Source organism: Mesonia hippocampi (assembly GCF_014197445.1).
In the GTDB taxonomy this organism is placed as follows: Bacteria; Bacteroidota; Bacteroidia; order Flavobacteriales; family Flavobacteriaceae; genus Mesonia; species Mesonia hippocampi.
In genome coordinates this window covers 57,672-173,014 of record NZ_JACIFO010000001.1, presented here as the reverse complement: position 1 = coordinate 173,014, position 115,343 = coordinate 57,672, and the positions used below count along the sequence as shown (strand labels likewise).

The 115,343-nt window shown below is 34.3% G+C and carries 122 protein-coding genes (2 of these 122 cut by a window edge); 74 read left to right on the top strand and 48 right to left on the bottom strand.

Annotated elements, in window-relative coordinates; all coding sequences use genetic code 11:
• A protein-coding gene (locus tag GGR32_RS00855; RefSeq protein ID WP_183475555.1) for a PKD domain-containing protein crosses the window boundary here: on the bottom strand, positions 1 to 1,023 show its 5' portion. The gene continues 5,901 nt to the left of window position 1, outside the view; only the first 1,023 of its 6,924 coding nucleotides appear in the window; the start codon lies at positions 1,021 to 1,023; its stop codon lies beyond the left edge, outside the window.
• Positions 1,024 to 2,358: 1,335 nt separating this feature from the next.
• Entirely contained in the window at positions 2,359 to 2,994 is a 636-nt protein-coding gene (locus GGR32_RS00850; RefSeq protein ID WP_183475554.1) for a S24 family peptidase, read from the bottom strand.
• Between the two features lie 74 nt (positions 2,995 to 3,068).
• Here GGR32_RS00850 and GGR32_RS00845 point away from each other — a divergent pair, with 74 nt between their 5' ends.
• From GGR32_RS00845 to GGR32_RS00740, 22 genes are all read left to right on the top strand, one after another.
• Complete coding sequence (locus tag GGR32_RS00845) at positions 3,069 to 3,275, top strand: hypothetical protein (RefSeq protein WP_183475553.1); 207 nt, start codon at positions 3,069 to 3,071, stop codon at positions 3,273 to 3,275.
• A gap of 122 nt (positions 3,276 to 3,397) precedes the next feature.
• On the top strand, positions 3,398 to 5,425 hold the full coding sequence (locus tag GGR32_RS00840; RefSeq protein WP_183475552.1) for a hypothetical protein: 2,028 nt from the start codon (positions 3,398 to 3,400) through the stop codon (positions 5,423 to 5,425).
• 12 nt (positions 5,426 to 5,437) lie between these two features.
• The gene (locus tag GGR32_RS00835) at positions 5,438 to 6,313 is read left to right on the top strand and encodes an AAA family ATPase (protein ID WP_183475551.1); all 876 of its coding nucleotides are present in this window, start codon (positions 5,438 to 5,440) and stop codon (positions 6,311 to 6,313) included.
• Entirely contained in the window at positions 6,306 to 6,953 is a 648-nt protein-coding gene (locus GGR32_RS00830; RefSeq protein ID WP_183475550.1) for a P-loop NTPase family protein, read from the top strand. The genes GGR32_RS00835 and GGR32_RS00830 overlap by 8 nt, the downstream gene beginning before the upstream one ends.
• A gap of 4 nt (positions 6,954 to 6,957) precedes the next feature.
• Entirely contained in the window at positions 6,958 to 7,296 is a 339-nt protein-coding gene (locus GGR32_RS00825) for a hypothetical protein (protein ID WP_183475549.1), read from the top strand.
• 3 nt (positions 7,297 to 7,299) lie between these two features.
• Positions 7,300 to 7,542 carry a hypothetical protein gene (locus tag GGR32_RS00820; RefSeq protein WP_183475548.1) on the top strand — a complete coding sequence of 81 codons (243 nt, stop codon included), beginning with the start codon at positions 7,300 to 7,302 and terminating at the stop codon, positions 7,540 to 7,542.
• Positions 7,543 to 7,567: 25 nt separating this feature from the next.
• On the top strand, positions 7,568 to 7,834 hold the full coding sequence (locus tag GGR32_RS00815) for a hypothetical protein (RefSeq protein WP_183475547.1): 267 nt from the start codon (positions 7,568 to 7,570) through the stop codon (positions 7,832 to 7,834).
• 9 nt (positions 7,835 to 7,843) lie between these two features.
• The gene (locus tag GGR32_RS00810; protein ID WP_183475546.1) at positions 7,844 to 8,335 is read left to right on the top strand and encodes a hypothetical protein; all 492 of its coding nucleotides are present in this window, start codon (positions 7,844 to 7,846) and stop codon (positions 8,333 to 8,335) included.
• 1 nt (position 8,336) lies between these two features.
• Positions 8,337 to 8,987, top strand: coding sequence for a DUF3164 family protein (locus GGR32_RS00805; protein ID WP_183475545.1), 651 nt, complete (start codon positions 8,337 to 8,339; stop codon positions 8,985 to 8,987).
• A 2-nt stretch (positions 8,988 to 8,989) separates the two neighbouring features.
• Positions 8,990 to 9,214, top strand: coding sequence for a hypothetical protein (locus GGR32_RS00800; protein WP_183475544.1), 225 nt, complete (start codon positions 8,990 to 8,992; stop codon positions 9,212 to 9,214).
• Between the two features lie 156 nt (positions 9,215 to 9,370).
• Entirely contained in the window at positions 9,371 to 9,511 is a 141-nt protein-coding gene (locus tag GGR32_RS00795; RefSeq protein ID WP_183475543.1) for a hypothetical protein, read from the top strand.
• A complete protein-coding gene (locus GGR32_RS00790) occupies positions 9,508 to 9,777 on the top strand; it encodes a hypothetical protein (RefSeq protein WP_183475542.1) in 270 nt (89 codons plus the stop codon). The genes GGR32_RS00795 and GGR32_RS00790 overlap by 4 nt, the downstream gene beginning before the upstream one ends.
• Entirely contained in the window at positions 9,774 to 10,184 is a 411-nt protein-coding gene (locus tag GGR32_RS00785) for a hypothetical protein (protein WP_183475541.1), read from the top strand. The genes GGR32_RS00790 and GGR32_RS00785 overlap by 4 nt, the downstream gene beginning before the upstream one ends.
• 153 nt (positions 10,185 to 10,337) lie before the next feature.
• Entirely contained in the window at positions 10,338 to 10,511 is a 174-nt protein-coding gene (locus tag GGR32_RS00780) for a hypothetical protein (protein ID WP_183475540.1), read from the top strand.
• Positions 10,512 to 10,685 (top strand): hypothetical protein, encoded by a 174-nt coding sequence (locus tag GGR32_RS00775; RefSeq protein WP_183475539.1) that lies wholly within the window; start codon positions 10,512 to 10,514, stop codon positions 10,683 to 10,685.
• Positions 10,669 to 11,232, top strand: a complete 564-nt coding sequence (locus GGR32_RS00770) for a hypothetical protein (protein WP_183475538.1) — start codon at positions 10,669 to 10,671, stop codon at positions 11,230 to 11,232. Before GGR32_RS00775 ends, GGR32_RS00770 begins: the two co-directional genes overlap by 17 nt.
• Before the next feature lie 4 nt (positions 11,233 to 11,236).
• The gene (locus tag GGR32_RS00765) at positions 11,237 to 11,743 is read left to right on the top strand and encodes a hypothetical protein (RefSeq protein WP_183475537.1); all 507 of its coding nucleotides are present in this window, start codon (positions 11,237 to 11,239) and stop codon (positions 11,741 to 11,743) included.
• A gap of 5 nt (positions 11,744 to 11,748) precedes the next feature.
• Complete coding sequence (locus GGR32_RS00760; RefSeq protein ID WP_183475536.1) at positions 11,749 to 12,024, top strand: hypothetical protein; 276 nt, start codon at positions 11,749 to 11,751, stop codon at positions 12,022 to 12,024.
• 3 nt (positions 12,025 to 12,027) lie between these two features.
• Entirely contained in the window at positions 12,028 to 12,342 is a 315-nt protein-coding gene (locus tag GGR32_RS00755; protein WP_183475535.1) for a hypothetical protein, read from the top strand.
• 150 nt (positions 12,343 to 12,492) lie between these two features.
• Entirely contained in the window at positions 12,493 to 12,858 is a 366-nt protein-coding gene (locus tag GGR32_RS00750) for a hypothetical protein (protein WP_183475534.1), read from the top strand.
• A 39-nt stretch (positions 12,859 to 12,897) separates the two neighbouring features.
• On the top strand, positions 12,898 to 13,320 hold the full coding sequence (locus tag GGR32_RS00745; RefSeq protein ID WP_183475533.1) for a hypothetical protein: 423 nt from the start codon (positions 12,898 to 12,900) through the stop codon (positions 13,318 to 13,320).
• A 94-nt stretch (positions 13,321 to 13,414) separates the two neighbouring features.
• A complete protein-coding gene (locus GGR32_RS00740) occupies positions 13,415 to 13,600 on the top strand; it encodes a hypothetical protein (RefSeq protein WP_183475532.1) in 186 nt (61 codons plus the stop codon).
• A 93-nt stretch (positions 13,601 to 13,693) separates the two neighbouring features.
• Here the strand turns inward: GGR32_RS00740 and GGR32_RS00735 are convergent, their stop codons facing one another.
• The 8 genes from GGR32_RS00735 to GGR32_RS00700 all read right to left on the bottom strand — a co-directional run bounded on the left by GGR32_RS00735 (position 13,694) and on the right by GGR32_RS00700 (position 19,730).
• Positions 13,694 to 14,482: a phage head morphogenesis protein gene (locus GGR32_RS00735; protein ID WP_343066413.1), complete on the bottom strand. Its 789-nt coding sequence runs from the start codon at positions 14,480 to 14,482 to the stop codon at positions 13,694 to 13,696.
• A gap of 356 nt (positions 14,483 to 14,838) precedes the next feature.
• Positions 14,839 to 16,044 (bottom strand): phage portal protein family protein, encoded by a 1,206-nt coding sequence (locus GGR32_RS00730; RefSeq protein ID WP_183475530.1) that lies wholly within the window; start codon positions 16,042 to 16,044, stop codon positions 14,839 to 14,841.
• Positions 16,041 to 16,538: a phage morphogenesis protein gene (locus GGR32_RS00725; RefSeq protein ID WP_183475529.1), complete on the bottom strand. Its 498-nt coding sequence runs from the start codon at positions 16,536 to 16,538 to the stop codon at positions 16,041 to 16,043. The genes GGR32_RS00730 and GGR32_RS00725 overlap by 4 nt, the downstream gene beginning before the upstream one ends.
• Position 16,539: 1 nt before the next feature.
• Positions 16,540 to 16,962 (bottom strand): phage protein Gp36 family protein, encoded by a 423-nt coding sequence (locus GGR32_RS00720; RefSeq protein ID WP_183475528.1) that lies wholly within the window; start codon positions 16,960 to 16,962, stop codon positions 16,540 to 16,542.
• Positions 16,952 to 17,407, bottom strand: a complete 456-nt coding sequence (locus tag GGR32_RS00715) for a hypothetical protein (protein ID WP_183475527.1) — start codon at positions 17,405 to 17,407, stop codon at positions 16,952 to 16,954. The genes GGR32_RS00720 and GGR32_RS00715 overlap by 11 nt, the downstream gene beginning before the upstream one ends.
• Positions 17,407 to 18,957 (bottom strand): hypothetical protein, encoded by a 1,551-nt coding sequence (locus GGR32_RS00710; protein ID WP_183475526.1) that lies wholly within the window; start codon positions 18,955 to 18,957, stop codon positions 17,407 to 17,409. The genes GGR32_RS00715 and GGR32_RS00710 overlap by 1 nt, the downstream gene beginning before the upstream one ends.
• Positions 18,950 to 19,435 carry a terminase gpP N-terminus-related DNA-binding protein gene (locus tag GGR32_RS00705; RefSeq protein WP_183475525.1) on the bottom strand — a complete coding sequence of 162 codons (486 nt, stop codon included), beginning with the start codon at positions 19,433 to 19,435 and terminating at the stop codon, positions 18,950 to 18,952. Before GGR32_RS00705 ends, GGR32_RS00710 begins: the two co-directional genes overlap by 8 nt.
• Position 19,436: 1 nt before the next feature.
• Complete coding sequence (locus GGR32_RS00700; protein ID WP_183475524.1) at positions 19,437 to 19,730, bottom strand: oxidase; 294 nt, start codon at positions 19,728 to 19,730, stop codon at positions 19,437 to 19,439.
• 172 nt (positions 19,731 to 19,902) lie between these two features.
• On the opposite strand from GGR32_RS00700, the gene GGR32_RS00695 reads away from it, so the two are divergent.
• The 29 genes from GGR32_RS00695 (at position 19,903) to GGR32_RS00560 (ending at position 41,929) form a co-directional block, all read left to right on the top strand.
• Entirely contained in the window at positions 19,903 to 20,856 is a 954-nt protein-coding gene (locus GGR32_RS00695) for a hypothetical protein (RefSeq protein ID WP_183475523.1), read from the top strand.
• 10 nt (positions 20,857 to 20,866) lie between these two features.
• Positions 20,867 to 21,778, top strand: coding sequence for a phage capsid protein (locus GGR32_RS00690; RefSeq protein ID WP_183475522.1), 912 nt, complete (start codon positions 20,867 to 20,869; stop codon positions 21,776 to 21,778).
• A 59-nt stretch (positions 21,779 to 21,837) separates the two neighbouring features.
• Positions 21,838 to 23,022, top strand: a complete 1,185-nt coding sequence (locus GGR32_RS00685) for a DUF2586 family protein (RefSeq protein ID WP_183475521.1) — start codon at positions 21,838 to 21,840, stop codon at positions 23,020 to 23,022.
• An 11-nt stretch (positions 23,023 to 23,033) separates the two neighbouring features.
• A complete protein-coding gene (locus GGR32_RS00680) occupies positions 23,034 to 23,450 on the top strand; it encodes a hypothetical protein (protein ID WP_183475520.1) in 417 nt (138 codons plus the stop codon).
• Positions 23,451 to 23,460: 10 nt separating this feature from the next.
• Positions 23,461 to 23,775, top strand: coding sequence for a hypothetical protein (locus GGR32_RS00675; RefSeq protein ID WP_183475519.1), 315 nt, complete (start codon positions 23,461 to 23,463; stop codon positions 23,773 to 23,775).
• A gap of 50 nt (positions 23,776 to 23,825) precedes the next feature.
• Positions 23,826 to 23,948, top strand: coding sequence for a hypothetical protein (locus GGR32_RS12070; RefSeq protein WP_281372592.1), 123 nt, complete (start codon positions 23,826 to 23,828; stop codon positions 23,946 to 23,948).
• 48 nt (positions 23,949 to 23,996) lie between these two features.
• A complete protein-coding gene (locus GGR32_RS00670; RefSeq protein WP_183475518.1) occupies positions 23,997 to 25,721 on the top strand; it encodes a tape measure protein in 1,725 nt (574 codons plus the stop codon).
• Complete coding sequence (locus GGR32_RS00665) at positions 25,721 to 26,287, top strand: DUF6046 domain-containing protein (RefSeq protein ID WP_183475517.1); 567 nt, start codon at positions 25,721 to 25,723, stop codon at positions 26,285 to 26,287. Before GGR32_RS00670 ends, GGR32_RS00665 begins: the two co-directional genes overlap by 1 nt.
• A complete protein-coding gene (locus GGR32_RS00660) occupies positions 26,287 to 27,264 on the top strand; it encodes a late control protein (RefSeq protein WP_183475516.1) in 978 nt (325 codons plus the stop codon). The genes GGR32_RS00665 and GGR32_RS00660 overlap by 1 nt, the downstream gene beginning before the upstream one ends.
• Positions 27,261 to 27,737 (top strand): hypothetical protein, encoded by a 477-nt coding sequence (locus GGR32_RS00655; RefSeq protein WP_183475515.1) that lies wholly within the window; start codon positions 27,261 to 27,263, stop codon positions 27,735 to 27,737. The genes GGR32_RS00660 and GGR32_RS00655 overlap by 4 nt, the downstream gene beginning before the upstream one ends.
• A gap of 5 nt (positions 27,738 to 27,742) precedes the next feature.
• Positions 27,743 to 27,943, top strand: coding sequence for a hypothetical protein (locus tag GGR32_RS00650; protein WP_183475514.1), 201 nt, complete (start codon positions 27,743 to 27,745; stop codon positions 27,941 to 27,943).
• A 1-nt stretch (position 27,944) separates the two neighbouring features.
• Complete coding sequence (locus GGR32_RS00645) at positions 27,945 to 28,271, top strand: hypothetical protein (protein WP_183475513.1); 327 nt, start codon at positions 27,945 to 27,947, stop codon at positions 28,269 to 28,271.
• Positions 28,268 to 28,567, top strand: coding sequence for a hypothetical protein (locus GGR32_RS00640; protein ID WP_183475512.1), 300 nt, complete (start codon positions 28,268 to 28,270; stop codon positions 28,565 to 28,567). Before GGR32_RS00645 ends, GGR32_RS00640 begins: the two co-directional genes overlap by 4 nt.
• A complete protein-coding gene (locus tag GGR32_RS00635; RefSeq protein ID WP_183475511.1) occupies positions 28,536 to 29,798 on the top strand; it encodes a hypothetical protein in 1,263 nt (420 codons plus the stop codon). The genes GGR32_RS00640 and GGR32_RS00635 overlap by 32 nt, the downstream gene beginning before the upstream one ends.
• A 10-nt stretch (positions 29,799 to 29,808) precedes the next feature.
• Positions 29,809 to 30,234 (top strand): hypothetical protein, encoded by a 426-nt coding sequence (locus GGR32_RS00630; protein WP_183475510.1) that lies wholly within the window; start codon positions 29,809 to 29,811, stop codon positions 30,232 to 30,234.
• On the top strand, positions 30,231 to 30,680 hold the full coding sequence (locus GGR32_RS00625) for a hypothetical protein (protein ID WP_183475509.1): 450 nt from the start codon (positions 30,231 to 30,233) through the stop codon (positions 30,678 to 30,680). Before GGR32_RS00630 ends, GGR32_RS00625 begins: the two co-directional genes overlap by 4 nt.
• Entirely contained in the window at positions 30,677 to 31,525 is an 849-nt protein-coding gene (locus GGR32_RS00620; RefSeq protein ID WP_183475508.1) for a hypothetical protein, read from the top strand. The genes GGR32_RS00625 and GGR32_RS00620 overlap by 4 nt, the downstream gene beginning before the upstream one ends.
• A complete protein-coding gene (locus GGR32_RS00615) occupies positions 31,525 to 32,040 on the top strand; it encodes a hypothetical protein (RefSeq protein ID WP_183475507.1) in 516 nt (171 codons plus the stop codon). Before GGR32_RS00620 ends, GGR32_RS00615 begins: the two co-directional genes overlap by 1 nt.
• A gap of 10 nt (positions 32,041 to 32,050) precedes the next feature.
• Entirely contained in the window at positions 32,051 to 32,896 is an 846-nt protein-coding gene (locus GGR32_RS00610) for a phage baseplate protein (RefSeq protein WP_183475506.1), read from the top strand.
• Positions 32,893 to 33,309 (top strand): D-Ala-D-Ala carboxypeptidase family metallohydrolase, encoded by a 417-nt coding sequence (locus GGR32_RS00605; RefSeq protein ID WP_221403669.1) that lies wholly within the window; start codon positions 32,893 to 32,895, stop codon positions 33,307 to 33,309. Before GGR32_RS00610 ends, GGR32_RS00605 begins: the two co-directional genes overlap by 4 nt.
• Positions 33,303 to 33,860: a hypothetical protein gene (locus GGR32_RS00600; protein WP_183475505.1), complete on the top strand. Its 558-nt coding sequence runs from the start codon at positions 33,303 to 33,305 to the stop codon at positions 33,858 to 33,860. Before GGR32_RS00605 ends, GGR32_RS00600 begins: the two co-directional genes overlap by 7 nt.
• Before the next feature lie 176 nt (positions 33,861 to 34,036).
• A complete protein-coding gene (locus GGR32_RS00595; protein WP_183475504.1) occupies positions 34,037 to 34,873 on the top strand; it encodes a DNA adenine methylase in 837 nt (278 codons plus the stop codon).
• Positions 34,866 to 35,501: a thymidylate synthase gene (locus GGR32_RS00590; protein ID WP_183475503.1), complete on the top strand. Its 636-nt coding sequence runs from the start codon at positions 34,866 to 34,868 to the stop codon at positions 35,499 to 35,501. Before GGR32_RS00595 ends, GGR32_RS00590 begins: the two co-directional genes overlap by 8 nt.
• A gap of 92 nt (positions 35,502 to 35,593) precedes the next feature.
• Positions 35,594 to 36,619, top strand: coding sequence for a methionine ABC transporter ATP-binding protein (locus GGR32_RS00585; protein WP_221403668.1), 1,026 nt, complete (start codon positions 35,594 to 35,596; stop codon positions 36,617 to 36,619).
• Positions 36,612 to 37,268, top strand: a complete 657-nt coding sequence (gene metI, locus GGR32_RS00580) for a methionine ABC transporter permease MetI (protein ID WP_183475502.1) — start codon at positions 36,612 to 36,614, stop codon at positions 37,266 to 37,268. The genes GGR32_RS00585 and metI overlap by 8 nt, the downstream gene beginning before the upstream one ends.
• Before the next feature lie 2 nt (positions 37,269 to 37,270).
• The gene (gene metQ / locus GGR32_RS00575) at positions 37,271 to 38,080 is read left to right on the top strand and encodes a methionine ABC transporter substrate-binding lipoprotein MetQ (protein WP_183475501.1); all 810 of its coding nucleotides are present in this window, start codon (positions 37,271 to 37,273) and stop codon (positions 38,078 to 38,080) included.
• A 17-nt stretch (positions 38,081 to 38,097) separates the two neighbouring features.
• On the top strand, positions 38,098 to 39,264 hold the full coding sequence (locus GGR32_RS00570) for a cation:dicarboxylate symporter family transporter (protein WP_425487745.1): 1,167 nt from the start codon (positions 38,098 to 38,100) through the stop codon (positions 39,262 to 39,264).
• A gap of 116 nt (positions 39,265 to 39,380) precedes the next feature.
• The gene (locus GGR32_RS00565; protein ID WP_183475499.1) at positions 39,381 to 40,985 is read left to right on the top strand and encodes a hypothetical protein; all 1,605 of its coding nucleotides are present in this window, start codon (positions 39,381 to 39,383) and stop codon (positions 40,983 to 40,985) included.
• Positions 40,986 to 41,062: 77 nt separating this feature from the next.
• Positions 41,063 to 41,929: a hypothetical protein gene (locus GGR32_RS00560; protein ID WP_183475498.1), complete on the top strand. Its 867-nt coding sequence runs from the start codon at positions 41,063 to 41,065 to the stop codon at positions 41,927 to 41,929.
• Positions 41,930 to 41,984: 55 nt separating this feature from the next.
• Here the strand turns inward: GGR32_RS00560 and GGR32_RS00555 are convergent, their stop codons facing one another.
• Positions 41,985 to 42,713 carry an SDR family oxidoreductase gene (locus GGR32_RS00555; protein ID WP_343066412.1) on the bottom strand — a complete coding sequence of 243 codons (729 nt, stop codon included), beginning with the start codon at positions 42,711 to 42,713 and terminating at the stop codon, positions 41,985 to 41,987.
• 208 nt (positions 42,714 to 42,921) lie between these two features.
• Between GGR32_RS00555 and GGR32_RS00550 the strand changes: the two genes are divergently transcribed.
• Positions 42,922 to 45,219, top strand: a complete 2,298-nt coding sequence (locus GGR32_RS00550; protein ID WP_183475496.1) for a transglycosylase domain-containing protein — start codon at positions 42,922 to 42,924, stop codon at positions 45,217 to 45,219.
• Between the two features lie 3 nt (positions 45,220 to 45,222).
• Here the strand turns inward: GGR32_RS00550 and GGR32_RS00545 are convergent, their stop codons facing one another.
• Both GGR32_RS00545 and GGR32_RS00540 read right to left on the bottom strand, forming a co-directional pair.
• Positions 45,223 to 46,092 carry an SdiA-regulated domain-containing protein gene (locus tag GGR32_RS00545; RefSeq protein ID WP_183475495.1) on the bottom strand — a complete coding sequence of 290 codons (870 nt, stop codon included), beginning with the start codon at positions 46,090 to 46,092 and terminating at the stop codon, positions 45,223 to 45,225.
• On the bottom strand, positions 46,076 to 48,337 hold the full coding sequence (locus tag GGR32_RS00540; protein WP_183475494.1) for an FUSC family protein: 2,262 nt from the start codon (positions 48,335 to 48,337) through the stop codon (positions 46,076 to 46,078). The genes GGR32_RS00545 and GGR32_RS00540 overlap by 17 nt, the downstream gene beginning before the upstream one ends.
• Positions 48,338 to 48,476: 139 nt before the next feature.
• On the opposite strand from GGR32_RS00540, the gene GGR32_RS00535 reads away from it, so the two are divergent.
• The 5 genes from GGR32_RS00535 to trpA all read left to right on the top strand — a co-directional run bounded on the left by GGR32_RS00535 (position 48,477) and on the right by trpA (position 53,267).
• Positions 48,477 to 49,751, top strand: a complete 1,275-nt coding sequence (locus tag GGR32_RS00535) for a mechanosensitive ion channel family protein (RefSeq protein WP_183475493.1) — start codon at positions 48,477 to 48,479, stop codon at positions 49,749 to 49,751.
• Positions 49,752 to 49,759: 8 nt separating this feature from the next.
• Positions 49,760 to 50,380 (top strand): YqaA family protein, encoded by a 621-nt coding sequence (locus tag GGR32_RS00530; protein ID WP_183475492.1) that lies wholly within the window; start codon positions 49,760 to 49,762, stop codon positions 50,378 to 50,380.
• 242 nt (positions 50,381 to 50,622) lie between these two features.
• Positions 50,623 to 51,189 carry an anthranilate synthase component II gene (locus GGR32_RS00525; protein ID WP_183475491.1) on the top strand — a complete coding sequence of 189 codons (567 nt, stop codon included), beginning with the start codon at positions 50,623 to 50,625 and terminating at the stop codon, positions 51,187 to 51,189.
• 141 nt (positions 51,190 to 51,330) lie between these two features.
• Positions 51,331 to 52,509: a tryptophan synthase subunit beta gene (gene trpB, locus GGR32_RS00520; protein ID WP_183475490.1), complete on the top strand. Its 1,179-nt coding sequence runs from the start codon at positions 51,331 to 51,333 to the stop codon at positions 52,507 to 52,509.
• A gap of 2 nt (positions 52,510 to 52,511) precedes the next feature.
• Positions 52,512 to 53,267: a tryptophan synthase subunit alpha gene (gene trpA, locus GGR32_RS00515; RefSeq protein WP_183475489.1), complete on the top strand. Its 756-nt coding sequence runs from the start codon at positions 52,512 to 52,514 to the stop codon at positions 53,265 to 53,267.
• Positions 53,268 to 53,319: 52 nt separating this feature from the next.
• On the opposite strand, the gene GGR32_RS00510 is transcribed toward trpA, so the two are convergent.
• A complete protein-coding gene (locus GGR32_RS00510) occupies positions 53,320 to 54,822 on the bottom strand; it encodes a DEAD/DEAH box helicase (RefSeq protein ID WP_183475488.1) in 1,503 nt (500 codons plus the stop codon).
• A 221-nt stretch (positions 54,823 to 55,043) separates the two neighbouring features.
• Between GGR32_RS00510 and GGR32_RS00505 the strand changes: the two genes are divergently transcribed.
• From GGR32_RS00505 to lpxK, 3 genes are read left to right on the top strand one after another with little or no spacing between them, the layout of a single operon-like run.
• A complete protein-coding gene (locus GGR32_RS00505) occupies positions 55,044 to 55,412 on the top strand; it encodes a hypothetical protein (protein ID WP_183475487.1) in 369 nt (122 codons plus the stop codon).
• A gap of 45 nt (positions 55,413 to 55,457) precedes the next feature.
• On the top strand, positions 55,458 to 56,315 hold the full coding sequence (locus GGR32_RS00500; protein ID WP_183475486.1) for a hypothetical protein: 858 nt from the start codon (positions 55,458 to 55,460) through the stop codon (positions 56,313 to 56,315).
• 27 nt (positions 56,316 to 56,342) lie between these two features.
• Entirely contained in the window at positions 56,343 to 57,359 is a 1,017-nt protein-coding gene (gene lpxK / locus GGR32_RS00495; protein ID WP_183475485.1) for a tetraacyldisaccharide 4'-kinase, read from the top strand.
• Here lpxK and gap read toward each other — a convergent pair.
• The gene (gap, locus tag GGR32_RS00490) at positions 57,339 to 58,346 is read right to left on the bottom strand and encodes a type I glyceraldehyde-3-phosphate dehydrogenase (RefSeq protein WP_183475484.1); all 1,008 of its coding nucleotides are present in this window, start codon (positions 58,344 to 58,346) and stop codon (positions 57,339 to 57,341) included. The genes lpxK and gap overlap by 21 nt on opposite strands.
• Before the next feature lie 3 nt (positions 58,347 to 58,349).
• Positions 58,350 to 59,225 (bottom strand): lipoyl synthase, encoded by an 876-nt coding sequence (lipA, locus tag GGR32_RS00485; protein WP_183475483.1) that lies wholly within the window; start codon positions 59,223 to 59,225, stop codon positions 58,350 to 58,352.
• Positions 59,226 to 59,435: 210 nt separating this feature from the next.
• Here lipA and GGR32_RS00480 point away from each other — a divergent pair, with 210 nt between their 5' ends.
• Complete coding sequence (locus GGR32_RS00480; RefSeq protein ID WP_183475482.1) at positions 59,436 to 60,029, top strand: hypothetical protein; 594 nt, start codon at positions 59,436 to 59,438, stop codon at positions 60,027 to 60,029.
• A gap of 307 nt (positions 60,030 to 60,336) precedes the next feature.
• Here the strand turns inward: GGR32_RS00480 and GGR32_RS00475 are convergent, their stop codons facing one another.
• Positions 60,337 to 61,014, bottom strand: coding sequence for an SIMPL domain-containing protein (locus tag GGR32_RS00475; protein WP_183475481.1), 678 nt, complete (start codon positions 61,012 to 61,014; stop codon positions 60,337 to 60,339).
• A gap of 57 nt (positions 61,015 to 61,071) precedes the next feature.
• Entirely contained in the window at positions 61,072 to 61,710 is a 639-nt protein-coding gene (locus GGR32_RS00470) for a rhomboid family intramembrane serine protease (protein ID WP_221403667.1), read from the bottom strand.
• A gap of 111 nt (positions 61,711 to 61,821) precedes the next feature.
• On the opposite strand from GGR32_RS00470, the gene GGR32_RS00465 reads away from it, so the two are divergent.
• The gene (locus tag GGR32_RS00465; protein ID WP_183475480.1) at positions 61,822 to 62,694 is read left to right on the top strand and encodes a lysophospholipid acyltransferase family protein; all 873 of its coding nucleotides are present in this window, start codon (positions 61,822 to 61,824) and stop codon (positions 62,692 to 62,694) included.
• On the opposite strand, the gene glmM is transcribed toward GGR32_RS00465, so the two are convergent.
• Positions 62,695 to 64,083, bottom strand: a complete 1,389-nt coding sequence (glmM, locus tag GGR32_RS00460; RefSeq protein WP_183475479.1) for a phosphoglucosamine mutase — start codon at positions 64,081 to 64,083, stop codon at positions 62,695 to 62,697.
• A gap of 124 nt (positions 64,084 to 64,207) precedes the next feature.
• On the opposite strand from glmM, the gene GGR32_RS00455 reads away from it, so the two are divergent.
• Positions 64,208 to 64,792, top strand: coding sequence for an acyl carrier protein phosphodiesterase (locus GGR32_RS00455; RefSeq protein WP_183475478.1), 585 nt, complete (start codon positions 64,208 to 64,210; stop codon positions 64,790 to 64,792).
• A gap of 14 nt (positions 64,793 to 64,806) precedes the next feature.
• Here GGR32_RS00455 and GGR32_RS00450 read toward each other — a convergent pair whose 3' ends face one another.
• From GGR32_RS00450 to GGR32_RS00420, 7 genes are all read right to left on the bottom strand, one after another.
• The gene (locus GGR32_RS00450; RefSeq protein WP_183475477.1) at positions 64,807 to 65,829 is read right to left on the bottom strand and encodes a cytochrome-c peroxidase; all 1,023 of its coding nucleotides are present in this window, start codon (positions 65,827 to 65,829) and stop codon (positions 64,807 to 64,809) included.
• 65 nt (positions 65,830 to 65,894) lie between these two features.
• The gene (locus tag GGR32_RS00445) at positions 65,895 to 66,764 is read right to left on the bottom strand and encodes an MbnP family protein (RefSeq protein ID WP_183475476.1); all 870 of its coding nucleotides are present in this window, start codon (positions 66,762 to 66,764) and stop codon (positions 65,895 to 65,897) included.
• Positions 66,765 to 66,805: 41 nt separating this feature from the next.
• On the bottom strand, positions 66,806 to 68,731 hold the full coding sequence (locus GGR32_RS00440) for a TonB-dependent receptor plug domain-containing protein (protein WP_246415154.1): 1,926 nt from the start codon (positions 68,729 to 68,731) through the stop codon (positions 66,806 to 66,808).
• 75 nt (positions 68,732 to 68,806) lie between these two features.
• Positions 68,807 to 69,727, bottom strand: coding sequence for a hypothetical protein (locus GGR32_RS00435; RefSeq protein ID WP_183475474.1), 921 nt, complete (start codon positions 69,725 to 69,727; stop codon positions 68,807 to 68,809).
• A gap of 194 nt (positions 69,728 to 69,921) precedes the next feature.
• Positions 69,922 to 70,305, bottom strand: coding sequence for a hypothetical protein (locus GGR32_RS00430; RefSeq protein ID WP_183475473.1), 384 nt, complete (start codon positions 70,303 to 70,305; stop codon positions 69,922 to 69,924).
• Between the two features lie 111 nt (positions 70,306 to 70,416).
• The gene (locus GGR32_RS00425) at positions 70,417 to 72,177 is read right to left on the bottom strand and encodes a T9SS type A sorting domain-containing protein (RefSeq protein WP_183475472.1); all 1,761 of its coding nucleotides are present in this window, start codon (positions 72,175 to 72,177) and stop codon (positions 70,417 to 70,419) included.
• Between the two features lie 333 nt (positions 72,178 to 72,510).
• On the bottom strand, positions 72,511 to 74,265 hold the full coding sequence (locus GGR32_RS00420; protein WP_183475471.1) for a T9SS type A sorting domain-containing protein: 1,755 nt from the start codon (positions 74,263 to 74,265) through the stop codon (positions 72,511 to 72,513).
• Positions 74,266 to 74,460: 195 nt separating this feature from the next.
• Between GGR32_RS00420 and uvrA the strand changes: the two genes are divergently transcribed.
• From uvrA to GGR32_RS00400, 4 genes are all read left to right on the top strand, one after another.
• Positions 74,461 to 77,292, top strand: a complete 2,832-nt coding sequence (uvrA, locus tag GGR32_RS00415; protein ID WP_183475470.1) for an excinuclease ABC subunit UvrA — start codon at positions 74,461 to 74,463, stop codon at positions 77,290 to 77,292.
• Positions 77,293 to 77,319: 27 nt separating this feature from the next.
• Positions 77,320 to 78,012, top strand: coding sequence for an LOG family protein (locus GGR32_RS00410; protein ID WP_183475469.1), 693 nt, complete (start codon positions 77,320 to 77,322; stop codon positions 78,010 to 78,012).
• Between the two features lie 101 nt (positions 78,013 to 78,113).
• A complete protein-coding gene (locus GGR32_RS00405; RefSeq protein ID WP_183475468.1) occupies positions 78,114 to 80,906 on the top strand; it encodes a gluzincin family metallopeptidase in 2,793 nt (930 codons plus the stop codon).
• Between the two features lie 171 nt (positions 80,907 to 81,077).
• Entirely contained in the window at positions 81,078 to 83,492 is a 2,415-nt protein-coding gene (locus tag GGR32_RS00400; protein WP_183475467.1) for an alpha-ketoacid dehydrogenase subunit alpha/beta, read from the top strand.
• A 57-nt stretch (positions 83,493 to 83,549) separates the two neighbouring features.
• On the opposite strand, the gene GGR32_RS00395 is transcribed toward GGR32_RS00400, so the two are convergent.
• The 5 genes from GGR32_RS00395 to gyrA all read right to left on the bottom strand — a co-directional run bounded on the left by GGR32_RS00395 (position 83,550) and on the right by gyrA (position 90,306).
• Positions 83,550 to 85,067, bottom strand: a complete 1,518-nt coding sequence (locus tag GGR32_RS00395) for a PH domain-containing protein (protein ID WP_183475466.1) — start codon at positions 85,065 to 85,067, stop codon at positions 83,550 to 83,552.
• Entirely contained in the window at positions 85,060 to 85,587 is a 528-nt protein-coding gene (locus GGR32_RS00390; RefSeq protein WP_183475465.1) for a PH domain-containing protein, read from the bottom strand. Before GGR32_RS00390 ends, GGR32_RS00395 begins: the two co-directional genes overlap by 8 nt.
• Positions 85,575 to 86,414, bottom strand: a complete 840-nt coding sequence (locus GGR32_RS00385; protein ID WP_183475464.1) for a 1,4-dihydroxy-2-naphthoyl-CoA synthase — start codon at positions 86,412 to 86,414, stop codon at positions 85,575 to 85,577. The genes GGR32_RS00390 and GGR32_RS00385 overlap by 13 nt, the downstream gene beginning before the upstream one ends.
• Positions 86,415 to 86,499: 85 nt before the next feature.
• Entirely contained in the window at positions 86,500 to 87,729 is a 1,230-nt protein-coding gene (locus GGR32_RS00380; RefSeq protein WP_183475463.1) for a tetratricopeptide repeat protein, read from the bottom strand.
• 30 nt (positions 87,730 to 87,759) lie between these two features.
• The gene (gene gyrA / locus GGR32_RS00375) at positions 87,760 to 90,306 is read right to left on the bottom strand and encodes a DNA gyrase subunit A (RefSeq protein WP_183475462.1); all 2,547 of its coding nucleotides are present in this window, start codon (positions 90,304 to 90,306) and stop codon (positions 87,760 to 87,762) included.
• A gap of 230 nt (positions 90,307 to 90,536) precedes the next feature.
• Between gyrA and GGR32_RS00370 the strand changes: the two genes are divergently transcribed.
• The 3 genes from GGR32_RS00370 to GGR32_RS00360 all read left to right on the top strand — a co-directional run bounded on the left by GGR32_RS00370 (position 90,537) and on the right by GGR32_RS00360 (position 94,371).
• The gene (locus GGR32_RS00370) at positions 90,537 to 93,098 is read left to right on the top strand and encodes an ATP-dependent Clp protease ATP-binding subunit (RefSeq protein ID WP_183475461.1); all 2,562 of its coding nucleotides are present in this window, start codon (positions 90,537 to 90,539) and stop codon (positions 93,096 to 93,098) included.
• Positions 93,099 to 93,227: 129 nt separating this feature from the next.
• A complete protein-coding gene (locus tag GGR32_RS00365) occupies positions 93,228 to 93,806 on the top strand; it encodes a pentapeptide repeat-containing protein (protein WP_183475460.1) in 579 nt (192 codons plus the stop codon).
• Between the two features lie 10 nt (positions 93,807 to 93,816).
• The gene (locus tag GGR32_RS00360; RefSeq protein WP_183475459.1) at positions 93,817 to 94,371 is read left to right on the top strand and encodes a hypothetical protein; all 555 of its coding nucleotides are present in this window, start codon (positions 93,817 to 93,819) and stop codon (positions 94,369 to 94,371) included.
• An 89-nt stretch (positions 94,372 to 94,460) separates the two neighbouring features.
• On the opposite strand, the gene GGR32_RS00355 is transcribed toward GGR32_RS00360, so the two are convergent.
• The 12 genes from GGR32_RS00355 to GGR32_RS00300 all read right to left on the bottom strand — a co-directional run bounded on the left by GGR32_RS00355 (position 94,461) and on the right by GGR32_RS00300 (position 106,176).
• The gene (locus tag GGR32_RS00355; RefSeq protein ID WP_183475458.1) at positions 94,461 to 94,946 is read right to left on the bottom strand and encodes a nucleoside 2-deoxyribosyltransferase; all 486 of its coding nucleotides are present in this window, start codon (positions 94,944 to 94,946) and stop codon (positions 94,461 to 94,463) included.
• Positions 94,947 to 95,104: 158 nt separating this feature from the next.
• Entirely contained in the window at positions 95,105 to 96,082 is a 978-nt protein-coding gene (locus tag GGR32_RS00350; RefSeq protein WP_183475457.1) for a restriction endonuclease, read from the bottom strand.
• 91 nt (positions 96,083 to 96,173) lie between these two features.
• Positions 96,174 to 97,739, bottom strand: coding sequence for a DNA (cytosine-5-)-methyltransferase (gene dcm / locus GGR32_RS00345; protein ID WP_183475456.1), 1,566 nt, complete (start codon positions 97,737 to 97,739; stop codon positions 96,174 to 96,176).
• Between the two features lie 12 nt (positions 97,740 to 97,751).
• Positions 97,752 to 98,594 carry a TdeIII family type II restriction endonuclease gene (locus GGR32_RS00340; RefSeq protein ID WP_183475455.1) on the bottom strand — a complete coding sequence of 281 codons (843 nt, stop codon included), beginning with the start codon at positions 98,592 to 98,594 and terminating at the stop codon, positions 97,752 to 97,754.
• A 1,302-nt stretch (positions 98,595 to 99,896) separates the two neighbouring features.
• Positions 99,897 to 100,727, bottom strand: coding sequence for a 4,5-DOPA-extradiol-dioxygenase (ygiD, locus tag GGR32_RS00335; protein ID WP_484502653.1), 831 nt, complete (start codon positions 100,725 to 100,727; stop codon positions 99,897 to 99,899).
• Between the two features lie 144 nt (positions 100,728 to 100,871).
• Positions 100,872 to 101,441, bottom strand: coding sequence for a YceI family protein (locus tag GGR32_RS00330; RefSeq protein ID WP_183475453.1), 570 nt, complete (start codon positions 101,439 to 101,441; stop codon positions 100,872 to 100,874).
• A 97-nt stretch (positions 101,442 to 101,538) separates the two neighbouring features.
• The gene (locus tag GGR32_RS00325; RefSeq protein ID WP_183475452.1) at positions 101,539 to 102,372 is read right to left on the bottom strand and encodes a helix-turn-helix transcriptional regulator; all 834 of its coding nucleotides are present in this window, start codon (positions 102,370 to 102,372) and stop codon (positions 101,539 to 101,541) included.
• Between the two features lie 234 nt (positions 102,373 to 102,606).
• Positions 102,607 to 103,566, bottom strand: a complete 960-nt coding sequence (locus tag GGR32_RS00320) for an alpha/beta hydrolase (RefSeq protein WP_246415152.1) — start codon at positions 103,564 to 103,566, stop codon at positions 102,607 to 102,609.
• Positions 103,567 to 103,696: 130 nt separating this feature from the next.
• Complete coding sequence (locus GGR32_RS00315; RefSeq protein ID WP_221403666.1) at positions 103,697 to 104,107, bottom strand: cupin domain-containing protein; 411 nt, start codon at positions 104,105 to 104,107, stop codon at positions 103,697 to 103,699.
• A gap of 133 nt (positions 104,108 to 104,240) precedes the next feature.
• A complete protein-coding gene (locus tag GGR32_RS00310; RefSeq protein ID WP_221403665.1) occupies positions 104,241 to 104,666 on the bottom strand; it encodes a cyclophilin-like fold protein in 426 nt (141 codons plus the stop codon).
• 2 nt (positions 104,667 to 104,668) lie between these two features.
• Positions 104,669 to 105,232, bottom strand: coding sequence for a sugar O-acetyltransferase (locus GGR32_RS00305; protein WP_183475450.1), 564 nt, complete (start codon positions 105,230 to 105,232; stop codon positions 104,669 to 104,671).
• Positions 105,233 to 105,318: 86 nt separating this feature from the next.
• Positions 105,319 to 106,176 carry a helix-turn-helix domain-containing protein gene (locus GGR32_RS00300; protein ID WP_183475449.1) on the bottom strand — a complete coding sequence of 286 codons (858 nt, stop codon included), beginning with the start codon at positions 106,174 to 106,176 and terminating at the stop codon, positions 105,319 to 105,321.
• A 245-nt stretch (positions 106,177 to 106,421) separates the two neighbouring features.
• Here GGR32_RS00300 and GGR32_RS00295 point away from each other — a divergent pair, with 245 nt between their 5' ends.
• The 3 genes from GGR32_RS00295 (at position 106,422) to GGR32_RS00285 (ending at position 108,766) form a co-directional block, all read left to right on the top strand.
• Positions 106,422 to 107,774, top strand: a complete 1,353-nt coding sequence (locus GGR32_RS00295) for a DNA recombination protein RmuC (RefSeq protein ID WP_183475448.1) — start codon at positions 106,422 to 106,424, stop codon at positions 107,772 to 107,774.
• A 75-nt stretch (positions 107,775 to 107,849) separates the two neighbouring features.
• Positions 107,850 to 108,215, top strand: a complete 366-nt coding sequence (locus GGR32_RS00290) for a 6-phosphogluconate dehydrogenase (protein WP_183475447.1) — start codon at positions 107,850 to 107,852, stop codon at positions 108,213 to 108,215.
• Between the two features lie 2 nt (positions 108,216 to 108,217).
• Positions 108,218 to 108,766, top strand: a complete 549-nt coding sequence (locus tag GGR32_RS00285) for an acyl-CoA thioesterase (protein ID WP_183475446.1) — start codon at positions 108,218 to 108,220, stop codon at positions 108,764 to 108,766.
• A 78-nt stretch (positions 108,767 to 108,844) separates the two neighbouring features.
• On the opposite strand, the gene carB is transcribed toward GGR32_RS00285, so the two are convergent.
• Positions 108,845 to 111,697, bottom strand: a complete 2,853-nt coding sequence (gene carB, locus GGR32_RS00280; protein ID WP_183475445.1) for a carbamoyl-phosphate synthase large subunit — start codon at positions 111,695 to 111,697, stop codon at positions 108,845 to 108,847.
• Positions 111,698 to 111,790: 93 nt separating this feature from the next.
• Positions 111,791 to 111,949, bottom strand: coding sequence for a 50S ribosomal protein L34 (rpmH, locus tag GGR32_RS00275; RefSeq protein ID WP_183475444.1), 159 nt, complete (start codon positions 111,947 to 111,949; stop codon positions 111,791 to 111,793).
• Positions 111,950 to 112,094: 145 nt separating this feature from the next.
• On the opposite strand from rpmH, the gene GGR32_RS00270 reads away from it, so the two are divergent.
• Positions 112,095 to 112,610, top strand: coding sequence for a DUF2892 domain-containing protein (locus GGR32_RS00270; protein WP_183475443.1), 516 nt, complete (start codon positions 112,095 to 112,097; stop codon positions 112,608 to 112,610).
• Positions 112,611 to 112,626: 16 nt separating this feature from the next.
• Here the strand turns inward: GGR32_RS00270 and cls are convergent, their stop codons facing one another.
• The 3 genes in view from cls to GGR32_RS00255 are tightly spaced (at most 44 nt apart) and all read right to left on the bottom strand, a layout consistent with a single transcriptional unit that may run on beyond the window.
• Positions 112,627 to 114,081 carry a cardiolipin synthase gene (cls, locus tag GGR32_RS00265; protein ID WP_183475442.1) on the bottom strand — a complete coding sequence of 485 codons (1,455 nt, stop codon included), beginning with the start codon at positions 114,079 to 114,081 and terminating at the stop codon, positions 112,627 to 112,629.
• A gap of 44 nt (positions 114,082 to 114,125) precedes the next feature.
• A complete protein-coding gene (locus GGR32_RS00260) occupies positions 114,126 to 115,097 on the bottom strand; it encodes a lytic transglycosylase domain-containing protein (protein WP_183475441.1) in 972 nt (323 codons plus the stop codon).
• Between the two features lie 23 nt (positions 115,098 to 115,120).
• Positions 115,121 to 115,343 carry the final stretch of an alpha/beta hydrolase family protein gene (locus GGR32_RS00255; protein WP_183475440.1) on the bottom strand. 446 nt of this gene lie beyond the right edge of the window, so 223 of the gene's 669 nt are visible here — the last part of the coding sequence; its start codon lies beyond the right edge, outside the window; its stop codon occupies positions 115,121 to 115,123.

Here is a 115,343-nt window from a genome sequence, read left to right as displayed (position 1 = left end):
ATCAATTGTTGGAATAGAATTTAAATTAATACTTCCACTTAACGGATTAGCACAGTTAGATCCACAAAGATCATCAATATATACCTTACCCCAATGCCCTCCCTTACTACAATCTGCTATAATAAATTCAACTCGAACATTCTGCCCCATAAAATCGGAAACATCTATACGATCACATACCCACCCTGTATATAAACGGGTGGCATCGCCAGAAGGGTTAAAACTGTTAAAAACACAATCATCAGGATTAGAAAAAGTGCTCACTTGACGAAGTATATTGTCGTTTTGGTCATACACCCTAATAACAAAAAAAGGTTGTTCTTGTGAATTGTGACCACCAGGATTTTCAAGGATTAATGAATAATTAAAATTAAAATAATTCTCATTAACTACAAAATTCCGGGACATAGTAGTAATATGAATTTGTCCAAATGTACCTAACGTATTATTTAACCGAACAGCTCTGTTCCCATTAAGTACTCGGGAAACAGATACAGAAGGATCAGTTCCAGAACTAACGGGAGTTGCATAACCTGTTAAACTGTTCAATGCTGATGGTGCCAAAGGTACAAAATTTGAACTCCCAGTATTAATGTTTACACTACCCGTATTGGATGGAGAAGATAGAATAGCTTGAGTGAATGTATATTGTCCTAAACCACTTTCAAATCCCCCATTACTACATACTTGAAGTATGCGTTGAGAAGCTTGGTTTTTATAATTTTTTCTTTTTTCAGGATATTCTTCAAAAAACTCAACACGAAGCAAGTGTTTTTTATAATATTCTGCAGCTTCTCGAATAGTCGTTTTTAATTGCGTTTCTTCTGTAATATCACTTTCTTGTTGAATATTGTTTCTGATTTCCTGAAGAATTTTTTCTGAAAGTTTATAATTCTCAATTTTTTCAGTAATATAATTAGAAATCTCTTGTTCAGTTTTTTCAATAAGAGATTTTTGATTTTTTTGGGCATTTGCCCAATTCATTAAAATTAAACAAATAATAAAAAGTAATTTTTTCATCATCAACAAGAATTAAATATTTACCCAAAAACAAAAGTGTTTTATTTTTCATAAATTTAACATATTTTTCATAATAATAATAAAAATTTAAAAAATTAATAAATAAGCTTAGCACTAAACTATTAACTCTCCGAAGATAAATACATTATATTAATAAATTAAGATTATGTGTTTTTTTTTAACCTATGTTTAACTTTTTAAAATATTGTGTTTTAACACTAAAAACACCTAAGGTTTAATAAACCTACTCAAAAACATTTGGTAAACTTAGCAACTCGTTTTCGGTAAATAGGTAAATGTTATCTTTGCTAATGGTTTAACCCCTATAAAACCAGTTACCAGCTTTTTATTTATTATATTTTTAACACTAAAAAATAAGTTCTAATCAAAAAAATAATCAAATAAAGAGTACATTTGCCCCTATTCTTTTTAAGAAAAGTAGCAACTAAATTTTACAAAACATTGAATAAAAACATCCAATATAATACTATTTACAAGGCTTTAAATATGATGTCTTGCTGTATGGCTATGCTAATTAGTTACCTTAATATCGGATAAACGGAAATAAAAAACATTTAAAAATCCACCGATACTTTCGGTGGATTTTTGCTTTTAAGCCTTTTTAAAAAATGAAATCAAAAATTATAAAAATAATGCACAACCCTAAAATGATAATGCGTTGTTATACACACCTTATAATGTAGTCGTAAACTTACATCAAACCTATTTGAAAGGCGTTACGGCATACTGTAACGCCTTTTTTATACCATTTAATAAACTATAACAAATGATATCTATTAAAAATATATAGGCAACAATATAAAAAAGACAATTAAAAAAAGAATAAAAACCATATAACGTCAATGTTTACAACGCATTAGGCGTTTTTTTGTTTAATTTCTATAAATTACAAAATATACAATAATACGGGTTTAATACCTTTTAATTGTATCTTTTAAATAAAGTATTATAGTTTATTTAGGAGCTTTCGTAAAACGCTCGATAAAAAACACAAGTATTTACCATTACCTCCTTGTTTTAAGCCCTTAGCGGGCTTTTTTTTATGCGTTTAAACTAAGTATATACACAACTTAAAAGAGATTTAAAAAGACCGTTCCTGTTATGCTTTAAAAATGTAATTTTTGTTTTAGGTGTGCAGTTAGGTGTGCAGTTAGGTGTGCAAAAAACACTTAAAAAAGTGTTTATATCTTATGTGTAAGATACAAACATACACAACTTAAAGGCTTTTTTTTTGTTATAAATGGGGTGTATTGCACAAATAAAACAACTTTTAAAATAATTAACTACATATAAATCAGTTTCTTATACAGGTAAATGCTATTCTAAGCGTATTACCCCTACCACTAATGCTATGGCGTATATTTCAGATAACGGCACCTCGAAAGGGCTATACTTCTCGTTATCTGAGACCATTAATAGGCTTTCTTCATTTTCAGATTTACGAATCCTTTTTACTAAAGCACCTTGAGACGTATCTAAAACATACACTTTATTCCATTGAAAAAAAGAACCTAAAGCAACTTTCCTACATGCTACCAAATCACCGCTATTATATTTAGGGTACATAGAAGATCCTTTAATTCTAATCATAAAATCAGCTCTTATGTCTTCAAACTCGGGTATTTTATAGCCGCTGGTTTGGTAATCCATTACTTGTACATCTCCAGTACCAAATCCTGCCATAGCTTCTATAGGTATTAAAGGAATAGTCTTAACAGGATTCGTATCGAATTGCTCTTTTTTAAACATTTCTCCTTCACCTGTCAATAGCCAATTAATATTTACATCTGGATAAACTGACGAAATTTCAACTAAAATATCAGCATTAGGTGATGAAATTTTTGATTTACCTCTAAAGTTAGAGTAAGAAAAACTAAATTTATCAAAAAAAACATCTCTATTAGTTTCTTTAATATCAGCTATTTGTAGTATTCTATCTTTAATGTATGTCATTATTTCATCATTTTACTTTTTATATGTTGAAATTTCAACATATATTTGTCATTATTAAATAACAATTTGATACAATGAGTAAAACTAAGCAAAAAAGACAAAAGTATAACGATGATGTTCTCCAAGAGTTGAAAAAAAAATACGACGTTACCCGTAACTATATCATTTTGAGTATTCGTGGAGAACGCAACGGAACTTTATCTATTCAAATACAAGAAGATTACCGTAAGCTTAATGCGGCTTCTAAAAAAGCTATTAATCAAAAAATAAGTGAGCTATGAAAATATCAATAGTGTATTTCATATCACTAAAATTTAAGATTAGACACCTGTAAATGTAGTGATTTTCTCCTGGACGGTCTTTAGGGCGGTTCGACTCCTCCCCAGGAAACAAATAGAATATTATGTACGCATATCAAAACAATATACTCTCAATACCTGCCAAGCTTTTGTATAAAGAGTGGAAGTTAGTTAGTTACAATACTTATTTAAGTTATTGCAGACGAGGTAAACTCATCCGTACCAAAGAAGGCCGCGGTCAAGATAACCAAGCTTGGGTATCGTTTCACGATTTACCAGTGGTTAAGGGTGTAAATATTAAAGAGTTTTGTGTGCGTGCTCTGGGTAAACCAGAAGATGTAATTGTACGTAATGAGCTGGAGAAATATATAATACCAGATCCAAAGGCAATAGATTTTTTTGCCCAGCACCGCAAACCAAATGGTAAACCATTGACTTTTGAAAAGCAGCGTGAAAAAGCAACTAGCGCAATGATTTTAAATGGTATTGAAACCATAATTAATGACCGCGTAAAGTGCAATAAAATTTTCGGTAAGAAAAAGGTAAGAATATGGCAAAATATAAGCGAAGCTGTTAATGCTTTAGATACCGATAAATGGTCTTATGATCTGCCCGGTAGTTGGAGAGGTTTAAAAAGAAGATACAACCAATACATAAATCATCGCTACCAAACTTTTATACATAAGGGAGAAGGATCAGACAATGCTCGATTGGTTACAGAAGATATGGAGCGTTTAATTATCGCTCTGTATTGCTTACCCAATAAACCTTATATGAGTAGCACACACGATATGTATTTACAGTTTCTTGGCGGTGCAATTGAAGTGTTTGATTTGCAAACAGGTGAAATATTTGACCGTCAAAAATTCTATAAAGACGATGCACCTATTGAGCTGTCTGAAAGTACAATACGCAACTATTTAAACAAACCAGAAAATCAAATTATTATAGCCAAATTTCGTAATGGTGATTATGACTTTAGCCACAAAGTAAGACCACACGTAAACCGTCATGCTCCTAACTATTCTATGAGTAAAATAACACTTGATGACCGCGATATAATGCACACAAAAATGCACGACGGTAATAAAGTTATGGCCTATTATGCCTATGACGATTTAAGCGGGGCGATGATTGGTATTTCACACTCAAAAAGCAAAAACCACGAGCTATTTCTCGATTGCATCCGTAATATGTTCCGTTTCACTACTTCATACAATCTTGGGGTACCAATGCAAATGGAAGTAGAAAAACACTTGGTTAGCGACTTTTCAGAAGGTCTTATGAAAGCAAATAATCTATTCCCGTTTGTTCGCTGGTGTAACCCTACCAATTCACAAGAAAAGTATGCAGAGCGTCTTATTGGTATTAAAAAATACGGTGTAGAAAAAGACAACAATCAAAACGTAGGTAGATTTTATGCTCGAGGTGAAAGTGATCGTGTAACCCGTCAAAAAATATTTGATGAATATAACGATAATTACAAAGAAGCAAAAGCAAGCTATGAAGAAATTGTTGCGCAAGAACTGGCAGAGCAAATAGAATATAACAACGAACCACATCCAGACAAAGTAAGATTTAAGGGCAAGTCAAGGCTGCAAGTGTTCATCGAGAACGTTAATCCAGAGCTTCCAAAATTAAACAAAGCTATGCTTGCTTTATACGTAGGCGTACATGTGCAAACAACTATAAGACGTAGCCAATATGTAACTGTTAAATATGGTAAATATCAATTGCCAAGCCCTCAAACCTTGCAAATGCTAGCTCCAAATAACTACAAGGTAGATGCTTATTACATTCCAGAAAACAACGAAGTTAAAGAAGTTTACCTCTACCAAAATAAAGAGTTTATATGTAAGTGCACACCAGTACCAAAATTTAACCGTGCTAACGCCGAATGGACAGATAAAGACGTACAGAAATACAATGAAGCGATGCAGTACATCAATCGCTTTGACAGTATGGTAAAAGAAAACACTAAAAAGACTCTTACTAAAGTAGGTATTATTAAAAACAAACCTCAGACCATAGATGTACCTGTTGAAACGCTAGAACTTCCAGAACCACAAGAATACAGCTTTGAGCAAACAGATTATCAAACACAAAGAAATCGCGCAATTAACGATTTATAAAAACTTAGAACAATGATCGATTCCAATTTTAAATCAAAGATTATAGAAAAAATGGCGCAAGCACGTGCCAATTATACAAGCAATGCAAAGCACGCCCGCGTTTTAGGTATAAATTCTGCTCAGTATTCACGTATCAATAAAGGTGATTTTGAAGGTGTTTTAAGCGAAGCAAAATGGATTACCCTAGCACGAAGATTAAACGTGCAATTAAGCAATAAGCGTAAATGGGTAACTGTGAAAACCGAGACATTTAACTACATCTATAATCAATTAGAGGCTTGTCAAAACCGTTCTATATCTGCCATATTGTGTGATATTGCTGGTATAGGTAAAACACATACGGCAAAATACTACTGCCATGAAAATAAAAATGCGATTTATATAGACTGTAGTCAAGTAAAAAGCAAACAAAAGCTTATACGTAAAATGGCTCGTGAGTTTGGCTTAGACCACACTGGGCGTTATGCAGATGTGTATGAAGACTTGATTTTTTACTTAAAGCAACTCCCTAATCCACTTATAATTTTAGATGAAGCTGGAGATTTAGACTATGCTGCATTCTTAGAGCTTAAAGCCTTATGGAATGCTACCGAGTACGATTGCGGCTGGTATATGATGGGTGCAGACGGACTAAAGCAAAAAATAACACGCCAAAAAGACCTTAAAAAAGTAGGCTATACCGAAATATTTGACCGTTACGGCAATGATTATAAAAAGGTAAGCCCAGAGGGAAAAGAAAGTTTGCAAGAGTTTCTTATGGGGCAAATCGCTCAAGTAAGCAAGGCTAATAATTCTAAGATTACCCCTATTCAGATGTTTGGAAAAACCAAAGGATCATTAAGAAAAGTTAGAACAGAAATAGAAAAGCAGTATTTGAGTAATGAGTAATATACCTAGAGCATACAGCTATACAGATATTGAACGAAAAGAATTTGATGTACTTCCATTTACAGGAATATGGAAAGATCATCAAGGAGAACCAGAGCGTGCAGGCAGTATTATAATATATGGTGGTTCTGGTCACGGAAAAACCACTTACGGCTTGCAGTTTATGAAGTATTTATGCGGCTTTGAAAAAGTTTTTTATAACACGCCAGAAGAGGGAATGAAAGCTAGTTTTAGACGTAATCTTAAGTTAAACGGCTTGCAGTATATAAGTGATAAATACAATTTTCAAAGCGAGTTTTACGACGATATGGTTAAACGTTTATCTCAAAAAAGGCAGCCAAAAATAGTATTTGTAGATAGTGTGCAATACTGCTTCCGCGGAAAGCGAGACACGCATTATTTTGACCTTATAGAGAAGTTTCCGAATACCTTATTTGTTTGGATTTCTCAAATGCAGAAAAACGCTCCAAAAGGCTCAGTTGCAGATGCAATTATGTGGGATGCACAAAACGTAATACGCGTGCAGGACTTTAAAGCTTATATCGAAAAAACTAGATGTGGAGGCAACGAAACCATGCCGTATGTAATAAGCCAAGAAAAGGCAAATGAAAGAGAATTAAAACTACTAAAAAAAGGCTAGCGCTATGAATATACAACAAACTTTAAGGTACAGCACAGCAAAATACAACAGACTTATAATAGAGACTTATATCGCTTATTGTTCTATACAAGGTGTTGATGATAAAGACGTGCAAAAAATATTAGCGAACACTGCTTATTTCAATTGGTTCTTACAAGAATACAGAATACTAGAAGCTGAATTTTTAGAAGAAGTAGAGCCTTATTTAAGACTTTCAGATATAGAAGCTGTACGAAACTTTTACGACGAAAAAACTTGTCAAATAGCAGAGTTTTTCTCAAAAACTCTACTGCAAAAAGCTAGAAGTCTACAAATAATCAATCATAACCCTCAACTTAATTAAATCATGAAAAAAGACGAATTATTAAACAGATTTGAAAAGCTTACCACCGTATTAGAGTTATCTAGTGGTTGGGGGTATTTCTCGCCATTACAAAGAACCTGCATACATCAAGAGAGAGCTGCAATTTTTAAAGCTTTGGATGCTATAGCCTTTAAAGGCTTAAAAAATTGCACCCCTAAATATACACTACCTCCACATTTAGAGGCGATCGCCAATAAAGTGATTCTAGATTTTAAACAACATTAAAGACCCTTTAAACCCTTTTTAAATTATGGAAACAGAGCTGCAAAGAAAAACCAATCGCTTAAAAGAGGATATAGCCTATGTTTTTAAAGATGATAAACAAGATCCAGAGCTCTGCATTAAAAGCTCAGTAAGTTTTGGAAACAAAGGCATCAAAGAAGCTAAAATAATCACCAATATAGAACTTACAAGCTTGCATATTCAAAAAATACAAGCATTGATAACACTTCACAACTTCAATGATTACCGCATTAAACGAAGCGGCGGAGCATTAAGAATATTATTAACAAAATAAAACAACAACATGAAAACTACAGAAAAAAGAACAGTAACAGAGCTTGAAATATTAACAAGAATGGTAAAAGACAAGTTTCCAAATGCAAAATTAAAAAGTAAAAAAACAGAAGTTGCAACAGAGGTAAAACTCAATGTTTCTGAAACTGTACCTGTTCATGTGCTAATTATGTTTATAGGGTCTGGCTTAGTTAATCAAAAGCAATCAGGAGATAGTATTTGTTATGAATTTATAGTAGATGCAAAATATCCAAAGGAGTCTATCGAAGGAGGATGTATAGCAATAGCTGAGCAAATGAAAACAGGCAATTTTAATTTTTCTATGGAATCGGCAAAAACAAAAAATAAAATTTCACTACATGTTGATGGCAAATTTGATGATTTATCTTCTGGCTTCGCCATCTGCTTTTTAAACGAACCACGACTTAGAAATATGATACTATCAGGAGTAGCAGAATCGATTACGGTAAAAAACATAATAATTAACACCTTAAACGAGTAAAATGGAAAAACAAAATAAACCAATTTCAGAAATGAGTAAAGCCGAAATTAAGGCGTATCTCGAGAACCAAGAAAAAGCAGAAAAGGCAGAAAAACAAAAAGCTAAAAAGCAATTCATAGAAGATAAAGACAATTTTCTACAGCATACAGCATCTAAGTTTCAGCAAATACAAGCGGAAATGCGTCAGCTTAAAGATTATACAATCAGCAAAGCTAACGAGCTTTACGAGCGTATGTATAAGATGGAAGGCAAAGAAGCCCGTGAGGTGCAGTCTTTTACTATGAAAGACGAAAATGACACCATGAAGGTAACGGTAGATCGTCAATCTATACTAGAGTTTGATGAAAACGCTGTAGTACATATCAATACCATAAAAGATATGTTTAAGGCGAAGTTTGAGGGGCGTAACAAAGGTATGTACGGCTACATTAATGATATACTTATTAAGAATTCAAAGGGAGATTACGATCCGAGATTGATAACAAAGGTTAAGACTAGAGCCGTAAAGCTAGGCCATACAGAAATTCTTAAAGAGGTAGAAAAGCTCGAGCAATGTCGTCGTGTATCTGGAACCGCATTATACTGCCGATGCTATATCCGCGATAAAAACAAAAAATGGCAAGATGTTTCACTTCAATTCTCAAGCTTATAGTTATGCCAACAAAAGTAAAATTAAAGCTTGATTGCATTCCGTTAGACGAGATGATTTATGCTCTTAAAAGAGCCGTTGCAGATGCACAAGAAGAGCAAAAGTACAAGAGAACGCCAAAAACTAAACGTCAAAATAAAAAAACAATAGAGTTTTTTGGCAATTGCCTCTACTATATGGAAGAGCTTAAAAAATTAAAACAACATGAAACAGACATCAAAAACCAATAGGCGCTATTATCTGCATCAGAAAATAAAAAAGATGTTTCGGTATAGTTCTCGAAAGAAGACAGTTTACGTACCTTGGAATATAGCAGAAATACCCCCCCATTAGCGGAATTACGAGACCAGTTTAATTATAGTTTACAAACAGAAATTCAATAAAAAATGAAAGCAAAAATAGTTAATAATACTTTAGAGATTCACCCAGAAACAATAAGTGAAGAACATGAACTTTTTAAATTTTACGAAGACTATAAAGATACTAAAATACAAGAGCGTGTTTCTTTTAATCTTTTGGAAGAATGAGCCTATACGAATTACAACAGCAGCAACGTCAAGAGGCGTTAGCTGCTTTAGAAAAAGCAAAACAATTGGAAAATGCAAAAGCCATTGTAATAGAACAATTGAACGACGATTTATACTTAGTAGATGGCATGCAAGTACATAGAGATCAATCGGGAAACTGGATTGGCAACCCTAAAATGAATCCTGCACAAATAGCCACTTTTCAAAGGCATTTGCAAGCCGTAGAGAACTTTGGTGTAACAGGTAAAGCAGAATATAAACTATGAAAGCAGTATCATCACAACGCAAGCAATTATACAAGCTTTTCAGGTATTCAAAAGAAACCGAAGCTCTCCATGTACGTCACATAACAGGCTGTGATGATAAAACCGAAGCCAAAGAGCTTACCGCATCACAAGCCAAGCAATTAATAGCATCGTTAACTACGCACTGGGCTTATTTTGATAAGAATAACCAACAGCATAGTTATATACTTAGCTTATTGCGTCAAATAGGCTGGACAAAATCAAGCGAGCGTTACGGTATTATTGCCGATATGGATAGGTTAAGCGATTTTCTTAAGAGCAAAAAAAGCCCCGTACCCAAACCATTACAAAATATGGACTCAACAGAACTAAGCACGCTTATAAATTGCCTTGAGTCCATATTGGGCAAAAAATATGGAGCAAAATGAAAAAGAGATACCTAAGCTATCAAGACGTTTGCAAGCATCCAGAAGAAGCGAAGTATTTGAAAGTGCTAAAAGCCACCGCAAATTGTGAAACCACTGTAATTGCTTGTCGTTTTTGCGGCAAGCAGTTAACAGAGCCAAAAACAGAGTGTTAGTATGAACTTAACAGAAAGCTTAAAACACAACATAGAATGCTGGAAAATTGAATTAGACAGTATTGAAGCAAAAATAAACTATCTGCACGGCAAAAAAGAAGCTTTAGCCAACACCGTAGAATGCCTAGAACTCATTTTAAAAGAGCAAGAAAATAAAACTGAAAACAGAGTTTAAATGAAAAGTGCTATAGAAACACTAGAACACGCCATACATGGTTTAAACTTAGAACTTAGAACTTGGTCTGACCCTAGAAATTTTAGCCAACGAATTATAAATGAGTGTAAACAAGAGCTCAAAGAACATAAAGAGGCTCTCAAAATATTAAAAAAAAATGACCACCCATTATAAAATAGAAAGTATTAGCACAGGGCTCAACCTAAAAGTTACCTACGTAAACAACAAATTTAAACGTGTAGAGCATCTTAAAGGGAAACTTGATAGTATAATGCTAAAAGAAATCGGACGTATAATACCGCACACCGAAAGTAATTTAAGCGCTTATCAAAACCTCTATAAAGGAAAAATAAACTACATCAAAATAGAGAAACAAAAAAGCCTTTATACCCACTTCACGGATGCGTGGTTTGCTTTTTACGAGAATGAAAACTCTGTACCTCCAAAATATACAGGTACCGATGCTAAGCACTTAAAACAGATAATAGTCTATTTAAAAAAAGTTGCAGGAACAGAACCCGAAGCTCTTGCCACGTGGCGAGCTTTGCTAGATAATTGGAAACGACTGGATGAATTCCACCGTAAAAATTGCGATCTAAAGTACATCAATTCCCAACTCAATAAAATTATACAAAATGTCCAACAAGTTGCAAAAACAGGAAACAAAGGCATTAGCGACGATTACCTCCAAAGCGTTATTAACGACTTACGCACCGCGTAATGCCATGAGGCAATATAGCCATTGTAAAAGTATAGCTTTGGCAATCAATTCAGACGCACCAAGACTAAGCGTTTTAAAACGTCAACTAGGTGTAAAATCTGTAGAAGCCTATCTAAAACTATGGCTTATCGACCTCAATGCAGTATTAGATTTACGTAAGCCACTTACCGAAACTCAAATAGACGATTTAGCCTTTCGGATTGTAGAAAATTACCGCAGCCTAAATATTGCCGATGTCAATTTGATTTTTGCCCAGGTAAAAAATGGTGAGTTAGGAAAAGTGTACGATAGGTTAAGTATTCCTACCGTAATGAAATGGTTTAAAGATTATTTTGATAAGCGATGTTCGGCGGCAGCCGAGCAAAGCTACCAGAACCACGCTCAAGCAAAAGTACAAATGCGTACGATGGGCGATTCGCTTGCCTCCACGCATATAGAGAAACAACGCAAAGCCATGAAAGTATATGGACAGCATCAAGCTCAACAAAGAATTAATAACGCTAAAAAATAATAAGTATGTCAGAGAAAACTATCCATTCCACACACTACGAAATAAAAGTACGTAATCAAGGTTCAGAGCTTTCTTGGAAAGAAAAGTTAACAGGTTTAAAAACTCGTTACGAAACATTTTCAGCTCCAAAAACAGACAAAGAAGCTTTTACACTAGCTAAGGAAGTTATTAGTTATTTTAACTCCACGCTTAGATTTGGTGAGTCGCCAAGAGAGTTGGTTGGGGTGCAAAAAATAGAAACAGAAGTAAAAATAATTGATTTAAAAGAACCTAAAATTTAGAAAATGGACTTATCAAAATTAACACCACAACACGTAAACAAAAGATTTGCTAACCAAGCGAGTTTCAACGCTTGGTTAGACAAAACCTACGATAAAAAAATTATCCTTTCCGACTTCGGTCAAGATATGACAAAACTTTACATAGATGAACATGGCGAAATATTGCATTGCAATTTTCACGCTCACATATACAACGGTCGTTTTGTCAATACAGAAAGTTTAACCGAGTTTGTACCGCTTGAAATTTTAGAAAATGGAAGCTGGAAAAGAAAAGACGGTTTATTAATTGAAGAAATTAAAAACAATAAGAAATTATGAAACATGACCCCGAATGGGATGACGATCCCTACATAAAAGGCAGTCCCGACCCAAACCCAAGTGGCGCATTTATTTGCGTTGTTATGTTGATATTATTTGCTATTGTAGCATGGTTAAAATGTAATTAAACGACTTTTAAAACAAGATTAAATGGAAATTATACAAGACAAAACCAATAAAAAAGTAAACGCCTATACCTGCGGTGATTGTGGTAAAAACACCGTAGTAAAACATCGTGACCAAGGAGTAACGCCATTTTTTATGCGTTGCGTGCATTGTGAAGGCAAAGCTATTAGTCACATGTATAAAGTACCACAAGGTTTGAAGCACGATTTAACCGTTTTTAGCCCTGCAAATGATAAAGAGTGGGAAATGTACCGTCAATACTTAAAAAGCTACTATAAAAAGAGAAAAGTATATAATAAGAAGTTGTTACAAGATGCTCTAGCCGCTACTAAAAACCATATTAATGCTGGTGGTGTAATAATGGTGCCAGCAGATGTTATTAAAATTTGATTATATTTGAGATATAATATTTAAAAACTTCTCATATTAATGAAAAAAATACTATTTATACTTGCAGTTACTACAACTATACTTATTTCCAGTTGTGCTGAGAGTTCTAAGAATACGGGTGTCGTTAAAACAAGTTGGCAAGACGCTACTTTTGAGCAAAAAGAACAATGGCTTAAGGCTTACTTGAACAGCCCAGATGATGAAGGTTATGAGTTAATAGATAAAATAGACACTCAATTAAAGAGTAAATTTACTCTACCTAATTCGGTAGAGTATAATTTTAACGAAAGCCCAACATTTATAAAAGCAGTTGTTACTGATGCTGATAATGGATTAGTAGTAATTAACGGAAAAGGGAAAGCTAATAATAGTTTAGGAGTAGATATACCTTTTACTTATAACGTACAACTACAAATATACCCAGACGAAAAGAAAATAATAAATATAAACGTAAGTCAATAATATTTATATACTATCAAAAACCCGCCATTGTGCGGGTTTTGTTTTTTATAGGGGTTTTGTATATTTTAGTAGCCTCAACTATCTTTGCACCATTATGCCAAAAGACCCAACACTTAGATTAAAAAGAGATCAGCGTTTGCGAGAACGTTACGAGTGGTATAGTGAACATAAACCCCAATGGCGTCACGGTGCAATTTTGGCGGCTATTGCCGAAGAGCTTTTTATCTCGCCAAGAACAGCCTCCGCTATCTTTAACGGCGAAGGTGTTTACGGGAATTAAATATTTTCATTATCTTTGTAGTCAATAACTTGAAAACCTTAAGTGTAGTTCCTGTTGGACTGTATCCTTCAAGGCGATGACTTAAGGTTTTTTTTATACCTTCATGTTATCAATAATTGAATAGAAGAAAAAATTACCCTTACGGTCTTCTCTAACGATTAAAAACATATCTTCAAATTCTTTAACTTGTAAATAGTGGTATTTCACCCAATGCGGTGAAGGTTTAAAGTTATCTATAGATGTAATAAATACAGAATCTTTTAATAAATTGTGAATATCTACAATCAAATTATTCTTTAAATAAGCGTTTTTGTGTGGTTGGTTTAAAGCTTCTTTTAAAGCTTTATTGTTAATAGTTACTTCACCTAAAACAGTATTTACTTTACCTCTTAATGTATCTTTTATTTCTGGCCATAATTTCTTTCTTTGATAATGTAATAAACTTCGTAAAGCTTCTTGAGCAACTTTATCGAATCCCGGAACTTTAAAATAAGGATGATCATCATTAAACACCTTTCCAGTCTTTCCTACATTTATATTAAACTGTTTTGGTAAATCTACCATATCGTCTACATCGATACCATTATCGTTAACAGGCTTGCTGGTTCTTCTTGCACTGCACCTGCAACCCCAATCATTTGGCGGGTAACGTTTATCCCAAAACGGATGATCTATGGGTAAAACAATTCCGTGCCATTTTTTATGCAGTGGTCGTGTACGATCATCGTTTACAGAAACGTACATTAAGTTAGGATAAAGTTCTTTGGTGCGTTCCGCTTCTTGCCAACGGCTTGCCATTTGTGCAGAATTGGTGGCGTGAATATATTCCGCAGATAAATAACGTTTGTTATAAGTGTTATCTAACTTTGTAGCTTCAGTAATGAAGTCTTTTTTACTTCTAGTATTGCCGTTTTCGTCTTTTAAAAGCTTTACTGTTTCTCTTATTTGTGAGTGGTTTTTAAAGGCTGAAAATACACCTACATTGTAAGTAAGTTCATTGAGTTTTACAAAGTCTGTGCTGTTGTATCTTACACTATGTAAATTTTTGCCATAACCACTGTAAACCGCTGTAATAAGTTCGTTTGCGGTTTCTTTAAAAAGTTGTCTTTTATCGGGAGTTTTACCTTGGTAAATTTCGGTAAGTAGTTGCTCAATAGTTGCGGCACTTATCTTTTTGCTTTCATCGCTAAGTTCTAAGTGACCGCAACATTGTGAGCGGTAATATAACTCAAGAAGTTTTATTCCTTTTTTTTTTCTGGAGGTTTATTCGGTTCAGGAATAGGCTCTAGTTCTACACCGTAAGTACTTTCAAGGTATTTCTGCGTTAATTTATAACCGCTTGATGTCATAATCTTTTCATCAATTTTCATTTTCTCAATAGGGTCGGCAATCATTTCAACGCCTATACGTTCATTATCTCTTACATCATAACCGCAATTTCTAAGTAATGGCAATAAGGATTCGTTTAGCCAATGTACTACATTTCGCAAGTCAGCTTGAGTAATTTCGTCCTCAGTATCTTGATGTACTTCTGCTTGAGATCTGCTAGAACCGTCTTGCGTGGTCATTGTCTGGCCATTCACTAAAACTGATAATTGACTATCTACCGTTTCAATTTTTTTCATAAAGACGTTAAAAGCATCACGATTGTTAGCTTCTTTAATTTCAATATCTGCGAATTGTGGGAATACTCCATAAGAAGCCGTCCCCATTGTTTTTAGCCATTGCCCTACTTCTTGCTTAACATCGTCACTTATGGTACCAAGTTTAGCTATACGAATAGGCATCCCAAATATTTGCTCGAACTCATCCCAAGAAGCCCACGAATGACGTTTTAAAATGGTTAATGCGGCCGCTTTTTCTAACAAGCCGTAACCGTCATACATTTTGGCAAATAGTAAATCGTAAGGAAAATCCTCGTATGGCAAACCTTTAGTATCGTAAACGCTTTTTACAACTAAACCTAAATCAGGGTTAACGTGTTCACGCGGTACTTTTTTAGCTTTGTGTATTTTACCGTCTGGCGTTTTTTTGTACTGAATTAGTGAATATTCGTAAAAAACAGATTCCATTACATAGCGTATAGTGTCGGTAAACCAACGGCTATCTAAAAAGCTTGAGCGTTCATGATCTGCAATGCCTTTATCATCTTTTAGAACGAACTTTTTATTTACGATTCTTAAAATACGATTTTCCATTACTGCGGTAAGATGAGTATCTAAAACCGTGTCTTTATACAAATCTTGTAATAAATAAGTAAAAGGTTGATCCGTGTTAGAACGTTCTTGTCTTGCCACTTGAAACTGGTCTATTTCTTGGCGAAATACGCTGTGTTGCTGCCTAACCAAATCAAGCATTACTTTTTGGCTTTTTGCGGCTAATTCTACATCGTTTTTAGTATTTATAAGCTTTTCGCCTCGGTGGTTTACTAATTCTATGCTCATTTTTTAAAAATGTTATCTAAGCGTTTATCTACTTGTCTAAATATTTTAGCATCTAATACTTTAGAATGCCCTATAAATTGCCGTTGTTCATGATTATCATCACCTTCATTATGTACTTCGGCATATTCTTTATCACTACTAAATTCAACTCCTTTAGAAATCTTACGGCTTTTTAAACTATGTCTTAATTTATCGCCGCTATCGTGACCGGTAAGTATTGCTCGCCCTTCATTTTGACGTCCGTACTGGTTAAGCTCACCCGCCCGTCCTACTCGATTAGTTCTGTATCTTGTAATATCTCTGCCTCGCTTATCTTCAACTTTACGAGCTTTCCATTTCTCTAAATGTTCGTCTGTAAAACCTTCGTTGTCGAAGCTTTCTTCAAAGTGTTCTAAACCTTCAACCTCGATAATATCTAAAAGATCATCTTTAATGAATTGCTCTAGTTCTAAAGCTTGACGTTTTATATGGTGAGTGAAGTCTTTAAAATTCATGTTAAAAATTGCTTATGTATTTTCTGTTACCGCCAAATTTTATAAAGCCATCACCAGTGGTTTCTTCACCCTCCGGAACTGGTTTAGGTGGTAAATCGTTAGCGGGTATTTTACCTGCGGCAACTTTTTCCAGCCAAAGCATAGCCTCATCATAACGCCCTTTAGTTACTTGGTTGTAGTCTTCGGTTTTACGAGTGTATATTTCGTGTATAACAATGTCTTTGCAATATTTTACAACTACTTTGTCTTTGTTTTCGGTGGCGTTAAAAATGGCATCTACATCAAAACGTCCAGACAAATAGCTGCGCATTAAGGCTACTGTTTCACTAATTATTTCTTCACCAATGGTATCGTCATTATTTAAAACTTTAGATACCACTTGCGGAACTGATACGGTGTTAAGGTCTGTGACTTCAATAAACATGTACGGTAGGTTTTATTTGTTTGTAAACTAGGGTTGAAAAACTTAGCATATAAGCCGGACGGCCATAACGTTCGGTAAGATCAACTTCAGCAGTTTGGGTAATTTCTGAAAACACTTCATCTTCTAACCAGTGTATTTTTTCACTTGCAGCTTCCATTGTTTCCATGATACTAAAGCTTTCTTCTTTATCTACGGCAGTTTCAAACGTATCGCCGTACTTGTCGAAGAATAAATAGACGTTTACCGTAACGCTTCCTTCTTTGGCATTGTTAATACCATCTTCCCAAGCAATGTTACCAATCGAAATAAAAGCAGCGGGAAACCCTGCTTTAAAACTGTTTTTACTTGGTGTGAGTTGCGCCTTCCACATATCTACCATGGTGAATGTTTCCATACTGGTAAGTTGTGCCGCAATCGGGTCATGTATTTTCTTACGTACACTCATTAAAAACCTCCTCTTTTATGTTGGTGAATAGTTGGTTTACCCCAGCTTTTTAAATCTGCGGTGTAGTAAAATTGTGCTTTACGCACACCGTTTTCTAGTGCATCGGGTGAATCGTCTGGCGACTTTGTGCCTTTTTCAAATGAAAGCAATTGCGTTTCGGCGGCTTTCATATCTGGTGTGCCTTCTAAGTGAGAACCAAAAACCAACGTCCCGTTAAATAATACGCTCGTTAAAGTAGCTTCAATTCTTAAGTGTTTATCTACACGTTGGTCACGATCGGCCATTGGTATTTGGAAAAATCCACGACGTTGAGCTTCTTGCCTAAAAATGGGAGCAAAAACCGCTTCTTGTGCTGCGGTGGCATCAAAATAATCTAAAGAGCTTAAACCTCGCATACCTCGCTCTTGTGCTTTATCATAATGCCAGCTTATAGCTTCGCTAATATCACAACGGCGACAAAACACATCTAAAGCATAAATACGATGACCGGTAACTCCTAAAAGCCAAAAAGCTTTATAATCACCATTTGCTTTGTACGATAAATCCCAATAGCCTATTAAAGCATTCCATTGAACGTTGTGCGGTATTTCTTCATACCTAATCCATTCCTTTTTAAAAAGCTTTCCCTCTTCAATTGGGTTGTTATAGTCTTCCCGTTGGCTCGTGTAATAGTCGGTTTCTTCATCAATGGTATCTACCATTTCGTTAGAATAACGCTGATACCACGAAGGTTTACCACTTGCATCCCTTAAGTTGATGGTACTTACATCTAACGATTTAGAATCTTTATATTTTTCTAAAATGAAATCGTTTAGACCGTCTTTTACAATGTAGTTGTTAGGTATTACCAAGCGACCACGGTGCAAGTGAAAAGCTTTTTTTAAATCACCGGTAATTTTTTCGCCTTTTTCTTTCACTAAGATTTTATTTTTGGCTTCTTTACGGTCTTCACAATCGTCTACACTTGCAAAGTCCGGGCGATATTCACCACGTCTTAAACCCCTAAAAGGTTGGTTTAAACCGAGTGCTTTAAAATATCTGCCGTCTAAAGTTTCAAACTCACCATCTGCCCAGTTCCCATAGCTTACTTGCTTACCAAAATCTTTAATTATACGTTCGTTACTCTCGAGGTGCATTTGTAAATCGCCAAGCAATAAATTTGCAGCATCGCTATTTCTACCAATAAGTAGAGCGAAAAAAACTAAGTCATTTTCTTTTAAGTGTAGTAAGTTTCCTACGTTGGTGTGAATAGATTTTGCTGCGCCTCTAAACCACCGTCTAAATTGAACGATTCTAGGATTCTCAAAAACTTTAATATAGCTTTCTTGGTGAAAGTCTGCACAAGGAGCATCGGCTAAAGGTACAGGCGTGTTAACCCCAAAATAGTAGTCAAAAAACTCGTTATAATTTTGAGGTTTTAAAAGTCGTTTAATTCTTGCTTCTTGCTCAGCAGAAGTTTCCTTTACCAAACTTTCTAAAGTCGAAGTTTGAATATACTTACTACGTTCTGCAAATGCCTCACGTGCCTTTTTTAGTTCTGTTTTAGTCATTCAAAGCTTCTTTATAAGTTTTGCTCACGACTTCATCCATCATACCTCTAATGTACTTTGCCATTTCTAGCTTTGCTTCACGGTTCTTTTTAAGCCGTTCGCTAAGGGCGTCTTTTAATATAGCATCACTTAACTCCTCAAAATTGTCGTACATATAAGCGAGGTTCTTTTTTTTATCGCTAAGCTTCTCGAAAGTGGAAGACAGTTTACTTAATTGATCGGGTGATACCTTTGGCGTTTCACCAGCTTTTAATGATTGAAAGCTTCTTAATGTTTCCTGTTTGAGTTCTGAGATACTTAGACTGTGAATGTCTTTTGCATCTTGCCAATCATACTTTTTGTACCACCTTTTTATGGTTTCTAAGTGTACTTCCAGAACATCAGCAATCTCATTTTGAGAAAAACCATTGATAAACATCTTTTTACCTTGTCTTTTCTTTTGATCAGATTCTTTTTTGGTAAGTCGTCCTCCTGCCATATTAATTGATGTAAGTAGCGTCTATAATTAAATTATCATTTGTGCCAATTTGAAGCGTTTTAACCTTCATACCATCGTATTCAAAGTTTCGCTTAATCTCTCTTAAAAGCTTTTTAGGATTTTCATTAAGAAGCTCATTGCTTATGCCAACACCTAGTTCTGGTGCCTCTTTAAACTCTCCTTTGTGTGATATTAAAATGAGTCTTTGATTTTGTATAGTAGGATTGCCCGTGCCAAAATCGCCGTTTTCAATTTTTAGATCACCAGTATCATCTATTAAAATATCCCTAGCCATATCCTTTATTTATAACAAAAGTCCTTTAAAAGCTGCATCCATAAAAAATGGCTATCAAGGGTTGCGAGTAGATTTTCAATAATTGAGAATAAATATTCAAACCTTGATTAGCAATTTGTTAAGCCTTTCATTTCGCTACAATTTTGCCTCATAACAAGATGAAAACGAGCAAATGAAATTCACTTTTGTAGTTAGCGATGAAAGCGTAAATAATTATGGGTTTAGAATACTTAGTGATGGTATTGATACAACTCAGTTTGAGAAAAATCCTGTAGGATATTACATGCACCAACGTAGAACAGGTGAAGACTATACCGCAAAAGGTGATGAAGTTATTTGCCGTTGGGAAAATTTACAACGTGTTGGCGGTGTACTTATGGCAGATGCTGTATTTGATGAAAATGATGAAAAGGCAATGAAAATTGCTAAGAAAATTCAAGGGAATTTTATTCGTATGGCATCTATTGGTGTAGATCCTATTGAAACCAGCGAGGACGTCAAACTCTTGTTACCCGGTCAAACTAGACCAACTGTTACTAAAAGTATTCTTTCCGAAATATCTATCGTAGACCGTGGTGGTAATAACAATGCCATGGTAAAACTTTACGATGGCGATCAAGATTATGAACTTCCATTAATTCAAAACACAATGAAATTAGAAGACAATTTACGTAAGCAACTCAATTTAAGCAGCAATGAATCAATAACAGATCGCGTAGCTCTTTTATTACAAGAGAACAAAACCCAAACGGATTACAAAACCAAATACGAAGCTTTGGTAAAGCTTAATCAGGAAAAAAGAGAAGCCGAAGCGGTAAAGCTTGTAGATGATGCTATTCAAGCTAAGGCTATCAAACCCGAAAAAAAAGAAACATACATCCAATTATTCAAGGCAGATCATTCGGGAGCAAAAGCTGTATTAGAAGACCTTATGGGTAAAACGCAAGCTTCACCAAAAGATAAACTAGGTGATTTCCTTGATGATATTAAACAAGGTGAAGGCGGTAAAGAAACCAATGCTAAAAAGGATTGGGCTTGGTATGAACTCAACGCTCCTGAGCAATTACTTGCAATGAAAAGCGAGAACCCAGAGCAATTCCAAAAACTATTTGACGAATCTTTATAAACCATAAGCAATGGCAGCAGAATTATTAAAAAGAAAATTTAGCTCAGATTTGAGCAAAAACTTATTCCCTGCGAATGAGTTCTATAAGCAATCAAAAAACGATTCGGCGTTTGTAGATGCCGATTCTGTACAGCTTCCACACGTAGGTACGATCCCTAATGTGAAGATAGACAGAACCGAAAAAGGGAACGCTACAAAACGTGCCGACAGCCCTAGCGAATATAAAATGCACGAGTTTTCAAGTGATCCAACTTGGTTACAATACTCAGAGGCCTTATTAGTAAGCTACGATAAGCGTGCTTCTATTTTAGAGGAACATGTAAACGCATTAAATACAGCTGTAGCCAACTTTATGGCATCGGCTTGGGGAGGTTCTTCAGGTGTTAAGAAAATTAGAACTACTGGAACAGGTAGAGTTGTTAGCGGCGTTTCTGGGGCAACAGGAAATCGAAAAAGATTGGTGCTTGCTGATATTCAAAAAGTAACAACCGTATGGGCAGAACAAGATATTCCTATTGGTAATCGCTATGCTGTAATTACCCCAGCAATGCAAGAAGATATGTTGCAAATTCCAGAGGTGAAAAGTTCAGACTATAACAAAGTTAAGCCTTTGGTAGATGGTTCTGTAGGCCACTTTATGGGTATTGACTTTTTCGTAAGAAGTAAAGTTAACGTGTTTACGCAAGGTGGCACTATAAGACCTTACGGAGAAACAACCACAGCAGCTACAGATTGTGCTGGTGCAATTTTCTGGCATAAAAATTATGTAAGACGTGCTGAAGGCGGTACAAAAATCTTTTTAAATGTAGACGATGCCGAGCTTTACGGTTCTAAAATGTCTGCTTTAGTGAGAGCTGGAGGTACTGCGGCAAGAAAAGACGGTAAAGGCGTTATCAACTTAGTTGAAGACGTCGTAGCTTAATTAATTACTAGCTAAGTAATCTTAGCTAGTAATATCAAAAACTATTAAAAAACAATTGTATGTCAGGACTTCCTAAAGTTACCATTAACATAAATAACGATAGATTAGGGCAAACTAATCAAACAGAAGATACTATTGCTGGGATGATTATTACAGGTAGCACGGTTGCCGGAACTAATAATATCACTGTAGGAACTGCTAATCAAATTTTTAGTCTTGAAAGCGCAGAGGCAATAGGTATTACCAAAGATGGCACCAATTCTTTTGCTTACAATGCTATTAAAGAATTTTATGCCAAAGCAGGAAAAGGGGCAGAACTTTGGCTAATGCTTACCACTGCATCTATTAAGATGAGTGAGCAATTAGACACTACAGGTAGTTATGCGCCTACATTATTAAATGCAGCTAGTGGTCGTATTAGAACTTTAGTAGTTTCTCAAAAATCTAACACGGGTATTACTACTGGCAATGGTTTAGATGAAGATGTAGACTTAGCCGTTACTAAAGCGCAAGAATTGGCTAACGCACACGCAAACAAATATAAGCCGTTGCGAGTAATTATAGACGGCAAAGACTTTACGGGAACGGTAGCCGATCTCAAAGATTATAAAAAAGCTTCCAGTAATCGAGTTGCCATTTTATTAGGTAATGCAAGCGCTGGGAAAAATGCTGCGGTAGGTATGATTTTGGGTAAAATTGCAGCTAACCCCGTTCAAAGAAGTATTGGTCGTGTACGTGATGGCGATTTAGGTATAGTGGCTGCTTACTTAAACAATGGTGAAGCCATTGAGACTTTAGAAGATGCATGGGAAGCGATACACAACAAAGGCTATATATTTTTAAGAACTATTCCTGGTAAAGCAGGGTATTTCTTTACAGATGATCCTACCCTAACCAGTGATAGCGATGATTTAAGCAGCTTAAAAAGAGTTGCGGTTATAGATAAGGCTACACTTATTGCACTTTCAGTTTATACCGAAAATATTCTTGATGAAATTCCACTAGCTGAAAACGGTCAAATTTCACCAGCTTTAATAGGCAACTGGCGTTCAGATATAGAAGCAGCCATTAATCAACAAATGACCGTTGAGGGCGAAATTAGCGGTGTACGCGCAAGCATTGACCCTTCTCAAGATATTTTAGGAACTAATGAGTTTAAAGTCACCTTAGATATTCTCCCAGTAGGCTACTCTAAATACATTAGTATAGACTTAGGCTTTACAACAAGTTTAACCAGTAATTAAAAAGCGTTACAATGGCATTTAACACAAAAGAATTTGCATGGTCTAATGTTGAAATAGCAATGTTAGGCCGATCTATAACCAAAGCTCGAGGAGTATCTTATAAAGTAACCAAGGAAAAAGAATATTTACATGCTCGAGGTGAGAATCCGCACAGCATTCAATCAGGCAATAAAGCTTATGAAGGACAATTAGTATTGCTTCAGTCTGAAGTTGAAGCGATGGCGGCGCAATTACAACCAGACGAAGATTTAACAGATTTAGAGCCATTTTCTGTAAGTGTTTCTTACGTACCTAAAAATGGTACAGGAGTTATTACTCATACTTTAGAAAATGTAGAGTTCACCGAAGACCCTAGAGAAATTAACCAAAACGACAAGTTTCAAGAAATAACGCTACCAATAATGTTTTTAGGTAGAAAAACCAGATAACAAGTTATTTATGAATAAAGAATTAACACAAGAGCAAATTAAAGAAAAAGCATTATCTCTTAAGAAAAAGCACAACTTAAAAGAAATTTGGGTTTTAGAAAGTGAAGGTAAAATCGCTTTCGTTAAAAAACCAAGCCGTGACCAGTTAAAATATGCGATGAGCGTAAGTCAAAACGATCCACTAGGTCTAGCTGAAAATGTACTTGAAAGCGGATGGCTTGAAGGTGATGAAGAGCTTAAAACAAACGATCGTTATTTTCTCGACATAACAACGCAAATAGATGCTTTAATAGAGACCACTACGGTAAACATAAAAAAGTATTAGAGCATAGTAGCGGTGAACCTTCAGCCAATTTTATTGGTTATGTTGATACTATGCTCGAGTACTACTTGCACATTGACCCCTCAAAGCTTAATGATGAGCAATGGGGCGAGAAATTTGCCCAATTGCAAGATATACGTAAAAAAGAAGGTAAAGAAGTAAATTTCTATTATTAAAAATAAAACCTCGTGTCTACTTATACTTATACATTTCTAGCTAAAGATATGATGAGCTCCAAGCTAAATAAAATAGCTGGTCGGGGTAAATCTACCTTTACGCAGATTGAAGAAAAGCAAGATAAGTTTAGACGTGGAATGAGAAGAACCGATGCTCAAGCAAGTGCTATGAAAAGTACTTTTTCTGGGCTTAACGGTGTCTTGACTAAGTTAGGTATAGGTTTCGGGATTTTTGAAGCAGTACGAGGTGTAGGTTCTATTATCAAGCTTGGCTCAGATATGGAGCAAACCCGTATTTCTTTTGAAACTATGCTAGGGAGTGCCGAAAAAGCGACCAAAACAATACAAGGCCTTAATAAGTTTTCTAACGCCACCCCATTTAATAATAAAGAAGTTATTCAAGCCGGTAGAAACTTACTGGCATTTGGTGTAAGCAATGAAAAGTTAATACCAACACTAAGAAAAGTAGGTGATATTTCGGCAGGTCTTAAAATTCCTTTTAACGAGCTTTCAGAGATCTATGGTAAAATTAAAGTTCAAAACACGGTTTACAGCGAAGACCTAAACCAATTAGCTGGGCGTGGTATTCCAATTTTTACCGAACTCGCAAAAGTAATGGGTGTTGCTCCAGATCAAATTAAAAAGTTAGCTAGTGAAGGTAAAATTACCTTTCCGTTTATAGAACGAGCTTTTACTAATATGACTGGTAAAGGCGGGCAGTTTTTTAACTTAATGGAAAAGCAATCGAAAAGCTTTGGCGGTAAGTGGTCTACTTTTATGGGCAAACTTCAACTTGGAGCAACAAAGCTAGGCGAGAAGATATTGCCAAACTTAATGCCTTTGGTCGATTGGGGTATTGCTTTAATTGAAGTGCTACCACAAGTAGGGCAATGGTTTAATAGTCTCTATTCTATAGTTTCAGATAATGCTTTGGTTTTTGGTTTACTAGGCGTGGCGTTATTGGCCTTAAATGCCAACTTCATTATAAGTAAAATTAGCTTTTTAGCATTTAATATTCAATTCCGTGCTTATGTACTTTGGACAAAAGTTGCCACCACTTCGCAATGGTTATGGAATGCAGCTTTAACGGCTAATCCAATAGGTCTCGTAATTGCGGCTTTAGCGGCATTAGTTGCTGGTGTTGTTTATGCTTATCAAAAAATAGGATGGTTTAGAGGTGCAATTTTAGCTGCATGGGAGTATATGAAAGGTTTTGGTGTGGCCATAAAAGAGCTAGTGGTTGATCGTATAAAAGATATTTTAAAAGGCATAACAGGTTTAGGTAAAGCTTTAATGCAGTTTTTTAAAGGTGATTGGAAGGCAGCTTGGGAAACAGGAAAAAGTGCTACAGCAAATTTAATGGGTGCAAATTCTGGAGCAAAGTTTTTTAATAAAATGAAAGGTGTTGGTAAAAAAGCAGGGCAAGCTTATAGCCAAGGCGTAGCAGAAGTTGAAGCTAATAAAGAAAAAAAGTCTGGTGGCATTTTAGATATGCTAACTGGTAAAGGTAAAACCGTAAATGCTTCTACCGAACAATCTATTAAGGGAGCTTCTACAGATATGCCGAAAGGTTTAAGTAAAGGTATTGATACGATCACGGGGGGTGGTTCCAAGCAAACCAACATTAATGTAACCTTTGGAAAACTTGTAGAAACTTTCACAATACAATCCCAAAATGTAAGTCAAGGGATGAGCTTATCAGAAGATGAGTTAAAACGAATGCTTCTAAGAGTACTTAATAGTATTAATCAATTACAAACAACACCTGTATAATGGCTAATGAATTTAATATAAAGAATCTCATTTTACAAAGTCATGGTTATGTAAGTGAAGCTTATCCAGACTTACGAAATAGAACACCTATACCTGAATCTAATATAGGTAAAGCTGTTTTTGCTAAAGATTCTTTGGGCAGGCCTATGTTTATGGATTTCTCTATTGCTGGTAAGAAATTACCTAATGAGCCTTTGGTAACTATAAATACAAGAAAAATAATTCAAGAAACGGTTTTAGTTTCTAGCGAGAAGCGCGGCACGGTAAAAGAATTTATTTCTTCGGGTGACTACCAAATAAAGATTGAAGGTGTTTGTATTATTCCTGGGCAAAAGAATTACCCAGAAGAACAAGTAAAGGCGGTTATCGACTTATGTGAAAGAAATGAGGCTCTCGAGGTTGATAATGATATTACCGATTTATTTGGGATATACAAATTAGTAATTAAAGATTATGGTTTTGGGAATATGCAAGGAAAACCATACTCGCAAAGTTTTTACATCAACGCAGTGTCTGACGATGATTTTTATGCAACAGTAAGTAGTAACAAAATAACACGTTTATAATGTTTATTCTGGCAGCTAAAATAAAAATTAAAAATATCGTTTTTGACCGAGTTCATAAGGTTGAAATAACAAAATCTGTAGACTTGTTAAGCGACACGGCAGAAATACAATTGCCGATGAGTGCTTTATTTGGTAATACCGAAAGTGGTTACCAGAAAAGACAATTAGAAGAAGAAATAAAAGCTGGTGATCCAGTTATAATCACATTAGCTTATAAAGGTGTTTTAGAAAAGGTAGAGTTTGAAGGTTTTGTGCGTTGGATTAAGCCTAATATGCCAACCATCACTATAGTTTGTGAAGATGCCATTTATAAGATTAGGCAAAAAAGCATCACTAGAAATTTCGGAAAAACCACCTTAAAGCAAGTTCTCGAGTATGTAGTTGCCGGAACAGGTGTTCAGCTTGCTAGTAATATTCCTGAAGTTGGGTTTGACAAATTCATTCTCAAAGATGTTAACGGTGCAAAAGCTTTAGAGAAAATTAAAGACGAATACGGGCTTTACACTTTTATTGACGATGCTGGAAAACTTTATGCGGGTTTACGCCAAGTAAAAAATATAGGAGAAACGGTGGTTTATGATTTATATCAAAATGTAGTTTCTCACGATCTAAAATTTAGACGTGCCGAAGATGTAAGAATAAATCTTAAGGTCGTAGGAGTCCAAAAGGATAATTCTAAAATAGAAGTTCTAGTAGGCGATTCAGATGGAGAACAAAGAACCATCTATCGGTATAATATTTCAGACCCTTCCGTACTCAAAAAAATTGGCGAAGCCGAACTAAGCAACATTAAATATACTGGTTATGAAGGAACGATTACCGGGTTTTATGCCCCTTTTGTAACTCGAGGTATGAATGTAGAAATACGCGACAAAAATTACACCAACCGAACGGGTAATTATTTTGTGCCAAAAGTAGTAATAACAATGAGTGTAAACGGTGGTAGACGTAAAGTGGAATTAGGTAACAAACTATGAGTTTAGATAGCGAATTAAAAGTAGCCCTACAAGCACAAAGAAAAAAACCGAAGCAAACATTTGCCGCTATTATAACAAAAGTAAATGATGATGATACAGTAGATGTGAAAGATATTACCGACTTCCCTTACACAAAAGTAAGGCTAAAAGCTTCGGTAAAAGAATTAGCTAACAAATTGGTTATTTACCCAAAAGTTGGTTCTAACGTGCTTGTAAGTATGATAGGTAATGATGAAAACACCTTAGTTATTAGCAATATAGATGAAGCTGAAAAAATAAAAGGCATTATTAATCAAACAGAATTTGAAGTAGATAATGAGGGGTATAAAATTAACCGGAAAGGTGAAAATTTAAAAAAAGTGTTAAATGATTTTATTGATGAAGTAAACAAAATTTTAGTAGTAAACGGCACAACTATCAACGTTGCTGCTGTAGAAGAAATTAAACTTCGTTTAAATAAGATTTTAAAATAACTGAAATGCCATTTACACAACAACAATTACAAGATGCAATCGAAGAGGCTTATGATGCCGAATCAAATAACCCAAACATTAATCCGGAACAAGCTCGTAAGCGAATAGCTCAAAAGTTAGCCTCCGCAATATCAAGTTTTGTAATCGGCCGTCAGACTACTGGTGTAAGTTCAGACGGGGCAAGTGTAACCACAACAATACAATAATATGGTACAAGAATTCTTAACAAAATACCTTGGCGAATTAGCCACAGCAGTAATAGCTGGTGTTTGTACATGGTTTTTTCAGCGCAAACAAAAACACGCTGAACTTGAGCGTATGAAAGCCGAGCTTCAAAGCGTAAAAGCTGATGGAAGCCAAAAAATTGTTGACTTGTATCAAGAAACCCTAAACGACTTGAAAACACGCTATGACGAAAAATTTGAGGAGTTGCACCGTGAAATAGACTTATTACGGCGAAATGTAGAGTTGTGGAAAAATAAGTATCGCGACTTGAAAAAAGCATTTGATAATTACAAGCAAAAACACCCATGAGCACCGTAACCGTCATAAAACACCAGTCGCTTTTCGACCTTTCCATACAAGTGTATGGAACGCAAGAAGGTGTTTTGGTTCTGGCACTGGCCAACGGCTTATCGGTTACCGATGAACTTGAACCGGGAAGCGTATTGAAAGTACCAGAATTTGCAGAAGCAAATACAGAAATAGTAAGCTATTATAGAGCAAATAATATAAAACCAGCAACCGCATTAAGCGATGCGGACAAAAAAATAATAGAGAATAACAACGGCAATAATAATGCCTGCAATCTCTGCCAATATTTTGCATAATATGAAACAAAGCATAGACATATTACAAGGCTATTTTACTTGCGATGATGAAGCAATCCGAAATAAGTATTACAACTTACTGGATAGCTTTTGGCATTACTCGCAAGGTGATGTACTCAAAAAAATAACCGAAACCGATGAGGCTATTCGTTTAGATTTTACAAGCGGAAAAAATGTATCGATACCCAAACCGCAAGAATTACAAAGCGTAGAAATAAGCTTTGTTAACGGCTTGCAAGAGGCTCTTAACAGTAAGGTTGCAAAAACACCAGGAAAGGATTTAAGTGCGAACGATTTCACGGATGAGCTGCTACAAAAACTCGAAGGTTTACAAAACTATGTACACCCGGAGCAACACCAAATAAACGAGGTAAATGGCTTGCAAGAGGCACTTAACGACCGTGTACTAAAAGAAGAAGGCCGCGACCTTAGTAGTAACGATTTCACGGATGAATATAAGCAGAAACTGGACAACCCTAATATTCCTAATTTAGAAAAAGTTACAACTTCTGGTAACGCCACAAAGCTCGGTACACCAGAAGCTCCACCATTATTAATACCAGAAGGAGAATTGACGACCACGCCTGTTAACGGAGCTATAGAACATGATGAAGATAATATATACATAGTTCATAACGGAGTTAGATATCCAATACTAAAAAGATATATACATAAAGAAACTAATTATAATGGTGCTTTAAATGTTTATGTAAGGACTACTAATGAAGCAGGGGATATTATTACAAGTCCAATGTCATATTCTTTTTATAAGGGGATGCCATTTAAGACAACTTCCTCTGTCTCGGCTAAATTTACATTTAGTACAGATAAAATATATAATGATTATGTTAATTCGAGAGAAATAAGTTTACAAGTAAAATCTGATGTAGCAGCTTTTGGTTGGAAGACATTAAGTACAATTGGATTTAATGATGATTTGGAAATCAGAGTACCTAAGCTAGAAATTTTAAGTTTTGATATAGAGATGCTTTATATTCCAGTAGGTAATAGTAGGCATATAAGGTTTAAAGCTTTTCCGCAAAGTTATAATACTCTATCTGACATTACAGTAGCAACAAAATATATTACCTCTCCTGGTTTTGCGACATCAAGAAACGATTTAGAGTTAGAATTTCGATTAGTATATACATGTGTTGTTACTGAAAAACCTCCAGGCACGCGACAGATAGCATTAATAGATAAGCGAACCATAAATATTAAAGAATTATAAAAGAAATAACATGAAAACAATTATTTCAAAAAAAATAAGCAACCATAAGGTTTTTACCGATGTAGAACGAACGCTGCATTTGGCGGGACTTAATGTAAATTCAGATGCTTCGTATATCGACTTCTTTTATAGGCTTCAATATCTGAAAAACGGAGTAGATGTATCTGGTAATTTTTCAAAAAAAGTACCCGATTGGCGCATAGATAACAGCTATCATGTTGCTGTGCGTGATGAAAACTTGCAGCCAGTATTAAACCCTGATTTTGTAGAAGAAACAGACTCAGAAGGTAATGTTATCAATGAGTATGAGCGTTACTTAACAATGCCTGCTTACGAATATTTCTACAGTTTAGTGTTGGAGCAAAATTTAAGTTTAACAGCGGCTTTCGAGAATTATATCGCTCTTGATGATGCTAATGGAAGGTTCGACTTATGATGATTTTTAAGACCATAGGAGGCATATTATTAATTGTCTTGGCGCTTTTTCTTTTTGTAGTGATAACGCCTTTGGCTTTGCTTTGGAAGATTGGTGTTAGCATCACCAATCCAAACCGAAAAGCCGTTGATGTGTTTGCTGGTATGGCTACTTACTTTGTTGAAATCGCCGCAAGCTTTGATCAGTTAGGTAACGCCGCCTTTAGCGGATTTCTCAATTGGCTTTGTATAGCACAAGAAAAAGAGAGCTACAAATTTGGAGACAAAGACGAAACCATAAGCGAAGTTCTAGGTTGGAATTACAGGCTTAATAGCTTGTCAAAATTCGGAAAAACACTTGTTAAATTCCTTGATTTTTTAGACAGGCAACATTGCCGAAAAGCCATGTATTCTGGCATTGAAAAGGCACAGCGTAAAATACAATTTCTTGAAAAAATAAGTCTATGACAGTGCAAGATATAAAACAACAAATACTCGCCGAAAAAGCAAACCAAGAAGCCTTGCAAGGTATAGATAGCACGAGTAATGTAGCTATCTATAACCTTTGGGCGTATGTAATTGCTTTCGTGGTATGGCTTCAATATCAATACTTCGAAACCTATACGCAGGAAACTGACCAAAAGATACGCGAGCAAAAACGCTATACATTGCTTTGGTTCCGTAATCAGGCGTTACTTTTTCGATACGGTCAAGGACTTAACGAAAATGGCGAATACGAAGCAGACGTATATACCGATGAACAAATTGCAGAGATGCAAATAGTTGCTCGAGCTGCGGTTATCGAATTGGAGTTAAACAACCGCAAACACCTATTTATTAAGGTGGCCAAAGAAAATAACGGAGACTTGGCACCATTGGAAAGCGATGAGCTCGAAGCCCTCGAGCAATATTTTGCCGAGATTAAACCAGCAGGTACGAAAATTATCATTTTCACCGCTCAACCTGATGATTTGCGGATGCAGCTTAGGTTTTATTACAATCCGTTAATTCTTGACGAAAACGGGGCAAGAATCGACGGAACAAACAACACGCCTGTACAAAATGTAATTAATGCCTATTTGAAGGAGCTGAAATTTAACGGGGAGTTTAATATGGCCGTGCTTGTTGATTTGCTCCAGAACGTAGAAGGTTGCGCCGATAGAGAGGTATACATTGATTCCGCAGAAGCTAATTATTTACAGCCTCCAAGCTGGCAAGCTATTGAAAGTAGCTACGTGGCGAATAGTGGTTATATGCGTATTGACGAGAATGATTTACAGATAGAATTTATTCCCAAAACAGTACAACTCTAATGGCAATAAGTAACAAAACATATCAACTTAATTTTAGCTACCTAATTTTACACGAGTTACCTACTTTACTTAGGCAACCCAAGTGGTATGCGTGGTTATTTGCCTTGCTCAAACCAAGCCAAAATTTACATATACGATTTTTAAATTATAGAAAAGAAACCAACTATAAGTTAGATCATACTCCGCAAGTTTTCTCGTTAGAAAATGTGCTTAACGATTATTTTGACCCTCAAGAACGACGTATCTATATTACCGATGGAATTTATTTAAGTCCGATATACTTCTATAACCCTGAAGAAAATGCGCCGGTTCACTTTTATAACCCCGAAGAAAACAAGCCGGTGCATTTCTACAATCCAGAAGAACTGGAGCAACTAGATGTGGATTTTGTGGTGGTTTTGCCGTTGGAATTTCAGAACATATACACGGAAGGAAGCTCACAAATTATACGTCTCAAGGCATACGTCGATTTTTACCGATTACCCGATAAGACTTACAATATAACCTTTAAATAAAACTTAACTCATGAATAGAATAGAAGTACAAGGCGGAGGCTTTCCTGGAACCTCGAAAACATGGCGATTTTTGCGAGATATGATTTATCAGCTTGGCAATGTTACCGCTAATATTGCAGGTGATGGCATCGTATCAGGAATGGCCGAATTTCTTAACAATGTAACGCCGGGACTCGCAGTAATTAATGGCGAAGTGTTGCCATGTGCTGGCGGTGTCAAAAAGCCGTATCTGAAAATTGTAGAAAACGTTGAGCAAACGCAATATTTAAAAGATGAAAACGGCGATGGTGAAGGTGATCTAATAGACACCTATTTTGAGCGTCGTTTGGAATTCACTGATTTTGAATCGGAAAGTATTGTTGCGTTTGACGATTTAAAACGTCTAAAGAATTTAGCAGAACTTAGTAAAAGAATACCACCACAAAAAGCGGTGTTTCCTTTTTATGGAAGTCCAACAGAAATGCCAGAAGGTTGGCAGCTTTGCGACGGGACAAACGGTACTCCTGATTTGAGTGGGCGTTTTATAGTTGGCTTGAGTTCCGATGCAGATTACAACCAAATTGGGAAAACAGGCGGATCGAAAAGACATAAGCTTACCGTAGCCGAAATGCCGCAGCACAATCACCCAGGCACAACCAACTCGACAGGTGCGCATACCCATAACTATTCACAATACACCACGGTTAACGGCGAAGGAATAGATGGTACCTGGGCGAAGTCTGAGTACAGAACAAAACAAACAAGCAGTGCAGGAAATCACTCACATACAGTAACAACTAACAACAAAGGTGGCGATCAACCGCATGAGAACCGACCGCCGTATTATACACTTGCTTATATAACTTATGTGGGATGATGATTGATATAAATCAACAGTTGACGAAAGATTTTACGCTACGTGAGTTTTTAGTTTCAAAATTTTATAACGAGCGTCAGCAAAAAAAAGTGATCGCCTCGGTAACGCCTGTTGTTTTAAAAAACATTCAAAAGTTAGCTGAAAATCTACAGATAATACGTGATGAAATAGGTGTTCCTTTAATCATCAACATCGCTTTTCGTCCTGAATGGTGGGAATATCTCCAAGGGAGATCAGGCAAAAGTAAGCACGTATTAGGAATGGCCGCAGATATTGTTTGCTCATTAAGCCCGTCAGAACTTAGGAAAGTGATTTTTAAATTGATTTCAGAAAAGAAAATACAAAACGGAGGCGTAGGAAGTTACGCCACTTTCACGCACTACGATATACGCAAAATAGCAGCAAGATGGTAAGATTTTATGTAATAATTACGATGATATTTTTGGTTGCATGTAAGTCTAAAAAAATAGATGCTACCAAAGAAAAAGAGGTAAATCAGTTAGAAGCTATACAGAAGCTAGATAGCTTAACGCTAGTTAATCTTACTATGCTTGAAAAGTTGAAAACACAAAGCTTGTTAGAAAGCACCAAGTTTCAACTGGAAACCATAACAGACACTAACGGAGTTGTACAACCGTTAGAATATAAGCACGTAAAAAACGGGAAAGTTGTAGAAGAAATAAGCCTAACAGGTGGCGCGCTTCTACGCAATAAAGATACAAAAAAGCAATCATTTAACCAAACAAAAAACACCAAAAAAGACGAAAAAAAACAACTAAAAAAAGAAGCTAAAACTACCGAAAACAAAGAAGTTAAGAGGAAAACTAAGCAAACTGATGTAGAGGTTACAGGCTTTCAACCAGGCTTTTATTTAACAGCAGGAATAAGCTTGGTAGCCATTGCTGTAATTCTCTTCTTTTTATGGAGGTTGGGAGTGTTTAAACGTAAAGAAAATAGCGTTTAAATACTGTTTAAATCCAATGGAGGTAAGGATAAAAAATGCCCTCCGCTTTAAAAAATCTCTGACCACTTTTTAAATACGAACCCGAAAGCCCTACGGAGGACACAAAGTCTTCTTAGGGTTTTCGGGTTTTTCGTTAAGTGGTCAGAGGCGCAAATATATAAATAATTAAAATTGCTATGAAAAAGAAAATTGTAAAAACGGCTCCGTTACCATTTCAGGGGCAAAAGAGAAATTTTGTAAACCAGTATGCTGAAGCTTTAAAAGCTTTTCCTTCAGATGCTATTTATGTAGATTTATTTGGAGGTAGTGGCTTGTTAAGTAGAGTGACAAAAAACGTTTATCCAGAAGCTAGAGTAATTTATAATGATTACGATAACTTTAGTAAACGGCTAAAAGCTATTCCAGAAACAAATGTATTATTAGCTGAATTACGCCAATTAGTAACGCATATTGAATCGAAAACTAAGATTAGTAATCAAGTTAAGACAGCGATTTTAAAAGTTGTAAAAACACATGAAAACGATTTTGGGTATGTAGATTATGTTACTTTATCTTCTTCTTTACTTTTTAGTGGGAAATATGTAGGTAGTTTTGAGGAGCTGGAGAAACAAACCATGTATCAGCGTGTACGGAAATCTGATATAACAGAAGCAAATGAATATTTAAACGGATTAGAGGTAGTTCATCAAGATTTTAAGGCTTTATATTCTTTTTATAAAGATTATCCTAACGTTATATTCGTGCTAGATCCTCCTTATCTAAGCACAGATACATCTAGCTACGGCAATAAATATTGGCGACTTCGAGATTATTTAGAAATTCTTAGCATGCTTGATGGTAAAAAGTACTTCTATTTTACCAGTGATAAATCGAGTATTGTAGAGCTTATGGATTGGTTTGAAACTACAACTTTAACAGAAAATCCGTTTAAATATGCAACAACAGCAACACGCCAAAATGGAGTTAATTATAACTCAAAGTATAACGATATAATGATTTATAAAAATGAATAAATACCATAAGACACTAGATAGCATCTTAAGGAACGGAAAGATCCAAAAAAACAAGAAAGGCAGTATTAAATACCTACTTAACCAACGGCTACACTTAAAGCCGTTAGATTTACTTAATATTCTTGAAGGACATCAAGTACCAAGAAACAAATTAAAAGGAGAATTAAAGCTATTTATGGGTGGAGAACGACAAACAGAAGCTTATCGTGATATAGGTGTAGAATGGTGGAACTATTGTGGTTCTATTTTAGTGAATTCTTACCCAACATACTTTGAGAAGTTACCCCCACTTATTGCGAAAATCAATAAGGAAAAACGACCAAGTAAGAATTACGTGCTGTTTTTAGGTTCGACGGATGCGGAAAGTAATCAGCAACCTTGCTTGTCTCTTATACAATTTCAAGTTGATATGGGTAAGTTAGTGCTTAGTGCATACCAAAGAAGTTCTGACGCTTCACTTGGCTTACCAGCGGACATATATCACTTGTATTTGATAAGCCGTAAAATTGATTTACCTTTAAAGTCAATAACGTTGACACTTGGTAACGTGCATATCTATGAAAACAATATAGAGGCTACACAGCAGCTTTTAGCGGGTGAGCGACCTAAGTTTTCGCTTAATGTTTAAAGTATAAATAAACCCCGTTTAAATAGTTTTTAACGGGGTTGTGTTTTGTTCAAAAAATGTACTTTTCGTTTTAGATTTATGTACTTTTTGTTTTGCCGATTATAAATATAACTAAAAATTTTCATCATAAAAAAAGTACACTAAAAGCCCTTGATAAAGTAAGCTTAGAGGTAGAAAAAGGTGATATTGTTGGTATTATAGGATTTTCTGGAGCGGGAAAAAGCACGCTGTTACGTTCTGTAAATCTGTTAGAAAAACCTGATAGCGGACAAGTTATCGTCAACGGAAAAGACTTCACAAAACTAAATAGTAAAGACCTCGCCAATGAACGCAAAAAAATAGGCATGATTTTTCAGCATTTCAACCTACTTTCCTCTCGAACAGTTTTTGAGAATATAGCTTTACCATTAGAATTAAATAATGTTAACAAATTTAAAATTACCGAAAGAGTAAATGAGTTACTAAAAATTGTAGCTCTAGAAGATAAAGCAAATCACTACCCTAAAAACCTTTCTGGTGGGCAAAAACAACGTGTTGCTATAGCAAGAGCCTTAGCAAACAATCCTTATTTACTACTTTGTGATGAAGCCACAAGCGCACTAGACCCAACTACAACACAAGCTATTTTACAGTTATTAAAGAATATTAACCAACAGCTAGGCATTACCATTTTACTTATTACACATGAAATGAATGTAATAAAAACAATTTGTAATCAAGTTGCCGTAATAGACCAAGGAAAACTAATTACAAAAGGCGGCTTAGATACCATTGTTACACATAAAAAACACCCTATTGTTAAACAATTTCTTATTTCGAAATCCATAAATATACCACAATCATTAAGCAATAAGATTCAGTTACAACCTTCTGTAGGGTTATTTCCTATAGTAGAAATAGAGCTTTTTGGTAACATTTTATTCCAAGAAATATTAACTGTTATACACCATAAATACAGTATTCGTTATAAACTAATTGTTGCAGATATTGAATATTTTGGAGATGCTAATTTCGGAAAAGTTTTATTACACCTACAAAATAGCCCTAAGGAAAATGAAAGCCTTTTCCAATATTTCAATAACAATAACATTATAAATACCATTAAAGGATATGCTTGATCAAACAACTATTTTACTCTTACTAAAAGGACTTTGGGAAACGGTTTTCATGACATTTACCGCTGGTTTTTTTGGCTTTTTATTAGGCTTACCTATTGGTGTTATTTTATTTATCACCAAAAAAGGACAATTTCTAGAAAACGCTTTATGCAATAAAATTCTATCTGTTATAGTAAATGTATTCCGTTCTATTCCTTTTATTATTTTAATTGTATGGCTTATTCCCTTTACTAGAATATTAATAGGAACCTCTATCGGTGTAAATGCAGCGTTGGTTTCGTTAAGTATTGGTGCTGCTCCTTTTATAGCCAGGTTGGTAGAAAACAGTTTACTAGAAGTTCCTAGCGGATTGATAGAAACCGCTAAAGCATTAGGTGCTAGCCCATGGCAAATTATCAAAAAAGTTTTACTTCCAGAGGCGCTAGCATCGCTAATTAATAATGCCAGCATCACACTTATCACATTGGTAGGTTATTCTGCAATGGGTGGAGCTGTAGGTGCAGGCGGCTTAGGTCAAATTGGATACCAATATGGGTACATAGGCTATGATACTTTTATTATGAATACCGTACTTGTTTTATTAGTTGCATTAGTATTTAGCATTCAGTTTTTAGGTAACAAACTTTCAAAAAAATTTAATCACAGATAAAAATGAAGAAAATAATTATTTTAAGTTTTTCGGTAATAGGATTAATAACGCTTTTTGCCTGCGGAAATTCAGAAAAAAGCAAGCCTAATTATATCAGAGTAGGTATTACCTCTGGTTTAGAACAAAAAATTGCTGAGGCTGCAAAAAAAGAAGCCAAAGAAAAGTATGGTTTAGAAGTAGAGTTAATTTCATTTAACAATTATACCATTCCAAACGAGGCCCTAAATAATGGTGATATCGATGTAAATGTTTTTCAGCATGTTCCCTATTTAAAAAAACAATCTGAACAGCGTGGATATAAATTAGCAATTGTAGGCAACACTTTTGTTTACCCTATGGTAGCTTACTCTAAAAAAATTAAACACATTTCTGAATTACAAAACGGTAGTACAATTGTTATTCCTAATGACCCTACCAACGGAGGACGTTCCTTATTGCTTTTACAAAAAAATGGGTTGCTACAACTAAGAGATAATACGGGGCTTTTACCCAAAGTAACAGATATTATAAAAAACCCTAAACAATTAAAAATCATAGAAATTGAAGCTCCGCAATTACCCGTTGTTTTAGATGATAAGCAAGTAAGCATTGCTATTATTAACAACAATTTTGCAGCACAAGCAAACTTAAATCCTAACGAATTTGGCTTATTAAGAGAAGATGAAACATCTGCTTACATAAATGTAATCGTAGCAAGGGAAGATAATAAAAATGAAGAAAAAGTAAAAAAATTTGTAAAAGCTTACCAGTCGGAAATTGTAGAAAAAACAGCAAAAAATGCGTTTAAAGGAATGGCTATAAAAGGCTGGTAACACTTATTGATATTATGATACAAAATATTCTAAAAAATACAATTTTTAAATTAGTTCTAGGGGTTATTTTAGGACTTATAGCAGGAAATTATTTAAATGAAAGAAGTATACAGGTAATACTCTCATTAAAACACATTTTAGGACAAGTTATTTTCTTTTTAATTCCTTTAATTGTTATTGGATTTGTTGGAGCATCTATTACAAAACTATCTAGTAACTCCTCTAAAGTATTCGGTTTTTCTTTGCTTTTAGCCTACTTTGCAAGTATTGCTGCCCAGTTTTTTTCACTGTTTTTTGGGTATCAAATTATCCCAAAATTACATATTGTTAACAAAATAGAAGCCTTAAAAGAAATTCCCGAACAAATTTTCACATTAGATATTCCTCCTATATTTTCTGTAATGACTGCTTTATTTTTAGCTTTTTTGCTGGGCTTAGGAGTACTTTGGACAAAAGCTAAAAATTTAGAAAGTATCTTAGACGAACTCCGGGATATTATTAGCTTACTTATTAAGAAACTACTCATTCCTATCATCCCTATTTTTGTAGCATTAAATTTCACCACCCTAAGTTATGAAGGTTCTATCCAGAAACATTTACCCATCTTTATAAAAGTAGTCCTAATTGTAATTGTAATGCATTGGATTTGGCTTATTGTTTTATATATTTTTGCGGCAATTGTTAGCAAGAAAAACCCTCTACCTCTAATCAAAAAATACCTCCCCGTATATTTTACAGCCGTAGGGACTATGTCATCAATGGCAGCCTTAGGTATAGCAATAGAAGCTATAAGTAAAAGTAAAATATTAAAACCCGATTTAAGTAACTTTACTATTCCGTTTTTTGCAAGTATTCATTTATGCGGATCTGTTATTACAATTGTATTTTTTACAATGACTGTCTCTCAAGTTTTGTATGGTTATATTCCAGATATAGGCACTATGGTTTTATTTATTTTTCTTCTTGCAATTTTTGCGGTTTCAGCACCAGGAGTTCCTGGCGGAACTGTTATTGCTTCTTTAGGTTTAATAACAGCTATATTAGGTTTCGATGAAACGGGATTAGCCCTATTGCTTTCTATTTTTGCATTACAGGATAGTTTTGGAACAGCCACCAACATTACAAGCGATGGAGCTCTCGCTTTAATATCAGAAAAATATTATGATCGAAAAAGTACAAAATAAAACTTTTTTTTAAAATATTTTCAATTTTGTTAAATTGCCAACTCGTTTTATATAGTCTAACTATAATTGTATACAAACTAAGCTAAATCTGCATTAACCTATAAATAAACCAAAAAATGCAAAAATGGAAAAGCCTATTTATAGGTATATTAACAGGGGTAGCTATTATGTTTATAGCATTTATCGGTTATTTTTATCAGAAAAACAAATACAACTTAGATCAAATTTCTGTAAAAGATACTATCGAAATAATAGGAAATAAAATCCCAAAAAACAAGCAGATTGTTTCTCAAGATGCCATTTATATAACCGCTAAATACATTGAAAAATTTGGCGATGATGCTACTGGAGATAATTTCCCCTTAGTTTTTCTTCAACCAAAATTAACTGGCAATTTTTACAAACATAAAATAAAACTCAAAGACTCACTGCTTGTTACTGTAAGCGATACAGATATTTATGATATTACAAATAAAAAACACTATACCCCTATTACAGACTTAATCCCTATAAATATCGATTCCTTAGCCCAAAAAACTATTTATTTAAAAAATAAATACTTGCTCGAAAATGGAGAAGTAAGTACAGCCAAATTAGCCTTGGAAGTTACAAAAAACAAAATAGTGAAAGTAAACTATCTGTCTGGAGATCAACACACAGGAGTTTGCATACCTATATACATAAACAAAAAGCCCACAATGGTATTTTTTGTATTTAACAATATGAATGGGTACTTGATGAAAACAAATGAAGGCTGGGAAGGAAAAATAGGAGAAATAGATTTTACCACTAAGGGTTTTGAAGAGCATACAATCCAATCTATCGTAGATTTAGAAGCTTTTGAAAAACTTAAAAAACAAGAAAACAAACCATTCTATTATAAGGAATACGATTTTACTATAAAAAAAGGAAAAATCTATAGCAACCGATTGCCCGCTCCACTATTAGACAACCCAATGGATACATTATACCCCATAGGTGAGTATAATAAGCAGTTAATAATTGGAGAGAAAAAACACAAAAAATATTTATTTAACGGTTTATTACAAGACATTACACCCAAAGGTTTTAAAGCCATTCATTACGTAAATGAAACATTTACAGCATTGGTTAATAATCAAGTATTTGATATAAATAGTAGCGGGGAATTATCTCAAATAAAACCTAAAAAAGAAACCAAAGCCTATAATACACATCATTATGTATATGAAATTAAAGAAAGTAACCACAACTCGTTTCACATAACCTGCAAAGGCTATAACGCTACTAATTTATTAGAAAGTTACAAAACAACCCCGGTAAACAATATCGGAGAAGCTAGCCTTGTTACTTTTACAAACCATACAAAAAAGATAAAAATCCTAGCCGATCACCTAGAGCAAAAACAAAACTACATTGTGACCAAAAAAGATGGACTTTTTGGTTTATATAAATTTAATAACATAATTAAAGACTACGATTTCGAAGAAAACATTGCCGAAATTACCGTAAACATAAACCTAACACCTTTACTCCCCAACCAATATGAGCAAATAATTGCAAATGAAATGACATCACTTGTGCTTTTCGAAAAAGATGGATTAAAAGGTTATTATCCACTACATAAAAACGGAAAATACCAAACACTATCTCCTTTTTTAAACAATGCGTTTGCTAAATTTACGTTACCCGACGGAAGAAAAGGTTGGCTTCAATACAACGGAAAAGAGTATTTTTATTAGTTATAAAAAGAAAGGTTGCATCTACATAGAGCCTAACCCAAAAAGCTAATTTTACCGGTTGTTCTAAAAAAAATAATATGGGAATAGCACATAAAAAACAGAACTTTTTAGATTGGGCAACTCAACAATGGGTTATTTTATACGGAAACAAAATTGACAACAAAAAACACCAATGGCTTTTAGGACCTTTTGGCAATACAAAAGGCATTGGATATAAATTCATAGAACAATTAGCACAAAAAGAAAGCTTAATTATCCATGAATCAAAAAAAGATGACGGCTTATTTTCTTCAATAAATCAACTTAATCTTCCTGCAAAAGAAGTAAAAAAATTATCTAAAGGTGTTATCGATTTTTATCAAAACACAACCAATTACAACCTTGTTCTAGCAGTTAAATGGAATCCGTTTTTTAAAGGTTTTGGTTTTCTACTCAAAGCACTTTTTAGCCGAAGAATACAACAGCTTAACATACCTATACAAAATATTAAAAACACTATTAATAAAGAACTAACCAATAGCATTATACACCTAACAGATGCTGTTTCCAATCAGCCCAAACACACCATTTGGTTAAGAGCATTTAAAGCTACAAACAAAGTGGTCTATACTGGCATTTATAAAACCTGCACTATTCCTTCGGGGCAAACTTGTATAAAAGCAATTTTTCCCTTGCCTAACGGAAGTGCTACCGTTGTTTTAGCACCCAGCGTAGGAAAAGACGGGTCGCTGATTTTAACTTCTTCTGGAAAAAAAATGGGAGATAGTGGTTTTTATTTCTTGCTACAAGATGCCAAAGGAACATTATGGACTAAATTCATTAAATCGTTCAAAGATAAACTAGTTGTAAGTTGTATAGACAAACAAGTTGTAGCAAAACAAACGTTTACGTTATGGAATCTAAACGTACTTCAGCTTACTTATACCATGCATAAAAAACAATAAAAAAAGGTCAACTTAAGTTAACCTTTTTCTCTATATACTTATTCTTTAACTGCTATTATTTTGTTGGTGGCTGTGCAGGTCTAATTTCAATTTTACTTGGCAATGCACGTTTATTCATCTTAAACAAATCTACGACCAACTCACCAATATCTTCCTTCTGAATTTTCCAAGCCTCTGCTTCTAGTTTTTCTTCTGGGTTATTTCCGTTAAAATGTGTAGAGACAGATCCTGGCATAATGGTAGAAACGCTAATTCCGTGTTTTCTTACATCAAGCATCATGGATTGTGTAAAACCTGTTACCCCAAATTTACTTGCGTTATAAGCGCTTGCGGTAGGGAAAAAGTTAGTTCCGGCCAAACTAGAAATACTTATGAAATATCCTTGCGTTTCTTTTAAGCTTTCTAAGCATGCTTTGGCAGTATAAAACACTCCACTTAAATTAGTATCTATTGTTTCTTGCCATTGCTCTGGAGTTAAGGTTTCAAAATCAGCAAAATGTCCAATTCCTGCATTAGCAATCACAAAATCTATAGCTCCAAAATCTGCTATTACCTTAGCCACAACTTCTTGCTGTTGTTTATAATCGCGTACATCTAAAGTATATGCTTTTACCTTTGCATCGCTTGTTTTTTGTATTTTTTTTAGCGTTTCCTCTGCTCTGCTTGCATCTCTACTTGTTAAGGCAACATTCACGCCTTGCGCAAGTAAAGCTTCTGCAATTCCGTAGCCTATACCTTTGCTTCCTCCTGTTATAAAAGCGGTCTTATTTTTCAAATTCATAATGTTTATTTTTTTATATCCTAAAGATATTAAGCTTTTTAAGAAGTAAACTGTTTTCGCACTACTTTTAATGTTTTTTAACTTTTAGCTATTTTTAAGGAAGCCTACACAGGCTATAAAAGTTATACATAAAAAATTTTATATGTTAAAGCTAATTGAAAACTATACTATAAGTTAACATATATTGTTTTCTTTGCATAAAAGCATTAACATGAGTTTTTTTTCTATAAAAAAATATAATTGGCTTAAAATTGGTTTAGGGATAATTTTAAGTCTTATTACATTATTAGTTCTATTCTACTCCAGTATTTATTTTGGTTTATGGGGAAAATTACCTAGCAAAAAAGATTTAAGTGATTTAAAGCAACAACAGGCTACACAAATTCTAGATATAAATAATGATTTACTTGGAAAAGTATATCGGTTAGACCGGCAAAACATTACTTACAAACAATTTCCTAAACACCTGATAGATGCTTTAATTGCTACCGAAGACGCTCGGTTTTACGAACACGATGGTATTGATAGCAGAAGCTTATTTCGTGTGTTTTTTAAAACCATTCTTCAGGCCGATAAATCTTCGGGAGGTGGTAGTACCATTACGCTACAATTAGCAAAAAACTTATACGGAAGAAAAGATTATGGCTACCTAAGTATTGTGGTAAACAAACTTAGAGAAAGTATTGTGGCTAGCAGAATTGAAGCCATTTATAGTAAAAAAGAAATTTTAACCCTATACCTAAACACGGTTCCGTTTAGCGATAACACCTATGGTATAGAAAGTGCCGCACAAAAATTTTTCAATAAAACTACACAAGACCTCAACCTTGCAGAAGCAGCAACGCTTATTGGAAGCTTAAAAGCTAACCATAGCTATAACCCTAGACTGTTTCCCGAACGAAGTCAACTTAGGCGTGATGTTGTAATTACCCAAATGCTAAAATACAACTACATTACAGAAAAAGAAGCTGAAGAAGCTATGCAAAATAATATTCTGCTAGATTACCAATACTATAACCCAAATCAAGGTATTGCTCCGTATTTTAGAGCTCAAGTAATTAAAGAAGCTAACAAAATTATTGCCGAAAATAAACTTGTAAAAGCTAATGGAAAAGGCTACGAAATTTATACCGACGGACTAAAAATACACACCACTTTAGATATTAACTTACAACAACATGCCGAAGCCGCAGTAAAAAAACACCTCACTAAACTACAAAAAGCCTTTGAGGAAGCCTACGGAAACCTTGCCCCTTGGAAAAAAGATTCTGCATTAATCTATAAAACCTTAAAAACCACTGCCTACTATAAACGCTTAAAACAACAAAAACTGTCGGAACAACAACTACAGGACTCCTTAAAACTAAAAAGAAAGATAAAAGTTTTTAATTGGGAAGGAAACCAAACAAAAAACCTCTCTGTTTTAGATAGCATTACCCATTACTTAAAATTTTTAAACACAGGAATGCTTTCTATCGAGCCACAAATCGGCGGAATTAGAGCTTATGTTGGTGGCATTAATTATAATTTCTTTAAATACGACCATATTACACAAAGTAAACGCCAAGTTGGTTCTACCTTTAAACCTATTGTGTACACTACAGCTATAGAAAACGGTATGCCCGCATGTACATACTATTCTAACAAAGCAATAACATACACTGATGTAGACAATTGGAAACCTAAAAATGCTTCTAAGAATAATCCATCAGATTTAAATTACTCTTTAGAAACTGCATTAAGTAACTCGATAAACACCATTGCCGTAAAAGTGATGCACGACACTGGAATAGAAAAAACAATTGATATGGCAAAAGCAATGGGCATAACCTCTAGCATAGAACCTGTTCCAGCTATCGCTTTAGGAGTAAGCTCGTTTTCTGTATTAGAATTAGCCACCGCCTATACTACATTTGTTAATCAAAGTATTCCTAGTCAGGCGTATTTTATTACGAAGATTGAAGATAAAAACGGAAAACTATTATACCAACATAAACCCAAAACAAGTACTCAAAAAGCTTACAGCGACCATACGAGACAAATAATGCTCGAAATGATGAAAGAGACCGTAAACAGCGGTACTGCAAGACGATTAAGAAGTACCTTTAATCTTCCTAATGCTATCGCAGGAAAAACAGGAACTACACAAGACAATAAAGATGGTTGGTTTGTAGGTATTACTCCAAACTTGGTAAATATTATTTGGGTAGGAAACGACCAACAAATAGGTTTTAAAACAACAAGGCAAGGACAAGGAGCTAAATCTGCATTGCCCATTTTTGGTTATTTTATGCAAGCCTTAAATAACAATCCAGATTTTAATTCTATTACAAAAGCAAATTTTGAAAACAGTACACCTAAAGTATTAGAGGAACTCTCCTGCCCTCCTACAAAAGAAGATGGCTTTTTAAAACGTATTTTTGGAAAAAAAGAAGACGAAAAACAAAGCTTTAAAAAGGACGAAGAGAAGAAAAAAGGTTTTTTTGATTTCCTAAAAAAGAAAAAATAATTATTAGTTAGAAACTAAAACCATTTGATGAATATTTGCAGGATTCCATCCGCCTTCATTCGAAATAAATAGAGTTCCTTCTGGACTAAAAGTAATGCCTTCTGGTTGTGGGAAATCATCTGTATCTAAGTGATATAATGCTTTAAATTCCCACGCTTTAGATAAAATTAAAAGCTTGGGTCTTACCCCGTCTAAAATATACACCTCTTTGGTTACAGGATGAATACCAATAGCCGAAGGTTTAAAAACTTTTGCTTTTCCAAAATGCTTTAGGTTTTTAAAATAATTGGCCGTATAGGTAATTTTAAAAACAGGTGTTTCTTGTAATTTTTTCGTAACTAAGTCAAAAGCAAAAATGGGTTTGTATTGGTTGTTTTTATTTCCCGATTCTTTACAGGCTAATAAAAGTCTATGGTTAGCTTTATCATAACACAAGCCTTCTACGTCATATTTACTTGTTAAAGCTGTTTTATATTGTTTAACTTTGGCAACAGAATCCGCTATATTTTCTATTTCGTAAAGTTGCCCATTACTTTTTACAACATAAGCTTTTTTTCCTACTAAGGTTATGCCTTCATAATCGCCATTTTTCGCAAACTTTATTTCTTTAGATATCTTTTTATCAGTTAGATTATAAATAAAAACTATTCCGTTTTCATCTTGTACACAAGCTATTTTATTGTTGTTTAAATATGAAATTCCCGATATTTCTTGTAAAACACTAGGCAAGTTATATGTTTTTAAGATTTTTACTTCTCCTGGATTTTTATAAGCTAAGGCATATTTTTTAGCAAACAGATAAGAAGCTACTCCTACAAAAAGTAAAATCCCTAAAGTGATGAAAAACGGAATACTTTTAAAATAACTCTTCATAAATAGCTGGCTTTTGTTTTGAATATACACTTTTTAGATTAAAAGACACCTCGTATAACCATTTAAATTGTTCAGAAAGTAATTGTAAATCGTGCATTTCTAATGTTAAAGGGTCTTCAAACAACGTTTTCCCTCTTTTTACTTGTCCTACTTTTCTATTCACCAACATATCGTAACGCTGATTAATTTCTTTATAGGCTATTTCTCTATTTTCTTCCAATCTAATATCTTCTAGATATTCTCCTTGGTTTAATATGGCTATGGTTGCTTCTATATTCTGGATAATAGCTGCGGTGTAGGTTTGCACAAAGTTGTACTTTTTTACATGTTCGTTACTGCGTATATAGCTTCCTAGGCTTACTAATGCCGATAAAAAAGTGTAATTAAGCACTGTGTACTCGTATGTTTCTTCTACGTTTTTTTGTTTACTTTTAGGTTCTTGAAGCATCCGCTGAAAAGCTCCATTTAAGTTTCCTGTTGCTAAAAAAGCGGTTTTACGCTTTAGTTTATATGATTTTAATTCTTCTGGATGATGATAAAATTTAACCACTTCTTTCAAGAAATCTATATTAGCACTAAGTGCGTTCTGTATTGTACTATTTATTTCTTTATATTCCCAACTAGGAAATAGCAATAGGTTTCCTGCAAATGCTAAACCAGCTCCTATAATGGTATCTATTATTCTATACTGAATAACATCTATGGGGTTGGGCTGTAATAATGCATAGATAAGTATAACGTTTATTGTAATAAAAGCAGCGCCTCCAACATAGTTTTTCTGTATCATAGAAAAGGCTAACACCAGCGATATGATTGCCATAACTGCATAAGCCGTTGTATTGTTTGTTATGTACACAAGACCAACAGCAACTACACTCCCTATTAAAGTGCCTATGATACGTTTAACCGAACGCTCTTTAGTAAGCCCATAACTAGGGCGAAGTATTACTATTAATGTTAGTAAAATCCAGTAGGCATTTTGTACCTCAAAAAGATATCCAACCAATAGCCCTATAAACATTAATAAACTTAGTCTTATTGCATGTTTAAACATAGGTGAGCTCCATGAAAAATTATCTACAAGAATTTTAAAGCTATAATCTACTGGAGTTAAAAATTGCTCATATTCTCTAGGGATAATTGTAAAAGTATTCCTTCTGTCTATGTTGGTAACTACACGTTGTATATAACGTATTTTTTGTGCTTGTTTTCGTTCAAAACGGAGTACATTATTTAATTGAATAAAAATTTCCTGAGCTTTAGGATCTGGATTATTTTTAAAAAGATTTGTAATATCCTGATGGATAACATGTATTTTTATTCGAAGTTGATTGTCTAAATAAAAACGCTTACCTTCTAAAATATTTTTTGCTACTTTATTAAGTTCTTGACTCATGGCAAAACTTAAATCTTGATACCTTCTAACCAAGGTTGGGTAAGAGTCCTTTAACCTATCTACAGTCTTATAATTAATCGGGTGCGTTAAACCTAGTTCTAAAATATCTATTAACTCTATTAAAATTAATATTTTACGCCTAGATGAATTTGACGTACCAGAGGTAAAACGATTACTTAGTAAAGCTTCCCTTAGCGTTTCGTGATGTTCATTTATAGCACTTTGGAGTAAAAATTGTTCTTTTTTTAGTTTCGCTCTATGTTTTTTATCTTTTAGTAATTTGGCTCTATATTTAAGAAATTTAGCCGTTAGCTCTACTGTTTCTCCTAATACAATATCTGAATGTTTTTTAGGGCGTATTAATAATACTATAGTACTTATTAAAATATACCATAAACCACCTATTAGTATTCCTAAACTGTGTAGTTGAAAATTTTCTTCACCAATGTTAGAAAAACTTAAGGTTATTGCCAATAATCCTGAGAAAGAAACCAATGATGCTCGAAACCCATAAACAGAAATATAAGCACTAATAAAAGTATAAAGTATTGCTAACCCCCATTGTAAACCTGTATTTCCTATTACTAGGTGTAAAGTATAAGTGATTGATGCACTCAGTAAAGTGGCAGCTAATATTCCTAAAAACCTATGGCGTAGGTTCCCAGAAACATTACTAGGAGCAACTAAAAAAACCCCTACTGTTAAACCTATACCTAGCAACATTTGGTTAGTTAAAGTTGCATACAACAAGGGTATTATAATAGCTATAGCTAAAATTAAAGCTTTGGATAAATCTGTACTAGAGAAATACCTAATTATAGTTCCTTTTGTGTTGGCTAGTTTCATCATTCATACAAAAGTACCTAAACTATTTATGCAAAAAACTACATTTTAAGAATAGTTTAGGGAAAACTTTTTAGATTTTAAGTTGTTTTGGATGTTATCATTTTTATTTTTGTTGCTTGTAGCCCAAGAAAGTTAAATACTTATGAAACTTGAGAATTTTACTCATTTCTTTTACGATTTTTTTATCAGCGCTGGATGGTCTAAACCAATAGCTGTATGGGTAAATTTTATACTCAACATCATTGTTTTTATCATTATTGCCTCTGCTCTTAGGTACGTTTTCATTAAGTTTTTTAGAGGCTTTTTATCTCAAATTGCGGCAAAAACAAAAACAAAATTTGACGATTATTTATTCAGTAATAAAGCTATTGTAAACTTAGCAAACTTAATTGTACTTATTGTAGGACGTACCTTTATAACCGATTTCTTGATTGATTACTCCTCGCCAAAAGCTTTAATAATAAGCATTGTTGATATTGCTATAATTATTATGTTTATTTGGATGATTCGTACCATCCTACATTCTTTCAAAGATTATTTACGTTCTCTTAAAAACTTTAAAGACAAACCTATAGAAAGTTACATTCAAGTATTTATGATTATTACTTGGATGATAGGTATTGTTTTAATCTCCTCTATTGTAACCAACAAATCCATCGCAGATTTCCTAACAGCTATAGGAGCACTTTCTGCTGTTTTACTGCTTATTTTTAAAGATAGTATTTTAGGCTTTGTAGCTAGTATTCAGGTTTCTGTAAACGACACTGTACGTATTGGAGATTGGATAACGATGGAAAAATATGGTGCCGATGGAACTGTGATTGAAATAAACTTATCTTCTGTAAAAGTTAAAAATTTTGATTACACCATTACTACCATTCCTACCTATTACCTAAACTCTGATTCATTTACCAATTGGAGAGGTATGCAAAATTCTAATGGGCGAAGAATAAAAAGATCTATTCTCATCAAAGCAAACTCTATACATTACTTAACTGGTGAAGAAATAGAAGAATTAAAAAAAATCCAGCTAATTACCGCTTATTTAAACACCAGAACTACCGAAATTGATAAATACAATACCAAAAACGAAATTGATAAAAGCCTGCTTATTAACGGAAGAAACTTAACCAATTTTGGCGTGTTTAGAAAATATGTAGATCAATATTTAAGTAACCACTCTGCGCTAAATAAAGATATGTTAATGATGAGTAGGCAACTTGCACCTACACCTCATGGCGTGCCACTAGAAATCTATGCTTTTAGCCGTGATAAAGTTTGGAAAAACTACGAGCACATTGTAAGTGATATTTTCGATCACCTTCTTGCTGCAGTTCCTTACTTTAAACTTGAGGTTTTTGAACCACCCACCACCCACGACATACAAAAGATAACTCAAAATAACACTAGATTATAATTTATAAAATGCCAAAGAAAAACCCAGCTAACAAAAAACCAAGGTGGAAACTTCTTCACCAATATTACTCGTATACAGGTTTTTATTCATTTGTAGGAAAAAGTCTTTTAAAGGCTGCACTTCCTATTATTTTATTTGTAGCAGCCTTACTCGCTGTACACTTTTTTGTAATAGACATTAATACAATTCTTGTTTATGTTACAGAAAACTTTCCGCCAATAGGCGTTTTTGCTGTTTTCTTCGCCTCCGAATCATTTTTAGGGTTAATTCCACCAGAAATGTTCATTGCATGGTCAGGAAAATCAGAGCATCCTGTGGTGTTTTTAAGCATTCTTGCTACATTATCCTATTTAGGAGGGGTTATATCTTACTTTGTAGGGCGAGGTATTGCCAGCATCCCTTCTGTATTTGTTTACCTTGAAGTAAAAATGGAAAAACACATTAAAAACATGCGTAAATGGGGTGGTTTTCTTATCGTAGTTGGTGCCTTATTACCATTACCTTTCTCTATATCTAGTATTGCTGCGGGAATTATAAAGTTCCCTTTTCCTAGCTTTTTATTATTTGGATTACTGCGTTTTGTGCGTTTTGCTATCTACGGAGTTGCCATTTTTAATGCGTTAAGTTAAAATTTACCCAGATAATTTGGATATCTAATTTTTTATTAGTTAAATTTGCCCCAACAATTAACAACAACATTTTGAATTTAAACTTTGTAAATAAATTTTGGTGGAACTTTCAGGAATTACGATTCGTGAAATAACACTTTTATATACCCTATTGTAAAAGACCTGTCATTTCACGACAGGTCTTTTTTTTTGAATATTTTTAAATAAAATAAACAGTAAATTAATTTTTATTCTTCTATACCATGAAAAAAATAGTAATGATTGACAACTATGATAGCTTCACCTACAACTTAGTACATTATTTAGAAGAACTAAGTAATAAGGTAACCGTTTTTAAAAACGATAAGCTAGATCTAGAAGAATTAGAAGAGTTTGATAATCTAATCTTATCACCTGGCCCAGGAATACCCGAAGAAGCAGGACTATTAAAACCAATTATAAAGAAATACGCTTCGACAAAAAATATACTTGGCGTTTGTTTAGGGCAACAAGCCATTGCAGAGGTTTTTGGAGGCAAAATTACAAACCTTCCAGAAGTTTATCATGGCATTGCTACTACAATTAAAGTAATAGACCCGTTAGAAACGCTTTACACAAACCTGCCAACAGAACTAAGTGTAGGACGTTATCACTCTTGGGGGGTAACTTCTCCCCTTCCTGACTCATTAATGCCTACTGCGGTAGATAAAAACGGAATAATAATGTCCCTAAGGCACCGTACATATACCGTAAAAGGAGTACAATTTCATCCAGAATCTATACTTACACCTACAGGAAAAACTATGCTAAAAAATTGGCTTGATTTTTAAGTAATTATTTTAAAAAACAACCTTTAAAATACCATATAAGGACTAGGAAAATATTCTAGCCTAGGAAACTCACATCCTAAAAACAAACACAAAAAACAGTTATAAACAATTAAAAAACAATAATTTAAAACAATAAAAAACATGAATTATCAAGTAAACGAAAACGGATTCTATGGTGAATTTGGTGGGGCTTACATCCCAGAGATGCTTCATCATAACATCGAAGAATTAAAAAACTGTTACCTAGAAATTATGCAAAAAGAAAGCTTTAAACAAGAGTTCTCTTCCTTGCTTCAAGATTATGTAGGTAGGCCTTCTCCTCTATATCATGCCAAAAGGCTTTCTGAAAAAATAGGGGCTAAAGTTTATCTTAAACGAGAAGATCTAAACCATACTGGAGCTCATAAAATAAATAACACCATTGGGCAAATTCTGCTAGCAAAACACTTAGGCAAAACCCGTGTAATTGCAGAAACTGGAGCAGGACAACATGGGGTGGCTACCGCTACGGTATGTGCCTTAGCAGGTATAGATTGTGTAATTTACATGGGCGAAATAGATACCCAAAGGCAAGCACCTAATGTAGAACGCATGAAACTATTAGGAGCAGAAGTAAAACCTGCCACATCGGGGAGCAAAACACTAAAAGATGCCACCAATGAAGCCATCCAAGACTGGGTAAGAAACGCTGAAGATACTTTTTATATTATAGGTAGCGTTGTGGGTCCTCATCCTTATCCAGATCTTGTTGCACGTTTACAAAGTGTAATTTCTGAAGAAATAAAAAAGCAACTAACTGAAAAAGAAAAAACACCTAACCCAGATTATATTGTTGCTTGTGTGGGCGGAGGTAGTAATGCCACAGGAGCTTTCTATCATTACTTAAATACCCCCGAGGTTAAACTTATTGCAGCAGAAGCTTCAGGTAAAGGAGTTAACTCTGGTAAAACAGCAGCTACCTCTGTAATTGGTACTCCTGGAATAATTCACGGAAGCAAAACCATGGTTATGCAAACAGAAGATGGACAAATAATAGAGCCTTACTCTGTTTCTGCTGGTTTAGATTACCCTGGCGTTGGTCCACTTTATGCACATTTACACAAAGAAAAACGCGTAGAATTTATTACCATAACCGATGATGAAGCAATTACTGCTGGAATAGAACTCTGTAAACTAGAAGGAATTATCCCCGCTGTAGAAAGCGCACATGCCTTGGCAGTTTTAGACAAACTAGCCACTAAAGCCTCTGATATTATTGTCGTAAACCTTTCTGGACGCGGCGATAAAGATTTAAATACTTACACAAATTACTTTAACTAAAAATGATGAATAGAATAGATTATACACTAGCGCAAAAAAGCAATTTAAACGCCATATACACTACCGCAGGATTTCCTAATTTAAACGACACGCCTAAAAGCATACAACTGCTGTCTGAAAATAAGGCCGACATTATCATTGTGGTATTACCCTTTAGCGATCCCCTTGCAGGCTCACCCACACTACAAGAAAGTGAAAAAGTGGCTCTGCAAAATGGTATGACAACAAAGCTATTTTTCGAGCAGCTTAAGCATATAAGAAAACAAACAACAAAACCTATACTTATCTCGGGATATTTAAATCCTATTTACCAATATGGTGTAAAAGATTTTTGCAAAAAATGTGCTCAAATAGACATTGATGGTTTAATAATTCCTGATTTACCACTATCTATTTTTAAAAGCAAGTACCAGCAATACTTTACCGAAAACAACCTGAAATATATTCCTTTTATAAGTCCGCAAACATCAGAAAGTAGAATAAAAGAAATCGATAATCTTGCAGGAGGATTTATATATACTATAGCTCCTTTAGCGGAAAACAGTGCTTTTTCTGAAAAAGAAATAACTTATTTTAAATACCTCAAAGCTTTAAAGCTTAAAACTCCACTGCTTATTGATGTTGGCATGGCAGATAATAAGCAAGTAGAAATTGCTCTATCATTTTTTAAAGGTAGGATTATTAGCGATGCTTATGTTAATTTCCTTTCGCAAAACACCGTTGAAAAAACTGCCGATTTTATAAAATCTTACATCTGAAAAACAGCCAATAAAAACTAAAGCTACCTAAATTTATAGGTAGCTTTTATTTTTATTCATCTTGAAACATGGTGTTTATTTTTGAACGCAACTTCCTGTTATAATCTTCAAACAACCAATCTCTATAGTTTTTGGTGTTATTAATTATACAATAAGAATAGCGTTTTACACGATCGTGGATATCGTCCTTCAATTCTCTAGCCAAAATACGGGCATCAAAAACATCTTCACTATTTTCTACACACATACGTGCATGCTGATTAATAGATTCCTCCAATACAGCTTTTGATTTTTCGCCATTATTTACCGCTTCATCATAAGCTTTCTTAATATCGAAATGAATATTTTCCGTATTCTTAAATAGCGCTCTAGTTTCTTCTGGCATTTTATAGGTAAATTCCTGCTCTATTTCTTCATCAGATATCATGTTATCTAAGAAATAGTCTGGGTTTTTAAATATCAGTTGCCAATCTACCGGAGCATCCCACATACCAAATCTAGCGGCATTATTTCCTAAATCAATCACATTAAACTCATCTTTACCAGGAAGTTTTCGCGACCCACGTCCTATCATCTGATAATACAAGGTTAAGGATTTTGTTGCTCTATTTAATATTATATTTCTTACGGTAGGTTCATCAAATCCTGTAGTTAAAATACTAACCGAAGTTAAAATTGCATCGGGTTTAGTTTTAAACCATTTTAAAATTTCTTTACGTTCCTTTTTACTATGGGTATTATCTAGGTGTCTTATCTCGTAACCTGCATCTTTAAAGGTTTGGTAAACAAACCAAGACGTATTTATCCCGTTATTAAAAATAAGTGTTTTTTGCCCTTTACAACGCTCCTCGTATGCTTGCAAGAGTTTTTCTTGCATAGATAGGTTGGTATATAAATCTTCGGAAGATTTTACGGTATAATCTCCATTTATTCCTACTTGCAGCGAGCCTAAACCTACATCGTAACTAAAAGTATTGGCGCGTGCCAAGAAACTTTTTTCTATTAACGAGGTAATAGATTCTCCTACAATAAGCTCCTTATAATTATCATTCATAGGAAGCTTAATGTTAGAACTTAACGGTGTTGCGGTTACGCCTAAAATAAAAGAGTTCTCAAAATGTTTAAACAGTTTTGTAAACGAGTTGTAATGTGCCTCATCTATAATAACCAGCCCAATATCTTTTACTTCTAATTTTTCATCATTTAAACGGTTGTTAAGTGTTTCTACCATGGCTACAAAGCACTGGTATTCATCTTGATCGGGAAGGTCTTTTACTTTACTGTTAATAATTTTATTTTTAACATTAAAACCGTCCAACATCTTAGAAGTTTGTTTACACAATTCTATACGATGCGTTAAAATAATTACTTTTTTGTGGGTTTGCTGGATATAACGTCTAACAATCTCCGAAAAAATCACCGTTTTTCCTCCTCCTGTAGGCAACTGGTAACATAAATTATAGCTTTCGGGATAATCACTTAGGTAAGTAAATATCTTTTCTAAGTCTTTTTCTTGGTAATCGTAAAGTACTTTTTCTTCGGTTTTTTGCATCATAAAAACACCTATACTTTTGGTCGTTGATTTAAAAATTTAAACATGCAAAATTACACGATTTTATAAGTAAATTGAAATTTTTTAGGAAGAAATATAGAATAGATTTATAAACTCCTATTTTCTAAGTAATTAAAAAAGCGAATTAAATTTTTAATTTCTTTTGATTAAAATAAATAGAATAAATTATTTTTGTGCCAAATTAACTTTAAAATTCTTAGGTTTTGAACAATCCACAAGCACAGCAATTAATTAGAAAAATTTTAGGCGATTTGAATCACACCGGTATTATTACCAATACCCTAATGGACGATTTAAAAAAGCTAAGACCTTATGCTGTAGAAGAAAAGCAACCTGTTATTGCAAAAGCACTTCGTTTGGCTTTTGAACATATAGAGGAATACGACTCGTTTAATATTCCTATCCCCGAAGATGAACCGCTAGAAGAAATAGATTTTACCCCAGCAGATTTTGATCCAACAGAAAGCATGGTTTACCTTATTACCCTTATTAGAGACATCAACAATAAATTAAATATAGAAGAGTTAAGAGATTACAACAATGCCTTTGTAAAATATGCAGAAGAACATTAAAATACACAATGTTTTTTTTGTACCTTAATCGCTTAATTTTTTTATATGAAAAAGATACTCTTTTTAGTCATTAGCATAAGCATTGCACTTACATCCTGTAAGAACGATGATGATAATGGCACCCCTATTGAAAACAATAATAGTATAACTAAACTATTAGCATCATACACATACTGGTTTATAGAACCAACAGATTTACAAAATATTGCCGATGTTGATTTTGTAAAAAACGCCATTACATTAAGCTTTCAAAATGAAGTTATTTACGCACAAAATAACCTTATTGGCTTTGATAACACAACAATGGGAAACGCCGTTAGCACCTACACAATAAACCAACAAGGAAGTGAAGCTTATATTAATGTAGATAACCGCAAATACCGTGTTTATGGCCTAGGAAGTAACGCTCTTAAATTAGTAGACTCCTACGATACTAATATCGCATTTTACATGACGGGTTACAATGCAAACGACTTTAATTTAGACGATGCTACCTATTCGCGTATAATTCATCTTTTTAACGAGTACCAAATGTGGGTAAAAACCGAAGAAGTAAACCCTGATAACAATAACTCTGTATTTAAACATTACAATTACCTAAGGTTTGCCCCAACATACAGCATGTTTACCTCTACCGATACCCAAGGAAAAACATACGACCAAGTAGACTGGCAAGCTACAGACTCTAAAAAAGGATCTTTCTTTATGAAAGAAATTAAAGATGAAGACGTTTTAAACAAACCTAGGCATCATGAAATGAGATTTTTACACCTATCAGATAACGGAGAAACTACATACACCGATACCTTAGAGGTTTATATTATTAACCATAATAAAATAAAGTTTATCGATAAAAAACATATCGAACACCACTTTGAAGGAAGTGTAAATACTCCTTTCTAAAAGCAGGCTCAATTAGAGAAGCTTATTATGCAGAAAAAACTCAGAAAAATACTCCTCTACCCCTTTTCCTTACTGTACGGATTAGGGGTTTATTTTCATATCCTTATCTATTCCTTAGGAATAAAAAAAGTAACCTCATACAATTTCCCTATTATATGCGTAGGGAATTTAAGCGTTGGTGGCACAGGAAAATCTCCGATGATAGAGCTCCTTTTAAAAATATTCCAAGAAAACAATAACTTAAAAAATATAGCCACTCTAAGCAGAGGCTATAAACGCAAAACAAAAGGGTTTATATTACTAAATGGGAAAGAAACCGCGCAAGAAGTTGGCGATGAACCTTTACAGTTTAAACAAAACTTTCCCCTTGCCAATATTGCTGTTTGTGAAGATAGGCGTATAGGGATTAAAAACCTTCAAAAATTACCCGTAAAACCTTCGGTAATTTTGCTAGACGATGCTTTTCAGCATCGAAAAATAAAAGCTGGTTTTAACATGCTGCTCACTTCATACGATAATTTATACTGTAGAGATTACCTTCTCCCTGCTGGTAACCTTAGAGAACCCAGAAGCAGGGCAAACAACGCTAATTATATTATTGTTACCAAGTGCCCAGATACACTTAGCTTACAAGAAAAAAAAGACATTATAGCTTGTTTAAACCCTACGAAAAATCAACAAGTATTTTTTGCGGGTATTTCTTACGCAGAAAAGGTAAAAAATAAAACAAATCAATTACCGCTAGCCCAACTTCCTAATTTTACATTAGTCACAGGTATTGCCAAACCCAAGCCCTTATTAGATTTCTTAAATGAGAAAAAACTTAAGTATACACACTTAAAGTATCCAGATCACCATAATTTTTCTAAAGAAGAACTCGCTTTCTTAAAAGAAAAAGAACTTATCATCACAACACAAAAAGATTATATGCGTTTAAAAAATGTAATTCCCAACAATAAAATATTCTATTTACCTATAGAGACTAAAATCTTAGATGATACAGAAATTTTTAAAAAAGGAATTTTAAAGGTGATGAAGCTTTAGTATTAAATCTACAAGCCTATTGCTATACCCGCGCTCATTATCATACCAACCGATTAATTTTACCAAATGCCCATCGATAACCGAGGTCATTTGAGCATCAAAAATACAAGAAAACGGATTTCCTATAATATCTATAGAAACAATAGGATCCTCGGTATAACTAAGTATAGCTTTCATTTTGTTATCGGCAGCTTCTTTAAAAAGCATATTAATGCTTTCTATACTTGCTTTTTTCTTTACATTAAGTGTCATATCTGTTAAGGAAGCATTAGGCACGGGAACTCTAATTCCGCAGCCTCCAATAACATGGCTTAAATCAGGAAAAATTTTAGTTAAGGCTTTAGCGGCTCCTGTTGTTGTAGGGATAATAGATTGTGCTGCAGCCCTAGCTCTGCGTAAATCTCGATGTGGTTTATCGTGTAAACTCTGATCTGATGTATACGAATGAACCGTTGTAATATAAGCTTGCTCTACCGTAAAGGCTTCATGTACAAGTTTAAGCATTGGAGCTGCATTATTAGTTGTACAAGAGGCATTGGATACTATATAATCTTCTTTGGTAAGTAAATAATCATTCACTCCCAATACAATTGTTTTAATGCTATCATCTGCTGGTGGAACCGACAAAATTACTTGTTCTGCTCCATTTTCTATATGTTTTTCTAACTGCGCTCTCTCTTTAAACTTCCCTGTTGCTTCTACAACAAAATTTGGTTGGTATTTTTCCCACGAAAGTTTATCTAGGGTACTTTCCTGCAATAACGGATAGAAATCATCATCTACAAAAATACCTTGGGTATTATGCGAAACCATATTGGGTAATACCCCATGAATACTATCGTATTTTAATAAGTGTGCTAATGTTTTCGCATCGGCCAAATCGTTAATAGCAACCACTGTAATGTTGGGATGATTGAGCAACAATCTAAAAAGGCTTCGGCCTATACGTCCAAAGCCATTTATAGCTACTTTTATGGTAGTTTGCATAGGTTAATTTATGTGTTTCTGAGCTTTGTAGGAAGAGCGTACTAAGGCACTACTTTCTACGTGTCTAAAGCCAAGCTCTTCTCCTATTTTTTTATAAATTTCAAACTGATCTGGTGTAATAAATTGCTGAACAGGCAAATGTTTTTTACTAGGTTGTAAGTATTGCCCTATAGTTACTACATCTACATTTGCTGCTTTTAAATCTTCTAATGTTTGAATAACTTCTTCCTCTTTTTCTCCAAGACCTAGCATTATACCAGATTTAGTTCTGTTTATTCCTTGATCTTTAAGGTATTTCAATACTCCTAAACTACGTTCATATTTTGCTTGGATACGTACTTCTCGTGTTAACCTTCTTACCGTTTCCATGTTATGCGAAACCACTTCTGGTGCAACTTCTACAATACGGTCTATGTGACGTTCATTCCCTTGAAAATCTGGGATTAGAGTTTCTAATGTAGTGTTAGGATTCATTCTTCTTATGGCTTTTACGGTTTCTGCCCAAATAATAGACCCCATATCTTTCAAGTCATCTCTATCTACGCTTGTTATTACCGCATGTTTTATCCCCATAAGTTTTATAGAGCGCGCTACTTTTTCTGGTTCATCCCATTCTACAGTATCTGGTCTTCCTGTTTTTACGCCACAAAAACCGCAAGAACGAGTACAAATATTTCCTAAAATCATAAAAGTAGCCGTTCCTTCACTCCAACATTCTCCCATATTAGGGCAGCTTCCTGAGGTACAAATGGTATGTAAATCGTATTTATCTACTAGGTTTCTTAAATTGGTATATTTCTTTCCTGTAGGAAGTTTAACACGTAACCATTTTGGTTTTTTTATTACTTTATCTGATTTTGTTAGCGTTTCTACTGCCATAAGTGTCTTTTTTCTAAACTTCAAAGATACAAAATCTAATAGTTAGTAAAGATATTTAACCTTAGTGTTTTCGGTTTCTTTTTTTCAACAAAACGCTTAATGTAACCTATTTACTATCAATAATATACAAACATTATCTATAAATAGCTTATTTTTACATGACTTTTATATACTTTTCGTGTCTAAAATAAAAAACATATTAAAAAGATTATGACAGTTAAAAACGTATTTTTAGGTTTATTTTTATCTATTTCGGCTACTTTATTTGCACAAGATTCTCAAACAGAACAGAAAGTTACCACAGATTCTACTGCGGTTTCTCCCAAAGTAATTCTTTTAGAAAAATCTAATTTTAACAATACTGCTAAAGAAAACAAGTTGCAAATAAAAGCGCATGAAAACTCTGAAAAAAAAGCTCAACTTGATACAAAAAGAGTAGATGCAGAGCAAGCAAGACTAAAAGCTGAGGCCGAAAGAATAAAAGAAGAAGAAAAATTAGCCAAAGCGCAACAAAAACAAGCTGAACGAGAGCTAAAGCAAGCTGCAAAAAAAGCAAAAGCTGAAGCGAAAGCAATAAAAAAAGCAGAAAAAGCAGAAAAAAATTATTTAAAGGCTACCGATAAATATCACAAAGCGCAGCTTAAACTAGAGAAAGCTAAAAATAAATTTGAAAAGCAAAAGCTGAAGGGGAAAATGTCTCCTGCAAAAATTCAAAAAGAGCAATTAAAGTTAATGGATCAAGAGATTAGGCTTAAAGAGTTGAAACTAAAAATGCAACAAGCTGAACGAAAACTACATAGTTAAATAGCTAGTATTATTATCATTTGTGCCAAGTTGAAAACCTATTACGATGATAGAATCTTAAGCTTCGTAAATAGATAAGAACAAAAAATAAACCAGAATTATAAAAGAATAATTCTGGTTTATTTTTATTAAGAGGTTTTTAAATCTTCCATTCCTTAATAATATCATCGAGTTTTGATATAAGACTGTGCTATAAAATTCGAGTAGAGATATTATATACTACGAAACCAATAGTATTTACTACCTGCCATAAAAAAATCCGTTGAAATTAACTTCAACGGATTTTTTTATTTAATAAGTCTATTGCTTAATGTAACGCAAAGTTTACTTGTACATCTACTTTTATTTGCATCTCACCAACCGCTATGGTTTGTTTATCGTTACCTCCTCTGGCGCTGCTTTCCATTGCCATTGTTTTGTACATAGGTCCTGGGTAATGATTGTTGCTTTCTGAGATATAAATTGCTTTTCCTAAATCCTGCCCTAAAGCATCGGCAAATACTTTCGCTTTTTCTTTGGCATCTTTTATCGCCTTTACTCTAGCTTGCTTGGTTAACTCGTCTAGTTTAGAGCTTGTAAAGTTTACATTTCCTATCCTATTTATTCCTGCATTTAGTAAACCTGCTATAACGTTTTCGTACTTACTAATATCAACAAGCTTAATAGAAATACTTTGGCTAGCTACATACCTGTATGTTTTGGTATTGTATTGGTAGTTTTTGTTTAAACTTATACGTTCTGTTTGCACATATTTTTCGGCAATTCCTTCTTTCTTTAAAAATTTAAAAACCTTATCTACATCTTGATCGGTTTTATTTTTTACTTCAATGGCAGTATCTCCTTCATGCTCTACACGTACATCTATCAATACTTGATCTGGAACAACATTTACAACTCCTTCTCCTGTAACGTGTACGCCTTGTGGTTGGTTTTGTGCAGATAAACCACTAGTAATTAAGGTTAATGCAATAACTAATTTTTTCATAGAATATAATGTTTATTAATTTATACGTAGCTTAAAACAATAATGATACCAAACCTTTTAAAGTTTACCTTTTCGTTGTAAAACAAACAAGATTATTATAGGAATTACTAATAAAATAGTCATTAATGTATGTTGTGTAATTACCCACGGGTTTATTATAAGCGTAATAAAATATCCGCCCATTGCACCACCAAAATGGGCATCATGACCAATATTATCCATCCTATTTTTCATTCCGTATATAGAATAAAGCAGGTAACCAATTCCAAAAATATAAGCAGGAATAGGAATTAAAAAAAAGAGTCCTAACATCATATCGGGTTGCAATAAAATAGAAGCATACAAAACTCCCATTACCGCACCGCTTGCCCCTACCGCACTGTAATAATATTCTTTTTTATGGAAAAATAACGAAACTAAATTTCCTAAAATCAAACTTCCTAAATATACCAAAACAAAGCCTATATTCCCTAAATAATGAATAACAACATCGGCAAAAAAGTATAAGGTTAGCATGTTTAAAAACAAGTGAGAAACATCTACATGCAAAAACCCCGAAGTTAATAGTCTTATTTTTTCTCCTCGTTGTATAGCCCCGATATTAAATTTATATTTTTCGAAAAAAACAGCATCATTAAAACCCTTTATAGAAAGAATAACATTGATGGCTATAATGGTTAAGGTTATCATATTCATATTGTAAATCTTATTTGGGTAAAGATAAATAAACCGCCTTAGATGAAAACCGATTAGTGTAATTTTTTAAAAATATACTGTATCTTTGGAGGCTAAATACTTGAACGATTTATGCAGCGGTTTATCTATATTATTTCCTACCCTTTATTATGGTTTATTTCCAAACTTCCTTTTAAAGGAATTTACCTAGTAGCTACCGCTGTTAGTTTTATTGTTTTTAACCTAATAGGCTACCGCCGAAAAGTAATTACCAGCAACTTAACTCATGCTTTCCCTAACAAATCTAAACAAGAAATAAAGGAAATTAAAACCAAGTTTCACTTGCATTTTTGCGACTTGTTTTTGGAGATGATTAAGAGCTTAACCATCACTGATGATGAATTAAAAAAACGATTTGTAATTACCAATCCAGAAGAGCTAACTCGTTTACAAACCTTAAATAAAAGCCATGTTGTTATGATGGGGCATTATGCGAGTTACGAATGGGTTACAGCATTGCATTATTATGGGTTACACTATAAAGGTTATGGAATTTATAAACGTATAAAAAACCCTTATTTTGATAAGCTTATTCGAAAAATAAGAAGTCGACAAAATACCACCATGCTCGATACTAAAACAGTACACAAACAAATGTTTAAAGATAAGCAAGATAAAGTTTTAGCGAGTTACGGCATGATAGCCGACCAAGCGCCAAAAGGGGGAAATACAAAATATTGGCGAAACTTTTTAGGAAGAGAAGTACCTGTTTTTATAGGCAGCGAAGTAATTGCTAAACGCTTAGATTATGCCATTACTTATTTACAAATAGAAAAAGTAAAACGCGGTTACTACCAAGCCACGTTTATCCCTATTACTGATAATCCTAAAGATTTTGAGGATTATAAAATTACCGATAAATATTTCGAGTTGCTCGAAAAACAAATTATCAAGCAACCCGAATATTATTTATGGAGTCATAAACGCTGGAAACACGCCAAGTAATTATATGCCTGCAATTTCTTTAATTTCTGCTATAAATTTTTCGGCTAGAATATCGGCAGTTTCTTGAGTTTTTGCTTCGGTATAAATTCTGATAATAGGTTCTGTATTCGATTTTCGTAAATGCACCCAATTTTCTGGAAAATCTATTTTTACCCCATCTACGGTAGAAATTTCTTCCTTTTGGTAACGCTGTGCTATGGTAGCCAAAATAGTATCTACATCTAAGCTTGGTGTTAACTGGATTTTGTTTTTTGCCATATAATATGCAGGGTAGGTTTTTCTTAACTCAGAAACACTGATGGAGCGCTCTGCTAGTAAAGATAAAAACAGGGCAATCCCTACCAAACTATCTCGACCATAGTGCAACTCTGGATAAATAATTCCGCCATTTCCTTCTCCTCCTATTACGGCTTGAGTATCTTTCATTAATTTTACCACATTTACCTCTCCTACTGCACTTGCGCTGTAAGTTCCTCCATGCTTTTCGGTAACATCTCGTAAAGCTCTTGATGATGATAAGTTGCTTACCGTATTTCCTTTTTTATGTCCTAAGATATAATCTGCTACGGCAACTAAGGTATATTCTTCTCCAAACATTTGTCCGTTCTCATCTATAATGGCAAGCCTGTCTACATCTGGATCTACCACTACGCCTAAATTGGCTTTTTCTTGAAGTACTTTTTTACAAATATCGGTTAAGTGTTCTTTTAAAGGTTCTGGGTTGTGTGGAAATTCTCCCGTAGGCTCACAATATAATTTTATAGTTTCTACGCCTAATCGTTCTAACAATAATGGGATGGCTATACCTCCTGTAGAATTTACTGCATCGACTACTACGCTAAATTTAGCTTTTTTGATGGCCTCGGTATTTACCAATTCTAAGTCTAAAATCTCATCGATATGCATATCGATATAAGCATCGTTTTTAGTGATTTTCCCTAAATCATCTACCTCAGCAAATATAAAATCTTGTTTTTCGGCAATTTCTAAAACTCTAGCTCCTTCTTCTGCATTAATAAACTCTCCTTTATTATTTAGCAATTTTAAGGCATTCCATTGTTTAGGGTTATGGCTAGCGGTAAGAATAATTCCGCCATCGGCATGCTCCATAGGCACAGCAACTTCTACTGTTGGTGTGGTAGATAGCCCTAAATCGATTACCTGAATTCCTAAGCCTACAAGCGTATTCATTACTAATTCTTGTATCATCTCGCCCGAAATTCGAGCATCTCTCCCAACTACAATTCTATAGTTTTCTTTAGGCAATTGTTGTTTTACCCAAGTACCATAAGCGGCTGCAAATTTTACCGCATCTACGGGGGTTAGGTTATCGTCTGTTCTTCCTCCTATGGTTCCGCGAAATCCTGAAATAGATTTTATTAATGTCATAAATGTTTTCTGCTTTTAATAGTTTAAGATTAGTGTTCTGCTAAAGTACGAGATATCGTTACAAAATGGCAATTAAAATGCTAAAAATAAAGCTTGTTAATTTATTTATAGTATTTTTATGCGCATGAATTACCTTGCACACATCTACCTTTCAGGTACTAATACAAATATTCAGATAGGAAACTTTATAGCTGACGGCATTAAAGGAAAAAGTTACTTAGCCTACCCTCCCGAAATCCAAACCGGTATTATTTTACACCGAAAAATAGATAGTTTTACCGATACACATAAGCTGGTTTATCAAAGTGCTCATCGTTTTTTTGATGAATTTAGGCATTATAATATGGTGATTATCGATGTGGTTTTCGACCATTTTCTGGCTAAAAACTGGGAAATTTATCATGATAAGAGTTTAGGTGTTTATGCTGCCGATTTTTATCAACTTTTAAAAACTAATTTTGAAATTCTTCCTGATAGAATTAAAAACCTATACCCTATTATGGTAAAAGAAAATTGGTTAACCTGTTATGCTTCTCTAGAAGGTTTACATTATATTTTATCGCAAATGAGCAAACGCATAAAAAGAGAGATTTCCCTGCAAAATGCCGTAAAAACCTTAGAAGAAAATTACACCTTGTTTGAAGATGAATTTAAATTGTTTTTTGATGAGCTAAAAACCTATACCCAAACAGAGCTCCTTAAATTATAAACCGAAACCTAAACTTATTTTCCAGATACAAATTTAGCATCACTCAAAGTATGCATAAAAGCAATAAGTTGTTCTTTTTCTTGCTCGGTAAGCGGAATACTGTTGTTATTTTCTTTAAAAATAGGGTCTAAATTATCGGCCTCTAAAACACCTTCATCAAAATAATCCAACACTTCTTTTAAGGTGTTAAACTGCCCAAAACTTCCGTAAGGAGCTGTATAAGCTATGTTTCTTAAACTCGGCACACGAAAACTCATATAATCCTCCAGGTTTCCTGTAACTCTTGCTCTTCCTGTCTCGTTTGTGTTTGTATTTAGCGGGAAACCTATGTTTCTAAAACTTTGGTCGGTAAATAAGGCCGTAGCATGACAACTGGCACATTTCTGTTGAAAAACTTCATAACCTTGCTGCTCTGTTTCGGTAAATGTTTCTGTTTTATCCCGAACTACTTTATCGTATTTACTGTTGGCTGAAATCAAGGTGTATTCGTATTGCGCTATGCTCTTATAAATTCTGTCTGAAGTTATTTCTTCATCGCCAAACGCTTTAATAAATAGCGCTGTATAATCCTCATCTTTACTAATTTTGGCTATTACTTGAGATAATGAAGAATCCATCTCTTCATGTGTTATAATAGGAACTATCGCTTGTTTTTCTAACTGAAGTTTACTCCCATCCCAATTATAGAATTTCATAAAAGCTAAATTTTGTATTGGTGGGGTATTTCTTATTCCTTCTCTATTCGCTACGCCTATTGCACGAGGTTTATCATCGGCAAAAGCATGACTTTGTATATGGCAACTAGCACAAGAAATGCTATTATCTGTACTAAAACGTTTATCGTTAAATAGTTTTTCTCCTAATGCTACCCCAAATTCTGTTGGTGTGTTGGTATAATAGGCAGCATTTACCGCTGGGAAATTTTCGGGTATTTGTACGGCTAATGCTGGATTTTTAGGCAGTATTTTTTCATAATCATCATTACTACATGCGCTAAAAAACAATACACCAATAAATAAATAAAATATATTTCTCATCACTATCATTTTTTAAATTTAACTCAAGCCGCTTTAAAGTTTCAAAACGGCTTGAGTTAACATGATTAGTTTTCTACACCTTGAATAGAGAACATGCCTTTAGTATCGCTTTGCCCATTTCCGCCAAGGTTATCTACAAACTTCATCATTTGTACAGCTGTATGTACGTTTGGAGTAGCGTTATCATTCATTCCGCTACCAGAAGTTAATGTTATGGTATTGCTTTTTCCGCTCAATAAGTTATTAAAATCTGCCTTGATGTTAATTTTAGGAGCTTTACTTCCAACAATAGCGTTTTCGGTAAGGTCTAGCGTAATGTCTCTATAAGCATCAACCCCTTGAATAAAATTGCCTTCTTCATCGTCATCTATGGTGCTTCCGGTATGGATAGACATTTCTTTATGATCTGCATCGTAAAAACCTTCTATTTTGGTAAAACGGTAACCTGTTCCCCATTCCCACATCATTTCGGTATCGTTTTCACCTGCTGCTGCATAGAAGTTAGGAAATTTAGTTTCGTCTAATACATTAAGGTCGCTTCTTACACCTAAACCAAATTTAATTTGCTTGTAATCTCCTGTAGGAATATCACTTAGCACATAATTTAGGCTTTGTGGTTTAGCTTGGTTTATTACAGTAGCGCCTTTATCTAAATTATTGATATGGTAAGGAATTTCGCTTCCATCGGTCTCAATTAACCTAATGTTACTAATTACATATTTTAACTCGGCAAAATGATGTACTTGTCCTGCTGCCGATGTATTTTCTGTAGCCTCTGTAGCGGTAGCATCACCCAAAACAATAGGTGTATCGTTAAACGTGTTTGTAAAGCTTAAGGTTACATTATTTGCAACAGGTGCACTATCATCATCACTACATGAAACAATGGCTAATACGGTAAGTGTTAATAAAATATATTTTTTAATGTTTTTCATTTTTAATAAATTTAAAAGGTAATACTAATTGTTTTTTTGATTTAAAAATCGATTTTTAAAGACGTAAATACATTACGCCCCATTCTCGGAATATTTCCCCAATCGGCATAGGTGCTATAATACTCGTTTAAAACATTCTCTGCTCCAATTTGGAAAATAAACTTGTTGTTTTTTATATAAAAAGCATAATTGGCAGAAAGGTTCCATATCTTATACGCTGGGGTATTATCTTCTCCATATTTAGGACTATAATCAACTTGCTCCAGATCTCCGTTTAACGAGGTTTGTACACTTAGTTTTTTATAATTATATACGAAGGCTGTTTGATAACTCAACGGACGAATAAAAGGTAGGTTACCGCCTTTATCATCTTTCCCTCTTACATAAGTTAAGTTTCCTTTCCATTGTAAATTTGGGGTGATTTTATAGCTTCCATTTAAAGAAAAATTTACTATCTCGGCATAGCTTAAAGCGGTATAGCCTTTAACGCCCACAGATTGATAATTCATAGGGCTTCCTAAGCTTAGTATCTCACCGATAATATAATCTTTTATATAAAAGTAATTTACTTTGGCACTTAGGTTAAGATTTTCAGTCTTAAAACCTGCGCTTGCATTAAGCTCGTATGAAGTTTCATTCTTTAAATTAGGGTTGCCTACATAATCATAACGATCAAAGCTGTTATAGATATAATACCCATAAGCTTCTGAAACCGAAGGAGCTCTTTGCCCATAACCACCACCAATTGTAACATTAAATTTATTAGCAAAAAGTGTATAATTGGTATAAATACTAGGCAAGAACCTTGTTTTCTCTTGGGGTGCTCCTGGATAAAAAATCCAATTAAAATCGATGTACTTTGAGTGGTTATAATTAAGCCCTAAAGAACCTCCAAAATTTAACTGACTTATGGGCGATATATCCCAAGAATTACCTAGAGAAACTCCCGCATAACGCGTAGTTACCCAAGGCCAACTATAGGCAAACATAGTACGTTCTGATCTGTCTTGCGGATACATTCGCATTTCTGCAATAGCAATATTCTGATATGCGTTTACCTGAATTTCTGAGCTTAGATTCTCCTTGCGTAAATTTGCCTTAGAGGTTAAACCAAAAGTGGTGCTCCAACCAGGCATATCCATGTGTACAAGGTTTTCTGGTCGGGTGGTATCATCCATATAATGCTCTATGGTATTAAAGTATAGCTTGGTATCCCACACTCTTAATAAACCTTCTTCAAACAATTTCTTGTAAGAAACCGATGTAATTAAGGCCCTAGACAACCATAAATCCATAGGCAATGCAGGATAACCTACATCTTTTGCTACATCAAAAATAGCATCGAAACGCAAAGCGGATAACGGACTAGTTTTATAGGCCAACCCTAATGAAGTATTAAACTTTTTATACTGCGAATGCTTAACCTCGTTATCCTTACCATCGGTATAGTTGCTGGCTTTACGGTAAGCCACACTTGCATCGGCTACAAATTTATCGCTAGCAAAAGATAGATTACCAAGGTTAAAGAATTGTTTGTTATTAAATTCATAACCTGTTTGATAAGTACCTTTCCATTCGCTTCCATAGTCTGAAAACAGTGTGTTTTTCCGTTTTAAGTTTATACTTCCAGAAACTGTAGCGCCATGCATGCTTCCTTCTTGCCCCGATTTGATATCGATTTCAGCCAAGTTATTACTTTCTACATAAGCTGTAATCGGATCCATTTTATCGGTACAAGCGCCAAAAATGTGCATTCCGTCTATAGTAATTTTAGAGCGTTCGCTACTCATGTTATTTAGCAAAGGTTCCCAAGCATAAGCGCCGCGTTTAATAAAGCTAATCTGATCTGAGGATGCCAAATACTCATCTACCGAAACTGCCATTTTCATCTCTGTTTCAATCTTTTTCTTTTTGGCAATAATCAGCATTTCCTCCAAGGTATTTACTTGGGTGGTATCTGATAGCATTGGTGTTTTTTGCGCGTAAAAAGGGCTACTTAAAAAACACATTAATAGGCTGTAATAAAATGTTTTCATAAGTAATTAAAATAAAATGTCTATATAAAGCTCACTCTTTTCGCCTTCTACACCAGGGGTAAAATCGGTAGAAACTTCGGTTCCTTTTACAATTTTTCCATTCTGATTTTGCATGATGAAATTTAACGTCCAATTACCCGTCATGGTATAATTTACAACACCATGATACAAGCCATCTTCTCCTTGTATTAAATCGCGATTATTAGGTGAAGAATGATTTCCCATAGAGGGTTCTGGCATTCTTGGGTCTAATAACAAGGTGTACTTATTTACTACTGCAAAAGAAGATGCTAAAGCATTAGGTTCGTTATTAATTATAGCGCTTTCATCACCAACATACTTATATATTCCCGCTACCAAATTGTTTTCGGCTACTTTGGGTTTTTGAGGAGCGATAAGAGCTATGATATAGTATTGTTCATCATTCCCTGTAAAACTCGTCATGTTTAAGTTTTTGTTGGGTTGTTGTACTACAGAAACAATTTTATCTACTTGAAAATCGCCACTTTCAATAGTGAAATTGAGCTGAATATTCCAATCGCCAACATTACTATCCTTAGTAAACACCACATAACCTTCAAAGTATTGCTCATCCGAATTGTATTCTAAAATAGAAGCATGCGGACACGATTCTTGCTTATCGGCTACGGTTAAAACAGGAAAAAATGTAATGGTAGAATTTGCCAAAAATTCCTCTGTCTGAACGTTTGTTAGCTTTACACGAACCTCATTATATCCTTTATAAAAAGTTCCGTTTAATGCTTCTACGCTTATTTTATAGGTTTCTTTTTGAGAAGAAAAAACTTCTTCAAAACTATAATTCTCGGGAATTTCTACTGCTATTTCTTCCTCAAAATCTGTTTTATCTAGGGTGCAAGAAGTCACTGCAAAAAATAGTGCAGGTAAAACTAAATGAATTGCTTTCATTGCTTAAAAAATTATCAATTAAATAGATTATATAAGTATGCTTTTTATATAAAAAACATAACAGCCTAGAAAGAAGATTTATAAGTAAACCTACTGCTTAACTTTTATGGCAACCATACACGTTTAAAAACATAGGTATAGCCAACCAAGTTCTAAATTTGGTTTATTGTTTTAAAAATCTTTTCTACACTGTTTTATACAATGAAAGAAATAGGAGGACGTAAAATAGATGTTGTGTGAAGATGTTTGTAAGAATTCTTATAAAAATTATCTTCTTTTTTGGTTACTGTGAAAGAAGCCCAATTTATGGTTGGTGTTTTTAATTCTTCAAAATATAAAAGCTGAAATTCTATTTTTATAGAGCGATTGCTTTCGGGAGAGTTTTCTGTTTCAGTATCTGTAGAAGATTTTGCAAGCTGCTGCATTAAATAACATTTTCCGTTACAATCTAATTCAGGCTTATCTTTATTAATACAAAGTACTTCGGCTATGTAATCATAATTAAACGCGTATTCCAGAAATGGTAATACTGGTTTAGAAAGCATTAAAAGTGCTAATATGAAAAAAGCGTACTTCATATTACAAAAATACTGCTATTTTTTATATGAAAGAATTTAAAAAACAAAAAAAGCCTGACTTTCATCAGGCTTCAACTTCAAAAAAAAAACATAAAGACCAGCTTAACTGGTTTACTTTTGTATGATTAATTTTTTAGTTTGTGTTTTGTTGGTTAATGTTTTTATCTGTACAATATATACGCCTGTGGTTAATGCCGAAGTATTTATAGGCGTATTTTCATACACATTTTCTAAGCTTTGCACTAATTGTCCTGAGGTAGTATATATGCTTATGCGTTGGGCTGCTTCGGTTACATAAAAATGTGCTCGGGTTGGGTTTGGGTATATAGCTAGTGCTGGTGTTTTTGTATAGTTGGTAGTGCTTAATACGCCTGAAGTTGGTGCAAAACCTGATTTTGCTTGCGAAGCATCGATACTTCTTACCGTCCAGTAGATATCTTCTGGCAACTCATCAAAAGTTAAGTACCAAAACGGCGTTGTTACTACATATTGTGCTAACTCGGCACCTCCATCGGTTGTTCCTACCTTAATTTCGTACTGAAGTGCTTCGCTTGGGGTTTTATCATCGGTAGCTAAATCCCAGCTAAAATCTATTCTGTTTCCTATAGTTTCTGCATGCAAATTGCTTGGTGCATTAGGTGCTTGATTGGTGGTTGTGGTATCGGCATTTTCATATAATCGGGTTATGGTAAGGTATTCCCCATTTACATCGGTAAAACCTGATACTAATAGATCTAACTTATTATCTGAATTATAATCGATAACATTTAAACTGCTTGGTCCTCCTGCGTTAATAATTTCGGTTGGGTTTGTATACTTATCAAAACCTCCCGTAGCCGAATTATAGGTGAATATTTTTACTGCAGAATTATAGTTAGCATCATCGCCCATTAGCACAAAATCATAATAACCATCGTTGTTAAAATCGCCTGCTGCAATACTTTTAGAACCGTTAGATACTCCTATACCTTCGTTTGGAATCTCGGTTTCTGTAAAGGTTTCATCTTGGTTGTTTAGGTATACTTTTAAACTGTATAGGTTTTCTCCCTCTACTCCATGTGTAACAAAATCTAAATACCCATCGACGTTAAAGTCTGCTACAGCAATCGTACCGCCAGAAATACCTGTAAAGTTTTGTTTTTCAATTAAGTTTCCTTGTCCATCATTCATATAAACATTTAATATACGATTTCCTGTATCTGTATCAAAGCCCATTACAGCAACATCCAACTCCATATCGTTATTAAAATCGGCAATTTGTACATCGCCCATTTGTGAGCCTGGCACTAAAAATGATTTAGTAAATGTCCCATTTGCGTTGGTATACAAATCTACTTTGTTTGTTACTTTATTTGCTGCTTGATCAAAATACAAGCCGTTAATAACATAATCCTGCAACCCATTATGGTTGTAGTCTGCCACGGCTATAGAACCCATTATTTTACCTTGTATGGTTTCTTGTAATTGGTAGCTACTGCCTGTATTTATATAGATATAGTTTTTATAATTTACAATATCTAAATAGCTTAAGCCGGTAAGTACCAAATCTAAAAGTCCGTCCTGATTAACATCGATAAATTTCACATCGCCTAAATGAATTCCGTTACTTAAAGCATAGTCTGTATTTTCTTGCAGTGTTCCGTTTACATTTTCATATACAGCACAAATTGTGGTATTGGCAAATTCGCCACTATTTTCTGGATCTACAGCTCCGCAAATAACCAAATCTGCATCGCCATCGCCATCAAAATCTCCAACGCTACTACTAGAGTAGAAAAAATCTCTAGAAACGCCATCTACAACTTCTGTAAAGGTTTGAGCAAAGCTTGTAATGGTAAAAAAGCTTGCCATAAATAATGTAATTCTTTTCATTTTATTATTTTTAATTAATCTAAATTAAAGACAAACATATACTCAAAAAATGGAATGGACAAATAATAACAAAGCTTTTTAACCCTTGAAAAGACTACACCTATTCTAGAAAATTATGTATTTAACAATATCTTATATAGAATTATTCTAAATTGACAGTTGTTAAAAGAATTGTTATACACTCCGTTTCTTTTTAAGATAAATACAGGAATAAAAATATTTCTGTATTTTTTTATTCCAAATAGCAACTTCGCTATCTGTTTAACCATAAAAGGCTGTCCTTTCGGACAGCCCTTACCACTAAAAAAAACATAACAGACTGGTTAGAGAGAGTTACCTTTGTATGATTATTTTTTTAGTTTGTGTTTTGTTGGTTAATGTTTTTATCTGTACAATATATACGCCTGTGGTTAATGCCGAAGTATTTATAGGCGTATTTTCATACACATTTTCTAAGCTTTGCACTAATTGTCCTGAGGTAGTATATATGCTTATGCGTTGGGCTGCTTCGGTTACATAAAAATGTGCTCGGGTTGGGTTTGGGTATATAGCTAGTGCTGGTGTTTTTGTATAGTTGGTAGTGCTTAATACGCCTGAAGTTGGTGCAAAACCTGATTTTGCATGTGAAGCATCGATGCTTCTTACCGTCCAGTAGATGTCTTCTGGCAACTCATCGAAAGTTAAGTACCAAAACGGCGTTGTTACTACATATTGTGCTAACTCGGCACCTCCATCAGTTGTTCCTACCTTAATTTCGTACTGAAGTGCTTCGCTTGGGGTTTTATCATCGGTAGCTAAATCCCAGCTAAAATCTATTCTGTTTCCTGTAGTTTCTGCATGCAAATTGCTTGGTGCATTAGGTGCTTGATTGGTGGTTGTGGTATCGGCATTTTCATACAAACTTGTTAGGGTTAAATAATCATCATTTACATAAGTAAATCCTGAGATTAATAGGTCTAATTTATTGTCTGCATTATAATCAAATAACTGAACATTAGAAGGTCCTCCTACATCTAAAATTCCGCTCGGATTTATATGTTTATCAAACGCTCCTGTAGCTGGATTATAAGTGAATATTTTTACTTTATCATCATAATTATCGTCTGAACCTGCTAAAATAAAATCTGAATACCCATCATGATTTAAATCTCCTGTAGTGATTGATTTTGATCCACTAGCTATTGTTAATCCTTCATTAGGAATAGCTACTTCTGTAAAGGTTTCATCTTGGTTATTAAAAAATACTTTTAAGTGCAAATCGTGATTTACATCATACCCATGAAGAACAAAATCTAAATACCCATCGGCATTAAAATCTGCCACAGCCATGGTTCCACTAGAATAACCATCAAAAACTATATGTTCTGTTAAGCTTCCTTGTCCGTTATTCAAATAGAATTTAAAAAATGGAGCATAATCGGTATCATAGCCCATAATTAATACATCCATCTCCATATCGTTATTAAAATCGGCAATTTGAATGCTTCCCATGCTAGAGCCTTCTACTAACAATGAACGCTCAAAACCAGTTGATTTGTTTTTATATAGCTCAGCCTTATTTACAAAACCTTGTAATTCATTATCATAACGAGTTCCGTTTAGCACATAATCCTGTAAACCATTATGATCAAAATCTGTTACAACTACAGACCCATATATTTTACCTGGCAAGGTCTCTAATAATTGGTAACCACTACCGGTATTTAAATAGGTATAGTGCTGATAATCTACAATATTTGCATAACTTAATCCTGTAAGGGTTAAATCTAGTAACCCGTCCTGATTAATATCTATAAATTTCACATCGCCTAAATGTATGCTATAACTTAAATTGTATGCTGTATTTTCTTGGAAACTCCCATTTACATTTTCATACAAAACACAAGTAGAAGTATCAGGACTTTCATTTCCCGAAGTATCTGTTGCTCCGCAAATTATTAAATCTAAATCGCCATCGCCATCAAAATCTCCAACATCGCTCCCCGAAAAATAAAAATTCTTGGTCATCGCTCCTGTTACTTCTGTAAAGGTTTGGGCAAAACTTGTAGCGGTAATAAAACCCATTAATAAAAATGTAATTTTTCTCATGTTCTTATTTTTATTCAATCTAAATTAATATTGCAAACATAGAAATGAAAACTTGATTTATAAAATATTTTGATAACTTTTTCTTAAGAAAAAATACACATTGCCGTTTTTTTGAAATAATGAGGAAGCAGGAAGAACACAGATTTGTGTATTATCAATACGATATTTAGTAAATTAGCCGCTTGGAATACGACCATGAAAAACACAAACGAATATATAGAGGTAATAGGTGCCCGAGAGCACAACCTAAAAAATATAGACATAAAAATACCAAGAGATAAACTGGTTGTTATAACCGGGTTATCTGGTTCTGGGAAATCATCCTTGGCCTTCGATACCATTTATGCCGAAGGTCAACGCAGGTATATCGAAACTTTTTCTGCTTATGCTCGTCAATTTTTAGGCGGTCTAGAACGTCCCGATGTAGATAAAATAGAAGGACTATCTCCCGTAATAGCCATCGAACAAAAAACCACCAGTAAAAACCCAAGAAGTACCGTAGGTACCATTACCGAGATTTACGATTTTATGCGCTTGCTATTTGCTAGAGCTGGCGATGCGTATAGCTATAAAACAGGAGAAAAAATGGTAAGTTACTCTGATGAGCAAATCCAAGAGCTTATCAAGAAAGATTACCTCGGTAAACGCATCAATATCCTTGCTCCTATCATACGAGCAAGAAAAGGGCATTACCGCGAACTATTTGAACAAATTGCTAAAAAAGGATTCCTTAAAGTACGTGTAGATGGTGAAATTCTAGATATTGAAAAAGGAATGAAGCTTGACCGATATAAAACACATGATATTGAAGTTGTAATAGACAGACTACTTGTAGAAGATAACAAAGCCACAAACGCACGCCTTAACCAAAGTATAAAAACAGCTTTAAACCAAGGTGATAATATCATGATGCTTATTCCTCATAAGGAAGAAAAGCTTCGTTATTTTAGTAGAGATTTAATGTGCCCTTCAACTGGGATTTCTTACCCCGTACCCGAGCCTAATAATTTTTCGTTCAACTCGCCCAAAGGAGCTTGCCCTACTTGTAACGGAATAGGAAGCTTGCAAAAAGCGGTTATCGATAAAATTATTCCTAACCCAAAAAAATCTATAAAAAACGGAGGAATTGACCCGCAAGGGGAATACAAAAAAAATTGGTTTTTCAAACAATTAGAACTCATCGCAAAACGCTTCGATTTCAAACTTACCGATGCGATAAATAGCATCCCAGAAGAAGCGCTTGAAATGATTTTATACGGAGGAAAAGAAACCTTTAAGCAAACCTCTGCAGAAGTTGGTATAACCCGTAATTTTAAGATAGATTTTGAAGGCATTGTACCTTTTATCGAAAACACTTACCAACAGTCCGATTCCTCTAGCTTACGCCGATGGGCAAAAAAGTACATGAATAAAGTAAACTGCCCAACTTGCAATGGTTCAAGATTACAACAAGAGGCACTTTACTTTAAAATAAATGATAAAAACATTGCTCAGTTAGCTGAAAAAGATATCGCAAGCCTAAGTTTATGGTTTAAAAACCTCCCTAATGAACTTACCAAAAATCAACTAAAAATAGCCGAAGAAATTGTAAAAGAAATTTCTACCCGCTTACAATTTTTAGTAGATGTTGGCCTTACTTACTTATCGCTTAATAGAAGTTCTAAAAGCCTATCAGGAGGCGAAGCACAACGCATTCGCTTAGCAACACAAATTGGTTCGCAATTGGTCGGCGTACTTTATATATTAGACGAGCCTAGCATTGGTTTACATCAACGAGATAATGAGAAGTTAATCAATTCGTTAGCAGCACTAAAGCAAATAGGTAATTCCGTCATTGTTGTAGAGCATGATAAAGACATGATTGAACGTGCCGATTATGTGATAGACATAGGTCCTTTTGCAGGAAAATACGGTGGCGAAATTATTAGCCAAGGCACTCCCAAAGAAATTTTAAAACACAACACACTTACCGCCCAATACCTTAACGGAAAAAAGAAAATTGAAATTCCTAAAAAACGCCGAGAAGGAAATGGAAATTATATTGAATTAACCGGAGCTACAGGAAATAACCTAAAAAATGTTTCGGTCAAATTGCCTTTAGGAAAAATGATTTTGGTTACAGGGGTTTCAGGAAGCGGAAAATCTACCCTTATTAACGAGACCCTCTACCCTATCATGAACGCTCATTACTTTAATGGCGTAAAAGAGCCTAAACCCTACAAAAAAATTAAAGGCTTAGAACATATCGATAAAGTAATCGATATCAATCAAACCCCCATTGGGCGTACACCAAGGTCTAATCCCGCTACATATACTGGCGTGTTTTCTGAAATTAGAAATCTTTTTACAAAAACCCCAGAAGCCATGATACGCGGTTATAAACCTGGTCGTTTTAGTTTTAATGTAAAAGGCGGACGTTGTGAAACCTGTAAAGGTGCTGGATTACGTGTAATCGAAATGAATTTTCTGCCAGATGTTTATGTAGATTGTGAAACCTGCCAAGGAAAACGCTTTAACAGAGAAACCCTAGAGATTAGGTATAAAGGAAAATCGATAAGTGATGTTTTGGAAATGACCATTACAGAAGCCACCCAATTTTTTGAACATATTCCAAAAATATATCGTAAATTGAAAACCTTAGCCGATGTTGGCTTAGGCTATATCACGCTAGGGCAACAAAGCACAACCCTTTCTGGTGGAGAGGCGCAACGCATAAAATTAGCTACCGAACTTTCTAAACGCGATACAGGAAATACATTTTATATTCTAGATGAACCTACTACAGGTTTACATTTTGAAGATATCAACGTACTAATGAATGTATTAAATACCTTAACCGATAAAGGCAACACCGTACTTATCATCGAGCATAATATGGATGTTATAAAACTTGCCGACTACATTATTGATATTGGGTATGAAGGTGGCGAAAAAGGTGGCGAGGTTATTGCTAAAGGAACACCAGAAGAAATTATAAAAAAGAAGAAAAGTTATACCGCTAAATTTCTTCGTAAAGAATTAAATTAACCTATTATAGAGTAAAGAAAAAACAATATGAGCTTTAAACAAAAACATTCAAAAGCCTGGAATGAAATAAAAACTAACGATAGCTGGGCACTTTTTAAAATTATGGGAGAATTTGTTCATGGTTACGAACGTATGAGCCAAATAGGTCCTTGTGTATCTATATTTGGTTCTGCCAGAACAAAACCCGAAGATAAATATTACCAAATAGCCTGTGAGGTAGCAGAAAAAATTGTAGATCATGGTTACGGTGTAATTACCGGTGGTGGTCCTGGAATTATGGAAGCAGGAAATAAAGGCGCCAATATTGCAGGAGGAACATCGGTAGGTTTAAACATCGATTTACCTTTCGAGCAATTCGATAATAAATACATAGACCATGACAAAAATTTAAATTTCGATTACTTTTTTGTTCGTAAAGTAATGTTTGTAAAATACTCACAAGGCTTTGTAGTAATGCCAGGAGGCTTTGGTACGTTAGACGAACTTTTTGAAGCAATTACACTTATACAAACTCATAAAATAGATAAATTTCCTATTATTCTAGTAGGTACCGAATTTTGGGGAGGGTTGTTTGAATGGGTAAAAAATGTGCTCTTAGATAAGTTTAGCAACATTAGCCCAGAAGATTTAGATTTAATACAATTGGTAGACACGCCAGAAGAAGTTCTTGAAATATTAGATAACTTCTACACTAAATATAATTTAAGTCCTAATTTCTAAGGATTTCACACCTCAAAAATATGTAAAATTCAACTGCTTATATTTTCAAGTAGTTGAATTTCTTTCTTTATTTATATAAAAACCATTTAATCTCCATTCGCTTGAAGCTTTATAGTTGTCTTTTATTTTTATTTCTATGTATTGCCATAAGCTTTGCTCAAAACACCACTATCACCGCTTCGGTAGAATTACTTGAGGAAGCCAATAGCTTGAGCATTACCCAGGAGATTGAATATACAAACACTTCTACCAAAACATTAACCGAAATTTTCCTAAACGATTGGGCAAATGCTTTTAGCCATAAGCTTACCCCTTTAGGAAAAAAATTTACCGAAGATTACGAACGTAAATTCTATTACGCTAACGAAGAAGAACGAGGAAGTACCTTATTGCTTAAACTTACCAATAATGAAGAAAATCTAATTTGGGAGCGCCCAGAAAACCAACCCGATATTATTAGAGTTAAACTCAATAAAGTCTTATTACCACAACAAAGCCTTAAGCTATCGCTTGTTTATACCGTAAAAATTCCTAGCAGTAGTTTTACACGTTTTGGTTATGATGATAAAGGCTATAAGCTTAATTACTGGCTTATAACCCCTAGCGTCTATAAAAATTCTTGGCAAACCTACAGCCATAAAAATTTAGACGATATGTATTTTAATAAATTTAACCTCTCCTTAAATTTATTACTTCCTAAAAACTATTCGGTATTTTCATCGCTACACCAACAAATAGAAGATACGCAAATTACCTTAACAGGACATAAGCTTCTTAACACAAAGCTATACCTGCTAAAAGAAGCTGAGTTTAAAAGTTTCAACACACGTTACTTTACCTTAATTAGCAATATCGATAATAATACAATGCAAGAAGGCATGCAAAGCATCATTATTAACCGAATTGCAGATTACCTTCAGCAGCATTTAGGGAATTTCCCCCAAGATAAAATGTTGCTTACACAAGAAGATTATTTAAATAATCCTGTATATGGACTTAATCAACTTCCTAAATTTATACAACCCTTTCCCGATGGGTTTCAATACGAGATTAAAATGCTTAAAAGCATTACACGGCAGTATCTTGCAAATTCCTTAACGCTTAATCCTCGGACAGAAAAATGGGTTTACGACGCTATCACCACAAAATTAATGATAGATTATGTAAATACGTACTATAAAGACATGAAGCTGCTGGGTAATTTATCTAGCATTATAGGCGTACGCTGGTTTCATCTTGCCGATGTAAATTTTAATTACCGCTATGCCTTTTTATACCTCAATATGGCTCGGATGAATTTAGACCAACCTGTAAATAGCCAAACCGACTCCCTTCTAAAGTTTAATAAAAACATAGCCATCCCTTTTAAAGCTGGGGTTGGTTTGGAGGTATTAGACGATTATTTAAAAGAAAATAAAATTCCTAATGCCATCAAGTATTTTTTTAACACCTATCAATTAAGCGAAGTAACCGCAGATGATTTTTACGAAAGTTTACAAAAATATAGCAACAAAAACATCAATTGGTTTAAAAACGATTATATAAATAGCAGCAAAAAAATAGATTTTAAAATTCAGGCGGTAGAAAAAGAAACCGACTCGTTGATTGTTCATATCAAAAACAAATCTTCTAATCAAATTCCAGTTCCTGTTTATGGCTTATCAAAAAATAAGATTGTCTATAAAACATGGGTTAGTCCACAAAACGGAAACTATACGGCAAAAATCCCTAAAAAAAACGTAACACGTATAGCGGTAAACTACGAAGGAATTTTACCCGAATTTAATCAGCGGAACAATTACAAAAAAGTTACAGGTATATTTAATAGACCTCCACAAATACGCCTCCTTAAAGATATCGAAGACCCACGGTATCAGCAAAGTTTTCTTATGCCCGAGTTTTCCTACAATTTATACGACGGGTTAAGCCTTGGACCTAGGTTATCTAACCGAAGTTTTTTAAGAAAAACCTTTAATTATAAAATCTCTCCCAAATACGGTTTACGAAGTAATGCCTTGGTAGGTTCGGCAACCCTAAGCAACACCCACCAATACCAAGAACAGCCAATATACCAGGTAACTTATGGTTTTAGTGGCACACGAAACTCCTATGCTAAAAATTTATTTTATTACCGGTTTTCCCCGTATTTAAACATTTATTTCAGAGAACCCGATTTACGCAACAACAAACGCCAAATACTTAGTCTAAGAAGTGTAAATGTGCTTAGAGACGGGAGTATATTAAACCCTACAGAAGAACCTGATTATAGCATTGCAAACATTCAATACACTTATAGCAACCGAAACTTTATTAACTATTTTGCGACCACATTAGATTATCAAGTTGCTAAAAAGTTTAGCAAAATTTCTGCAACTGCCAAATGGCGAAAACTTTTTCTTAACAACAGGCAAATAGAACTCCGCTTATTTGCTGGCGCTTTTTTGTTTAATGAAAGTACAAACTCCAACTATTTTAGCTTTGCATTAGATCGTCCTTCAGATTATATGTTTGATTATAATTATTACGGAAGAAGTGAAAGTAGCGGATTATTTAGTCAGCAGTATATCGCTGCCGAAGGTGGTTTTAAATCTAAACTCGAACCCGCATTTGCAAACCAATATATGCTAACGGCAAACACCAGTTTTACCCTTTGGAATTGGATTATGCTATATGCCGATGTTGGCATCGTAAAAAACAGAACACAAAAAGCAGAATTTCTATACGACTCTGGAATTCGTTTAAACTTAGTACAAGATTATTTTGAAATCTACCTCCCGCTATATTCATCCTTAGGCTGGGAACCAGAACAAAACAATTACGACCAAAAAATACGTTTTATTATTTCGTTAGATTTTAATACACTCATTAAATTATTCACCAGAAAATGGTATTAAGCCGCTTTACTTCAAGGAAAAAATAACATTTTTTATACATTTATTTCCAAAAAGCCGTTTTTATTAAAAAATATTCAACATATAAACATATAGGTATATTATCTGCAAAAATCGATTGACATTTATACTCTTTTTTATTATCTTCGCAAGCATCATAAAAAGTTAATAACCATGCAAGATACCTTATTAAAAAATAAAGATATTTCTTTCGAAGAGTTTCAAAAACAAATCTTAGAAGATTATAAATTAGCCGTAGTTAGTAGAGAATGTAGTTTACTTGGAAGAAGAGAAGTACTTACAGGAAAAGCTAAATTCGGAATTTTTGGCGACGGGAAAGAAGTGCCTCAACTTGCCATGGCAAAAGCCTTTAAAAACGGAGATTTTCGCTCAGGGTATTACAGAGACCAAACTTTTATGATGGCCTTAGGCCTGTTAACACCACAAGAGTTTTTTGCAGGGCTTTATGCAAATACAAATATTGAGGACGAGCCTATGGCTGCTGGTAGACAAATGGGTGGGCATTTTGGCACACATAGTTTACATGAAGACGGCAGTTGGAAAAAACTTACAGACCAACCAAACTCCAGTGCAGACATCTCTCCTACAGCAGGACAAATGCCACGTTTATTAGGGCTTGCACAGGCTTCTAAAATATACAGAAACGTAAAAGATATCACAAATGCAGAGCACTTCTCTATCGAAGGAAACGAGATTGCATGGGGTACTATTGGTAACGCTAGTACTAGCGAAGGTTTATTTTGGGAAACCCTAAATGCCGCTGGTGTAATGCAAGTACCTATGGTAATTAGCGTTTGGGATGATAAATACGGAATTTCGGTTCCTGCTAAATACCAAACTACTAAAGAAAACATTTCTGAAATCGTAAAAGGTTTCCAACGTGATAAAGAAAATAACGGATATGAAATTCTAGTAGTAAAAGGTTGGGACTATGCCGAACTTATAGAAGCTTACCAAAAAGCAAGTAAAATTTCTCGCGAAGAGCACGTACCAGTACTTATACATGTTACCGAGCTTACACAACCGCAGGGGCACTCAACCTCTGGGTCTCACGAAAGATACAAATCCAAAGATCGCTTAGCTTGGGAAAAAGAATACGATTGTAATGCACAAATGCGTACCTGGATACTTACAAACAATATAGCTACAGAAGAGGAATTAAGCGAGATTGAAAAAGCTGCAAAAAAAGAAGTAAGCAACGGTAAAAAAGAAGCTTGGAAAGCCGTAAATCAAGCACCGAAAAAAGCACAAAAAGAAGCAATTGCTTTACTTAGCAAACTTGCAGAAAGCAGCAGCAATAAAAACTTTATTACTCCACTACTCGAAGAGCTTACCGCTATCCAAACCGTACAAAAACATGAAGTGTTACGCACTGCTCGCAAAGCATTGCGTTATGTACGCCACGAAAATACAGAAGCCAAAACCAATGTATTAAATTGGATAACCAACTACTTCGAAGAAAACCAACCCGACTACAGCAGCCACCTGTATAGCCAAAGCAAATGGTCTGCCTATCAGGTAGAAGAGGTATTACCTACTTATGATGAAAATACCGAAGAAGTAGACGCACGTATTGTATTAAGAGATAATTTTGATAAGATTTTTGAAAAATACCCAGAAAGCTTAATTTTTGGAGAAGACACAGGGAATATTGGAGATGTAAACCAAGGTTTAGAAGGCATGCAAGCCAAGTACGGAGAACTTCGTGTTGCTGACACAGGTATACGAGAAGCTACTATTCTTGGACAAGGAATAGGAATGGCCATGCGAGGATTACGCCCAATAGCCGAAATTCAGTACCTTGATTATATTTTGTATGCATTGCAAATTATGAGCGATGATTTAGCCACATTACACTACCGTACCAAAGGAAAACAAAAAGCACCACTTATTGTACGTACACGTGGTCACCGTCTAGAAGGTATATGGCATAGTGGTTCACCTATGGGCGGAATCATCCATCTAATAAGAGGTATGCATGTTTTGGTACCTCGTAACATGACCAAAGCCGCAGGCTTTTACAATACCTTATTAGAAAGTGACGAGCCAGCATTGGTTGTAGAATGCTTAAACGGATACCGCTTAAAAGAAAAACTACCTACCAACTTAGGTGAATTTAAAACGCCTATTGGTGTTACAGAAACCATACGAGAAGGAAACGACATCACACTTGTTTCTTACGGCTCTACCCTACGTATTGTAGAAGAAGCGGCAAAAGAATTAATGGAAGTAGGTATTAATGCAGAAGTTATCGATGTACAATCTTTATTACCATTCGATATCCACCAAGACATTACAAAGAGTATACAAAAAACAAACCGTTTACTTGTAATAGATGAAGATGTACCAGGCGGAGCTTCTTCATATATCTTATCAGAAATATTAGACAAGCAAAACGCTTATCGTTATTTAGATAGCAAACCAGCATGTTTAACCGCAAAAGCGCACCGCCCTGCATACGGTACCGATGGAGATTATTTCTCTAAACCTTCTGCCGAAGATATTTTTGAAAAAGTATATGAGATTTTTAATGAGGTAAATCCTACAGATTTTCCTAAGTTAAGATAATACGCTTTTTATCATAAAAACAAAAAACTCGCTAATAATAACAGCGAGTTTTTTGTTTTACATCCAAACCTTATGAGAGGTTTCTATTTTATAAAGTATTTTATTAATAGAAGTTAAAGCTTTTTGAGGCACTAACGGAAAAGATAAATCTCCTCCTGCGGTATGAAAAGTAACCCTATATAAACCTCGTTTTTTTAGCCAAATGGCCTGCTTAATACTTATAGATTGTAATTTATAAGCCTCTATTATTTTAAGCTTTTGCTGCCAAACCCCTTGTTTTTTGATTATAAAACTTTCTGTTATTTTCAATTCTAAGCCTTGATAATATTTTTTTACAAAAAAGTACATTACTATTCCGTATAGTAAAATAAAAGGTATTATAAACGGCCAAGACCATCCCAAAAATAGATAAACAAACACTACAAATATTAATAGAGGAATCGATGCCATTAATATATTTCTAAATATTAATATCCGATGGGGTTTTATTCTTACATCGGTTGTTTCTGTATCTTTTTTATATAAAAAAGCTTTTATTTTAGCTAGTTTATCTATAGGTAAACCTGGAATTGTTAAATTATTTTTTTGTTGCTTAAATTGATCTGAGCTTCCTGCTAAAACAACCCTGACCTTATGTAAATTAAAGTACTTATGGATAGGGGTTACACTAAATATTAGCATCTGAACACGTCTTGGCTTCAATATTGTTTTTGTATTGGTTTTTAATCCCATTTCTACTTCCATACTTGTTTCCGTTTGTACCAAAGTCAAATTAAAGTATTTTATAAAAACCTCTACGGTAGAAATAATAAAACCCAATATAATTGTAAAAATGAAGGCAATAAATAGAATTAATACAATTGCATTTACAGAAGTAAAGTTAGTTTCTACATAAGTAATTACTTCATGATAAAAGCTGTTATTTGTAGTAGTAAATCTATTCAACTCTGTAATCACTGTAGCTAAGAAAGCAAAAATAAGGCCTACTCCTCTTAAATAATTGGAAGTTACCCCTAATTTCAGTAATGTATTAGGTGTTAATGTATGTCGCCACTTTACCTTCTGGTTATTTGCTTGTACAATAGAGCTATCTGTAAAAGAAGATTCTAAAGATAATCCTATTAAAATATCCTTTAGGCTATTTGCCTCGATTGCCGATAATGCTTTGATATTTACTTCCTTATCACTACTCCCTGCGGTATCTATTACTACCTCATAAACATCAATAATGCGTTGTAATAGAGAACGTTTCAAATAAACTTGCTGTATTTTATCGAAAGGTATATTGAGTTGTTCTCTTGTAAAAATTCCTTTTTGTAAAATAAACTCTTCTTTAGTGTAATCTATATAAAACTTAAAATTTTTATACCTTAAAACACTAAAAAAAAGCGTTACTATGCCTAGCCCTAGCAGGCCTATCAGTCCATAGGATAACATTTCTAAAGAAGGTTTTTTTACAAGTAAGTATACACCTAAAACCCATAAACCTTTTAAAATTTTAAATAATGATTCTAAAAAAATAAGCAACACTCCTATTTTAGATTGTCGCTGCGGAGTTGAAAATTGTTTATTCATCTTCTTCTACGCTTATCCTTATTGCTACAGCTTCTTTTAATTTTACTGCCAAAGCAAGGTCTAATCCTGGTATACTAATATCGCTCCCCTGCCCTCCAGCAGTAAATATTTTTAAGGTAGAAATTCCTAAAAGCTTATCAAATACTCCCTGAACAATCGAAACATGTTGTACCCTATTAAACGGAATTAAAGTTGTTTTTGTAACCCAATAACCACGCCGGTAAGCTATATCTTTTTCTCTAATTGCATAAGCATATACGGGTTGCTGCAAAAAAATATTAATATAACTAAGAATAAATATGAGAAGTAAAAAACCTGCTATATAAAAGGTTCCTATAAATTGAGTTTGAATATAAAGCACTAAAAAAACAATACAGAATATTACTAAAAGTGTGCTGAGTTGAAGAATACTTTTTTGTTGTTTTTTTATAGAAATTTTAGAAAAATCTATTGCCTGATAATCTGGCAATAGATTTATTTCTACTTGTTGATTAGAGAACGATTTATTTACGGAATCCATTTTTTATCAAAATTTGGAGCTCTTTTTTCTAGAAAAGCATCTCTACCCTCTTTTGCTTCATCGGTCATATAAGCCAATCGTGTAGCTTCTCCTGCAAAAACTTGTTGTCCTACCATACCGTCATCGGTTAAGTTCATCGCAAACTTCAGCATTTTTATCGAAATAGGTGATTTTGCTAAAATCTCTTGCGCCCATTGGTAAGCAGTAGCTTCTAATTCGTCATGTGGTATTACGGCATTTACCATTCCCATTTCATAAGCTTCTTGTGCCGAGTAATTTCTGCCTAAAAAGAATATCTCTCTTGCTTTCTTTTGTCCTACCATTTTTGCTAAATATGCAGAGCCATACCCGCCATCAAAGCTTGTTACATCGGCATCGGTTTGTTTAAAAATAGCGTGTTCTTTACTGGCTAATGTAATATCGCAAACTACATGTAAACTATGGCCTCCGCCTACAGCCCAACCCGGAACTACGCAAATTACAGCTTTAGGCATAAAGCGTATTAAACGTTGTACTTCTAGAATATTTAAGCGATGGTAACCATCTTCTCCTACATAGCCTTCCTTCCCTCTTGCTTTTTGATCGCCTCCGCTACAAAAAGACCAAACTCCGTCTTTTGATGAAGGACCTTCGGCAGAAAGTAAAACAACACCAACAGAAGTATCTTCTTGTGCGTTATGAAATGCATCTAAAAGCTCGCTGGTTGTTTTTGGTCTAAAAGCATTTCTAATGTCTGGTCTATTAAATGCTATACGTGCAACTCCATTATACTTTTTGTACGTAATATCGTCGTATTCCTTAACGGTTTCCCACTTTATTTCACTCATTATAATTTAATTTTTATTCTGTTGTAAAACTAAAAAAGCTACCTGATATTCGGTAGCTTTTTCTTCACTATTATATTTTCGGCAATTAGTTTAAGGCTTTGGCTTTAGCTTCTTCTCCTAATTGTAAGTAAATACTCTTTAAAGTTTGTTTTGCTTGTGTGTGTGTAGGGTTTTTCTCTACAACTTTTTCTAAATAAGGTATTGCTTCACGATAAATATCTTTACGTTGTTTAGATAACACATCATAACGTTTATTATCTGCAGCAGACATTCCTAAGTTGTTCATTTCATCAATTAAAGGCTTTTCTTTTGTAAGAATAGTAGAAGCCATGTTTATATAAGCTTCATTCATATCTGGGTCTATCTCTATAGCTTTTTTATAATATGTGATAGCCTTTTCTGGTTGATTCATCTGTGTTGATGTTACCCCTAAGTTATAATACAATGTCGCATTATTTGGGTCTAACTTAATCACCTTTTCTATTACTTCTGCATATTTATCGGTTTTCCCCATTTGGTTGTACACGTTAGCTTCTGCTAAAAGTAATTGCGTATCGTTAGGGTTTTCTTTTTTCGCATCTTCTATTGCATTGATGGCTTTATCTTCTTGATTTTTCTCAAGATAGATTAAAGCTAAATTCTTGGTGATTTCACCACGCTTTGAAGGAAGTTTTTCTGAAGCTGGGTCGCTATATTGCCCCGATTTTACAAACAAATCACGTTGTTTTTCAGACTGGAAAGTTTCTCTTTGTCCTGTTTCCTTATTAACAGCGGTATATTCGGTACCTTTTCCTGTAAAGCCTAAATCGCGTAACTCTTCATAGTAAGTAATTGCTTTATCAAACTCTTTTTGGTTAACGTAGTTTGAAGCGGCATAATACAAGTAAACGGTATCGGTAGGATTAAGTTTATATGCCGAGTATAATTTTTCTGCGGCAGACTTATATTTTTGGTTATTTTGGTCTTCTATCGCAGAGTTTACTACATTGTTTTTAAGCTCAAGAAGTTGTTTGGTTGCTTCGTCTGCTTCGCCTAAATCTTTTGCTTTATTTAGTGCTTTTGAAGCTTTTAATAATTCCTCTAAACCTTGGTTGTTTTTATCTAATGCAAATGCTTTACCTTGTGCTAAGTAAAAATCTGCTTGTCTACTATTGCTTTCATTACCGATAATTGACTCTACCGATGCTAATAGTTTTTTTGCTTCTGTATAGTTTCCTGCCTCTATGGCTTTTTGAGCACTTCTTATTTCTTTTTTCTGAGCAATAGCCGTAATACTAGCAAAGGCTAAAGCTATACTTAAAACTTTGGTTTTCATTTAATAATGGTTTATTTTGTTAGTGTCGGTTTATTCTTCTTCGTTAGTGTTATCCTCAATTGTTGTGCCATTTATAGCATCATCAGCCGTTAAATCTTCATTTTCTTCTTCCTCATCTTCATTAATAATTTTGGCTACTGCTGCAATGGTATCATCATCACGTAGGTTAATAAGCCTAACGCCTTGTGTGGCACGCCCCATTACGCGAAGGTCTTCTACAGAAATACGAATAGCAATTCCAGATTTATTAATAATCATTAATCCATCGGCATCGTTCACATTTTTAATAGCAACTAACTCTCCTGTTTTTTCGGTAATCGATATGGTTTTTACTCCTTTTCCTCCACGGTTGGTAATACGATAGATATCTTCGCCTGTTTCCGGATCGGTGATATAAGTACGTTTTCCGTAACCATTTTCAGACACTACCAATACGGTTTCTTCTGCGGGGTTTTCTACGGCAATCATTCCTACCACCTCATCGTTTTCATGTGCAAGTGTTATTCCTCTAACACCAGATGCGCTACGACCCATTGGGCGTGTTTTTGCTTCTTCAAACCTAATGGCTTTACCTGATTTTAGCGCCAGCATTACTTGGCTTTCTCCGGTTGTTAGTTTTGCTTCTAAAAGCTCGTCATCTTCTTTAATGGTTATGGCATTAATACCGTTGCTTCTAGGACGTGAATATTGTTCTAAAGAGGTTTTCTTTACTTTTCCTTTCTTAGTAGCCATAATTACATAATGGCTATTAATATACTCTTCGTCTTTTAGGTCTTGCGTACAAATAGAGGCTTTTACGCTATCGTCTGGGTCTATATTAATAAGGTTTTGGATGGCTCGCCCTTTAGAAGCTTTACTTCCTTCTGGGATTTCGTACACCCGCATCCAGAAACATTTTCCTGCTTGTGTAAAGAACAACATATATTGGTGGTTTGTTCCTACAAAAAGGTACTCTAAGAAATCTTCATTTCTGGTGGTGGATGCTTTAGAGCCTACTCCTCCTCTATTTTGTTTTTTATATTCTGAAAGTGGTGTTCTCTTGATATATCCTGCGTGCGAGATAGAAATTACTACTTGCTCATCTGGAATCATATCTTCGATACTTAAATCTCCTCCTGCATAGTTTATTTCTGAGCGTCTTTCATCGCCATATTTGGCTTTTATTTCTGCCAATTCATCTTTAATAATCTGCATACGTCGCTCTAAACTTGCCAGAATTTCTTTAAGATCCTTGATGGTTTCCATCAGTTCATCATATTCTGCTCGTAGTTTATCTTGCTCTAAACCTGTTAACTGGCGTAAACGCATTTCAACAATGGCTTTCGACTGAATTTCAGATAATTCAAAACGCTCGATAAGCTTATTACGGGCTTCCTCTGCATTGCTCGAACTACGTATAAGTGCGATTACTTCGTCTATATTATCAGAAGCTATAATCAACCCTTCTAAGATATGCGCGCGTTCTTCTGCTTTTCGAAGCTCAAATTCGGTACGACGCGTAACCACTTCGTGACGGTGTTCTACGAAGTGATGTATCATATCTTTTAGGTTAAGCATTTCTGGTCTTCCATTTACCAGCGCAATGTTGTTTACACTAAAAGAAGTTTGTAAAGCTGTATGTTTATAAAGTGTATTGAGTACAATGTTAGGGATAGCATCGCGTTTTAGCATATATACAATACGCATTCCTTTACGGTCAGACTCATCTCTAATATTTGCAATACCCTCTATTTTCTTATCGTTAATTAAATCGGCAGTTTTCTTAATCATATCTGCCTTATTAACCTGGTAAGGAATTTCAGTTACGATAATGCATTCTCTTCCTTTTACTTCCTCTACAGTTGCTTTAGCGCGTATTACAATACGACCGCGTCCAGTTTTAAAGGCTTCTCTTACGCCATCGTATCCATAAATAATACCTCCGGTAGGAAAATCGGGAGCTTTAATATGGGTAATTAACTCATCTATCTCAATATCTGGATTATCGATATAAGCTGTTATTCCATCAATAGTTTCAGAAAGGTTATGCGGCGGCATGTTGGTTGCCATTCCTACGGCAATTCCACTAGCACCATTCACCAATAAGTTAGGGATTCTAGTTGGTAAAACGGTAGGTTCTTTTAAAGTATCATCAAAGTTTAATTGATGGTCTACAGTTTCTTTATCGATATCAGAAAGCATTTCCTCACTAACCTTACGCATACGTGCTTCTGTATAACGCATTGCTGCAGGACTATCGCCATCTACAGACCCGAAGTTCCCTTGCCCATCTACAAGCATATAACGCAAACTCCATTCCTGAGCCATACGTACCATGGTATCATATACCGAAGAATCTCCGTGTGGGTGATATTTACCTAATACTTCCCCTACAATTCTTGCCGATTTTTTATAGGCACGATTAGAGAGTACGCCTAGTTCATACATCCCAAATAAAACCCTACGATGTACAGGTTTTAAACCATCGCGAACATCTGGTAAAGCACGTGACACAATGACAGACATTGAGTAATCAATGTATGCCGATTTCATTTCATCTTCAATATTAATCGGAATTAACTTTTCTCCTTCCGTCATATTCTAATAGTTTTATTAACTTAAATTTCTAACGCGGCAATTTAAACAAAAAAACACTCATTTAAGAGGTTTTAGGCTACAAATACCTAGTTTTTATTAACAGGAAGCTCGTTGATAAGTATATTGACGCTTACTTTTGATTTTCTGACAGATTTTTCCCATATTAGCTAGAAATCTAATTTTGGGTATGCTTTTTGACTTACCCTACCTGAATTTAATAGATAGATAATATGGACGATAATTTTTCACCACGCGTAAAAGATGTGATTACCTACAGTAAAGAAGAAGCTCTACGCTTAGGACACGACTTTATTGGTACAGAGCATCTTATTTTAGGATTGATTAGAGACGGAAATGGTAAAGCCATAGATATTTTAGATGCTTTAGATATAGATTTAGATCATCTGCGTCGCAAAGTAGAAATATTAAGTCCTGCTAATTCTACCACACAAATCACCCCTAATTCTAAAAAGAACTTACACCTAACCCGACAGGCAGAAAGAGCTTTAAAAACTACTTTTTTAGAAGCAAAGCTTTTTCAAAGTTCTAACATAAACACAGCACATTTACTGCTTTGTATTCTTAGAAATGAAAACGACCCGACAACAAAGTTGCTTAACAAATTAAAAATCGAGTACGATAACGTAAAAGAAGAGTTTAAATTAATGCTTGCCGAAGATGATAATTATATAGAATCTCCAAAAGCAGAGACTTTTCCTGACGATGACCCCGCCGAAAGCGGAGCATCTAAACGCAACCCAACAAGCAGCGGAAGTACCAGTAAAGCCGGAAATAAAAAATCTAAAACCCCTGTTTTAGACAACTTTGGTAGAGACCTCACGGCCATGGCCGAAGAAGGAAAATTAGACCCTGTTGTAGGAAGAGAAAAAGAGATAGAAAGAGTTTCTCAAATTTTAAGCCGAAGAAAGAAAAACAACCCCTTGCTTATTGGTGAACCTGGCGTTGGTAAAAGTGCCATCGCAGAAGGCTTAGCTCTGCGTATTGTAAAACGTAAAGTTTCTCGAATTTTATTCGACAAACGCGTTGTTACCTTAGATTTAGCTAGCCTTGTTGCAGGAACTAAATACCGAGGACAGTTTGAAGAACGTATGAAAGCTGTGATGAACGAGCTTGAAAAAAACGACGATATTATCCTGTTTATCGATGAAATACACACCATTGTAGGCGCAGGGGGAGCAACAGGAAGCTTAGATGCAAGCAACATGTTTAAACCAGCATTGGCTCGTGGAGAACTACAATGCATAGGCGCTACTACACTCGATGAATACAGACAACACATAGAAAAAGATGGCGCTTTAGAAAGAAGATTTCAAAAAGTTATTGTAGAACCTACTTCTATCGACGAAACTATAGAAATCCTAAACAACATTAAAGAAAAATACGAGATACACCACAATGTTTCGTACACAACAGAGGCTATCGAGGCTTGTGTAAAACTTACCAACAGGTATATGACAGATAGGTTCTTACCCGATAAAGCCATAGATGCTTTAGATGAGGCAGGATCTCGTGTACACATCACCAACATCCATGTGCCACAACGTATTTTAGACTTAGAAAAACAACTAGAGGAAGTAAGAGCTACTAAAAATGCCGTTGTAAAAAAACAAAAATACGAAGAGGCTGCAAAGCTTCGCGATGACGAAAAAAAGCTCGAAAAAGAGCTCGCTATTGCACAAGAACAATGGGAAGAAGAGTCTAAACTGCATAAAGTAACCGTTACAGAAGACAATGTTGCCGATGTAGTCTCTATGATGACAGGGATTCCTGTAAATAGAATTGCCAAGACCGAAAGCAATAAACTTGCTGAGCTCCCTAAACTTATCAAAGGAAAAGTAATTGGGCAAGACGAGGCCGTTTCTAAAGTTGTAAAAGCCATTCAGCGAAACCGTGCTGGGTTAAAAGACCCTAATAAACCTATTGGATCATTTATTTTTCTAGGGCAAACAGGAGTAGGAAAAACTCAACTTGCCAAAGTGCTTGCAAAACAACTTTTCGATAACGAAGACAGCTTAATCCGTATAGACATGAGTGAATACATGGAAAAGTTTGCTGTATCTCGCTTAATTGGAGCACCTCCTGGCTATGTAGGTTATGAAGAAGGTGGACAACTTACCGAAAAAGTTCGTAGAAAACCTTATGCAGTAGTGCTTTTAGATGAAGTTGAAAAAGCCCATCCCGATGTTTTTAACATGCTGTTACAAGTATTAGATGACGGATATATTACCGATAGTCTAGGCAGAAAAATAGACTTTAGGAATACCATTATCATCATGACATCAAACATCGGAGCAAGAAAACTTAAGGACTTTGGTACAGGAGTTGGTTTTGGCACACAAGCAAAAAAAGACCAAGCCGACCAATACAGCAAAAGCGTTATTGAAAACGCCTTAAAAAAAGCTTTTGCTCCTGAATTTTTAAACCGAATAGACGATGTGGTTATTTTTAATGCTTTAACAAGAGAACATATCCATAAAATTATAGACATAGAGCTCAATAAACTTTATGCACGTGTAAAAGAACTAGGCTATCACCTAGAGCTTACCGAAAACGCAAAAGATTTTATTGTAGATAAAGGTTTCGATCAAGAATATGGAGCTAGACCGCTAAAACGTGCTATCCAAAAATATATAGAAGACGCCTTGGCCGAAGAAATTATTACCGCAAAAATAGAAGAAGGCGACCATATTATAATGGATAAAACCGATAGCGATAATTTAAAAATAAGTATTTCTCGAGAAAAAGAAAACACAAAAGAAAACGAAAGCTAAACGCTTTAATTCATAACCAATAAAAGGCTTAACAAATTTGTTAAGCCTTTTATTTACATTAAGTTTTTCGTTTAATAACTTCTCTATTAATTTTACACCATCAAAAAAAACTTCCCTTCATAATTTAATATGAATAAAAATATCATCAATCACGAAAATAAAGAATTCAAACAAATAGACTATAACGAGAAAAAATTACGCGATAGAGAGTTTTTTCAATGTAGATTTATAGCTTGCTCTTTTATAAAAAGTGACTTAAAAGGAAACCATTTTGAGGATTGTACTTTTGAGAATTGCAACTTTTCAATGACAGAAATAAAAGGGGTAAGTCTTAGGGATTGTAAATTTAAAGATTGTAAATTACTAGGGATAGACTTTACCCAATGCAATAAATTTGCTTTTTCGCTTGCTTTTGATCACTGCATATTAGATTATTCGTCATTTTACCAAACAAAACTTAAGAATACCAATTTTTTAAATTGCTCACTTAAAGAAGTAGATTTTAGCGAAAGTGATTTGACAGCTGCTATTTTTAGAAATTCCGATTTAATGGGAGCTGTTTTCTCGAGCAGCATCCTTGAAAAAGCAGACTTTAGAGAAGCGCAAAATATTAGTATTAACCCTGAAGAAAATAAATTAAAAAAAGCAAAATTTTCTACCTATCAGCTAGAAGGCTTATTGCACAAATATGGGTTAGAAATTTACTAATAAAATCTTTATGATTTCTTTTAAAAAACTATACTGCGGAATAGGAAAATCTGAAATTAATCAGCATGAAATTTGCATAACAGGTTACCCCTTCAAACCTTCTATAGCCTTTCCTAATAAAAACATAAAAGCTTCTGAAATAGATGCCATTAGCATAGATTTTGGCACTTGCAAAATCTTAACCCAAAATGACATTATATTTGTATCGGCAGAAAATAAAGAGCGCTTAAAAAAGTTTTCGTTAGAAAACAACATCAAGCTTATTCCGCATAGTTGGAATTGGGATTGGCTACTAGAACCTTACCTTGATACCGAATTTACTACGATTAACACACAAAAAACAACCCAAAAACTATTAGCAAACGGTTTTTCGGAAACTAAAATACAAGAAATCAGAACAGAAATAGCGAGCCAAATGTATAAATACAACAGCCTACTTTGGGAATGGTGTAGCTTAGGGCTTGCAGATGTGCTTTCTGCTATGCGCGCTAAATACAACGATAAAAAGTTTACTGCCTTCTACAAAAAAGCTATCGAAATAGAAAAGCAAGGTACTAGTCATTAAGCTTTAAAAACACTTTTAAGATTTGGCTTTGTAAAATTGTGAATTTAAGTAACGAGGTACTGTGTTTACTTGATTTTCTCCTGCTAAAATCAAGTATTATTTGGTTCAATTTTAATTTCTTGTAAGCCTTTTAAATAATTTATTAAGGCTTCCGCTGAGGTAAATAATTCATCAAATGCTCCTTCTAGCATAGCATTTAGTTTTGAATCAATAAAAGAAGCCCTCATGTCTGTATGAAGTCCAATTATCATTTTTTTCTGGTTATAAGCTAAACCCAATTCAAAGCATGCACCTTCATCTGGAACTCTCCCATCAAGAATAAATAAAAATATATCACATTGTGACACTTGGTTTACATCTAATTTAAAAATGGCTTTATTTCTTTCCTCTTGAGTCATATTTATGAATGGAGGCTTATCTAATTCAGCGCCATCTCTTTGGGGAAGAAATATTTCAAAATTTAATTTTTCAATTCTTTCGGTAAGTTCAATATTGAAATTTCTTTCGGCTTGGCTGAATAGTGGTCCAGCAAAATAAATTTTATTTTTCAGCATTTTATTTTCTTCAATTTTCACAAATGCACTACAACGTCCTGAAAGATATAGCATTTACGTTGAAGTTATCTCACAAAGATATATAAACAAGAAGGAATAAAGCCGCTTAAAACGACTTATATAATATCAATTTAGGCAAAATTATAGGCTTGTGCAACGACGACCATTGTTAGCAATTGTTATTTTTTATATTTCCACATTTCTTTCGCCCATTTTTTCACATTTTCAAATTCGGCGAAATCTATGTTGTATCCTCTACTATTCCTTACCTTTTTTCCACCAGGTGCTATATAACTTGATGTTGCAATCAAACCTTTTTCAGCATTTTCAAATAAAACATCTGTATAGAAAGATTTTACTGTTTCTATGGATATTTTATTTTCTTTTTTATATCTCTTACATTGAATTAAAATTAAAGGTTTTGAGCTATTTTCAGGGTCAAAAACTCTTATGTCGACTCCTCCATCATTTGTTCCGGAACCAAGAATTACTTTTTGTCCAAGCTTATTAAAATACTCTGCACAAAACCTTTCAAAGTTTCTCCAATGAATTAATTCAACTTCATTGCCATTAGTTGCTAGATAATCAATAAATCTTTGGTCTAAAAACTCATTTTCATTTTCAGCAACCAATTCGCAATCGAATAAATCTGAAAGTTTTTTTATCCCGTCCCAATTTTTTGATGGTGTAGGTAAAACACAACTTTGGTCTATTCTTTCAATGCCAATATTTGCGATTTCTAATGAAATCTCTTTTGGGTAGTTTTCCTTTTCTTCTAGAATTTGTGCTAATTCTTGATTAGATAAAGTTGGGGTTTGATTTAAATAATAATTACAAATAGATGTCGACTTTGCAAATAAATCTATGTTTCTAGTTCTATGAACATAATTAATGACTTTTTCTAAATCATTTTTATAGATTGATATTTTGGGTAAGTTGCCTATTCTTTTTCTTATGTAAACAAGCATATCTTCATAATCATCAACATATATTTTAAAACCAGAATTCAAGTCATCTTTGATTAGGAAATCGTCTTTAAATTGTTCTGTCAAAATATCTTTTACCTTTATTCTATTTAAAAGAATTCCAGATTTTATCCCAATGTATTCAGTTGTGGAATCATAAAAATCTCTTGTTGAAAAAATAATTTTACTCAATGTCGTTTTTAATAATTGCTAACGGTCTTATATGAAAAGTAGCGGGTTTTAGGCACTAATTTTTCAGTAAAGTACTAATTTTGTTTTATATTTAAACTTTGGCTTGAGCACTTAAACCGCTATTTTTTATATACATTGTTGGCGTTTCGTACTTTTTTATTCGTTCAGTTTTTTCATTTTCAAATACTCCTGTTTTTATTATTCCTTTGATTAGAATATCAATTACAGGAACAGAAACACTATTTCCAATTAGTTTCATCCATCTTGCTCTTGATTCAGGAAGAATGAAGTCTTTTGGAAAACCTTGAATTTGACAAGCTTCTTCCTTTGTTATTTTTCGATAGTTTTCAGAAAAATATACTTCTTTTAAAAATTTATTTCTATAGTCTTCGTGGTCAATTGGATTTAAGCTTTTTAAAGAAACATAATCATTTGTATCACTAGCAACTAGAGTAGGGAAAAGGTCAGAAGTAGGCATAAAAACTCTGTTTACACCATTCAAACCACTACTTATTTTAGTGTTTTTAAAGTCGTATCGCTCTTCATTACATTTTATTATTTCTTTTTCTAATAATGAATTTATAGTGTCTGAAATTGAAATCTTTTTAACTTTTAAAATTCTTTCTGTTTTTAGTCTATCAGTAACTAAAATATTACTTGAACACAGATTTAGAATTTCAAGTTCATTCTCGTTTAATGTTGATTCTTCAAAATCTAGTATTTCGAAACTATAATCGACTTTCTTTAAAATTTCAAGTTTTACTAATTCGCTTAATTCCTTTTTTGTTATACTTGAATCTAACTGTTTAAATTGATTTAAAGAAAGAGGGTTTCCATCTAATGGTCCGAATTGACTTTTCCTTCTATTTTTTAAAAGCAATAGACAAATTTCTTTTTGTCTTTGAGTAGTATCTATTATATCCCAAGAATGTATTGTTGTATGACCATTTCTTAAATCGTTAAACAAAAAGTAGTCATTAAACCCGTTTTTACTAGATAAACTCATTTGTTTAGTTGCAATTAGGTTGCCAAATAAGTCTTTTTGTTCGGGTATGTTTTTTTCCTCATTCTGAATTTTTATCCCTAAAATGTCTGCTAACTTTATTTTATTTTCAAGTGGTTTGGGTAAGTTGAAGTTATCAAAATGCTCTTTTTCTTTGAAGCCTATAATATAAATTCTAACTCTATTTTGCGGAACACCATAATCAAATGAGTTAATAACATAATAATTAGCGAAATAACCAGCTTGTTTGATTCTTTCTAAAATATACTTTAACGCCTCTTTGTTTCTAGGGTCAACCAATCCTTTAACATTTTCAAATATGAATGCTTTAGGTTTAGATTGTTTGAGTAAGTAAATAGTGTCATTCCATAATTGACCTCTGTCATCATCAAAGCCTAAATTTTTCCCTGCGATAGACCAACTTTGACAAGGAACACCTGCCGTTAAAATGTCGTGTTTTGGCAGTTCCTTAATTTTGGTAATATCTCCTAAATTCTCCTCTTTTGGTATTTTGTAGTTTTCACAATAGGCTTCTATCGCATCTTTGTTTATTTCACTAAAATTAATGCACTCTCCTCCGTTATCAGAAAGAGCCATTTTGAAACCTCCAATGCCAGCGAACAAATCAATAAAAGTAAATTCTGTTTTTCTCATATTCCTTTACTTTTACTGTAGTTTAATGTCCTTGTAGCCTTCAGGTGGTTCAATTCCTAAAAACTCTTTATATATTCTTTCTCTATATTCTAAACCAAGACTATTTATTTCATTAATAAAGTTTTTGTAAGTTCCTTTTCCACCAATTAATTCCCAAAACTCATTACCTATTAGAACAGACTCATCATTGTGCATATCAAACCATCTCATTGGAAAAGTCCAATTATAATCTTCTCTTTTTCCATAAGGATTATATGCAAGTGCGTAAAAAGCAAAATCAACTTTAGCAGGATTCATTGCTAAAAGTTTAAACATTTTTTCTTTGCTTACTTTAGTTTGGTCGCTGTTCGGTAATGGTGCTTTTATTTCAAATGCATACTTTTTATTAGTCTTTTTACTATCAATAAAAATATCACAAACGACACTTGTTGGAATAGGCTTTCCACCACCTTCTAAAATATACTTTAGTTCAACATCCCAATCTGGTTTTTGTTTGTCTTTCCCTTTTTTCTTGTGTTCTAATTTATTTAAAACTTCCTGAATTCTTCTTAATCTTTCAGCTCCAATTTCGCCAGTAATTGTTTTACCTTGTTCACAATGTCCGTGATAAATTTCTCCAACGACAAGTGCTAACTTTTCCCAAACACCACCAAAAGGTGTAACAAAACGCCTTTCAAAATGAGAACCTTTAAAAATTTCGTCAGGTACAAGTGCTGCATAAAGAGGTTTACTTGAATGGTGTTTTTCTTTAATAAATGGGTCTGTAATTAAAACTTTGTTCATTACTCTATCCATTAATTCCGATACAACTGTTTTTATACCTTCGTTTATTTTATGTTCTTCTTTTTTAGTCATTTCTTTTGTGAAAAATTTAGAAAACAAATTTACAATTTTATCTGCGAGATTTTTGAAGAATTGAGTAAAGTTCAATTTTAGCACGTTTTTTCAGTATGAACGCCAACGCCCTGACGGATATGGCGATTTGCGTTGAAGTGTTAACTTCAAGAGCAAAGAGAGCCATTAGACGTAATTCGCTATATCCGTTTGTTGTCGAGAGTTCACCTATGTAGGCGTCTCAAGTCAAAATATTAATAATATACTACAAATATAGCGAATTACAGTCGTACTGTCAGGGCGTTGTTCGAGAATAGCTCAAGAGAAAATGTTGCCGCAGGCGACATGACTTGAGCGACCCATAGGGTATTCTCGAACAACTTCTATATATCCTCAAATATATACAACTTTTTATGTTAAAACAAGAGGAGTGTAAAAACCTAAAAGGGTTTTCAGTTAAAATCTATAAAATTTACTTGTTTTTTAATAAAAACCCTCAAAAAAAACAGGCTAAGAATATTTCTGTTAGGGGCTCTATTTTTAATAGCTTTTTATAGCTTATAAATAAGTCTTTTTTACACCATATTTAAACCACAGCTAAACTAAAATCAGCCCATTTTTTAGTGGACAATTTGTGGTCTCACCCTAGACTAGGTATGGACTAGGTGTGGACTAGGTATGGCTTTGATAGGGGAAAAACATGGCTAAAACTAAAGGCTGGTTTTTCGTAAAATAATAGTATAAATAACCTGTAGATTTTATTGTCAGTACAGGCTTGTTTTTATCTAAAAAATAGTGGTTTTATCGTCTGTTTTTAATCTGTTTTGTGTCAAGACAAAATGAACGGATAATAAACTTTATTGTATTTACTTTTTTTAGTTCACGAATCTTTTACTTGCTAGTGGTGTTCATGAATCAACAAAGTTGATTTTATCGATAAAAAAACGAATCAAAAAAATCTATGCTACCGAAAAAAATGCTTCAACCCAACCGACAGTTTTACAGAAATAGCTGTAAATCCAGTGGAAGTGCGTCTTTGCTCAGTAAAGACAAAGCATGAAACGCCAGATTTAGCAGCGGTTTTAAAAATTTCCTTAAAACGGTCTTGACTTTTTGGTTCGTTTTGTGTCAAGACAAAATGAACTGATAATTAGCTTTAGTTATTTACTTTTTTAATTCACAAACCTTTTTTTTGTTAATAGTGTTCATGAATCAACATAGTTGATTTCATTGTCGTAAAACGAATCAAAAAAATCTATGCTACCGAATCTTGTCTTAAATTTATTACTCGGAAGCTTAATTTTAGAGACATTTTTCTGTTTTTTATACAGATTCGATTTTTACAGAAGTCATTGTTAGCGAGCCTCCAACTGCTTTATCGTTGAATAATGTTATTTTCTCATTTTCTTCTTTTAATGCCAATGTATAAAGTAAAGGCAGATAATGTTCAGGAGTCGGAATGGCCAAATCAAAGGCTTTTCCTTGTGATTTAAAGTCGATTAAAGGCTGAAAATCTCCACTTAAAATATGGCTCTTCATTTTTTCGTTTGCTTCGGTAGCCCAATCGAAAGCAAATTCTTCGTTTAATTTTTTCCAAGCCACCATACGTAGATTATGCACCATATTACCACTTCCAATAATTAAAACGCCTTTATGGCGAAGGCTGTTTAGCTCTTGAGCCAATTCGTAATGATACCTTGCCGGTTTCGTATAATCAATACTCATTTGTATGACCGGAATGTCGGCATTGGGGTACAGGTGTTTTATAACACTCCACGCACCGTGGTCAAGTCCCCATTTATCGTCTAATCCAACTTCTGTTTTGGTAATAATACTTTTGGTTTCTTGTGCAAGTTCTGGGCTTCCTTTTGCTGGGTATTGAACGTCAAACAATGCTTGTGGAAAACCACCAAAATCGTGAATGGTTGGTGGATTTTGCATCGCTGTTACAAATGTTCCTTTAGTTTCCCAATGTGCAGAAATACAAAGAATCGCATTTGGTCTTATAATTTCTTGACCTAATTTTCTGAATGCCGAAACAAATTCGTTTTCTTCAATGGCATTCATAGGGCTGCCGTGACCTAAGAATAGCACAGGCATTTTGCCTGTGTTACTCATTGTTGAAGTCATTTTGTTTAAATCTTTTAAAGTCATACTGTAAGGTATTAAAGGCAATAAAGCTATTGATTTTAAAAATTGTTTTCTATTCATTTCATACTAAGTTATGAATTTTGTTTTTACTAACCATTTTTCTGGTTTTCATTTTCTTTTAACGTTATTGGATAATTTTTAAACGTATTACTGCTTGGCAAACTGTAAGTGCACCACGATGTTTACATCTTTACCAATACCTGCTGCGGTAGGATCGTAATTAATATTGTAGTCAAATCTGTTAATGGTAGTTTTGGCTTTCAATCCCAATTTTTCGCCCTGGTCACTTTTGGCGGTTCCGCCATAGTACACATCAAAAATCACGGGTTTGGTTACATCTTTTATGGTTAGGTCGCCATATAATAGATATTGCTCAGGTTTTCCAGTAGCTAAGATTTTCGTGCTTTTAAAAGTCATTTCCGGATATTTTTCAACTTCAAAAAAATCAGCACTTCTCAAGTGGTTGTCCCTGTTTTCTACATTGGTATTGATACTTGTTACTTTAACAGTAAAATCAACATTTACCCCTTCTAAAGCTTCCCCATTTGTAGTAAGGTTTCCGGTATATTCCATAAATTTCCCATTCACGATACTAATTCCGGAATGTGAAATATTGAAATTTAAGGACGAATGGTAAGGGTCTACCTTCCAGTTTGCTTGTGCGAATACGTTTACATTCAAAAATGTAATTGCTAGTAAAATCAGTACTTTTTTCATAATCATATAAAATTTAATTGTTAATAATATTTTGATTACAAAGATAGTAGCACTTACGATGAAGCGAATTACACTTTTCGGTAAGAGGAGTGTAGATTTAGGAAATCAACCTATTTTTCATCTCTTCACGGAACTTACCTGGCGATTGCCCTGCCTTTTTTTTAAAGACGTTAGAAAAATAAGAATTCTCATTGTAGCCCAGTTCATAAGCTATTTCAGATATGGTTTTTTCTGTAGAGATCAATAGGTTTTTAGCTTCAATTAATTTTCGGGTTTCGATTATTTCTGAAACACTCTGTGCTAAAATATTTTGGCAGATGATGTTCAAATTCCTTGACGACATAAAAAGTTTTTCTGCATAGAATTCCACACCAACTGGTCTTCGGTAATTTTCTTCAAGAATCGTCAGGAAGTTTCCGAAGGATATATGCTGCGTTTTTTGAATAGGCTCGTCTTGTGGCTCTAACTTTTTTCGTTCGGCTTCTATCATCGTGAACAGGACACCCAATAGTTGCCTTATTATGGAAAGGTCTGTTGTTTCTTGTTGTGCTTCGGCATACATCATTTCACAAAGGGTAACCAGTCTCTGAAAACAATGTCCTTTTTCAAGTTCTAAATTTGCTTGAGTGTGATAAAAGGAATAGAGTTGAAATGTGGTTTCTGGAATAAATTCGCTTTTAAAACGAATTGCCCAAATATCGCACTTGCCATTATATACCTTTGGAACTACTCTGTGTAATTTTCCTTTGGTTACGAAACTCACAAAAGGAGATTGGATTTTGGTCGTGTTAAAATCAATGAAATGCTCCAATTCACCTTCAATGCCAATTAATAACTCTTCAAACTCGTGATTGTGGGGTTCGTCAGGTTGGGAAGAAATTTTTTTTGCTTCTTCTTCGTCAACTTTGAATATATGGAAAAGTTTGTTCATTTGGTATGCTATTCGTTGCTTTTAAGGTGTTAACTATGGGTTTGGCTATGTTTACAATTACATTAAAATCTGCTAACCCCTAAATTTCAATAGTTTTGGAGTAAAGCTAAAATAGCAAATTGTAAGGAATTCTCTGCAGAAAACTCCTTACAATAAACATAAACACACGGTACACACTGGCTTTCTTTCGGTCATCCATCAGCGTATGGGTTAGCGTTGACTATACCCTTTTTCTTATTTCAAGTTTTCCTTAAAATATGCTTGCAACTTGTCAAAAGGAATAACGTCCGTTTGATCATATAAATCCGTATGCACGCCATTTGGAATAATCATCAATTCTTTTGGCTCGGAAGCATTTTTATAGGCATCTTCACTGAAATATTTAGAGTGTGCATTCTCACCAGCGATTATCAACATTGGTCTTGGCGAAATCTCTTTAATGTAAGTCAAAATCGGCATATTCATAAACGAAATGGAATTCGTTGTTGTCCAACCGTTGTTTGAGTTTAAAGAGCGTTCGTGATACCCTCGTTCGGTTTTGTAATAATCATAATACTCTTGCACAAATTGAGGCTCATCTCCTGTTAGTTTTTCTGGAAGGTGTTCTGTAGGGTAAGCAGGCGTTCCGTTTTTGGCATCTTCCCAACGTTGCAAACTCATTTGTTCTAACATTTTGGTGCGTTGTTCTGGTGTGGTTGAACCAAAATAACCTTCGGCATTTACTCTGGACATATCGTACATACTGGTAGTAGCAACTGCTTTTACACGTTTATCAACGGCTGTGGCATTCAAGGCAAAACCGCCAAAACCGCAAATTCCGATGATACCCAATTTGTCTCGATCAACGTTTTCCTGCAAACCAAGAAAGTCAATGGCTGCACTGAAATCTTCAGTGTTGATGTCGGGAGATGCCACGTTGCGCGGTTCGCCACTGCTTTCGCCTGTGTAGGACGGATCGAATGCCAAGGTTACAAAACCACGTTCTGCCATTTGGTTGGCATAAAGCCCGGAAGATTGCTCTTTTACCGCCCCGAAAGGTCCGCTGATTGCTAATGCAGGTAAATTACTCCCACCATTCTTCGGAATATACAAATCGCCTGTAAGTTCAATACCATAGCGGTTTTTAAAGGTTACTTTTTTTCTTGTTACGTTATCACTCAACTCAAAAGTATAATGTTCTGCTGTATTGCTCATGGTTTCTGTTTTTTGTGTTTGCTCTTCTTGTTTTTCCTGTTTTTCTTCTGTTTTTTGCTGACAAGCTCCCAATAGTAACAGAGAAAAAGTCATTGCTACTACTTGTATTTTCATTTTTCTCTTTTTCATTTTATTCGTTTTTATACTGTTCATCGGTTACGGCTTCCTGCCAATCTACGATGCCTTTCTCTGTGTTGGGTACAATGTACAGTTGTTGTAACCCCACATCAGGACTTGCTCCGTGCCAATGCCTTACATTTGGCGGACATTTTACCACATCACCTTTTTTGATGACTTCAACGGGTTGTCCTTCAATTTGATGGTAACCAACGCCATCTGTAATAATCAAAATTTGACCCGCTGGATGCGTATGCCAATTGCTTCTTGCTCCGGGTTCAAAATACACGTTCCCTACTGCTGTGGTATAGATAGAATCTGGTGCCACCAACCCGATGTTATAGGCATTTCCCGTAAAAAATTCTGCTGAACCCTTTTCGCCTTTTGGGAAAATGGCATCCAATTCGTTATTGTCCGTTTTCATAATTTCTTGTCTTTTTTCAGTATTTGAATTGCACGCGGTTATTAGAAAGAGACTTCCCGCAAGAATTGCAATTGTTTTGATATATCTGTTCATATTTATTGTTTTTTGAGTTATTCTTCCAGTGTAATGGTTACTATAATTTTTTCTCTGTTTTGAAATGTTCTATGCCACTTGTGATTTTTCCCATAGAAATCAATCCGTTGGAATAGCTGAAATCCTTATAAAACAGCGCGATATTTCCCCAAGGAGCATACAACGTAATATCGCCTTCAGACGGTTTGAAACCTTTGGGGGCGTCTTTAGTAGAAAGTTTTTTGGACGGATAAAATATCTTTTCCGTGTTGGCATAATCATCCATTTCTACGGTAAGCGGAAGCATTGCAGCAAAATCTCTACTTGTAGGATTGTCGTACAAAATTGCCGAAACCGTATTTTCTCCTATGGTTATTTTTAGTTTCATTCTTTCCTGTTTGGGCATGTTTAATTCCTTGTCATTATTACAAGCGTGCAGTTGTGTCCAACTCAACAAAATAATCAGTGTATAAATCAGCTGCTTCATACTTATTCAATGTTTTTAATGATTTTCGCAGGGATACCGCCTACAATCACATTGTCAGGCACATCATTAGAAACCACCGAACCTGCTGCTACCACCGAATTTTCGCCAATGGTTACGCCTTGTAAAATCGTGGCGTTGGCGCCAATCCAAGCGTTCTTTTTAATGTGGATGGGTTTTGGAACAAGCGCATGTCTTTCTTCGGGCGAAAGAGGATGTCCTTCGGACAACAAACTGACTTTTGGAGCAATCAACACATTATCTTCAATGGTAATGCCACCTAAATCCAAAAACACACAATCGAAATTGATGAATACATTTTTACCGATTTTGGTATGCTTGCCGTAATTGATATAAAACGGTGTAAATACGGCTGTACTTTCATCAATTTCAGTATTTGTAATTTGACCCAACAAACTTCTGACTTCATTTGAATCAGTCGAATTGTTCATTTGCACGAGTAGTTTTTTCGTGTTGTACGAGGCATTTCTTAATTCCGTTCGCTGACTGTCGCTGGGCGGAATAACTTCTCCGTTTCTTAATCGCTCAAAAATATTTGACTTATCCATCTTTGTATACTTTGATACAAAGGTCGATCGATTTTAATAGGTGCTGTTAAAGATTTTCAAACCAATGATTATGATTTTCAAACTTTTTACACTCGAACAGAAGAAGGGCTAGTTCCAGTTTGTTTTTTAAAGAAGTTATTGAAGTACGTTGGGTATTCAAACCCCAAAGCATAAGCGATTTCCGAAACATTCCAATCGGTGTTTTGTAAAATGGCTTTGGCTTCATTAGTAATGCGTTCTGAAATGTGGGTTGTGGTGGTTTTTCCCGTAACTTCCTTTACGGCGCGGTTCAGGTAATTTACGTGTACCGAAAGGTTATTTGCGTAGTCCTTGGCGGTTCTTAATAAAAGAGGTCTGTCGGGGCTTTCTACAGGAAATTGCCTTTCCAAAAGCTCCATAAAAATGGTGGTCAATCGCTCAGCTCCGTTTTTGTTCTGATTGTAGTTTTCGGACGGTTTTAATTTTAAGGATTCGTGCAAAATCAAATCGATATAATTGCGAATCAGGTCGTCTTTATGTTCATAATCAGATTGTTGTTCTTCAATCATTTTTTGGAAAATGCTGTTTAGAAACTGTCGTTGTTCTTCCGAAATCTCTAAAATCGGAGTTCCGCCCATTCTGAACAAAGGCGATTTTTGCAAGGTTTCCGAATGTTTCCCCGAGGTGTAAAAGTCTTCCGAAAACAAAATAGTGTAACCCACATATTGGGTAGAAAGTGTTTCCCAAGAGTAGGGAATGTTCGGATTTCCGAAAAACAAAATAGTTCCTTCGGCATCAAAACTTCTGTCAGCATAATGAATACGGCTTTTACCTGTAGTCAAACAGATTTTATAAAAATCCTTCCGGCTGTATGCCTTGGTGGCGTTGCCATCTTTTTCAATCTGAAAGACATTGAAGCCTTTTAGTTTTAACTCGGTATTGTATGTAGATAATATTCTTGACATAAGACAAAGTTAAGAAATTCAAATAAATTTATATTCTATTTAAGGATTATTCTCTTTCGTGCGTTGGCAAGAAACAGCTCTTTTAGTTTTTTACTCACACATATTTATTTTTATATAAGTGTTCATGAATTCGTTCCTCATCTGAGCAACTCTACCTCCTCCGCTCTTTTCCTCTCCAAATTAATTATATTTTCTAATCGAATTTAAATAGACCTAAGTTTCTTAGTATCTTTGATAAAAAAGTAATGCCAGAAACTCTTATTTTTATTGGAATTGCAGCAATCTGCCTAGCTATAGGTAGCCTTCTTGGGATTTATATAGGTAAACTTCAACTTAAAACTTCTATCAAAGAGCTTGAAACCAAACTTACTAGCCAAGAAATATTACAAAAAAACACCGAGTTGCAAATAGAAAATATAAAAGCTGAGAACAAAGCAAACTTATTACAAGCAGAACAAGAGAAAGAAAAAATACGTTCAGAAAAAGAACAACTTCTTACACAACTAGCTATAAAAGAAGCCGAATACAAAAATATCTTAGAAAAAAACGAAGCACAATATGCTGAGATAGAAAAACTTCAAGAAAAATTTAATACAGAATTTGAAAACCTCGCAAACAATATTTTAGAAAAAAAATCAGAAAAATTTACGCTTCAAAATAAAGAAAACATAGAAAGTATTTTAAAACCCTTACATGAAAAAATAAAGGTTTTTGAAGAAAAAGTAGAAAAAAACAACCACAATGCCATCCGCCAACATGCCGAATTAGGCAAGCAATTAGAGTTTCTTAACCAACAAAATATCAAAATATCGCAAGAAGCCACCAACCTTACCAAAGCCTTAAAAGGAAACAGTAAAATACAAGGAAATTGGGGCGAGATGGTTCTAGAGCGCGTATTAGAACGTAGCGGCTTACAAAAAGACACCGAATACTTTGTACAGCAAAACTTTACTACAACAACTGGAAAACGACTTATGCCAGACGTTATTATAAAAATGCCGGCCAAAAAAGTAATGATTATCGATGCTAAAGTATCTTTAAACGCTTATGAACGCTATGTAAATGAAGAAAACCCAGAAGAAAAAGCAATCCATCTTAAAAATCACCTTTTTGCGATAAAAAAACATGTCGAAGAACTTAGTAAAAAAAATTACCATCAGCTTTACGACACCGAAAGCCCAGATTTTGTGCTATTATTTATTCCTATAGAAGCCGCTTTTGCCGTAGCTTCAAACCAACATCCGCAGTTGTACAACGATGCTTTCGAAAAAAACATCATCCTCGTAACCCCAACTACACTTTTAGCTGTACTAAAAACTATAGACAGTATGTGGCAAAACGAAAAGCAAAAACAAAATGCCATTAATATTGCCCAACAAGCAGGTTCCTTATACGACTCATTTACCAACCTTACCAACGAATTATTAAAAATAGGAAAACAATTAGGAACGGTACAAAACACTTATGATACCGCGATGAAAAAACTTACCGGACGAGGAAACTTAATAAAACGTGTGCAAGAATTAAAAAAACTAGGAGCAAAAGCCAGTAAAGAACTCGATGAAAAATTATTAAAACAAGCAGAAGAAGACATTTAAAATAGAATCTTACCTCACTCTCTTGGGTACTTAAATTAGTTTCTGTATTTTAGTTACAGACAAAACAGCAAAAAAATGAAAAAAATACTTTTGGTTATTATAAGCTGCATTGCCATTCTTGCCATTGCTTATTATTCTTTTATATATTTTATTCCTTATAGTGAAGGAAATCGTGCAGGCGAATTGATAAAATTTAGCCATAAAGGTGCTGTTATAAAAACTTGGGAAGGGCAAATAAGCCAAGGAATAAGTGGAGCACACATGTTTAACTTTTCTGTACTTGATAAGGATAAAAATGTAATTGAAAAACTAAAAGAACTACAAGGCGAATATGTAGAACTTACGTATATAGAACGCTTCGGAACTTTTGTTTTTTGGGGAGATTCTCATTATTTTGTTACCGATGTAAAAAAATCTCGTTCCCCTCATTTTAAAAAATAATTATGACAACCAAACTTAAGTATGTTGCAGATTCTGAAGTAACTTTATCAGAATTAATGTTGCCTTCTCACGCTAATTTTAACAATAAAATTCACGGGGGTTACCTGCTTTCTTTACTAGACCAAATTGCTTTTGCATGCGCCTCAAAACACAGCGGTGAATACTGTGTTACTGCCAGTGTAGATACGGTAGATTTTTTAAATCCGATAGAAATTGGAGAACTGCTTACCTTAAAAGCTTCGGTAAATTATGTAGGAAACAGTTCTATGGTTATTGGGATTAGGGTTGAATCTGAAAATATTAGAACAGGAAAAGTAAAACACTGTAACTCCTCCTACATTACCATGGTTGCGGTAAACGAAACAGGAAAACCTGTAAAAATACCTGGGCTTTACCTTACCAGTGAAAATGAAATAAGAAGGTTTGTAAAAAGCCTCAAACGCATTGAGATGAAACACCACAGGCGCGAAGAGTTTCATGAATTAGATTTTACTGCCAAAGATCATATAGACAAACTTAAAAAATACCGTGTAGAGATTTTTTTAACGTAATTCCTAGAGCCTTAATAAATTAAAAAAGCCGCTTCATAAAAAAACGAAGCGGCTTTTTATGCTTAAATTTTAAGCGACTTATTGTGTTAAGTACATTTTACGACGAGCATATAAATCGTAAAAATCATCATCTTTTAAATCTTTAATAAATAAAATACTTTCGCCTGTACTTTTCATTTCAGGTCCTAATTGTTTATTTACTTTCGGGAATTTATTAAATGAGAATACTGGTTGTTTAATTGCATACCCTTCTAATTTTGGGTTAAAATCAAAATCGGTAACCTTTTTCCCTAACATTACTTTTGTTGCGTAATTCACATAAGGTTCGCCATAAGCTTTTGCGATAAACGGAACCGTTCTTGAAGCCCTTGGGTTTGCTTCGATAATGTATACTTTATCATCTTTTATAGCAAACTGAATGTTTATTAAACCTACTGTTTCTAAAGCTAAGGCTATTTTTTTGGTATGGTCTTTTATTTGCTGAAGTACCAAATCACCTAAATTAAACGGTGGTAATAAAGCATTAGAGTCGCCCGAGTGTATTCCACAAGGTTCTATATGCTCCATAATTCCTATAATATATACATTTTCTCCATCGCAAATAGCATCGGCTTCAGCTTCGATAGCTCCATCTAGGTAATGGTCTAACAGGAGTTTATTGTTTGGTATTTTATTTAATAAATCTACCACATGTGCTTCTAATTCTCGCTCGTTGATAACAATTTTCATTCCTTGTCCTCCTAATACATAAGATGGTCTTACTAATATTGGGAAATCTAATTCTTTAGCTAAGGCAAGTGCTTCATCGGCATTTTCGGCTGTTCCAAAATCTGGATAAGGAATATCGTTTTCTTTTAGCAAGGTAGAAAAACTACCTCTATCTTCTGCTAGATCTAAAGCACGATAGCTTGTGCCCATAATTTTTATACCGTATCTATCTAATTTTTCGGCAAGTTTTAGTGCGGTTTGCCCTCCTAGCTGAACAATTACGCCTTCTGGTTTTTCATGACGAATTATATCATAGATATGTTCCCAAAATACAGGTTCAAAATAAAGTTTATCGGCTGTATCAAAATCTGTCGAAACTGTTTCTGGGTTACAGTTTATCATGATGGTTTCGTAGCCTTCTTCTGCAGCGGCCAAAACTCCGTGCACACAGCAATAATCAAATTCTATCCCTTGTCCAATTCGGTTTGGTCCAGAACCTAATACTATAATTTTCTTTTTATCAGAAACTTTACTTTCGTTATCGGTATAACGCTTACCATCTGGGGTTTCTATTTCGTTTTCAAAGGTAGAATAGTAATAAGGTGTTTGTGCTTCAAACTCGGCTGCACAAGTATCTACCAATTTATAAACACGGTTAATGTTTAATTCTTCTCGTTTTTTATAAACTTCGCTTTCTAAGCAATTTAGCATGTGTGCTATTTGGCGATCTCCATAGCCTTTTTGTTTGGCTTCTAATAGAATATCGTGAGGAATAGTATCAATAGTATAATTGCTAGAAATTTCTTTTTCTAACCTATATAACTCTTCATACTGTTTTAAGAACCACATATCTATTTTTGTAATCTCATGGATTCTGCTTAAAGGAATTCCTAACTGGATAGCATCGTAAAGTACAAAAACGCGATCCCAACTTGGGTTTTTAAGCTTTTCTATAATGGTATCGTAATCGGTATATCCTTTACCATCGGCTCCTAATCCGTTACGTTTAATTTCTAACGATTGTGTTGCTTTATGTAGAGCTTCTTGGAACGAACGTCCTATCCCCATTACCTCGCCTACAGATTTCATTTGTAGTCCTAAAGTTCTTTCAGAACCTTCAAATTTATCAAAATTCCAACGTGGTATCTTTACAATTACATAATCTAAAGTTGGCTCAAATAAAGCCGATGTTGTTTTTGTAATTTGGTTATCCAACTCATCTAATGTATAACCTATTGCTAGTTTTGTAGCAATTTTAGCGATAGGGTATCCTGTAGCTTTAGAAGCCAAGGCTGATGAACGAGAAACACGTGGGTTAATTTCTATCGCTATAATATCTTCTTTTTCATCTGGGCTTACTGCAAATTGCACGTTACAACCTCCAGCAAAATCTCCGATGCTTCGCATCATTTTTATAGCCATATCTCGCATGCGCTGGAAAGTTGAATCGCTAAGTGTCATTGCTGGCGCTACGGTAATAGAATCTCCTGTATGGATTCCCATTGGATCCATATTTTCTATCGTACAGATAATAACTACATTGTCATTACTGTCGCGCAACAACTCTAACTCATATTCTTTCCAACCTAACAGTGCTTTATCGATAAGTACTTCGTGAATTGGAGAAGCCTCTAAACCTCTTGTAAGAAGTTCATCGAAGGTATCTGCATCATGCACAAAAGAAGCTCCTGTTCCTCCTAAGGTAAACGATGGTCTAATTACCAGAGGAAACCCAAATTTTTGAGCTATTTCTTTACCTTTTAAAAATGATGTTGCTGTTTCTGCAGGAGCAACAGGAATATTTATTTTTTGCATAAGTCCCTTAAACTCCTCACGATCTTCGGTAATATTGATGGCTGCAATATCTACCCCTATTATTTTCACATTAAAATCTTCCCAAATTCCTTTTTCATCAGCTTCTATACATAGGTTTAATGCGGTTTGCCCTCCCATAGTAGGTAATACGGCATCGATTTGCGGATGTGCTTTTAGTATCTCTATAATCGATTTGGTTGTTAGGGGCTTTAGGTACACATGATCCGCCATAGACGGGTCTGTCATAATGGTTGCTGGATTGGAATTTATAAGGATTGTTTCTATCCCATCTTCACGTAAAGAACGTAAGGATTGGCTACCAGAATAATCAAATTCGCAGGCTTGACCGATGATTATTGGCCCAGAACCAATAATTAAAATACTTTTTAAGTTGTTATTTTTAGGCATCTTAGGGAAAATTTAGGTATTATATGAGGTTAAGATATAAAAAAAGGCGTTACCCATAAGTAACACCTTTTCTATTTTATAACAATACAATCATTATTTTTTGTGACGAAGTTCTGAAGATACAGAAAGTTTTTTTCTTCCTTTAGCTCTTCTTCTAGCAAGGACTTTTCTTCCGTTAACGCTTGCCATACGCTCTCTAAATCCGTGCTTATTTTTTCTTTTTCTTTTTGAAGGTTGAAACGTTCTTTTCATTGCTAAATTATCTTTAAAGTCCTTTACTTCTATTTTAAAACTGCGTGCAAATATACAACATCTTTTATGCTTTACAAGTCTATTTTAAAATATTTTTAGATTTGTTTTTATTATCTTTGCATTTTGAAAAATAAAACCCCTTTGTATGTTCAACAAAAATATTAAATTAGTTTTAGCCGTAGCCGCATTTGCTCTAGCCATTTATCAGTTTTATGAAGGTTATATTGGTAACGGAATTCTGTTAATTTTATTGGCTGGTATTTTTGTATTTCTATATTTTAAAAATGAAATTATACTTTTAGCATTTTTACGTTTACGTAAACAAGATTTTGAAGGTGCTAAGAAATGGCTTTCTAAAATTAAAAATCCAGAAGCTGCTTTGGTTACAAAGCAACAAGGTTATTACAACTATTTACACGGGTTAATGTTATCGCAAACCAATATTTCTCAGGCAGAAAAATACTTGCGAAAAGCTTTAAAATTGGGTCTTTCGATGAAACAAGACGAGGCAATGGCTCGTTTAAACCTTGCAGGAATTGCAATGACTAAGCGAAGAAAAAGAGAGGCACAAATTTACCTTAATGAAGCTAAAAAACTAGATAAAAACAACATGCTTACCGACCAAATACGTATGATGAAGGAACAAATGAAGCGTATTTAAGCGTTTTTAATTTAAGCTATAATAGAGGAGCCCACAATCGGCTAAAAGATTCTTTTATTTTTTTGGTACGAGAGCGTTGCCGCCAAGCTGCTAAAGTTAGCATTTCTGCATCTTGCAAATCCTTGTGGTAAATTTCGTACATTTTTGCGGTTGTTTCTTTATGATAGATTAAAGCATTTATTTCAAAGTTAATTTCAAAGCTTCTATAATCCATGTTCGATGTTCCTATGCTGGAAAAATTATCATCTACCAGCATGACTTTAGCATGTATCATTCCTTTTGTATAACGAAAAACTTTAACTCCCGAACGTAGTAATTGCTCTATGTAGGAGTTTGTTGCATAGGTAGCTGTCCAAGTATCGCCTTGTTTAGGGATAAGTACTTGCACTTCTACTCCTCGTCTGCTTGCTGTAGTTAATGCGGTAAGTATTTGCTCGTTAGGAATAAAGTAAGGGGTAGTAATTACAATTTGCTTTGTAGCGGTATTTATTGCGGTAAATAGAGCTTCCATAATATGCGGAAAACTAGAGTCTGGACCACTTGCTACTAATTGCACAGGAATATTGCCTTGCTTTTCTATTTCTGGAAAAAAATCGTCGGTTATTTGTATTTCTGTTTTAGAAACAAAATTCCAATTTAATAAAAACTGCGATTGCAACAGCTTTACAACATCTCCTGATACTTTTATGTGTGTGTCTCGCCAATAGGTTTTGTTTTCTAAATTAGCATAATTATCACTAATGTTTATGCCTCCTAAATAGCCTATCTCCCCGTCTATAATTGCAATTTTACGGTGATCTCTATAATTTAATTTCCGTGTTAAACGGGAGAATAACACTGGCATAAACGGGTAATGCTCTACCCCTGCTGCACTGAGTTTTTGTTTTGTTTTCCTACTTAGTTTACTTCCTACATCATCGTAACTTAAACGTACTTGGATGCCTTGTTTTGCCTTTTGGCAAATAATATCTATAAACGCTAATCCTGTGGTGTCATCTTTTATAATATAGTATTCTAAATGTATGTGCTTTTTCGCGTTACATAAATCTTGATAGAGACTTTTAAATTTTTCTTCGCCATTTATTAAGATTTTTACTTCGTTATCTAAAACAAGAGGTTTATATTGATTTCGCTGAACAAGTTTGACTATTTTTATTTTGTTTTCGAGTAGATTTTCTGTTAACTTTTCTAATTGTAATGTTGATAGCTTTAACCGTTCTTCCCATTTTTTTATGGTAGGGCTACTAAAAACCATTTTACGTTGAAACATTTTACTTTTTCTGTACTCTGTTCCAAAAAAGTAATACACGATTAAGCCGACAAAAGGAAAAGTTATTAATACTAATATATAAGAAATAGTACGTATAGGATTCCTATTGTTGCTTATAATAAATAAAGCCACAACAAAGGCGGTTAAGTAATTTAACCCTAATAAAATTGGCCAGAGGTTATGTTGTATAAAATCTAACATATTTTTCAACCCTCTCTACATACAATCTCTTTATCGCTTATAAATTAGCTTTGCGGATTGTAGGTATAATAACCTTTTTGAGGGATTTTAAGCTGGTAGGTTTTTCTAGATTTATTATTTAAATGCGCTTCGCGCAACCAAGGGTTATGTATTTTTAAAATTTTGTAGTTTATACCAAGTTCTTTTGCAAAACTTGCAAAGTTTGTTACGGCTGTATCTACACTAATTTCTTTTGTTGGGATATATTGGTACATATCCCTTTCGGTAAAATTAAACCCATATTTTTCTGGGTTCGATAAGATTTCTTTCAGGGCTACAATTCTAAACACATAACGCCCTGTTTCTGTATTTAATAATAAATCATAATAACCTTCTACTTCTTGACGCTCTTGCTGGCGTTCTATCCCTGCTCTTCCTGCATTATAGGATGCGGCAGCTAATGTCCAACTTCCAAATTTTTCTTTGGCTTCTTTTAGGTATTGGCAAGCTACTTCTGTTGCTTTTTCTATATGGTAGCGTTCATCTACATTGTCGTTAATTTCGAGACCATATTCTCGTCCTGTGGCCTTCATAATTTGCCAAACTCCTGTTGCTCCTGCTGGCGAAACCACTTGCATTAAACCACTTTCTGCAATAGCTAGGTATTTAAAATCGTCTGGGATTCCGTTTTTTTCTAAAATAGGTTCTATAATCGGGAAATATTTATGTGCTCTTTTCACTAATAATAATCCATTAGACTGCCAATAGGTGTTTACTAAAAACTCTCTATCTAAACGTTCTTTAATATCTGGATTTTCTACAGGTACGGGTTCTCCAGCAAAATTTACATCTTGCGGTAAAGGCAACGCATATACATTATAATCTTTCACAAAACTTACCATGGTAGTATCGGCTGGCGACTTTCCTTTATGCGAGGTTTCGGTTTTTTTTGTTGTATTAACGTTTACTGCTTGCACTAATATCCCTACAATTGCTGCAAAACCTACAAAAATTAATGTGTTTTTAAAAAATCTCATTCTATTTATTTCTATTTTAATCTTTAACTAGCTAGTATAAGTGGTAAATTTCTATTAAACCAACGGTATTTATATATAATCATAGCATGTGTACCGTTTTTTAACGTGATGCAATTTTCAATGTTTTTAATAGGGAAAACGGCATCTTTATCGCCATGTATATGTATTATACCAGGTATTTCTTTTTCCTGATTCCATAATACAACTTGTGCGATGGACCAATCTAAATATTTTTTATCATCTACA

Bases quoted from the DNA above. Each gene is read 5' to 3' on its own strand.
- GGR32_RS00390 (WP_183475465.1), bottom strand. From the start codon at position 85,587: ATGGATTCCGTAAATAAATCGTTCTCTAATCAACAAGTAGAAATAAAT.
- GGR32_RS00725 (WP_183475529.1), bottom strand. From the start codon at position 16,538: ATGAATTTTAAAGACTTCACTCACCATATAAAACGTCAAGCTTTAGAA.
- GGR32_RS00545 (WP_183475495.1), bottom strand. From the start codon at position 46,092: ATGAAGAGTTATTTTAAAAGTATTCCGTTTTTCATCACTTTAGGGATT.
- GGR32_RS00400 (WP_183475467.1), top strand. From the start codon at position 81,078: ATGCAAGATACCTTATTAAAAAATAAAGATATTTCTTTCGAAGAGTTT.
- GGR32_RS00605 (WP_221403669.1), top strand. From the start codon at position 32,893: ATGATGATTGATATAAATCAACAGTTGACGAAAGATTTTACGCTACGT.
- GGR32_RS00690 (WP_183475522.1), top strand. From the start codon at position 20,867: ATGGCAGCAGAATTATTAAAAAGAAAATTTAGCTCAGATTTGAGCAAA.
- GGR32_RS00320 (WP_246415152.1), bottom strand. From the start codon at position 103,566: ATGAGCAATACAGCAGAACATTATACTTTTGAGTTGAGTGATAACGTA.
- GGR32_RS00535 (WP_183475493.1), top strand. From the start codon at position 48,477: ATGAAACTTGAGAATTTTACTCATTTCTTTTACGATTTTTTTATCAGC.
- GGR32_RS00370 (WP_183475461.1), top strand. From the start codon at position 90,537: ATGGACGATAATTTTTCACCACGCGTAAAAGATGTGATTACCTACAGT.
- GGR32_RS00680 (WP_183475520.1), top strand. From the start codon at position 23,034: ATGGCATTTAACACAAAAGAATTTGCATGGTCTAATGTTGAAATAGCA.
- GGR32_RS00300 (WP_183475449.1), bottom strand. From the start codon at position 106,176: ATGTCAAGAATATTATCTACATACAATACCGAGTTAAAACTAAAAGGC.
- GGR32_RS00510 (WP_183475488.1), bottom strand. From the start codon at position 54,822: ATGATGCAAAAAACCGAAGAAAAAGTACTTTACGATTACCAAGAAAAA.
- GGR32_RS00525 (WP_183475491.1), top strand. From the start codon at position 50,623: ATGAAAAAAATAGTAATGATTGACAACTATGATAGCTTCACCTACAAC.
- GGR32_RS00715 (WP_183475527.1), bottom strand. From the start codon at position 17,407: ATGAGTGTACGTAAGAAAATACATGACCCGATTGCGGCACAACTTACC.
- uvrA (WP_183475470.1), top strand. From the start codon at position 74,461: ATGAAAAACACAAACGAATATATAGAGGTAATAGGTGCCCGAGAGCAC.
- ygiD (WP_484502653.1), bottom strand. From the start codon at position 100,727: ATGACTTTAAAAGATTTAAACAAAATGACTTCAACAATGAGTAACACA.
- GGR32_RS00295 (WP_183475448.1), top strand. From the start codon at position 106,422: ATGCCAGAAACTCTTATTTTTATTGGAATTGCAGCAATCTGCCTAGCT.
- GGR32_RS00435 (WP_183475474.1), bottom strand. From the start codon at position 69,727: ATGAAAGCAATTCATTTAGTTTTACCTGCACTATTTTTTGCAGTGACT.
- cls (WP_183475442.1), bottom strand. From the start codon at position 114,081: ATGTTAGATTTTATACAACATAACCTCTGGCCAATTTTATTAGGGTTA.
- GGR32_RS00340 (WP_183475455.1), bottom strand. From the start codon at position 98,594: ATGACTAAAAAAGAAGAACATAAAATAAACGAAGGTATAAAAACAGTT.
- lipA (WP_183475483.1), bottom strand. From the start codon at position 59,225: ATGGCAGTAGAAACGCTAACAAAATCAGATAAAGTAATAAAAAAACCA.
- GGR32_RS00700 (WP_183475524.1), bottom strand. From the start codon at position 19,730: ATGGCTAGGGATATTTTAATAGATGATACTGGTGATCTAAAAATTGAA.
- GGR32_RS00410 (WP_183475469.1), top strand. From the start codon at position 77,320: ATGAGCTTTAAACAAAAACATTCAAAAGCCTGGAATGAAATAAAAACT.
- GGR32_RS00500 (WP_183475486.1), top strand. From the start codon at position 55,458: ATGAAAAAGATACTCTTTTTAGTCATTAGCATAAGCATTGCACTTACA.
- GGR32_RS00705 (WP_183475525.1), bottom strand. From the start codon at position 19,435: ATGGCAGGAGGACGACTTACCAAAAAAGAATCTGATCAAAAGAAAAGA.
- GGR32_RS00710 (WP_183475526.1), bottom strand. From the start codon at position 18,957: ATGACTAAAACAGAACTAAAAAAGGCACGTGAGGCATTTGCAGAACGT.
- GGR32_RS00655 (WP_183475515.1), top strand. From the start codon at position 27,261: ATGAGTTTAGATAGCGAATTAAAAGTAGCCCTACAAGCACAAAGAAAA.
- GGR32_RS00365 (WP_183475460.1), top strand. From the start codon at position 93,228: ATGAATAAAAATATCATCAATCACGAAAATAAAGAATTCAAACAAATA.
- GGR32_RS00830 (WP_183475550.1), top strand. From the start codon at position 6,306: ATGAGTAATATACCTAGAGCATACAGCTATACAGATATTGAACGAAAA.
- gyrA (WP_183475462.1), bottom strand. From the start codon at position 90,306: ATGACGGAAGGAGAAAAGTTAATTCCGATTAATATTGAAGATGAAATG.
- GGR32_RS00630 (WP_183475510.1), top strand. From the start codon at position 29,809: ATGAAAACAATTATTTCAAAAAAAATAAGCAACCATAAGGTTTTTACC.
- GGR32_RS00650 (WP_183475514.1), top strand. From the start codon at position 27,743: ATGCCATTTACACAACAACAATTACAAGATGCAATCGAAGAGGCTTAT.
- GGR32_RS00385 (WP_183475464.1), bottom strand. From the start codon at position 86,414: ATGAGTGAAATAAAGTGGGAAACCGTTAAGGAATACGACGATATTACG.
- GGR32_RS00465 (WP_183475480.1), top strand. From the start codon at position 61,822: ATGCAGCGGTTTATCTATATTATTTCCTACCCTTTATTATGGTTTATT.
- GGR32_RS00635 (WP_183475511.1), top strand. From the start codon at position 28,536: ATGCCTGCAATCTCTGCCAATATTTTGCATAATATGAAACAAAGCATA.
- GGR32_RS00775 (WP_183475539.1), top strand. From the start codon at position 10,512: ATGAAAAGTGCTATAGAAACACTAGAACACGCCATACATGGTTTAAAC.
- GGR32_RS00760 (WP_183475536.1), top strand. From the start codon at position 11,749: ATGTCAGAGAAAACTATCCATTCCACACACTACGAAATAAAAGTACGT.
- GGR32_RS00835 (WP_183475551.1), top strand. From the start codon at position 5,438: ATGATCGATTCCAATTTTAAATCAAAGATTATAGAAAAAATGGCGCAA.
- metQ (WP_183475501.1), top strand. From the start codon at position 37,271: ATGAAGAAAATAATTATTTTAAGTTTTTCGGTAATAGGATTAATAACG.
- GGR32_RS00850 (WP_183475554.1), bottom strand. From the start codon at position 2,994: ATGACATACATTAAAGATAGAATACTACAAATAGCTGATATTAAAGAA.
- GGR32_RS00730 (WP_183475530.1), bottom strand. From the start codon at position 16,044: ATGAGCATAGAATTAGTAAACCACCGAGGCGAAAAGCTTATAAATACT.
- GGR32_RS00695 (WP_183475523.1), top strand. From the start codon at position 19,903: ATGAAATTCACTTTTGTAGTTAGCGATGAAAGCGTAAATAATTATGGG.
- GGR32_RS00590 (WP_183475503.1), top strand. From the start codon at position 34,866: ATGAATAAATACCATAAGACACTAGATAGCATCTTAAGGAACGGAAAG.
- GGR32_RS00720 (WP_183475528.1), bottom strand. From the start codon at position 16,962: ATGTTTATTGAAGTCACAGACCTTAACACCGTATCAGTTCCGCAAGTG.
- GGR32_RS00815 (WP_183475547.1), top strand. From the start codon at position 7,568: ATGGAAACAGAGCTGCAAAGAAAAACCAATCGCTTAAAAGAGGATATA.
- GGR32_RS00330 (WP_183475453.1), bottom strand. From the start codon at position 101,441: ATGAAAAAAGTACTGATTTTACTAGCAATTACATTTTTGAATGTAAAC.
- GGR32_RS00305 (WP_183475450.1), bottom strand. From the start codon at position 105,232: ATGGATAAGTCAAATATTTTTGAGCGATTAAGAAACGGAGAAGTTATT.
- dcm (WP_183475456.1), bottom strand. From the start codon at position 97,739: ATGAGAAAAACAGAATTTACTTTTATTGATTTGTTCGCTGGCATTGGA.
- carB (WP_183475445.1), bottom strand. From the start codon at position 111,697: ATGCCTAAAAATAACAACTTAAAAAGTATTTTAATTATTGGTTCTGGG.
- GGR32_RS00480 (WP_183475482.1), top strand. From the start codon at position 59,436: ATGACAGTTAAAAACGTATTTTTAGGTTTATTTTTATCTATTTCGGCT.
- rpmH (WP_183475444.1), bottom strand. From the start codon at position 111,949: ATGAAAAGAACGTTTCAACCTTCAAAAAGAAAAAGAAAAAATAAGCAC.
- GGR32_RS00800 (WP_183475544.1), top strand. From the start codon at position 8,990: ATGCCAACAAAAGTAAAATTAAAGCTTGATTGCATTCCGTTAGACGAG.
- GGR32_RS00475 (WP_183475481.1), bottom strand. From the start codon at position 61,014: ATGAAAAAATTAGTTATTGCATTAACCTTAATTACTAGTGGTTTATCT.
- GGR32_RS00310 (WP_221403665.1), bottom strand. From the start codon at position 104,666: ATGAAGCAGCTGATTTATACACTGATTATTTTGTTGAGTTGGACACAA.
- GGR32_RS00625 (WP_183475509.1), top strand. From the start codon at position 30,231: ATGATGATTTTTAAGACCATAGGAGGCATATTATTAATTGTCTTGGCG.
- GGR32_RS00420 (WP_183475471.1), bottom strand. From the start codon at position 74,265: ATGAGAAAAATTACATTTTTATTAATGGGTTTTATTACCGCTACAAGT.
- GGR32_RS00610 (WP_183475506.1), top strand. From the start codon at position 32,051: ATGAATAGAATAGAAGTACAAGGCGGAGGCTTTCCTGGAACCTCGAAA.
- GGR32_RS00785 (WP_183475541.1), top strand. From the start codon at position 9,774: ATGAAAGCAGTATCATCACAACGCAAGCAATTATACAAGCTTTTCAGG.
- GGR32_RS00660 (WP_183475516.1), top strand. From the start codon at position 26,287: ATGTTTATTCTGGCAGCTAAAATAAAAATTAAAAATATCGTTTTTGAC.
- trpB (WP_183475490.1), top strand. From the start codon at position 51,331: ATGAATTATCAAGTAAACGAAAACGGATTCTATGGTGAATTTGGTGGG.
- GGR32_RS00745 (WP_183475533.1), top strand. From the start codon at position 12,898: ATGAAAAAAATACTATTTATACTTGCAGTTACTACAACTATACTTATT.
- GGR32_RS00455 (WP_183475478.1), top strand. From the start codon at position 64,208: ATGAATTACCTTGCACACATCTACCTTTCAGGTACTAATACAAATATT.
- GGR32_RS00540 (WP_183475494.1), bottom strand. From the start codon at position 48,337: ATGATGAAACTAGCCAACACAAAAGGAACTATAATTAGGTATTTCTCT.
- GGR32_RS00560 (WP_183475498.1), top strand. From the start codon at position 41,063: ATGGGAATAGCACATAAAAAACAGAACTTTTTAGATTGGGCAACTCAA.
- GGR32_RS00440 (WP_246415154.1), bottom strand. From the start codon at position 68,731: ATGCTATCAGATACCACCCAAGTAAATACCTTGGAGGAAATGCTGATT.
- lpxK (WP_183475485.1), top strand. From the start codon at position 56,343: ATGCAGAAAAAACTCAGAAAAATACTCCTCTACCCCTTTTCCTTACTG.
- GGR32_RS00645 (WP_183475513.1), top strand. From the start codon at position 27,945: ATGGTACAAGAATTCTTAACAAAATACCTTGGCGAATTAGCCACAGCA.
- GGR32_RS00795 (WP_183475543.1), top strand. From the start codon at position 9,371: ATGAAAGCAAAAATAGTTAATAATACTTTAGAGATTCACCCAGAAACA.
- GGR32_RS00845 (WP_183475553.1), top strand. From the start codon at position 3,069: ATGAGTAAAACTAAGCAAAAAAGACAAAAGTATAACGATGATGTTCTC.
- GGR32_RS00820 (WP_183475548.1), top strand. From the start codon at position 7,300: ATGAAAAAAGACGAATTATTAAACAGATTTGAAAAGCTTACCACCGTA.
- GGR32_RS00755 (WP_183475535.1), top strand. From the start codon at position 12,028: ATGGACTTATCAAAATTAACACCACAACACGTAAACAAAAGATTTGCT.
- GGR32_RS00770 (WP_183475538.1), top strand. From the start codon at position 10,669: ATGACCACCCATTATAAAATAGAAAGTATTAGCACAGGGCTCAACCTA.
- GGR32_RS00430 (WP_183475473.1), bottom strand. From the start codon at position 70,305: ATGAAGTACGCTTTTTTCATATTAGCACTTTTAATGCTTTCTAAACCA.
- GGR32_RS00450 (WP_183475477.1), bottom strand. From the start codon at position 65,829: ATGAGAAATATATTTTATTTATTTATTGGTGTATTGTTTTTTAGCGCA.
- GGR32_RS00685 (WP_183475521.1), top strand. From the start codon at position 21,838: ATGTCAGGACTTCCTAAAGTTACCATTAACATAAATAACGATAGATTA.
- GGR32_RS00565 (WP_183475499.1), top strand. From the start codon at position 39,381: ATGCAAAAATGGAAAAGCCTATTTATAGGTATATTAACAGGGGTAGCT.
- GGR32_RS00825 (WP_183475549.1), top strand. From the start codon at position 6,958: ATGAATATACAACAAACTTTAAGGTACAGCACAGCAAAATACAACAGA.
- GGR32_RS00445 (WP_183475476.1), bottom strand. From the start codon at position 66,764: ATGAAAAACATTAAAAAATATATTTTATTAACACTTACCGTATTAGCC.
- metI (WP_183475502.1), top strand. From the start codon at position 36,612: ATGCTTGATCAAACAACTATTTTACTCTTACTAAAAGGACTTTGGGAA.
- GGR32_RS00615 (WP_183475507.1), top strand. From the start codon at position 31,525: ATGGCAATAAGTAACAAAACATATCAACTTAATTTTAGCTACCTAATT.
- GGR32_RS00285 (WP_183475446.1), top strand. From the start codon at position 108,218: ATGACAACCAAACTTAAGTATGTTGCAGATTCTGAAGTAACTTTATCA.
- GGR32_RS00380 (WP_183475463.1), bottom strand. From the start codon at position 87,729: ATGAAAACCAAAGTTTTAAGTATAGCTTTAGCCTTTGCTAGTATTACG.
- GGR32_RS00670 (WP_183475518.1), top strand. From the start codon at position 23,997: ATGATGAGCTCCAAGCTAAATAAAATAGCTGGTCGGGGTAAATCTACC.
- GGR32_RS00840 (WP_183475552.1), top strand. From the start codon at position 3,398: ATGTACGCATATCAAAACAATATACTCTCAATACCTGCCAAGCTTTTG.
- GGR32_RS00810 (WP_183475546.1), top strand. From the start codon at position 7,844: ATGAAAACTACAGAAAAAAGAACAGTAACAGAGCTTGAAATATTAACA.
- GGR32_RS00595 (WP_183475504.1), top strand. From the start codon at position 34,037: ATGAAAAAGAAAATTGTAAAAACGGCTCCGTTACCATTTCAGGGGCAA.
- GGR32_RS00260 (WP_183475441.1), bottom strand. From the start codon at position 115,097: ATGAGATTTTTTAAAAACACATTAATTTTTGTAGGTTTTGCAGCAATT.
- GGR32_RS00750 (WP_183475534.1), top strand. From the start codon at position 12,493: ATGGAAATTATACAAGACAAAACCAATAAAAAAGTAAACGCCTATACC.
- gap (WP_183475484.1), bottom strand. From the start codon at position 58,346: ATGCAAACTACCATAAAAGTAGCTATAAATGGCTTTGGACGTATAGGC.
- GGR32_RS00270 (WP_183475443.1), top strand. From the start codon at position 112,095: ATGTTCAACAAAAATATTAAATTAGTTTTAGCCGTAGCCGCATTTGCT.
- GGR32_RS00665 (WP_183475517.1), top strand. From the start codon at position 25,721: ATGGCTAATGAATTTAATATAAAGAATCTCATTTTACAAAGTCATGGT.
- glmM (WP_183475479.1), bottom strand. From the start codon at position 64,083: ATGACATTAATAAAATCTATTTCAGGATTTCGCGGAACCATAGGAGGA.
- GGR32_RS00740 (WP_183475532.1), top strand. From the start codon at position 13,415: ATGCCAAAAGACCCAACACTTAGATTAAAAAGAGATCAGCGTTTGCGA.
- GGR32_RS00780 (WP_183475540.1), top strand. From the start codon at position 10,338: ATGAACTTAACAGAAAGCTTAAAACACAACATAGAATGCTGGAAAATT.
- GGR32_RS00425 (WP_183475472.1), bottom strand. From the start codon at position 72,177: ATGAAAAGAATTACATTATTTATGGCAAGCTTTTTTACCATTACAAGC.
- GGR32_RS00325 (WP_183475452.1), bottom strand. From the start codon at position 102,372: ATGAACAAACTTTTCCATATATTCAAAGTTGACGAAGAAGAAGCAAAA.
- GGR32_RS00550 (WP_183475496.1), top strand. From the start codon at position 42,922: ATGAGTTTTTTTTCTATAAAAAAATATAATTGGCTTAAAATTGGTTTA.
- GGR32_RS00530 (WP_183475492.1), top strand. From the start codon at position 49,760: ATGCCAAAGAAAAACCCAGCTAACAAAAAACCAAGGTGGAAACTTCTT.
- GGR32_RS00640 (WP_183475512.1), top strand. From the start codon at position 28,268: ATGAGCACCGTAACCGTCATAAAACACCAGTCGCTTTTCGACCTTTCC.
- GGR32_RS00360 (WP_183475459.1), top strand. From the start codon at position 93,817: ATGATTTCTTTTAAAAAACTATACTGCGGAATAGGAAAATCTGAAATT.
- GGR32_RS00315 (WP_221403666.1), bottom strand. From the start codon at position 104,107: ATGAAAACGGACAATAACGAATTGGATGCCATTTTCCCAAAAGGCGAA.
- GGR32_RS00290 (WP_183475447.1), top strand. From the start codon at position 107,850: ATGAAAAAAATACTTTTGGTTATTATAAGCTGCATTGCCATTCTTGCC.
- GGR32_RS00790 (WP_183475542.1), top strand. From the start codon at position 9,508: ATGAGCCTATACGAATTACAACAGCAGCAACGTCAAGAGGCGTTAGCT.
- GGR32_RS00470 (WP_221403667.1), bottom strand. From the start codon at position 61,710: ATGAATATGATAACCTTAACCATTATAGCCATCAATGTTATTCTTTCT.
- GGR32_RS00620 (WP_183475508.1), top strand. From the start codon at position 30,677: ATGACAGTGCAAGATATAAAACAACAAATACTCGCCGAAAAAGCAAAC.
- trpA (WP_183475489.1), top strand. From the start codon at position 52,512: ATGATGAATAGAATAGATTATACACTAGCGCAAAAAAGCAATTTAAAC.
- GGR32_RS00765 (WP_183475537.1), top strand. From the start codon at position 11,237: ATGAGGCAATATAGCCATTGTAAAAGTATAGCTTTGGCAATCAATTCA.
- GGR32_RS12070 (WP_281372592.1), top strand. From the start codon at position 23,826: ATGCTCGAGTACTACTTGCACATTGACCCCTCAAAGCTTAATGATGAG.
- GGR32_RS00600 (WP_183475505.1), top strand. From the start codon at position 33,303: ATGGTAAGATTTTATGTAATAATTACGATGATATTTTTGGTTGCATGT.
- GGR32_RS00675 (WP_183475519.1), top strand. From the start codon at position 23,461: ATGAATAAAGAATTAACACAAGAGCAAATTAAAGAAAAAGCATTATCT.
- GGR32_RS00805 (WP_183475545.1), top strand. From the start codon at position 8,337: ATGGAAAAACAAAATAAACCAATTTCAGAAATGAGTAAAGCCGAAATT.
- GGR32_RS00395 (WP_183475466.1), bottom strand. From the start codon at position 85,067: ATGAATAAACAATTTTCAACTCCGCAGCGACAATCTAAAATAGGAGTG.